Consider the following 112,171-nt stretch of genomic DNA (forward strand, 5'->3'; position numbering starts at 1 on the left):
CACCCGCCGGGGGCTTCTGTCCGGGAACAGCCTCGACGGCCTTGACCGGTGCGTCGGGCGCCAACCGCAGCCCGCCGCTGATGACCACGCGCTCGCCGGCCTTCAGGCCAGAGCGCACCACCCAGTTGTCACCGGTCCACTGGCCGACCTCCACCACGCGCTGCTGGGCCTTGTTGTCCTGGCCCACCACCCAGACCAGTTGCCCGCGCGGCCCCTGGATGATGGCTTCCTGCGGCACCGCAATGGCCTTCGTGCGCTCGGCGCCATGCAGCTTGACCCGCACGAACTGCCCTGGCCGCAGCGTGCCCTCGGGGTTGGAGACCTCGGCCCGGATCATGTAGGTGCCGGTCTCGGCGCTGAACGCCGCATCGGCGAAGGTGATCTTGCCGTGGTACGGGAACTGGCTGCCATCGGCCAGCACGATCACCACGTCGAAGGCGCCCTTGGCCGGGAACTTGAGCGCGCCCGATTCCTGCTCCGCGCGCGACGACAGCACCTCGTTTTCCGACAGGCTGAAGTTGACCCACATCGGGTCGAGCTTGGCGACGTAGGTCAGCAGGCTGTTGGACGGGTCGATATAGCTGCCGGCCTGCTTTTTGGCAAAGCTCGACACGCCCGTGACCGGCGACTTGATCGTGGTATAGCCCAGGTTCAGCCTGGCATTGGTGACATTGGCCCGGGCCGCCTCGACCGAGGCCGCGGCGGCCTGTTGCTTGCCGGTAGCATCATCCAGGTCGCGCTGGCTCAGGGCGTTGCGTTCGGCCAGCGGGCGCACCCGCGCCAGGTCGGCATTGGCGGTCTTGAGCCGCGCCACCTGCTGCGCCAGTTCGGCATTGGCGGCATCCAGCGCCGCGGCAAACGGCTTGGGATCCATCAGGAACATGGTCTCGCCGGCCTTGACCACCGCACCCTCGGTATAGACGCGCCGGTCCAGGAAACCATTGACGCGCGCGCGGATCTCTACTTGCTGCGAGCTCTGGGTCTGGCCGACGAAGTCATAGACGATCGGCACATCCCGCAGCGCCACCGTCATCACGCCGACCTCCGCCGCGGGCGGTGCCACGGCCGCCGGTTTTTCCTTGCTGCAGGCCGCCAGCACTACGCAGGCCAGGCACAGCATGCTGCGCCAGTGGATAGCAGTGTTCACGGGTCCTCCTCCCGCCATGGTGTTGCACGCGATCGCGTGCACGCGGCGCCCAGGCGGACGCTGCGTGCAGCAGGCGGCAGCCATGCGCGTGCCTTATCCGGCAGGGTAAGGCCGGTGCCGGCACGCGCCAATTCAATTCTTTTCGATTGCGTATTAACTGCTTTCGAGAACGGACGTCGTCTTCAGCATCCGCTGAAATCGTCCGCCCTCAACGGCGAAAACCGCCATGGAAGCCGCCGCCACGGAAACCGCTGCCGCGCCCGCCAAAGCCGCCACCCGCGCCGCCACCGAAGCCCCGCGCCTGCCATTGCCGCGACGCGCCGTCCAGGCGCTGCTGCGCCACGTCGCGGGCCTGGCGCTGCTGGTCGAGCCGGTTGGTCACTTCGTTGTTAGGCTGCACCGGCTCCCAGCCGCCGGGCGTGTGCTTCTGCCAGCCGTCGTCGGTGTGCTGGTAGACCGAACCGTCGTGGCCCGCATAGACGTTGCCGTTGTTCCACGCCACGGCGTTGTCCTTGCCCGGGTTGGCCACAAAGCCGCGGCTGCCGGCGGTGTGCTCGCCGGTCTGCGTGTTGCCGGCAATGCCGGCCTCGCCCGCGGCGACGCGCCCGGTCTGCGCGTTGTAGCCCGCTGCCTGGCGCCCGGCCGCATAGTTGCCGGTATAAGTATTGCCGGCCACACCGCCGCGCGCCGCGCCCTCGCGCCCGGTGGACGGGTTGGCGAACGAGCCCTGGCGGCCAGCCGCGTAGTTGCCGGAATAGGGATTGAACGCCGCGCCGCGGCTGCCCTGGTAGCGCGCGCCGGTGGCCGGGTTGAAGCCCGACGCCGCGGTACCGCGCCATTCGGTGCCGGTCCAGGCGTTCCAGCCCTGGGCGTGCGTCACGGTACCCTGGCCCCAGCGGCCGTAGAAGTTGGCCTGGTTCACGTTGACGTAATTCCAGTTGTACGGGGCGCCCCACCAGTACGGTCCCCAGTAAGGCGATGCCGCGCCCCAGAACGCGCCTGCGGCGAAGCCGAAGGCAAAGCCCTCCGCCATCCCGATGCCGAAGCCGGCGCCATAGCCGTACGTGACCGGGTAGCCGTAGTAGGCCGCGCCCACGTAGGGCGGATAGACGTAGCCTGTGCCGTACACCACCGTGCCGTCCGCGCTGACCACCACGCCCATGTAGCCGGGGGTATAGCCGACCACCACGGTCTCGGGGGTGACCGTGTAGATGCGCACGTAGGTCACGTAGTACACCGGCGAGGTCGGCGGGATGGTGTAGATGGCCGACGGCACCTCGGTGGCCACGCGCCACGGGCCGGACGGCGCCGGCGCGGTGAACCAGACGCCGTTGGCGACCACATAATAGTGGCTGGCATCGACCTCGATCACCGGCGTGCCGGTGTTGACGGCATAGCTGAGCGAGGTGCCGGTGATCGGCGTAAAGCGCGGCGCGCCGTCATAGGCCACGCTCAGGCTGGCCTTGCTGCGCGATACCGTTGCCGTTTGGGGAATGGTGGCGGCGATCTCGGCCTCGCGCGCCTGCGGCGTGCCGGGCACGGACACCAGCACATTGGCCTTGGGATCGGTCGGCGGGATCCTGGCAAAGTCGGCCGGCAGTTCGCGGCCGGGCACGAACTCCCACGGGCCGGTCAGCATCGGCGCGCGGAACCAGCGGCCGGAGACCAGCACGTAATACTGGTTGGTCGCCGGATCGACGAAGATGGCGTGATCGGCATTGGAAACCGTGAGCAGGCTGACGCCGCTGACCGGCGTCATCTGCGGGGCGCCGCTGGTGATGACCAACTCGGTCGGCTGCTCGGCGAAGACAATGGCCGGCGCCCCGGCCGGGCGCTTGCCATCGGCCGGCAGCATCGCATCCGGCTTCATGCCAGTGGCGGCCTTGGCGGCGGCGTTCTCCAGCGCCTTGGGCGCGGACGTCATCACTTCCCACGCGCCGCCGGCGGATTCGGAGCGGTACCAGTAGCCGGCGGCCTTCAGGTACAGCTCGCCGCCGGCCTCGCGCAGCAACAGGGCGCGGCTATTGAGCGCACGTTCATATGCCGTGCCGTGCACCGCGCGCCAGACCGGCTCGCCGTCAACCAGCACCAGCAGCGTCGGCGTGGTGGCAAACAGGATCTGCGGCGCATCGTTGCGGACCGCCACGCGGCCGGCCCGGGCCAGTTGCTGCGATACCGCATAGCTGGCCTGCAGCTGGTCAAGCGGCACGGTCAGGCCATCGGCCGGCAGCCGCGACACCAGCGCCTGGCGCACCTGGTCGGCGGCGTCGGGCCGGGTCGGGACTTCCACGCTTTCGATCCGCAACGAAGTCAGCTGCACCAGCCGCGAAGGCTTGTCGATATCGGCCGTCGCCGAGAAATGCACCACGCCATAGGTCGGCGCGCCGCCCTTCTCGCCCACCGCCACCGCGGCGCGGCCCGACAACCGGGTGCCGTCCCAGGTCTCGACCTGCGGCTGGTACAGCTCGACATGGTCGGTGGCGGCGTCGAAATTGCGCGGCCAGGCCAGCGCCGCGGTCGCCGGTTGCGGCGGCGTGGCGGCTTGCGGACCGAGAGGTGCCAGGGCAAGCCACGCCGCTGCGATCAGGATGCAGGTCTGCTTCAGGCGAAATGGCATGGGTTTCTCCGGGAATGCTGCTTGTGACTCGCAAGGCTGCTGCGGCACGGCAACACGGCCGTCTGGTGGCATGGAGGCGCACGATGCTGCACAGCAAGCGGCCCATGCTGCGAATCTAAATTAGGGCGGACAGGCGAACAATCTCATTTAAAAACATTCAGGGCCGGCGCAAAAAAAGACAGATCAGGCTCGTACGAGGCGGGTTTCGCTGCGTCCTCGGGGGTATGAAGAACTGAGGCCGCGGTACGGCACCATCAAGCCGCAATGCGCCGTTGCGCCTGCCAGCGGCGGCGCGGGTGTGCATCTTGCTTGGCTTGGCGCGAGGCGTACGCCGCGCCAAGCCCTTGAAGGGCGCGCGCCGCGGCCTCATCTCTCCATACCACCCTGGCTCCGCCCCCGCCCCAATGCCCCCTCGCACCACGATCCTGACCGCCGCCATCGTGACGGCCCTGCTGCACGGCTATATCGGGCTGCGCCTGCTGCCGGCGATGCCCGTGCCGATGCTGGTCAAGACGCTCGCCGTCCTGTGGCTCGCCATGTCGTGTGCTCTGCTGCCCGCTGGCCTGCTGGCGCGTCGCTTCAGCCAGCCGTGGTCTGACCGGATTTCCTGGATCGGCATGCTGGCCATGGGATTTTTCTCATCTTTGCTGGTGCTGACGCTGGCGCGCGACATCGCACTGGCCACCGCCTGGCTGGCCGGCAAGCTGCTCGGCTGGCAGATGCCCGGGCTGACGGCAGGCAGCGCCCTGGCGGTGCCGCTGCTGGCCGTGCTGGTCACGCTGGCCGGCTACATCAATGCCCGCCGCCTGGCGCGCGTGGTCGAGGTGGACGTGCCGGTCGCCGGCCTGCCCGAGGCGCTACATGGATTCACCATCGCCCAGATCAGCGACATCCACGTCGGCCCCACCATCAAGCGGCCCTACCTCGACCGCATCGTTGACCGCGTCAACAGCCTGCAGCCCGACGCGGTTGCCATCACCGGCGACCTGGTCGACGGCACCGTGCGCGAACTGTCCGCCCACACCGCGCCGCTGGCGCGCCTGCAGGCGCGCCACGGCACCTACTTCGTCACCGGCAACCACGAGTATTACGCCGGAGCGCAGCCGTGGATCGACGAACTGCGCCGGCTCGGCCTGCGCGTGCTGATGAACGAGCACGTGGTGCTGCAGCACGGCGGCCACCCGCTGGTGCTGGCCGGCGTGACCGACTACTCCGCCGGCCGCTTTCACGAAAGCCACCGCAGCGACCCGCACCGCGCCATCGCCGGCGCACCGGCGCAGGCCGGCGTACGCGTGCTGCTGGCGCACCAGCCGCGCACGGCCACGGTGGCGGCGGAAGCTGGTTTCGACCTCCAGCTGTCAGGGCATACCCATGGCGGGCAGTTCTGGCCGTGGAACCTGTTCGTGCCGATGCAGCAGCCGTACACCGCGGGGCTGGTGCGGCATGGGGCGATGTGGATCTATGTGAGCCGGGGGACGGGGTATTGGGGGCCACCCAAGCGGTTTGGGGCGCCGTCGGAGATTACGCGGTTGCGGTTGGTGCGGGCAGCTGACTAACGCAATGCGGCGGTTTGCTCCCTTCTCCCGCGTGCGAGAGAGGGGAGCGTTCACGAGGGGTGGCAGCTCGCCCATACACTCGCGAGCTTCACAGCCATAAAAAAACCAGGCCCGCAGGCCTGGTTTCTCTTATCGCACTCCGCAGCAAATCACCGCGCAATCGGCTTATAGCGAATCCGCTTCGGCTTGGCCCCTTCCTCACCCAGCCGGCGCTTCTTGTCGGCCTCATATTCCTGGTAGTTGCCCGGGAAGAACTCCACATGCGAGTCCCCTTCAAACGCCAGGATATGCGTCGCGATCCGGTCCAGGAACCAGCGATCGTGCGAGATCACCATCACGCAGCCGGCAAACTCCAGCAGCGCATCTTCCAGCGCCCGCAGCGTTTCCACGTCAAGGTCGTTCGACGGCTCATCCAGCAGCAGCACGTTGCCGCCGGCAATCAGCGTCTTGGCCATGTGCAGGCGGCCGCGTTCGCCACCCGACAGCGTGCCGACCTGCTTCTGCTGGTCGCCCCCCTTGAAGTTGAAGCGGCCGATATAGGCGCGCGACGGCGTCTCGTACCTGCCCACCGTCAGGACATCGGCGCCGCCCGAGATTTCTTCGAATACGGTCTTGGTGCCGTCCAGCGCATCGCGGCTCTGGTCGACAAACGCCATCTTCACGGTCGGCCCGATCTTGATCTCGCCGCTGTCCGGCTGTTCCTTGCCGGTCAGCATGCGGAAGAAGGTTGACTTGCCGGCGCCGTTCGGGCCGATGATGCCGACGATGGCGCCCGGCGGCACCTTGAAGCTGAGGTTGTCGATCAGCAGGCGGTCGCCATAGCCCTTGCTCACACCGTCGAACTCGATCACTTCGTTGCCCAGGCGCTCACCCACCGGGATGAAAATTTCCTGGGTTTCGTTGCGCTTCTGGTATTCCTGGCTGTTCAGCTCGTCAAAGCGCGCCAGACGCGCCTTGGACTTGGCCTGGCGGCCCTTGGGGTTCTGGCGCACCCACTCCAGCTCCTTGTGCAGCGCCTTCTGGCGGGCCGATTCGCTGGCCTCTTCCTGCTTCAGGCGCGCTTCCTTCTGGTCCAGCCACGAGCTGTAGTTGCCCTTCCAGGGGATGCCCTGGCCGCGGTCCAGTTCCAGGATCCACTCGGCGGCGTTGTCGAGGAAGTAGCGATCGTGGGTCACGGCCACGACGGTGCCCGGGAAGCGGGTCAGGAACTGCTCCAGCCAGTCCACCGACTCGGCGTCCAGGTGGTTGGTCGGTTCGTCGAGCAGCAGCATGTCGGGGCGCGACAGCAGCAGGCGGCACAGCGCCACGCGGCGCTTTTCACCACCAGACAGGTTCGCGATCTTTGCGTCCCACGGCGGCAGGCGCAGCGCGTCGGCGGCGATTTCCAGCTGCAGCTCGACGTTGTTGCCGTCGCTGGCAGCCAGGATCGCCTCGTACTTGGCCTGGTCGGCGGCCAGCGCGTCGAAGTCCGCGTCCGGCTCGGCATAGGCCGCGTAGATCTCGTCGAGCTTCTTGCGCGCTTCGAATACGCCGCCGAGCGCCTCTTCCACCGACTCGCGCACGGTCTGCTCGGGATTGAGCTGCGGTTCCTGCTGCAGGTAGCCGATGTTCAGGTTCGGCATCGGCGTGGCCTCGCCCTCGATTTCCTTGTCGAGGCCGGCCATGATCTTGAGCAGCGTGGACTTGCCCGAGCCGTTCAGGCCCAGCACGCCGATCTTGGCGCCGGGGAAGAACGACAGCGAGATGTCCTTCAGGATGTGACGCTTGGGCGGGACGATCTTGCCCACGCGGTTCATGGTGAAAACGTACTGTGCCATGGGTGCGTGTTGGAGGGTTGTTCGGGAATGGCGGGAGTGTATCAGGCGCGATCAGGCAGATAGGGCACGCTCAGCCGCCTCCGGCCGGATTCCGTCCTCGCCGGTACAATGTCAGGTTCGACTTTCCGCCGATTTTTCAAGCGACCGCCATGAGCAAACCCGCCCTGACCCTGAAGTTCAAGTGCAAGAAGTGCACCAAACCCGTCACGCTGTACCTGCAGAAGACGTCCGCGTGCTCGCACATCACGCCGTACCAGGGCTTCTGCAAGTGCGGCGAGATGATGCGCCATGCCACCGGCGACAAGGACGCGGTCGAGTCGTTCGTCAACTCGCTGGACAACAGCTGGATGCACCACCATCACCACCACCACTGAGCAGGCCGCTGCAGTGACTGAAACCTGGCGCCCCGCCGGCAAGGACCCGATGCGCTTCCTGGGCGGCTACCCGCCCGGCGTGCTCGACCAGGTGCGTGAGCTGATCGCCGCCGGCCGCCTGGGCGACCATATCGCGCGCCGCTACCCCGGCCGCCACACCGTACAGACCGACCGCGCGCTGTACGAGTACACCGCCGCCATCAAGCAGGAATACCTGCGCAGCGCGCCGCCGCTGCACAAGGTCGGCTTCGACGCACGACTCGATTCCGCCCAGCGCGCGCTAGGCCTGCATACCGCGATCTCGCGCGTGCAGGGTGGCAAGCTCAAGGCCAAGAAGGAAATCCGCGTGGCCTCGCTGTTCAAGGAAGCGCCGCCGGAATTTCTGCGCATGATCGTCGTGCACGAGCTCGCCCACCTGAAAGAGAGCGAGCACAACAAAGCCTTCTACCGGCTCTGCGGACACATGGAGCCGCGCTACCACCAGTTGGAGTTCGATACGCGGCTCTACCTGGCGTGGCGGGAACTGGAAAGCAGCGCTCCCGCCAGCGCAGGCGATCAGGCGTCGCAGGCGTAGCGGTACGCGCCGTTGAGCTTCTGCGGCAGCACCACCGTGCGCAGGTTGGCAGCCTGCGCCGCTGCACACAGCGGTGCGCGCGTGGCGGCGTCCTTGTACTTGGTCGCATACTCGATCTGGAACACCGGCTTGCCCTGCCCGGTGAACGCGGTGTAGACGCCGCACTCCTTGTACTTGAAGCACTGTTCGTTGATCGCGAAGTCGAATTCCGCCGCGAGCACGTCCACCTGTGCGATATCGTTCTTCAGTCCCACCGCCAGTCCGCGTGCATGCGCCTCGGCCGCGAGGAAGCGGTTGTAGTCGAGTTGGGTCTCGGCCGTCAGCGGCAGGCCGGGGCTGTTGGTGTAGGCGTCAACGTTGTCCGGATCGACCGCATCGCAGCCCTTGCTGACCGCCAGGTCCATGCGCGCCTGCATGATCTGGCGCACGTTGGCCGAGCGCGTATCGAGCCAGCTTTCGCCCGCCCAGCCTGCCAGCGGCGCGCCCATGTCGGCGGCGGTGAACTGGCTGTAGTCCGGGCGCCAGTCTTCGGCGCTGCCGGCGGAGAAGTAGCAGATCACGCGACGGCCCTGCGACTTGAGCGTTGCGATGGTGGCCGTGGGCGTGTCGAACAGGTCGATGTCGTAGGCGACCACCGCGTAGCTGGTATTGAGTCGGCCGGTGAACTGGATCTGAAACGTATCGGTGATGGCCGGCGCCCAGCGCGTGGTGGCGCTGGTGGTGGTTGCCGTGACAGCGTACTTTGGTGTCGTGGCTGCCATCGTCGACGCCGATGGCGACACCATCTCGGTCTGTTCCCCGTCCCCGCCGCAGCCGCCCAGTACGACGGACAGCATGACCCCGGCAAGCGCAGCATATTTGCTTTTCATGTTCTTCTACCCTTCCCTGTTGTGAAGCCCGAGCAAAATCGACGGCCTGTGTTGTCTCTGCTCCGTACCCGTTGGCCTGCCGATACGGTTCAAGCACTTTAGCGGATTCCCGTGATGGTTTGCCATGTCCAATCGGATGGCACGGCGCCACTGTTCGCGAGGCGCAACACAGGCAAATGGGCTACGGCATCTGGATGGTTCAGATGTAGCCGGGCCGTTTTGTCGGTTGGTTCGTCAATAGCTCGCGCTGAGGTGTGGAGAACAGCGTCAAAGCGATTGAGCACTATGTGAAGGAACTCGACGCCCTCGGGCGGGGGCTACACCGATTGGGTCAACACCCACCTTCAAATGTTCCAGTACCTGCTCAAGGCCTGGTATGGGAGTGGCGGGAATCGACAGATTGGCAGCGTGGATGGCGGGAAAATCGGCGCAGATCGACTGATAACCCGCCGCCGGTGCCGCCGCCTCGCCAGAATCGTCGCCCCTCAAATCGACAAAACTACCAAAACAGCCACCGTTACCGTTTTGTGCCTACAATTGCCGCATAAGAAACCTGCCTGACCGCCGTCGCACCGGTCCGCGACACAAGACGTGGTTAGCGCAGATCCTGAACGGGCAATAAGAAGAGCAACAAGGCATGGCCACGCTGATTCCCGCGCTGGGTTCGGTCACTTCGCGCATGACCAGTGGAGAGAGACGCTTCGCCGAGCGTCTGGAGACAAAGCTGGAAGACGACTACCTGTGCTGGTATGACGTCGCCATCGGTGAAAAAACCAGGCATCCCGATTTCATCGTCTTCCATCCCAGCCGCGGTCTGCTGGTGCTGGAGGTAAAGGACTGGCGGCTGGATACGATACGGGAGATCGATCAACGCGATGTCACGCTGCTGACGGATCGTGGGCTGGTGCGGGAGATGAATCCCCTGGAGCAAGCCCGGCAGTACATGTTCTATGTCACCAACCTGCTGCAGCGCGACCCGCAGCTGGTCTGGCCCAGCGGCTCACTGAAGGGCAAACCCTTCTTCCCCTACGGCTGCGGCGTCGTCCTGTCCAACATCACGCGCGCCCAGTTCGACAAGACCGACCTCGGTGACGTCCTGCCGTCGCACCTGGTGATCTGCCAGGACGAGATGTATGAGACGGTCGACGCAGAACACTTCCAGCAGCGCCTGTGGGAGATGTTCCCGGTCAAATTCACCTTCAAGCTTTCCCTGCCGCAGATCGAGCGAATTCGCTGGCATCTGTTCCCGCAGATCCGCATGCCAGAGCAGCGCACGCTCTTTCCGGAGGACGCCGCCGGACCACTGGATATGCCGGACATCCTGAGTGTCATGGATCTCCAGCAGGAGCAACTGGCACGCAGCCTCGGCGAGGGCCACCGCGTTATTCATGGCGTCGCCGGCTCTGGCAAGACGATGATCCTCGGCTACCGGGCGGAGCATCTGGCAAAGATCGTCACACGGCCGGTCCTCGTGCTTTGCTACAACAAGACCCTCGCCGCCAAGCTGGCGGCGACGATAATCGAGAAAGGCATCGAAGAGAAGGTCCACGTCTACAACTTCCATGCGTGGTGCTCGCGGCAGCTGGAGACGTACAACATCGACCGTCCGAAAGGCCGGCCCAGCGATGCGCTTTTCGAGGAAATGGTGAATCGGGTCATCCAGGGCGTGGACCGGAAGGCAATCCCGGCGGGCCAGTACGATGCCGTGCTGATCGACGAAGGCCATGACTTCCGGCCAGAGTGGTTCAAGCTGGTGGTCCAGATGGTCAATCTGGAGAGCAATTCGCTGTTGGTGCTTTATGACGACGCGCAGTCCATTTATGGCGGCGCCAAGAAGCGCGGGATGACCTTCGCCAGCGTCGGCATCCAGGCCCGGGGCCGAACCACCATCCTCAAGCTGAACTACCGCAATTCCCAGGAAATCCTGGCCGTCGCGCGTAGTTTTGCGGATGAATTGCTCCGGCCAACGGAGGGTGCCGACGACGAGGCTCCGACTGTACAACCTGTCGGCGCCGGTCGCCGCGGCAACAAGCCGCTGTTGATCGAACTGCCAACTGTGGAAGCAGAGGCTGAACGCATCGCCCAGATCCTGACCGACGAAAACCGCGCCGGGACGCCGTGGTCAGAGATGGCGGTGCTGTATCGCCATTGGGACACTGCCGGCCATGTCACGAGTGCGCTGACGCGCAGGGGCATTCCATTCGAATGTCCTCAAGTCAGCAACAAGCGATTCACGCCCGGCGCAGACAGCGTCAAGGTGATCACCATGCATAGCAGCAAGGGGTTGGAGTTTCCGCTGGTATGCATTCCCGCCACCGGGATGCCGCATAAGCATGATGAGGCGGAGGAGAACGAGGCGCGGCTGATGTATGTGGCGATGACGCGAGCTACGCGGCAGCTAGTGATGACGTTCGGGCTGGAATCGCGGTTCGCTGGGAGGCTGAGGGACGCGGTCGGGCGACTGCAGCAGTAGCTTACTGGCCCGATCCGCCTGTGGCGAACATCGTTACCATCGCCAGAAGCTTTATGTCGGCCAGCGCTTGGTGGTAACGCCAAAAACAAAACGGCCTCCCGTATCGGGAGGCCGCCTGAATTCTGGTGCCGGCTGCAGGACTCGAACCCGCCACCTGATGATTACAAATCAACTGCTCTACCTGATGAGCTAAGCCGGCATGTCTGGTGCAGACCGCGATTCTACTGCATTGCGGCCCGCTTTGGGATGACTTACTTCACCACCTTCAACGCAGGCTTCTTGCCGCCTATGCGGGGCACCGGAGGCGGCGTGTCATCGTCGCCGGGGCCGGTGTCGGCGGTCGTTGCCTGGCTTTCGGCTTCGACCGGCGCCAGCTTGGGCGGCGGATTGTTTTCACGCTCGGTGGCGGCCTGTGTTTCCGGCACGCTGCGCTCGACCGGGAAGGCCATTCCCTGCCCGTTCTCACGGGCGTAGATGGCCAGCACGTTTTCGACGGGCACGTCGATCTTGCGCGAAACACCCCCGAAGCGAGCGCTGAAGGTGATCCACTCATTGCCCATGTCCAGGCCGCTGGTGGCGTCGAAGCTTACGTTGAGCACGATCTCGTTGTTTTTGACGAACTCGCGCGGCACGTTGGTGTTGGCGTCGACGAAGACGGCGACATACGGCGTGAAGCCGTTGTCCGTGCACCATTCGTAGATGGCGCGGATCAGGTAGGGCTTGGTGGAGGTTTCAGGCATTGTGCTTCCAGTGGCGCCGTGGTGGCCCGATGGCGGATGCCTTCGGGCCGGTGCCGGTTAGCGGCGCATCACCTTTTCGGACGGGGTGAGCGCTTCGATGTACGCGGGACGGCTGAAAATGCGCTCAGCATACTTCAGCAGCGGCGCGGCGTTCTTCGACAGCTCGATGCCGTAGTGGTCCAGGCGCCACAGCAGCGGCGCGATGGCGACGTCGAGCATGGAGAACTCTTCGCCCAGCATGTACTTGTTCTTGACGAAGATCGGCGCGAGCTGCGTCAGGCGGTCGCGGATCGCGGCGCGGGCGCGTTCGTGGTTCTTTTCCGCGGCCTTGCCCTTTTCGTTTTCCAGCACGTAGACGTGCGTGAACAGTTCCTTTTCGAAGTTGAACAGGAACAGGCGGGCGCGGGCGCGCTGCACCGGGTCGGCCGGCATCAGCTGCGGGTGCGGGAAGCGCTCGTCGATGTATTCGTTGATGATGTTCGACTCATACAGAATGAGGTCGCGCTCGACCAGGATGGGTACCTGGCCGTACGGGTTCATCACCGAAATATCTTCGGGCTTGTTGAACAGATCGACGTCGCGGATTTCAAAATCCATGCCCTTTTCAAACAGGACAAGGCGGCAACGTTGGGAAAACGGGCAAGTCGTACCCGAATACAACACCATCATGGTTGGATTCCTTGGGCTTAGCCGAAGCAGGGTCGGACGATAAGGTCAGCCATTCTGCCAAAATCGGACACCGAAAAGCAAATAAGTTGCAAACAGCGCACTTTTTCGGTGCGCTTCCTGCATATTTCCAAAGAGAAAAGGCCAGAACGGTGCTGCCTTCGCAACATCCGCATCTGGCCTTTTCCTTGACGACTGCTGCGCCAGCTTACTTCACGTCCTTCCAGTAAGCGGCATTCAGGCGCCAGGCGAAGACCGTGAACACGCCCAGGAACAGCAGCACCCAGACGCCCAGGCGCTTGCGGTGATTCTGCGCGGGCTCTGCCATCCAGTCCAGGAAGCCGACCAGGTCGGCGGTGGCCTGGTCGTACTCGACCTTGCTCAACTTGCCCTGGCTCAGTTGCTCGAAGCCGGCGAACTTGTGGACCTTCTCGCCGTGCTCTTCCACTTCCGTGAACTTGGCGGCGCGCTGGCCCTGCAGTTCCCACAGCACGTGTGGCATGCCGACACTCGGGAACACCAGGTTGTTCCAGCCGGTGGCGCGGCTGTCGTCACGGTAGAACGTGCGCAGGTAGGTGTAGAGCCAGTCGTCGCCGCGGGCGCGGGCGATCACCGACAGGTCGGGCGGCTGCGCACCGAAGAAGGCCTTGGCTTCCTTCGGCTGCATGGCGATGGTCATGGTCTCGCCAACCTTGTCAGCGGTGAACAGCAGGTTTTCGCGGATCTGGTCATCGGTCAGGCCGATGTCCTTGAGCCGGTTGTAGCGCATCATCGATGCGCCGTGGCAGTTCAGGCAGTAGTTGACGAACAGCTTGGCGCCGCGCTGCAGCGACGACAGGTCGGCGGTGTTCACCGGAGCCGGCTCCAGGGGGAAGCCCCCTTCGCTGGCCATGGCGGGCGCGGCGGCAAAGCAGGCGCCGGCCAGCGCGATGATGGAAAGCAGCTTTTTCATCTTGTGTCCTTGTGCTCTTGTCGGGGTTCGCTGCGCTCAGTGCGGGTGGAACGTGACACGCTCCGGGACCGGCTTGAACTCGCCGACACGGCTCCACAGCGGCATGGTCAGGAAGAAGGCGAAGTACAGCAGCGTACCGAGCTGCGACACCTTCTCACCCACCGGCGACGGCGGTTGCACGCCGAGGTAGCCGAGAACCAGGAACACCACCACGAAGACGGTCAGGATGGTCTTGTGGAAAGCGGGACGATAGCGGATGGACTTGACCGGCGAGTGGTCCAGCCACGGCAGGAAGACCAGGATCACGACCGAGCCGCCCATCACCAGCACGCCCCAGAACTTGGCGTCGATGAAGTAGAAGCCCACGGCCAGGATCACCGCGACGGCGATGGCGCCGATCTTCACGCGTGCATCCTTGCTGCGCAGGAACACCAGGCCGAGCAGCAGCGCGAAGAACACCCACAGGATCGGCAGGAAGTTCGACGTCGTCGCGCGCAGCATCGAGTAGAACGGCGTGAAGTACCAGACCGGCGCGATATGCGGCGGGGTCTTCAGCGGGTCGGCCGGGAGGAAGTTGTTGTGTTCCAGGAAATAGCCGCCCACTTCCGGGAAGAAGAAGATCACGGCCGAGAAGATGAGCAGGAAGCCGGCAACGCCCAGCGTGTCGTGCACCGAGTAGTACGGGTGAAACGGGATGCCGTCCAGCGGGATGCCGTTCTCGTCCTTCTTGGCCTTGATCTCGACGCCGTCCGGGTTGTTCGAACCCACTTCGTGCAGCGCGATGATGTGGGCGATGACCAGCGCCAGCAGCACCAGCGGCACGGCGATGACGTGGAACGAGAAGAAGCGGTTCAGCGTCGCGTCGCTCACCACGTAGTCACCGCGGATGAACAGCGACAGGTCCTGGCCGATCACGGGAATCGCCGAGAACAGGTTCACGATCACCTGGGCGCCCCAGTACGACATCTGGCCCCACGGCAGCAGGTAGCCCATGAAGGCTTCGGCCATCAGGCACAGGAAGATCAGGCAGCCGAAGATCCAGACCAGCTCGCGCGGCTTGCGGTACGAACCGTACAGCAGGCCCCGGAACATATGCAGGTAGACCACGACGAAGAAGGCCGAGGCGCCGGTCGAGTGCATGTAGCGCACCAGCCAGCCCCAGGGGACTTCGCGCATGATGTATTCCACGCTGGCGAAGGCCACGGGAATGCCGGCGGCGTTCAGCGTGGCGTCGGGCTTGTAGTTCATCACCAGGAAGATGCCGGTGACGATCTGGATCACCAGCACCAGCAGTGCCAGCGAACCGAAGAAGTACCAGAAGTTGAAGTTCTTCGGCGCGTAGTACTTGGAGAGGTGGTCTTCCCAGAGCTGAGTTGCGGGGAAGCGGGCGTCGATCCAGCCGAGCAGGCCGGTGGTCTTGACTTGTTTTTCGGCCGCCATGATCAGGCTTCTCCTTTCTCGTCCTTGCCGATCACGATCTTGGTATCGGTCAGGAACTGGTAGGGGGGAACATCGAGATTCTGCGGAGCCGGCTTGTTCTTGAAGACGCGCCCGGCGAGGTCGAAGGTCGAACCATGGCAGGGGCAAAGGAAACCGGGATCAGCGCCGAGTTGAGGATTGGCGCCAGGGCCGAAGGGGCCGGAAGGCGAGCACCCAAGGTGGGAACAGATACCCACCACGACCAGGACGTCCTTGTGCTCCGGGCGCGAACGGGTTTCGTTCTTGCAGTACTCGGGCGTCGGCATGGTGAATGGAATATCGGAAGTGGGATCGGCCACTTCGCCGTCAGTCTTCTTCAGCGACGCAAGCTGTTCGTCCGTACGCCGCATGATCCAGACCGGTTTGCCGCGCCACTCGACAGTCATCATCTCGCCGGGCTTGAGCGCGCCGATATCTGCCTCGACTGGCGCACCCGCGGCCTTGGCCTTCTCCGATGGTGCAAACGTACTGACGAAAGGAACCGCTACCGCTACGCCTCCGACGCCGCCAGCGACGGATGTCGCGATCAACCAATTGCGGCGACCTTTATCCACGCTCTTCACGTCTTGCTGGTCACTCATTCCAAACCCCAGGGGAAGTCAATTTAGATTTTGCGTCAACCATAAAGTGTACCTTAGACACCTGCGCGCTAGATAGGCAGAAATTGCCACGGGCCCGTACGATTATCGGACGTGCTTGCCGGAAATCCGCTTGTGTGCTTGCTTTCCGGGCAGTGATGCGGCAGGCTTTGGCTTGAAACCGTTCATCGCTAGCAACAAGAAGGAGAACCCCAATGGGCATGATCTCGGAATTCAGAACCTTCGCCGTTCGCGGCAATGTGATCGACCTGGCGGTCGGCGTGATCATCGGCGCTGCCTTCGGAAAGATCGTGGATTCAGTGGTCAACGACCTGATCATGCCGCTGGTGGGCCGCGTTATCGGCAAGCTGGACTTCTCCAATCTGTTCGTCACATTGTCCGATCCCCCACCCGGGACGCCCATGACGCTGGATGCGCTGAAGAAGGCCGGCGTGCCCGTGTTTGCCTACGGCAATTTCCTGACCATCGCGGTCAACTTTCTCATTCTTGCCTTTATCATCTTCATGATGGTGCGCGCGTTCAACAGGATGCGCGAGAAGGAACCGCCTCCGCCGCCCGCAGCGCCGCCCGAAGAAGTGGTGCTGCTGCGTGAGATCCGCGACAGCCTCAAGACGCGTTGAGCGGAAACCGGCCGTGCGCTGCATTGCGCGCTGACCCGGGAAGATAAAACGGCCCCGATGGGGCCGTTTTGTTTTGCGTCAGACAGGATTCGGAATATCGATGAATGTATGGCGCAGGCCGAAGCGCTGGGCCACATGTTCCCCGAGCGAGCGGATGCCGTAGCGCTCGGTGGCGTGGTGGCCTGCAGCGAGATAGGCCACACCGCTCTCGCGCGCCAGGTGCGTGGTCTGCTCCGAAACCTCGCCACTGAGATAAGCATCGACGCCCGCGGCGACCGCTGCGTCGAAATAGCCTTGCGCGCCGCCCGTGCACCAGCCAATGGTGCGGATCATCTGCTCCGGTTCGCCGATGACCAGCGGCTCGCGCCCGAGCACCCCGCCCACATGCGCGGACAGCGCGGCGAGCGGCATCGGCGCGGGCAGCGTGCCGGTCCAGCCGAGCTGGTCGTCGCTGAAGCGGCCGGTCGGCGTGAAGCCGAGCTGCAGCCCAAGCTGGGCGTTGTTCCCGAACTCAGGATGGTTATCCAGCGGGAGGTGGAAGGCAAACAGGTTGACGTCCGCACCCAGCAGCCGCTTCAGGCGCGCATGCTTCTGTCCCACCACGCGCGCATCCTCGTTTTTCCAGAAGTAGCCGTGATGGACGAGGATGGCATCGGCGCCAGCCTCGATCGCGGCATCGACCAATGCCAGGCTTGCCGTCACCCCCGTCACCACGTGAGTGACTTCCGGGCGACCTTGCACTTGCAGCCCGTTGGGACAATAGTCCTTGTAACGGGGAACTTCCAACAGGTCGTTCAAGTACAATTCAAGCTCTTTTGTTTTCATTTTCTGCTCAAAACTCCAATATGTTGCGGCGCTTTTGGCTGTTCTTTGCCCAGGCTGTCACCGTCGTGCTGGCGGTCTGGTTCGTCGTGGCCACACTGAAGCCTGACTGGCTGCAGCGGGGGCGCGTGGCGGTGCAGTCCGGTTCGCCGATTGTGGCGCTCAAGGAAGTGGTGCCCAACGTGTCGGGCCCGTCTGCCGAGGGGTCCTATAGCGAAGCCGCGCGGGAGGCGATGCCGGCGGTGGTCAATATCTTTACCAGCAAGAACGGTTCAAAGCGCTCGCCCAACCCGCAGGCCGAGGATCCGTGGTTCCGCTTCTTCTTCGGCGACCGGCTGCCGGAACGGCAGGAGCCGGTCTCCAGCCTGGGCTCTGGCGTCATTGTCAGTGCCGAGGGTTATATTCTAACCAACCACCACGTGGTGGACGGGGCCGACGAGATTGAGGTGGCGCTGACCGACGGCCGCAAGGCCGACGCCAAGGTGGTGGGTTCGGATCCGGAAACCGACCTGGCGGTGCTGAAGGTGACGCTCAAGGAGCTGCCCGCGATCACGCTGGGCCGGCTCGAGAACGTGAAGGTCGGCGACGTGGTGCTGGCGATCGGCAACCCGTTCGGCGTCGGCCAGACCGTGACCATGGGCATCGTGTCGGCACTGGGCCGCAGCCACTTGGGCATCAACACCTTCGAGAACTTCATCCAGACGGACGCTGCCATCAACCCGGGCAACTCGGGCGGCGCGCTGGTGGATGCGCAGGGCAACTTGCTGGGCATCAACACTGCGATCTACTCGCGCTCGGGCGGCTCGCTGGGTATCGGCTTCGCGATTCCCGTGTCGACCGCCAAGCAAGTGATGGAGTCGATCATCTCCACCGGCAGCGTGACGCGCGGCTGGATCGGCGTCGAACCGCAGGACATGACGCCGGAGATTGCCGAGTCGTTCGGGCTCGATGCGAAGGAAGGTGCACTGATCGCCGCGGTGGTCCAGGGCGGCCCGGCCGACAAGGCGGGCGTGAAGCCGGGCGATGTACTAGCCAAGGTGGACGGCCAGGCGATCACCGACACGACCGCTCTGCTCAACGCGATTGCCCAGCTCAAGCCGGGCGTGGACATCAAGATGACCGTGATCCGCCGCGGCAAGCCAACTGACCTGACGGTAACGATTGGCAAACGGCCCCCGCCGCCGCGCCGGGCGCTGCCGTTTGAAGAGGAAGAGTGAGTCCCGGCACTATGCCCCTGACGAAAAACCCCGCCTTGGACGGCGGGGTTTTTTTGTGCCTGGCGGTCCGATTGACCGTCGCATCGCGGTGGAGCGGCGACGGCCGCGCGCGCGGGCGACAGTTCAGGCGTTCCGGGAGACCAAGGCGTCGAGCGAAAAGCTCACCGCCGCCCTCGATGACATACGGATCGAGGAGGGCCGACTGCTGCACTGTGCTGGCCATGGCAGCACTCACTATCGAACGGTCACGGGTAGGCGCAATGACTCCGCACGTCATCGGCGTGCAAGCGGCGTCGGCAACACAGCGCCCGATCCACGGCACGGCGCAGCAGCAGGCATGCAGGCCGCGCGCCGATTCTCCGGCCGCCCTTCGATGTGCAGCATGACAGATACAGCGCGGTAACAGTGCAACAGCCTGTCCCACCATCTGGCCCCGCACAAGACAAAAGGCCGGCATCCTTGCGGATGCCGGCCTCTTGCTTCAAGCCAATCTTAAGCGAGCTTACGCCCGCGTCAGATTAGAACTTGTGGCGCAGACCAACCACAGCACCGAACTGATCCTTGTTCGGCTGAACGTTCGTGGTCGTGGCGGTGTTGAAGCCGTTCACGCCCAGGGCCGAGCCCTTGTCGTTCAGGGTGTACGACAGCGAGGTGTACACGTCGGTACGCTTCGACAGCGCGTAGTCGGCCGTGATCACGAACTGCCACGGATCTGCGTCGCTCTTGCGGAAGTCCTGGTAGTACGCAGCGCCCGACAGCGAGAACGCCGGGGTCAGCTGGTAGCCCAGACCCAGCCAGTACAGGTTCGACGCCGTAGCCGTGGTCAGGATACCATTGTCAACCGTCGTGCCGCCCGTCAGCGGGGCGCCGTCGAAGGCCTTGGCCCAGCGATAGCCGGCATAGACCTTGGCCGGACCGAAGGCGTAGTTGGCGCCGACGGAAGCGCGACGAGTGCGCTGGCCGCTTTGGTCAACACCAGCAGCCGACACGGTGCCGTGGATTTCGTCATAAGCAGCACCAACTGCGAACGGGCCAGCTGCGTAGCTCAGCAGCGCGCCGTACTGTTGGCCGCGGCGGAATTGGCCGGCGGTCTCCTGGCCGTTGTTGTTGAAGCTGTAGAAAGCCGAAGCGGTCAGGCCACCGAAGGTGCCGATGTACTTGACAGTGTTGTCAGCGCGTGCAGCAAACTGGGCGTCCTGAGCCAGGATACCGTAGCGCGACGAGATGGCCATCGGATCGTAGATCAGGCCGAAGTCATAGAACGACGTTTGTTGACGGCCCAGCAGCAGCGAACCGTATTGGCTTTGCAGACCGACGTAGGCTTGACGACCGAACAGACGACCGCCTTGGGCCGACGTGCCGTTGTCGAGGTCGAAACCGCTTTCCAGGACGAACACGCCCTTCAGGCCGCCGCCCAGATCTTCCACACCACGCAGACCCCAGCGCGAACCGGATTGGTTGCCCGACGACATGCGGAACAGATCGTCACCGGCGGCGTTAGCGTTGCTAACGTACTCGAGACCGACATCAGCCACGCCGTACAGGGTTACGCTCGATTGGGCATACGCGCCACCAGCGGCCAGAGCGGCGACGGCAGCAGCAAACAGTTTCATCTTCATATCGACACTTTCCTTGTCAACTGATTGGGAAATCTTGGTTGCCCAAGTACTTGGGCGACGTATTTACATTCACGTCTGCTGCGTATTATGTGCCAGCCCCCCCGGCCGTCAGAAGGCTTTTTCGGCGTAAACCACGCTTTGCGACGGTTTATGTTGTGATCGAACAACAGGATTGCCGAAAAAAATCCCCGTTTTGGTGCAAAAACGGGGATTGGCGGGATCAGAATGTCTACCTCAGCGGGATTAGTCCGGCTGCGTTTCCCCTGAAGCGGCGGACTCGGTGGTCGGTTTGCCGATGAAACGCGCCAGGATCAGCCCCAGTTCATAGAGCAGCACCAGCGGCACCGCCAGCAGTAGCTGCGACAGCACATCGGGCGGGGTCACGATGGCGGCAATGATGAAGGCGCCGACGATCACATAGGGGCGAATCTGCTTGAGCTTTTCCAGCTCCACCACGCCGAAGCGCACCAGCACGATCACCACCACCGGTACCTCGAAGGTGATGCCGAAGGCCAGGAAGGTGGTCATGGCAAAGCTCAGGTATTTGTCGATGTCGGTCGACATCTCCGCCCCGAGCGGCGCGTTGTAGTGCGCCATGAACTGGAACACCGTCGGGAACACCAGGAAATACGCGAACGCCACGCCGCACAGGAACAGGAAGTAGCTGCTCGACACCAGCGGCAGGATCAGCCGCTTCTCATGCTGGTACAGGCCGGGCGCGACAAACTGCCAGACCTGGTACAGCACCCAGGGCAGCGCGATCAGGAAGGCCACCAGCAGCGTGACCTTCATTGGCACGAAGAACGAGCCGGTGACGTCGGTCACGATCATCTTGCCGCCCTTGGGCAACGACTCCATCAGCGGCGCGGCAAACAGGTTGAAAATCACCGGGGCCCAGTAGACCAGGCTGACGAAGACTAGGATGATCCCGGCCACCGCCTTGACCAGGCGCTGACGCAGCTCGATCAGATGGGAAATGAAAGTTTCCTGCTGCGATTCGTCTTGGGGATCGGGGGACGGGGTGTCGCTCATGGCGTGAACCGCTCAGCCGCGCTGGCTGGCAAGGTGGAATCGATCTGCACGGCGCGGCGCGCTTGCGCGGGCACGACGGCGGCAGCCGGAACGCAGGCCGGCAAGGTATCGCCGCGGGCCATGCTTACTCGAAGAAGGAACGGGACGGCCGGGTGGCCGGGCGGTGACGCTTCACTCGCGCGGCCCCCGACTGCACCCAGACCCGGACATTGTGCTGGCGCTTGAACCACAGCGGACGCGCTCCCTGCTTCACGCGCCAGCTCTTGCGCCCGTTGTGCGCCTTGTGCGCCGCGTCCCAGCTGGGCACGAAGCCGTCGCCACTGCCGGAGCCCACGCTGCTGGTACCGATGCCAGACTCGGCACCGCCCAGCGCCTCGTTCACCGCCTGGGTCTGCTCGCTGACTTCCTTGTGGATGGTGCGCTCGACATCGCGCGCCGCATCCTCGAATTCAGTGCGCATCTTGCGCAGCTCTTCCAGCTCGACCTCGCGGCTGACTTCGGCCTTGACGTCGTTGATATAGCGCTGCGCGCGCCCTACCAGCGCGCCCACCGTACGGGCAACCTTGGGCAGGCGCTCGGGACCGATCACGATCAGTGCCACGGCGCCGATCAGAGCCAGCTTGGAAATGCCGAGATCAATCATGCGGACACGTCATGCGGACAACATGCGAAGAACAGCGGATGCGCGCATGCGCAGGCAGCCACGATTGCGGGAAGGGGATGGCACACCGCCGGCTTACTGCTGCTGGCGGGACTTTTCCTTGGCGTCGACGTCGATGGTGGTGGTATCGCGCAGTTCCTTGGCCTGGGCCGGCTGGCCAGCCTGTGCCGACTTGTCTTCGCCGTCCTTCATGCCGTCCTTGAAGCCCTTGACCGCGCCGCCCAGGTCCTGGCCCATATTGCGCAGCTTCTTGGTGCCGAACACGAGCATGACGATCACCAGCACGATAAGCCAGTGCCAAATGCTAAACGAACCCATTTTTTGCTCCTGATGAAGCCTCGGGCGCAATCATTGATGCCCGGACCCGTTGTTCCGTCCCGTTATGGCCGCGCCGGGCGACGGTTGCCGGCGCAGCTTCCGCCCGGGCGTTGCCGCCGCAGGCGCTCCCATGCCAAGCCGCCCGATCAGGGCAGCGTTCCCTTCCACTCGTGACGCGGCCCACCCAGCACATGGAGGTGCAGGTGGTAGATCACCTGGCCGCCGTCCGGGCCGGTGTTGATCACCGTCCGGAAACCGTTGGTGCAGCCAGCCGCGCGCGCGAGTTCAGGCACCTTAAGTAGCATTCTAGCAAGCACCTCCCCTTCGCTGGCGCCGCAATCGGCCAGCGAGTCGACATGCGACTTGGGAACGACCAGCAAGTGTACCGGGGCCTTGGGATGGATATCGTGGAAGGCCACCATGTCGTCGTCTTCGTAGACTTTTCGCGACGTTAGCTGGCCGGCCACGATCTTGCAGAAGATGCAATTATCCTGAGCGTTCATGAAGTTTTCATTGCGACGGCCACGACACCCCGGCATCACCTTCGGGCGCCTAGCCTGACCGGCATCAGAACTGCTGATCCGGGTACATCGGCTTGCTGTCGTTCAGGTACAGCCAGCCCTTGACGATACGATACAGCATCCACAGCGACAACACGGCCCAGACGGCAAAGGCAAGCGGTATCAGCACCACCGTGGCGAACAATACGCCGCCGAGCGCGCCCCACACCACCGACCACCAGAACGAGCGGATCTGCCAGGCGAAGTGCGACGCATACAGTGAGCCGCGCGCATCGTCGCGCTTGACGTAGTCGATCACGATGGCGATCAACGCGGTGATTCCGCCGGTCAGCCAGAAGATGGCATACAGCGCATACAGGATATGCAGCAGCTTGCGCAGGCTGCTCAGCTGTTCGCCGCTGGGAGTGGTCACTTGCCCGGTGTAGTCGTTGGCCATGTTCGCCCTTGTTGTCGGAGGCCTGCCCTTTTCCAGGTGGAAAGGCAGGCGGGAAGCTGGCCGGCGCTATGCAGATCCTTGCCGGTCAGCCCTCGTCCTTGCGTCGGGCCTTTTCTTCCAGGCCGGACAATCCCTCGCGCCGTGCCAGTTCATTGACCACGTCGGCCGGCGTCAGGCCGAAGTTTGCCAGCAATACCATGCTGTGGAACCAAAGGTCCGCCACTTCATAGACCACCTTGGCGGCGTCGGCGCCACTCTGGCCGGCCGCGCGCGCGTCCTTGGCGGCCATCACGGTCTCGGTGGCTTCCTCGCCGATCTTCTTCAGGATGGCGTCGTCGCCCTTGCTGAACAGGCGCGCCACATAGGACTTGTCGGGATCGCCGCCGTTGGCGGGCTTGCGCGATTCCAGCACTTCGGCCAGGCGCGCCAGCACATCGTTGCTGCTGAGTTGGGTGTCGCTCATGGCTTGGTGTAGATCTGCGCAGGGTCCTTCAGCACCGGCTCGACCGTGTGCCAGTCGCCGGATTCGGCGTCGCCGTCGAACTTCTGGAAGAAGCAGGAATGACGCCCGGTATGGCAGGCGATACTGTCGACCTGCGTGACCTTGAGCAGCACCACGTCCTCGTCGCAGTCCAGCCGGATCTCATGCACCTTCTGCACGTGGCCGGACTCTTCGCCCTTGTGCCACAGGCGCTTGCGCGAGCGCGACCAGAACACGGCCTCGCCCAGCTCGACGGTGCGCTGCAGCGCGTCGCGGTTCATGAACGCGAACATCAGCACGTCGTTCGAGCCGACTTCCTGCACGATCACCGGCACCAGCCCGTTATCGTCCCACTTGACCTTGTTGAGCCATTTCTTTGCCATGATCAGATCCGCACGGGAATGCCCTCGCGGGCCATGAATGCCTTGGCTTCGCCCACGGTATGCTGGCCGTAGTGGAAGATGCTGGCGGCCAGCACCGCGTCGGCGTGGCCCTGGGTGATGCCGTCGGCCAAGTCCTGCAGGCCGCCGACGCCGCCCGAGGCGATCACCGGCACCGGTACCGCGTCGCTGACGGCGCGGGTCAGTTCCAGGTCGAAGCCGCTCTTGGTGCCGTCGCGGTCCATGCTGGTCAGCAGGATCTCGCCGGCGCCGCGCGCGGCCATTTCACGGGCCCATTCGACCGCGTCCAGTCCCGTCGCCTTGCGCCCGCCGTGGGTGAAGACCTCCCAGCGCGGGGCTTCGCCCGGGGCGGAACTGCGCTTGGCGTCGATCGCCACCACGATGCACTGCGAGCCGTACTTGGCGGTCGCGTCCGACACCAGCTGCGGATTGGCGATGGCCGACGAGTTCACGCTGATCTTGTCCGCGCCCGCATTGAGCAGGCGCCGCACGTCTTCGACCGTACGCACGCCGCCACCCACCGTCAGCGGGATAAAGACCTGCGAGGCCACATCCTCGATGATGTGCAGCATCAGGTCGCGTCCGTCGCTGGTCGCGGTGATGTCCAGGAATGTGATTTCATCGGCGCCCTGCTCGTCGTAGCGGCGCGCGATTTCCACGGGATCGCCCGCATCGCGCAGCTCAACGAAGTTGACGCCCTTGACCACCCGCCCGTTGGTAACGTCCAGGCAGGGGATGATACGTTTGGCTAGCATGAGATTCCTTGTCCGCCGCCGCTTCCGACGAAACGGCGGGCCCGGCGGCGGCTGCGCTCGCGGCGCGTTGGCTTACTGCCCGTCGCGCAGCTTGTCGGCCAGCGCCTGAGCAGCGGCAAAGTTGAGGTCCCCGGAGTAGATCGCGCGGCCGCAGATGACGCCTTCGACACCTTCGCCCTCGACCGCGCACAGGTTGTCGATATCGGCCAGGTTGGACAGCCCGCCGCTGGCGATCACCGGGATCGACATCGACTGCGCCAGTTTGACGGTGGCGTCGATATTGATCCCCTGGAGCATGCCGTCGCGGCCGATATCGGTGTAGATGATGGCCTCCACGCCGTAGTCTTCGTACTTGCGCGCCAGGTCCGCCACTTCATGGCCGGTCAGCTTGCTCCAGCCGTCGGTGGCCACCTTGCCATCCTTGGCGTCCAGGCCAACGATGATATGGCCGCCGAAGGCCGAGCAGGCGTCCTTCAGGAAACCGGGGTTCTTGACCGCGGCCGTGCCGATGATGACGTACGACAGGCCGTCATCCAGCCATCGTTCGATGGTGTTCAGGTCGCGGATACCGCCGCCCAGCTGCACCGGGATCTCGTCGCCAACCTCGGCGATGATGGCCTTGATGGCGGCCTCGTTGCGGGGCTTGCCGACGAATGCGCCGTTCAGGTCCACCAGGTGCAGGCGCCGCGCGCCCTGCTCCACCCAGTGACGTGCCATGGCGGCGGGATCTTCGGAAAAGACGGTGGCCTGGTCCATGTCGCCTTGTTTGAGGCGTACACACTGACCGTCCTTCAGGTCGATGGCCGGAATGAGCAACATATGCGTGACGAGCGTGGTTGAGTAAGGGAAGTTGAGCGAGACCGGCGCTGCCGGTCAGGTCTGGGGTCGATAATCGATCGGAAACTTGGTCGAATGAACGGGTCGAGTCAGCGGTCGATAGATCGGTAAAAAAACGATTCGGGTGCCTGGTCGTGCCTGGATCGCGCCGCGGTGCCGTGTCGGCGCCTCAGGGGTTCCAGTGGACGAAGTTCCGGTACAGCTGCAGGCCCAGGGCCGCGCTCTTCTCGGGGTGGAACTGCGTCGCAAAAATATTATCGCGCGCTACCGCGCTGGTAAATACGACTCCATACTCCGTTTCGCCGGCGATATGGGCCGGGTCCTGCGCCTGCACATAGTAGCTGTGGACGAAATAGAACCAGCTGTCGTCCGGGATACCGTCCCACAGCGGGTGCGGCTTCGCCTGGCGCACCCGGTTCCAACCCATCTGCGGCACCTTGTAGCGCGAGCCGTCGGGCTGCGTCATGCCGTCCAGCGCAAAGCGCACCACCTGGCCGGGCATCAGGCCCAGCGCCGGTGTGCGCTGCGCACCAGCACGACTTTCGGTGCTGAACTCGAACAGCATCTGTTCGCCAACACACACACCCAGCATCGGCTTGCTGCCGGCGGCCTCGATCACCGCCTGCTGCAGCCCGGACGCGCCCAGCGCCGACATGCAGTCCGGCATCGCGCCTTGGCCCGGCAGCACCACGCGGTCCGCGCTCCGGATGCCTTCGGGGGCATCCACCACCCGCACGTCCGCTTCCGGCGCCGCGGCACGCAGCGCCTGCGCCACCGAGCGCAGGTTGCCCATGCCGTAATCCACAATTGCTATGGTAGTCATGATTTCAAAACAGGCAACAATGTCTTCAGCCCGTCCACAATGAATTCCACGGCCAGCGCCGACAGGATCAGCCCCATCAGGCGCGTGCCGATATTGATGCCGGTGCGGCCGATCACCCGGGCAATCGGGTCGGCCGCGCGGAACACCATGTACACCACCGCCCCGATCACCACGCCCAGGCCGACCAGGATCAGCAACTGATACCAGTGCTGCGTCTTGCCGGCATAAACGATCACCGTGCTGATCGAGCCAGGCCCGGTCAGCAGCGGCAGCGCCAGCGGCACCACCGCGATGCTGGACTTTACCTCGGCCTCGTCCTCTTCTTCCGGCGTGGCCCTGGTGCGGCTGGTCTGCGCGTTCAGCATGTTCATGGCCATCATGATCATGATGAGCCCGCCACCCACCTGCAGCGACGCCACCGAGATATTGAAGAACTCGATGATCTGCTGCCCCAGCAGCGCCGACACCGCCACCACGATCGCCACCGAGATCGACGCGATCTTGATGGTACGCAGCTTTTCCGCTTCAGTCTGCTGGCTGGTCAGGCTGATGAAGAACGGGATCGCCCCGATCGGGTTGATCAGCGCCAGCAGCGAAATAAACGACTTGAGCGTATCCATCGGTTGCGGGTCGCCAGCGGCGCTGGCGGATTCAGCCTGGGGGCCTGGAAAAGGTCAGCGGGCGCCGCAACCAGCCGGCACGCCTACGGTTGTTCGAAGTGGTCGATGCGTTGTCGATGCGTTGGCAGGCGCCTCAGAGCGTACCCTTGGTCGACGGGATCGTGTTCGCCGCGCGCGGGTCCAGCTCCACCGCCATGCGCAGGGCCCGGCCAAAGGCCTTGAACACGGTTTCGCACTGGTGGTGGGCATTGATGCCGCGCAGGTTGTCGATATGCAGGGTCACGCCCGCATGGTTGACGAAGCCGCGGAAGAACTCGATGGTCAGGTCGACGTCGAAGCTGCCCACGCGCGCACGCGTGAACGGCACGTGGAATTCCAGGCCGGGGCGGCCGGAGAAGTCGATCACCACGCGCGACAGGCATTCATCCAGCGGCACATAGCTGTGGCCGTAGCGGGTGATGCCCTTCTTGTCGCCGATGGCCCGGGCCACGGCCTGGCCAAGCGTGATGCCAACGTCTTCCACCGTGTGGTGGTCGTCGATATGCGTGTCGCCGGTGGCTTCGACCTCCAGGTCGAACATGCCGTGCCGGGCGATCTGATCCAGCATGTGGTCGAGGAACGGCACGCCGGACGCCAGTTTCTGGCGGCCGGTGCCGTCGAGATTCAGGGAAACGCGGATTTGCGTTTCCGAAGTATTGCGGGTGACCTCTGCAACACGCATGGTGTTAATCCTGCAGCGACGCTGCGAATGCCTCAAGGAACTGCGCGTTTTCTTCGGGCGTGCTGACCGTGACGCGCAGACAATTGGCCAGCAACGGGTGCATTTTACTCACGTTCTTGATCAACACCTTGCGCGCCAGCAGCCGGTCGAACGTCTGTGCGGCATCCGGCACGCGCGCGAGCAGGAAGTTGGCGGCGCTGGGGAACACCGTCACCCCCGCTTGCGCGGCCATGCCGTCGGCCACGCGGGTGCGTTCGGCGCGCAGTTGTGCGGCCTGTTCGTCCAGCACCAACACATGCTCCAGCGCGAACAGCGCGGTGGCTTCGGTCAGCACGTTGACGTTGTACGGGGGACGCACCTTGTCGATTTGCGCCAGCCATTCCGGCGCGCCGGCCAGGTAGCCCAGGCGGATGCCGGCCAGGCCCAGCTTGGATACGGTGCGCATCACCAGCAGGTTGCCGAAATCCGTCAGGCGCGGCATCCAGCTGTGCTGCGCGAACGGCTGGTAGGCCTCGTCCACCACCACCAGGCTGTTGCAGATCTCGCCCTGGGCGGCGCGCACGATGGCCTCCATGTCGGCGGCATCGAACAGGTTGCCGGTTGGGTTGTTCGGGTAGGCCAGGTAAATGATGGCGGGCTGCTGCTCGGCCATCGCGGCCAACATGGCGGCGCGATCGAGCGTGAAGTCCGCGCGCAGCGGCACGCCGACGAACTGCAGGCCGGCAAACTGCGCCGACATCGCGTACATCACGAAGCCCGGCACCGGCGCCATCACCTTCGCGCCCGGCTTGGCCGCGGCCAGCGCCAGCATGCTGATGATCTCGTCCGAGCCGTTGCCGAGCAGAACGTCCATGCCGGCGGGCACCTGCATCACGGTCTTCAGCTTCGCGCGCAGGGCTTCGCTGCTGGGCACCGGGTAGCGGTTCAACGCGACCTCGCCCAGGCGCTCGGCCAGTTCGCGGCGCAGCTCGGGCGGCAGCCGGTACGGGTTCTCCATCGCGTCGAGCTTGACCAGACCGTGCGAATCCGGCACGTGGTAGGCGCCCATGGCGCGTACGTCGTCACGGATGATGCGTTCGATCAGGGAGGGCTCTACGGCTGACATGGAAACTCCAAAGTTGGCTGCTTTATCAGGCAGCGTGGGTCAGTAAATCAATTGCGTTTGAAACGATATTCCGCGCTGCGCGCGTGGGCCTGCAGGCCTTCGCCGTACGCGAGTTCGGCGGCGATCTGGCCGAGCATCTTCGCCCCGCCCTCGCTCACTTCGATCAGGCTCGAACGCTTCTGGAAGTCATAGACCCCCAGCGGCGACGAGAAGCGCGCGGTGCGCGAGGTCGGCAGCACGTGGTTGGGACCGGCGCAGTAGTCACCCAGCGATTCGCTGGTATAGCGGCCGAGGAAAATGGCGCCGGCGTGGCGGATCTTCTCGCTCCACTGGCGCGGGTTCTCGGCGGAGATTTCCAGGTGCTCGGGCGCGATCGCATTGGCGATCTCGCAGGCTTCTTCCATGTCGCGCACCTTGATCAGCGCGCCGCGGCCGGAGATCGACGCGGCGATCACGTCGCGGCGCGGCATGGTGCCGAGCTGGCGCTGGATGCTGGCTTCGACGCGGGCGATATATTCCGAGTCCGGGCACAGCAGGATCGACTGCGCCAGCTCGTCGTGCTCGGCCTGCGAGAACAGGTCCATCGCCACCCAGTCGGGGTCGGTGGTGCCGTCACAGATCACCAGGATCTCGGACGGACCGGCGATCATGTCGATGCCGACGGTGCCGAACACGCGCCGCTTGGCCGCGGCCACGTAGGCATTGCCCGGGCCAACGATCTTGTCGACCTGCGGCAGCGTGGCGGTGCCGTAGGCCAGCGCGCCAACAGCCTGCGCACCGCCGATGGTGAACACGCGGTCCACGCCGGCGATCTGCGCGGCCGCCAGCACCAGCTCGTTGCGCACGCCGCCCGGCGTGGGCACGACCATGATGATTTCCTTGACGCCCGCGACGCGCGCCGGGATCGCATTCATCAGCACCGACGACGGATACGCGGCCTTGCCGCCCGGCACATAGATGCCGACGCGGTCCAGCGGGGTCACCTTCTGGCCCAGCATGGTGCCGTCGGCCTCGGTGTATTCCCAACTGTGGCTGCCGCACTCGATCTTCTGCTTCTCGTGGTAGGCACGCACACGCGCGGCGGCGGCCTCCAGCGCGGCGCGGCGCTTAGGCTCGAGGTCCTCGAGCGCGGCTTCCAACTGCTGCTGCGACACTTCCAGCGCGCCCATCGACGACGCTTCCACGCGGTCGAAACGCTTGGTGTATTCCAGCACTGCGGCATCCCCGCGCGCCTTCACGTCTGCCAGGATCTGCGCCGCGGCGCGGTCGATGGCCTCGTCCTCGCCGGCCTCGAAGGCCAGCACCTGGCGCAGCGCCTCGGCAAAGCCGGGCTCGCTGGAATCAAGCCGGCGGATCGGCAGGTTTTCCATTTCGGTTGCGTTCATGACTTCTTTCCTCTCAGGCGGCCCGGCCTCAGGCCAGCGCCGCCGAAGCGCGTTCGAATGCGTCGAGGATCGGCGCCAGCCGCTCGCGCTTCAGTTTGAGCGCGGCCTGGTTCACCACCAGCCGCGACGAGATCTGCACGATCTCCTCCACCTCGACCAGGTTGTTGGCGCGCAGCGTGCTGCCGGTGCTGACCAGGTCGACGATGGCATCGGACAGGCCCACCAGCGGGCCCAGCTCCATGGAACCGTACAGCTTGATCAGGTCGACGTGAACGCCCTTTTTCGCAAAATGCTCGCGCGCGGTCTGCACGTACTTGGTGGCCACCGCCAGGCGCGCGCCCTGGCGCACCGCGTTGGCATAGTCAAACCCGGCGGGCACCGCCACCGACATGCGGCAGCGCGCGATGTTCAGGTCGATCGGCGCGTACAGGCCGGCCATGCCGTTTTCCATCAGCACGTCCTTGCCGGCCACACCGAAATCGGCGGCGCCGTACTGCACGTAGGTGGGCACGTCCGAGGCGCGCACGATCACCACGCGCACGGCCGGATCGGAGGTGGGCAGGATCAGCTTGCGCGAGGTTTCCGGGTCTTCGGTGACGCGGATACCGGCAGCCTCAAGCAGCGGCAGCGTCTCGGTGAAGATGCGGCCCTTGGACAGCGCCAGCGTAAGCTGGTTGGGCGAAGCGTTGAAAGTGGGGCTCATCGGGCGTCAGTCCTCGGTGCTCAAGCCATGCGGCGGATCTTGGCGCCCACTGCAGACAGCTTGTCTTCCATGCGGTCGTAGCCGCGGTCCAGGTGGTAGATGCGGTCGATCACGGTCTCGCCGTCGGCGACCAGGCCGGCGATCACCAGGCTGGCCGAAGCGCGCAGATCGGTCGCCATCACGTTGGCACCGGACAGGCGCGCCACGCCGTTGACCACCGCGGTATTGCCTTCGACCGCGATGTCGGCGCCCAGGCGGTTCAGTTCCTGGACGTGCATGAAGCGGTTTTCGAAGATGGTCTCGGTCACGCGCGCTGTGCCTTCGGCCACGGCATTGAGCGCCATGAACTGGGCCTGCATGTCGGTCGGGAAGGCCGGGTATTCCGAGGTGCGGAAACTGACGGCCTTGGCACGGTGCGGCATGGCCAGTCGGATCCAGTCGGCGCCGGTCTCGATGCGGGCGCCGGCTTCGCGCAGCTTGTCGAGCACGGTGTCAAGGATGTCAGTCTGCACGCCGCGCAGCACCAGGTCGCCCAGCGTCGCGGCCGCGGCGCACAGGAAGGTGCCGGCTTCGATGCGGTCGGCGATCACGCTGTGGCTGGCGCCGTGCAGGCGCTCGACGCCGTGCACTACCAGGCGGTCCGTGCCGATGCCTTCGATCTTGGCACCCATCTTGACCAGCAGGTGGGCCAGATCGGTCACCTCGGGCTCGCGCGCGGCGTTTTCCAGCACGGTCTCGCCTTCGGCCAGGGTGGCGGCCATCAGCAGGTTCTCGGTGCCGGTCACGGTGATCATGTCAGTGACCACGCGCGTGCCCTTCAGCCGTTTGGCGCGGGCATGGATAAAGCCGTGTTCGATGGTGATCTCGGCGCCCATCGCCTGCAGGCCCTTGATGTGCTGGTCGACCGGGCGCGCGCCGATGCCGCAGCCGCCGGGCAACGACACGCGGGCCTCGCCGAAGCGGGCCACCAGCGGACCGAGCACCAGGATCGAGGCGCGCATGGTCTTCACCATCTCGTACGGCGCTTCGTAGGAATTGACGCCGGCGCCGTTCAGGCTCACGCGGGCACCGTCGAGCTCGGCCTGCATGCCCATCTGGCGCAGCAGCTTGAGCGTGGTGCGCACGTCCTGCAGGTTGGGCACGTTATCGAGCGAAATGGTATCGGCCGTCAGCAGGCCGGCACACAGGATCGGCAACGCGGCGTTCTTGGCACCCGAAACGCGGATTTCGCCCTTCAGCGGGCCGTTGCCGTGGATCTGGAATTTGTCCATGTTCTGTCGTTCTGGCCGGGCACACGCCCGGCGTCATTGTTCTGGGGCCGCGCATGCGGCGCGGCGCGATGTTGCCGACGAGGCCTATTTGCCCTCGCCGGCCTGCCATTCAGCGGGCGTCAGCGTCTTCATCGACAGCGCATGGATTTCGGCGCGCATCCGGTCGCCCAGCGCCGCATACACGCGCTGGTGGCGCTGGATCAGCCGCTTGCCTTCAAACTCGGCGCTGACGATGGTGGCAAAGAAGTGCTGGCCGTCGCCCTCGACTTGCAGATGTTCGCAGGGCAATCCTTGGGCAATGTAATCCCTGACTTGTTCCGGTGTTGGCAGCATGGGGTTCTCTTCAGCGTATTCAGTAGGGCCGGCCGACGTTCAGTGGCGCAGCTTGTATCCGGACTTCAGCAGCCGCAGCGCCAGCGCGGCAAGCACCACGAAGGCCGATCCGACTACCGCCAGGCTGAACAGCGGCGACACGTCCGAGACGCCGAAGAAGCCATAGCGGAAGCCGTCGATCATGTAGAAGAACGGATTGGCATGGGACACCGCCTGCCAGAAGGCGGGCAGCGAGTGGATCGAATAGAACACACCGGACAGGAAGGTCGCCGGCATGATCAGGAAGTTCTGGAACGCGGCGAGCTGGTCGAACTTCTCGGCCCAGATGCCGGCGATCAGGCCCAGCGTGCCGAGGATGCCCGCGCCCAGCAGCGCAAAGACGAGGATCCAGCCCACATTGGCGAAATGCAGGTTGGCGAACCACGCCGTCACCAGCAGCACGCCCAGCCCCACGGTCAGCCCGCGGATCACCGAGGCCACCACGTAGGCGCCGAACATCTCCCAGTGCGACAGCGGCGGCAGCAGCACGAACACCAGGTTGCCGGTGATCTTGGACTGGATCAGTGACGACGAGCTGTTGGCGAACGCGTTCTGCAGCACGCTCATCATAACCAGGCCGGGCACCAGGAAGGCGGTGTAGCTGATCTGGTCGTAGACCTTGACGCGGTCTTCCAGCACATGGCCGAAGATCAGCAGGTACAGCACCGCGGTCAGCACGGGCGCGGCCACGGTCTGGAAGCTGACCTTCCAGAAGCGCAGCACTTCCTTGTACAGCAGGGTGCGGAAGCCCACCAGGCCGCCCACCGCCATCGGCGCGAGGCGGGCGTCGTCCAGGATCTCGATGTCGCCGGGTTGCTTCATGCCGCAGCCTCCATGGCGGGATCGGGCAGCGCGCCGGGCATATGCCCCTCGCGGCGCATGATCTGGACAAACACGTCTTCGAGGTCGGCCTTGTTGATTTCCATGTCTTCGATGTCACAGCCTGCTTCGCGGCAGGCTGCCAGGATCGGTTCCACCGCCTGGTAGCCCGACAGCCGCAGACGCACCGCGCGCTCGCCGGGGATGGCCGGCATGCGCAGCGGCTCCAGCGCCGGCGGCAGGCCGCCGTGCGCGAAGGTCAGCACCAACTGCAGCCCGGCAAACTGCGTCAGCAGGTTGCTGGTGCGGTCCAGCGCCACCACTTCGCCGAACTTGAGCATGGCGATGCGGTCGCACAGCGCCTCGGCCTCTTCCAGGTAATGCGTGGTCAGGATGATGGTGTGGCCTTCCCGGTTCAGGCGCGAGATGAACTTCCACAGCGTCTGGCGCAGTTCCACGTCGACACCGGCGGTCGGTTCGTCCAGCACGATAACCGGCGGGCGGTGCACCAGCGCCTGCGCCACCAGCACGCGCCGCTTCATGCCGCCGGAGAGCTGGCGCATATTGGCATCGGCCTTCCCGGTCAGGTCCAGGTTGGCCATGATCTCGTCGATCCAGTCGTCATTGCGCGTGAGGCCGAAGTAGCCGGACTGCAGCCGCAGCGTTTCGCGCACCGTGAAGAACGGGTCGAACACCAGTTCCTGCGGGACCACGCCCAGCATACGCCGCGCCATCCGGTAGTCGGACACCACATCGTGGCCCAGCACACTGACGCGGCCGGAATCGGCGCGGTTCAGGCCGGCGAGGATCGAGATCAGCGTGGTCTTGCCGGCGCCGTTGGGCCCGAGCAGCCCGAAGAATTCGCCGCGTTCGACGGTGAAGCTGACGCCCTTGAGCGCCTGCAGGTTGCGGTAGCGCTTGCGAACGTCGTGGATTTCAATGGCTTTCATGGCCGATTGTTTGTGGCGGGAGCGCCTTTTGGGGGGCGACCGCCTGGAAATGGGGAGCAACTGCGTGCCCTGGCTACCCTGGCCCGGCAGGCACGAACCGGGGGTGGGCGGGGGGATGGGCGAACAACCCGGAATTATAGGGGATGCGGGGTGAGTCCCGCTTGATCCGCCCCTGAGCCGTCCTGCCCCCGCTCTGTGGCGCGGCGACCGCGCCAGGCAGCCGCCGGGGCATCGCTGGTGGCCGCCGTGATGGCGGGCCGGCGATGCCGGATCAATGTCGGTGGTGGTGTTCCAGTTGGGAACCTGCCGGGGAGAAGGCCAGTTCGGCTTCCGGCGCAACGTCGCGCGCAGCCGCGGGCACCAGGCCCAGAAGGCCGTCCACGCCGTACAGGCTTGCCAGTTGCGACAGTCCGGCCGGCACGCCGCGCAGCGAAAGCGCCAGGTTGCGTGCCGCGGCGGCGCGATGCCAGGCCAGCAGTACGGCGACAGCGGCGGAGTCGACCTGCGTGAGGCCGGTGCAGTCCACTTGCACATCCCCCTGCGCGACGCGCGCCAGCCCGTCGCGCAGCACGGTGGCGGCGTTCTGGTTGGTCAGCGAGGTACCCAGCGAAAGCATGGATGCGTGTAGTGGCCTGGAGGGAAGAAAGCGAAAGCCGCGGCAGAAACGACGGCTCCCGCACTTTGGCGGGAGCCGGTGCCGCGAACGGCTATTGTAGAGGAGATCGGCGCACCTTGCTGCATCGCAGCGGCGCGCCGGGGCAGCCGCGTCAGCTCTTGGCGTTGGCGAGCTGGCGGTTGCGGTCCTGCAGCGTCTTGATCACGCCCTCGACGCCCTGCTGGCCGACGATGGTGTTGAAACTGCCCTTGTAGGCCTCGGTCAGCCACGCGCCCAGCACGTTGATGTCATAGAGCCTCCAGCCTTGTGCGGTCTTCTCCAGGCGGTAGTCCATCTGGATTGGCTCGCCCTTGTTGATCACCTGGGTGCGGATGGTCGCGTCGGTATCTTCAGGCGTGCCGCGGTACGGGCGGTACTGCACGGTCTGGTCGCGGATCTGGGCGATGGCGCCGGCGTAGGTGCGGATCAGCAGGGTCTTGAACTCATCGGTGATCTGCTTCTGCTGCTCGGGCGTGGCCTTGGACCAATTGCGGCCCATCGCGATCTGCGTGGTCTTCTGGAAGTTCGCGTTGGGTATGATCTTCTGCTCGACCAGCGCGGTGATCTTGGCGATATTGCCGGCCTGCATGTCCTTGTCGGCCTTGACGGTCGACATCACGTCGTTGACCAGTGCCTTGACCAGCCCGTCCGGGGTGGCCGCGTCCGGGGACACCTGGGCGTGGGCCGCGCCTGCGAAGGCAACTACGGTAAGGAAGGGGACCAACAGTCGCTTTATCATGGATTTTCCTTCTTCATCTGAGACGTTTCTCGCCGATGGGGGCGAATTAGCCAGCGTCGCTGGTGGCGCGCGGCCTTGCGGTGATTGGAACACAAGCCCGGCCGGCTGGTGGCGGGTCGCCGGGCATTTCCCGCCACTTCCAAACAAATTGTTTCAGCCCTCACAGGGCATTCACAGCCTGGGCGCAGGCCTGTTGCGTGCCCGCGCCACAATGGTTTCAGCGTATGCGGATGACGCCCGGCACGATCCGCTGCATCGGCTCCACCGCTGGCACCGGCAGGCTCTGGCTTTCCGGCTGGATATTGCCGGAGGGCGCCGTTTGCTGCGGGGCTGATGCCGGATCAGGAGCCGGAGCCGGAGGCGCGGCTGAAGCGTCAGCCGGCGCCGGAGCGGGAGCCGGCTCGGCGGGCGCCGCGGGCTTCTCGCCCTCGGGCGCGGCCGGGGCTGCCGGCGCCGACTCATCGCTGTCGGCATCCGCTTCGGCTTCCGGCGGGTTGCCGTCGTAGACCAGGTACTGGCGGCGCTGCAGGTAGGAATCGCGCAGGAACGAGTACTTGTCCAAGGCCGCCTGCTCGAGCAGGTTGCTTGCCCCCAGCAGTTGCGCCCGGCCGGCCACGATGCGCACGCCGGTCAGCGAATTGCGCAGCGACACCGGGTACAGATAGGCCGACGGGTCGAACTGGCGATCCACCAGCATGCCGCCGGTGTCGCGCACCGTGCTCGGCCCGAACAGCGGCAGCACCAGGTACGGCCCCTGCGGCACGCCCCACACGCCCAGGGTCTGGCCGAAGTCTTCCTTGTACTTGGGCAGGCCGGCCGGGGTGGCGATATCGATCAGGCCGCCGATGCCCAGAACGCTGTTCATCGCCACGCGCATGGAGTCTTCCGCCGCGCGCGTGGGCTTGCCCTGCAGCAGGTTATTCACCGCCGAGTAGACATCGCTCACGTTGGAGAAGAAGTTCTCCACCGCGCGCTGCACTGGCGTGGGCATGTAGTCGGCGTAGACCTCGGCGACCGGGCGCAGGATGCCCTTGTCGAAGTCCTCGTTGATCTTCGCGACCTCGCGGTTGAACGGCTCCAGCGGATCCCTGGGGTTGGCGTTCGGACCGGTGGCGCAGCCGGCCAGCACGGCGGCGGCTAGCGCTGCCAGCAGCCTGGCCGCCGGGCGGCGCGCGGCGCTGCCCCGATAGACGGATGGCGCAGCGCTCATTTGAGCTCTCCGCCGGGCGCCGGCGCGCTGGCGCCGGTAGCCGAGCCACCGCTGCTGCCGCCGGCATCGGCCGCCTTGTTGTACAGGAACTGGCCGATCAGGTTTTCCAGCACCACCGCCGACTGCGTCATGGTGATGCGCGCGCCGTCGGCCAGCATGGCGGTGTCGCCGCCGGCTTCGAGGCCGATGTACTGCTCACCCAGAAGGCCCGAGGTCAGGATCTTGGCCGAGGTGTCCTTGGGGAACTCGTAGCGCTTCTCCAGGCTCATCTCGACAGTGGCCTGGTAGGTCTTGTCGTCGAAGCGGATCGCCGCCACGCGGCCGACCACCACGCCAGCGCTCTTGACCGGCGCGCGCGGCTTGAGCCCGCCGATATTGTCGAAGCGCGCCTGCACGCTGTAGGTTTCCTGGAAGGAGAAGGCGCTCATGTTCCCCGCCTTGAGGGCCAGGAACAGCAGGGCCACGAACCCCGCCACCACGAACAGGCCCACCCAGAAATCGAGTGTGTTCTTTTTCATTGGAATCTCTTTCTTCAACCCCGTTTTATGTCTTGTCGCTGTCTTGTTGTCACTGCGGCCCGCGTCAGTTGCTGAACATCAGCGCGGTCAGCAGGAAATCCAGCCCCAGCACGGCCAGCGACGCGATCACCACGGTGCGGGTGGTCGCGCGCGAGACGCCTTCGGGCGTGGGCTTGGCCTCGAAGCCCTGGTACAGGGCAATAAATGTCACAGCAATGCCAAAGATAAAGCTCTTGATCACGCCGTTGAGCACGTCGGCACGCACGTCGACGCCGCCCTGCATCTGCGACCAGAAAGCGCCCGCGTCCACGCCGATCAGCTGCACGCCGACCACGTAGCCGCCCAGGATGCCCACTGCGCTGAAGATCGCCGCCAGCACCGGCATGGCGATCACGCCCGCCCAGAAGCGCGGCGCGATCACGCGCTGCAGCGGGTTCACTGCCATCATTTCCATCGCCGTGAGTTGCTCGCCGGCTTTCATCAGGCCGATCTCCGCAGTGAGCGAGGTGCCGGCGCGGCCGGCGAACAGCAGCGCGGTCACCACCGGCCCCAGCTCGCGCACCAGTGACAGCGCCACCAGCAGCCCGAGCGCCTGCTCGGAACCGTAGCGGTTCAGCGTGTAGTAGCCCTGCAGGCCCAGCACGAAGCCGACAAAGAGGCCCGACACGGCAATGATTACCAGCGACAGGTTGCCGACGAAGAAGACCTGGTCGGTCACCAGCCGGAAGCGGCGCAGCAGCGCCGGCGACAGGCCCATCAGCGCCAGGAACATGCGCGTGGCATGGCCCACGCCCGAGACATTGCGGCGCACTGCCGCGCCGATGGTGGTGAAGAAACCGATCACCGCGCACCTCCGGCAAAGTCCTCGGCCAGCGACGGCCCCGGATAGTGGAACGGCACCGGGCCATCGGCCTCGGCATGGACGAACTGGTGCACGAACGGGTCGGTGGAGGCGCGCAACGCCTCGGGCTCGCCCTGCGCCGCGATGCGCCCGTCGGCAATGAAGTAGACGTAGTCGGCGATCTGGAATGTCTCGTGCACGTCGTGCGAGACGATGATCGTGGTCGCGCCGAGCGCGTCATTTAGGCTGCGGATCAGGCGCGCAGTCAGGCCGAGCGAGATCGGGTCCAGCCCGGCGAAGGGCTCGTCATACATCAGCAGCGCCGGATCCAGCGCGATCGCACGCGCCAGCGCCACGCGCCGCGCCATGCCGCCCGAAATCTGCGACGGCATCAGCGCGCGCGCGCCGCGCAGGCCGACCGCATTGAGCTTCATCAGCACCAGGTCGCGGATCATCGACTCGGGCAGGTCGGTGTGCTCGCGTAGCGGGAAGGCCACATTATCGAACACCGACAAGTCGGTAAACAGCGCGCCGAACTGGAACAGCATGCCCATCTGGCGTCGCACCGCGTACAGGCCGCGCATATCCACCGTGTGGATATCGGTGCCGGCAAAGCGCACCGCGCCCGCCTGTGGACGCACCTGGCCGCCGATCAGGCGCAACACCGTCGTCTTGCCGCAACCCGAGCCGCCCATCACCGCAATCACCTTGCCACGCGGGAATTGCATGGTCAGGCCGGACAGGATCGGCTTGCCGTGGTCCGCATAAGCGAAATCCACCGCGTTCAGTTCGACGAGGTTTTGAGCAGAATCGGTCACGTTAGCACCGGTCGGGACAGTCGCGCATTATAAGGTCTACTACCTAGGCGCGCTGTACCGTGTGTCACACGCTACGTTGACCGGATTGGAACAATCGCTCCCGGGCCCTGCACAACGACCGGGACGGCGGCTCTCTGGCGTGCGGCTCAGTGCTCGTGCCTCACGGCGCCTGCGTATGCGCGACGTCCTTGAGGATGACCTGCCACTGGATCGATTCCGAGCGGATCGCGGTGGCGAACGCCTCCGGCGAGTCGCGCAAGGGCGTCAGTCCCGCCGCCATCAGGCGCGAACGCACCTCGCGCTCGGCCATCACGCCGTCGAGTTCGCCCGCCAGCCGCGCCACGATCGCGCGCGGGGTCTTGGCCGGCGCCATCACGCCGAACCACGCCACCGCGGCATAGCCCTCCATGCCCGACTCCTGCAGTGTCGGCACCAGCGGCGCCAGCGTCGAGCGCGCCACGCCGGTGACGCCGATCAGCCGCAGCGCTCCACTCTTGACTTGGCTCTGCACTGCGGCGAAGGAACAGAAGCAGGCACTGATGCGGCCGGCCAACATCTCCTGCACCACCGCGGCCTCGCCCTTGGCGATGACCAGCGGCACGCTGTTGGGGATGCCGCGCACCGCGTATTCGGCATAGAGGTGCGATGGGCTGCCGGGCTGGCCGTAGCCGTAGCTGTACGAACCGGGGTTGGACCTCACCGCCGTCATCCATTGCTCTGGCGTGCGCATCGGCAGCCGGGCGTCGATCACCAGGAACATCGGCGTGGTGGCAACGCGCGCCACCGGCGTGAAGTCGCGCACGACGTCATAGGGCACCGGCTCCAGCCCGGGCTGGATCAGCATATTTGCCTGGTGGAACAGCAGTGTATGGCCATCGGAACTGGCCTTGGCGACCACATCGCCGGCGGTGGTGCCGGCCGCGCCGGGGCGATTGTCAACCTCCATCGGCACGCCTAGGCGCGCGGACAAGCGCTCGGCCAGCATGCGCGCAACGGCGTCGGCCACGCCGCCCGCCGGGAACGGCACGATCAGGCGCATTGGGCGATCCGGGAACGAAATGGCGCGCACCAGTTGCGGACCGGCAAGCGCGGGCATGGCAGGTACCGCTAGCGCGAGCGTGGTACACCCCAGCGCGTACAAGTACAGGAAAGGTTGCAGCCAGCGGCAGAGCCGCGCCAAAGCGCCGCGCTCCGTCGCGAACTTCGCTTTACCTCGCCAAAGCTGCGACAAATTGCGCACTTCGGGCATCAATTTCCTCCGGACGATCTCCTGAGAAGACCGCGAGCGGGTTCTGGGGAAAAAGGATTTTCGAGGCGGTTTCCGTTAATGGTTTTTTAAAAATTGTAGGGACATTACCGAGGCCACTACAGGCACGTAAACCATAGCCGGGAGAACCCTGAAGGCCTTGTACAGCCTTGCCAAACCTGCCATCAGGCGCCAGCGCAGAGGGGCCCGGCAGGGGTCGCCGGCTATAATCGCGCGATGACGATTTTCACGCTGCGGCCGATGGTGGCCGCGGACCTGCCGGCCGTGCTGCCGGTGCAGGCCAGCTGTTACACGGAGGTGCTGCTCGAAAGCGAGCAGGCACTGGCCAGCAGGCTCGCGCTGTCCCCTGCCACCTGCTGGGTCGCACCAGACCCACGCGACCCGGGCGCCCTCGCCGCCTACCTGTTCACGCATCCCTGGCTCGAAGCCAGCCTGCCGCCGCTGGATGGCGTGCTGGACGACGGCTGGCGCGGTGCGTCCGCGCCGGAGTCGCTGACGTGGTTCGTCCATGACATGGCCGTGGCGCCCGCCGGGCGCGGCGCTGGGCTGGCGCCAAGACTGTATGCGGCGGCGCTGGCGGCAGCACGCTCGACCGGGCTCGGGCGTTCGCGGCTGATTGCGGTGCAGTCGGCCGCGTCATGGTGGCGCAGGCTTGGGTACGCGCCGGTGGCCGCTGGGACAGCGTCGCGGCATGCCGCCAAGCTGGCCGACTATGGCGCGAACGCGGTGCTGATGGAACGCGCGCTGGCGGACTGAGCGCCGAGCCTGCACCAAGAGAAAAAGCCCGCCGGCTTGCGCCAGGCGGGCTTTCTCTTGCGGCCGAAGCCTGTGGATCAGCGCGGCAGGTCGCTGTGGCCCATCAGGAAGGCGTCGACCGAACGCGCGGCCTGGCGGCCTTCGCGAATGGCCCACACCACCAGCGACTGGCCACGGCGCACGTCGCCGGCGGCGAACACCTTGGGCACGTTGGTGTGGTAGGCGCGCTCGCCCTCCGTGGCGGCCTTGGCGTTCTTGCGCGCGTCGGTGTCCACGCCGAACGCTTCCAGCATCGAGCCCACCGGGTTGGTGAAGCCCATCGCCAGCAGCACCAGGTCGGCCGGCAGGATGAACTCGCTGCCTTCGACTTCCTGCATGCGGCCATTCTTCCATTCGACGCGGCAGGCCTTCAGAGCCGTGACCTTGCCGTTCTCGCCAATGAATTCCTTGGTGGCGACCGACCAGTCGCGCTCGCAGCCTTCGTCGTGCGAGGACGAGGTGCGCAGCTTGATCGGCCAGTACGGCCACACCAGCGGCTTGTTCTCTTCTTCCGGCGGCTGCGGCAGCAGCTCGAACTGTGTCACCGAGGTGGCGCCGTGGCGGTTGGACGTGCCCACGCAGTCGGAGCCGGTATCGCCGCCGCCGATCACGATCACGTTCTTGCCTTCGGCACGGATCTCGTTCTCGCCGTCGCCAGCCACTTCCTTGTTCTGCGGAATCAGGAATTCAAGCGCGTAGTGGATGCCGGCCAGGTCGCGGCCCGGCACGGGCAGGTCGCGCGGCACTTCCGAGCCGCCCGCCAGCACCACGGCGTCGAACTGCTCCATCAGGGCCTGGGCCGAGATGGTTTCCCGCGCGTAGTTCTTGATGCCGGCAGGCAGCTCGCCGTCGGTCACCATCACGCCGGCGCGGAAGGTCACGCCTTCGGCCTGCATCTGCTCCATGCGGCGGTCGATCAGCGTCTTCTCCATCTTGAAGTCGGGGATGCCGTAGCGCAGCAGGCCGCCGATGCGGTCGTTCTTCTCGAACACGGTCACGTCATGGCCGGCACGTGCCAGCTGCTGCGCGGCGGCCATGCCGGCGGGGCCGGAACCGACCACGGCCACGGTCTTGCCGGTCCTGTGCTTGGGCGCCTGCGGCGCGACCCAGCCTTCTTCCCAGGCCTTGTCGATGATGGCGTGCTCGATCGACTTGATGCCGACCGGCAGCTCGTTGATGCCCAGCGTGCAGGCGGCTTCGCACGGTGCCGGGCAGATGCGGCCGGTGAACTCGGGGAAGTTGTTGGTCTGGTGCAGCACCTCGATCGCCGACTTCCAGTCCTGGCGGTACACCAGGTCGTTGAAGTCGGGAATGATGTTGTTGACCGGGCAGCCGTTGTTGCAGAACGGGATGCCACAGTCCATGCAGCGCGCACCCTGGAGCTTCGCTTCGCTGTCGGACAGCGCGAACACGAATTCCTTGTAGTGCTTCACGCGCTTGACTACCGGTTCGTAGCCCTCATTCTGGCGCGGAAATTCGAGAAAGCCAGTCGCCTTACCCATGTTGCGTCCTTGGTCATGCTGCGCGGGACCGGCGGCATCGCCGGCCCTGCGGTGGGGTCAGTATCTTGTCGGGGGCCGCGGCGGCTGCCGCGCCCCGTCGCTACGTTGGTTTGCTGTGCTTCAGGCCGCGATGGCTTCGCGGTCGCTGTCGCGGGCGGCCTGTTCCTTGGCGTACATCTCGCCCAGCGCGCGCTTGTACTCGGTCGGGAAGACCTTGACGAACTTGCGGCGCGCCGTGGTCCAGTCAGCCAGCAGCGCCTTGGCGCGCTCGGAACCGGTGTAACGGAAATGCTGCTCGATCAGGTTGCGCAGGATGATTTCATCCAGTTGGCGCTTGCCGTCGACCTTGTGCCACGAAGCCTGCGGCTGGCCCTTCTCCTGGTCGGCCGAGGCCAGCACCGCTTCCAGTGCCACCATCGAGGTGTTGCAGCGCTTGTCGAACAGGCCGTCCTCGTCGTAGACGTAGGCCACGCCACCCGACATGCCGGCAGCGAAGTTACGGCCGGTGCCGCCCAGCACCACCACCGTGCCGCCGGTCATGTACTCGCAACCGTGGTCGCCGGTGCCTTCCACCACGGCCGCCGCGCCGGAGTTGCGCACCGCGAAGCGCTCGCCGGCCACGCCGTTGAAGAACGCTTCACCGGCGATGGCACCGTACAGCACGGTGTTCCCGACGATGATGTTGCGGGTCGGATCGCCACGGAACTCATGCGGAGCGCGCACGATCACGCGGCCGCCCGACAGGCCCTTGCCGACGTAGTCGTTGCCGTCGCCCACCAGGTCCAGCGTGATGCCGTGCGCCAGGAACGCGCCGAACGACTGGCCGGCGGTGCCTTGCAGCTGGATGTGGATGGTGTCGTCGGGCAGGCCTTCATGGCCGTGCTGCTTGGCGACCACGCCGGACAGCATCGCGCCCACCGTACGGTTGACGTTCTTGACCGGCTGGATGAACGAGACACGCTCGCCCTTCTCGATCGCCGGACGCGCCTTGGCGATCAGCACGTGGTCCAGCGCCTTGCCGGCTTCCGCCGACAGCCCATGGTCCTGCACGTCGGTGTGGTACAGCGGCACGTCCGCGCCCAGCGACACCTGGTGGAAGATGCGGCTGAAGTCCAGGCCGCGCGCCTTCCAGTGCTCGATGCCCGCCTTGGTGTCGAGCAGGTCGGCGCGGCCGATCAGCTCGTCGAAGGTGCGGATGCCCAGCTGGGCCATGATCTCGCGGGCCTCTTCTGCAACGAAGAAGAAGAAGTTCACCACGTGTTCCGGCTTGCCCTGGAATTTCTTGCGCAGCTGCGGATCCTGCGTGGCCACGCCCACCGGGCAGGTGTTCAGGTGGCACTTGCGCATCATGATGCAGCCTTCCGCAACCAGCGGCGCGGTGGCGAAGCCGAACTCGTCGGCGCCCAGCAGCGCGCCGATGACGACGTCGCGGCCGGTCTTCATCTGGCCGTCGGCCTGCACGCGGATGCGGTTGCGCAGCCCGTTGAGCAGCAGCGTCTGCTGCGTCTCGGCCAGGCCCAGCTCCCACGGCGTGCCGGCGTGCTTGATCGACGACCACGGCGAGGCGCCGGTGCCGCCGTCATGGCCGGCGATCACCACGTGGTCGGCCTTGGCCTTGGACACGCCCGCGGCCACCGTGCCGACGCCCACTTCGGACACCAGCTTGACCGAGATGTCCGACGACGGGTTGACGTTCTTCAGGTCGTGGATCAGCTGTGCGAGGTCCTCGATCGAGTAGATGTCATGGTGCGGGGGCGGCGAGATCAGGCCCACGCCCGGCACCGAGTAACGCAGCTTGCCGATGTAGTCCGAGACCTTGTGGCCCGGCAGCTGGCCGCCTTCACCGGGCTTCGCGCCCTGCGCCATCTTGATCTGGATCTGGTCGGCCGAAGCCAGGTACTCGGCGGTCACGCCGAAACGGCCCGACGCCACCTGCTTGATCTTGGAGCGCAGCGAGTCGCCGTCGCGCAGTTCCAGGTCCTTCTCGATCACGCCGTCGCCCAGCAGGCCCTTGAGGGTATCGCCCTGCTTGATGGGGATGCCGCGCAGCTCGTTGCGGTAGCGCTTCTCGTCCTCGCCACCTTCACCGGTGTTGGACTTGCCGCCGATGCGGTTCATCGCCAGCGCCAGCGTGGTGTGGGCTTCGGTCGAGATCGAGCCCAGCGACATCGCGCCGGTGGCGAAGCGCCGCACGATTTCCTTGGCGGGCTCGACTTCTTCCAGCGGAATCGCCTTGGCCGGATCGACCTTGAACTCGAACAGACCACGCAGCGTCATGTGGCGCTTGCTCTGGTCGTTGATGATGTTGGCGTATTCCTTGTACGTCTGGTAGGCGCCCTTGCCGTCGTCAGCGCGCACCGAGTGCTGCAGCTTGGCGATCGAGTCCGGGGTCCACATATGCTCTTCGCCGCGGATGCGGAAGGCGTACTCGCCGCCGGCGTCGAGCATGCTTTCCAGCACCGGGTTGTTGCCAAAAGCATCCTTGTGCAGGCGCAGCGCTTCCTCGGCCACCTCGAAGATGCCGATGCCCTCGACATTCGACGGCGTGCCGTGGAAGTACTTCTGCACCAGTTCGCGCGACAGGCCGATGGCTTCGAAGATCTGCGCGCCGGTGTACGACATGTACGTGGAGATGCCCATCTTGGACATCACCTTGAACAGGCCCTTGCCGACCGCCTTGACGAAGTTCTTGACCGCCTTCTCGGGCGACAGGTCGCCCGACAGGCCGCTGGCCATGTCGGCCAGGGTTTCCATCGCCAGGTACGGGTGCACGGCTTCGGCGCCGTAGCCGGCCAGCAGCGCGAAGTGATGCACTTCACGCGCGGTGCCGGTCTCGACCACCAGGCCGGTCGACGTACGCAGGCCCTTTTCCACCAGGTGGTGGTGGATCGCGGACGTGGCCAGCAGCGCGGGGATCGCGACATGGTCGGCATCCACCGGGCGGTCGGTCACGATCAGGATGTTGTAGCCCGAACGCACCGCATCCACGGCTTCGGCGCACAGCGACGCCAGGCGCGCTTCAATGCCTTCCTTGCCCCAGGCGGTCGGGTAGCAGATGTTCAGTTCGTAAGCACGGAACTTGCCGCCGGTGTAGTGCTCGATGTTGCGGATCTTGGCGATGTCCTTGAAGTCCAGCACGGGCTGGGACACTTCGAGACGCATCGGCGGGTTGATGTTGTTCAGCTCCAGCAGGTTCGGCTTCGGGCCGATGAACGACACCAGCGACATCACCATGTTCTCGCGGATCGGGTCGATCGGCGGGTTGGTGACCTGGGCGAACAGCTGCTTGAAGTAGTGATACAGCGTCTTGTTCTTGGACGACAGGATGGCCAGGGGCGAGTCGTTGCCCATCGAGCCGGTGGCTTCCTCGCCGGCCAGCGCCATCGGCGCCATCAGGAACTTGACGTCTTCCTGGGTGTAGCCGAAGGCCTGCTGGCGGTCCAGCAGCTTGGCCACGGGCTTCTTCTCGGCGGCAACGTCTTCCGGCTTGGCGTCGATCTCGTCCAGCTTGATGCGGACGGCGTCGATCCAGCTCTTGTACGGCTTGGCGTTGGCCAGGTTGTCCTTGAGTTCCTTGTCGTCGATGATGCGGCCCTGCTCCATGTCGATCAGGAACATCTTGCCCGGCTGCAGGCGCCACTTCTCAACGATGCGCGACTCGGGGAACGGCAGCACGCCGGCTTCGGACGCCAGCACCACGACGTCGTCCTCGGTCACGTAGAAACGCGCCGGGCGCAGGCCGTTGCGGTCCAGCGTGGCGCCGATCTGGCGGCCATCGGTGAAGCAGATCGCGGCCGGGCCGTCCCACGGCTCCATCATGGCGGCGTGGTACTCGTAGAAGGCGCGACGGTTGTCGTCCATCAGCGTGTGCTGTTCCCAGGCTTCCGGGATCATCATCATCATCGCGTGGACGAGCGGGTAGCCGGCCATCGTCAGCAGTTCGAGGCAGTTGTCGAACGATGCCGTGTCGGACTGGCCCGGATAGATCAGCGGCCACAGCTTGGGCAGGTCGTCGCCCAGCACCGGCGACGAGATTGCGCCGGTACGCGCGTTGATCCAGTTGACGTTGCCCTTGACTGTGTTGATTTCGCCGTTGTGGGCGACCATGCGGTACGGGTGGGCCAGTTCCCAGGCCGGGAAAGTGTTGGTCGAGAAGCGCTGGTGCACCAGGGCCAGGGCCGAGACGGCGCGCGGGTCCTGCAGGTCCAGGTAGTACTCGCCAACCTGGTTGGCCAGCAGCAGGCCCTTGTACACCACGGTACGGGCCGACATCGACGGCACGAAGTATTCCTTGCCGTGCTTGAGCTTGAGCGCCTGGATGGCGTGGCTGGCGGTCTTGCGGATGACGTAGAGCTTACGCTCCAGCGCGTCCGTGGTCATGATGTCGCGGCCGCGACCGATGAAGATCTGGCGGATCACCGGCTCGGTCTTGCGCACCGTCGGCGACATCGGCATGTTGCAGTCGACCGGCACGTCGCGCCAGCCCAGCACGACCTGGCCTTCCAGGCGGACCGTGCGCTCCAGTTCCTGTTCGCAGGCCAGGCGCGAGGCGTGTTCCTTCGGCAGGAAGATCATGCCCACGCCGTATTCGCCGGCGGGCGGCAGGCTCACGCCCTGTGCGGCCATTTCCTCGCGATAGAACTGGTCGGGGATCTGGACCAGGATACCGGCACCGTCGCCCATCAGCGCGTCCGCGCCGACGGCACCCCGGTGGTCCAGGTTCTCCAGGATCTTCAGGCCCTGGGAGATGATCTCGTGGGACTTCTTGCCCTTGATATGCGCGACCATGCCGACGCCGCAGGCGTCGTGCTCGTTGCTGGGGTCGTACATGCCTTGCGCCTGGGGGCGCAAGTCGAGGGCGGATTCGGATCCGCTGATTTGCTCGCTGGTCTGCGCTTGGGCCGAAAGATTTTTCGTTTGGTCCACGGGCTGGATTCCGGTGAAGGCTGCGCGAATTGCTGGACTACCGGAACGGGGACCGCGCGCTTTCTTGATATCCACCCAAACCGGTGGACCGGCGGGAAGGGAAATGGGGACGAAGCTGTCTGCGGGCCGCAGCGGCGTACACGAGCGTGACGCGCCGCACAATTACTGTGGGTGGAGCAACTATATGGGAATCTTATTCGGCTCGCAAAATTTTTAAATAGGGTCAGAACACATTAATATTCGCACCGTTTCGGTGATCGGATTAAATGGGGACACGTTATTTTTGCGTCGACTGGGCCACGTCTTCCGTGGGTGCTTGCACCTTTTTGGGGCGCCCTTTCGGGAGCGGCTGAACGCGCCGGGTCGCATGGCGTTCGAGTTGCGCCAGGAATGCTTCGCCGCCAAGAGGCCAGCCGCTATGCGCGTGACTGCGCAGCGTGGCCAGCGTTTTGGTCGACAGGCCTTCGGCAGTCAGCGAACGATAGTTGGACTGGCGCTCGAACGGCGTATTGCCCAGTTCCCAGTAAGCAGAGTGGTCGCTTACAAACGGGCTGGCCTCGATGCCGGCGTGATGGCGGTAGCTGCTCCAGCGGTCGGCCTCCGGCGTGCTCACCTCCCCGGCGCGCAGCGCGTTCGCTTCGACATAAAGCATGGCCGGCAGCATCCACTGGGCCGGGTCGAACACCGCCGAGCGGAAGCGCCCTTCCCACAGCGTGCCAGTGCGCTCGGCCACACGGTTGAAATAGCGTGCGTAGCGACGGCCGACCGCCTGCATGGTCAGGCTCAGTGAATCCGGCCCCTTGGGCGTGGCCACCAGGTGCACGTGGTTGGGCCGCAGCGTGTAGGCGTGGAGCGCAAGGTCATGCTCGCGCGCGGCCATGCGCAGGCAGTCGAGGTAGTGCAGGTAGTCGTCGGGACCGAGGAAGACGTCCTGGCGGTTGTTGCCGCGTTGCAACACCAGGGCGGGAAGACCGGCGGGAGAGAAACGGGGAAGGCGGGCCATGACAGGTCATGCGAGCATCGATGCCCGCATGATAGCCTGATCCGTCCCCAATTATGCGCAGGCGCGCCGCTGTCAGTTGCCCTCGCTCACGGCAAAGATGCGGCGATGCTCGCGGATCGCGTAGCGGTCGGTCATGCCGGCGATGTAATGCGCGATCAGCCGCGGCTGCTCGGTGCCGTGGCCGGCCTGGTACTGTGGCGGCAGCAGGCGTGGATCGGACATAAAGGCCTGGAACAGGTCGCCGACGATGCGCTGCGCCTTGGCCGACATGCGCATCACCAGGTAGTGCCGGTACAGGTGCCGGAACAGGAAGCGCTTGAGCGCCGCGGCTTCCTCGTGGATCTGCGGGCTGAAGCCGACCAGCGGGCCGGCGGCGCGAACCGCGTCGATATTGCGCGGGTTGACCGCGGCGATATTGCTGCTGGTGGTCTCGATCAGGTCGACGATCAGCGTGTTGATCATGCGCCGGACCGTCTCGTTGATGGCGCGGCGGCCGTTGATGCCGGGGAAGGCATCAGCCACCTCGGCACGGTGGCGCTCCCACATCGGTACTTCGTCGAGCTGTTCCAGCGTCAGCAGGCCGGAGCGCAGGCCGTCATCAATATCGTGGTTGTTGTAGGCAATCTCGTCGGCCAGGTTGGCCAGTTGCGCCTCCAGCGACGGCTGCGTGCCTTCCAGGAAGCGCCGGCCCAGCTCGCCCAGCGCCGCGGCATTGACGCGCGAGCAATGCTTGAGGATGCCCTCGCGCGTCTCGAAGGTCAGGTTCAGCCCGTTGAAGCCGCCGTAGCGCTCTTCCAGCTCGTCCACCACCAGCAGGCTCTGCAGGTTGTGCTCGAAGCCGCCGTGATTCTTCATGCAGGTGTTGAGCGCATCCTGCCCGGCGTGGCCAAAGGGCGTATGGCCCAGGTCGTGCGCCAGCGAGATGGCCTCGACCAGGTCTTCGTTGAGGCGCAGGTTGCGCGCGATCGAGCGGGCGATCTGCGCCACCTCCAGGCTATGGGTCAGGCGGGTGCGGAACAGGTCTCCCTCATGGTTGACGAAGACCTGGGTCTTGTACTCGAGCCGCCGGAACGCCGTGCTGTGGATGACCCGGTCGCGGTCGCGCTGGAATTCGCTGCGCGACAGCGACGCGGGTTCGGCATGCACCCGCCCGCGCGTCTGCGCGGAGCGGGCGGCGTACGGGGCGAGATGGCTTTCAAAGTCGGTCATGCGGCAATCCGGTGAGCTGGGTCAGGGTTGCGAGGCATAACCGATCGATCACGCGACCGTGGCCTCGGTGGGAGGTTTAAGAACGGCGTGCTGCAGCGTGGCACGCAGGTCGGCATCGGGCACGGTGGTAATGAACGCCTCGCCGAGCTTCTTCAGCAGGATGAACTTGATGCTGCCGGCCTCGGCCTTCTTGTCGACCTTCATCAGTTCGATATAGCGATCGGTGCCCAGTTCCGGCGCCACCACCGGCAGCATGGCCGCCTGGGTCAGCGTGCGGATGCGCGCGAGCGTCTCGATATCGATAAATCCAAGCCGGTGCGACAGGTCGGCGGCCATCACCATGCCGCAGCCCACCGCCTCGCCGTGCAGCCATGCGCCGTAGCCCATGCCCGCCTCGATCGCGTGGCCGAAGGTGTGGCCGAAATTGAGGATGGCGCGCAGGCCGCCCTCGCGCTCGTCCTGCGCCACCACGCCGGCCTTGATCTCGCACGAGCGCTGCACGGCCACCGCCATCAGTTCCGGGGCGCAGTCGTTCAGCGCCTTGATATTGCGCTCGATCCAGCCAAAGTACTCCGCATCGGCGATGGCGCCATGCTTGATCACCTCGGCCATGCCAGCGGCCAGCTCGCGCGGGGGCAGCGTGCGCAGCGTGTCGATGTCGGCGATCACCGCGTTGGGCTGGTGGAACGCGCCGATCATGTTCTTGCCGAGCGGATGGTTGATCCCGGTCTTGCCGCCCACCGACGAATCGACCTGCGCCAGCAGCGTGGTTGGCATCTGGATGAAGGGCACGCCGCGCATGTAGCAAGCGGCCGCAAACCCGGTCATGTCGCCCACCACGCCGCCGCCCAGCGCGACCAGCGTGGTCTTGCGGTCGGCGCCGGCCCGCAGCAGCGCGTCGAAGATCAGGTTCAACGTTTCCCAGTGCTTGAAGGCTTCTCCGTCGGGCAGCGTCACGGTGCGCACGGTCTTGCCCAGCGCCTTCAGGCTGGCTTCCACCCGCGCCGCGTACAGCGGCCCCACGGTTTCATTGGTGACGATGACGGCGTGTTGCCCGCGCACGTGCGGGCGCAGCAGCTCGGCGTTGTCGAGCAGGCCGGTGCCAATATGGATGGGGTAGCTTCGCGCTCCCAGGTCAACTTCAAGCGTAATCATGGATTGGGGTCCTGCGCCGGCTGCCCGGGCTGGCCGGACTGCTCGGCGGCCGGCTGCGGGGGATCGATCGGGAAACCGGCCATTTCGAGTTGCATCAACACCATATTAGCAAGCTGCGCCACCGAGGGCTTGCCGGTTTCGATGATGAAGTCCGCCACCTCGCGGTAAAGCGGGTCGCGCTCGGCGTACAGCGCCTCGAGCTTGCCCTTGGGATCCTCGGTCTGCAGCAGCGGGCGGTTGCGGTCGTGGCGGGTGCGCAGCCACAGGTCGTGTGGGCTGGCGCGCAGGTACACGACCGTGCCGCGAGCCTTCAGCACCTCGCGGTTCTCGGCACGCAGCACGGCGCCGCCGCCGGTGGCCAGCACGATGCCCTGGCGCTCGGCCAGCTCGCGGATCATGGCGGCTTCGCGGTCGCGGAAGCCCGCCTCGCCCTCGTGTTCGAAGATCACCGGGATGCGCACGCCGCAGTGCGCCTCGAGCTCGTGATCGGAATCGAAGAACGGATAGTGCAGGCGCCGCGCCACCGTGCGGCCCACGGTGGTCTTGCCGGCGCCCATCAGGCCGACGAAAAAGAGGTTCGGTCGATCGGATTCCGGTAGATCGGAGTCGCGTCGATCCGGAGCGGGGCGCTGTGCCGCCGGCCCTGTCGCTGAGGCTGTCACTGGACTGTCGTTCGGGAGCGCGGCATGCGGGCCGTCCTCCCCGGTTGGGAACTGCATCATCTTCTTATGTTGTGGCGCGCCCGGCAAGTGGCGGATGCAGCATGGGCCACATGCCGGGATCCGACCCGTCCTCCCAGGGCCGTCTCCTCGCCCGGACGGCCGCGGTGCGCAAAAAAAAATGGCCGCATCGGTCGATGCGGCCTGTCAGTCTACTGTATCCCGCCCGATGCGCGGACCACCGCCGGCTTCCGCCTACCTCAGCGACACGCTGTCGTTCAGGATCCGCGGCGTCAGGAACACCAGCAGCTCGGTGCGGTTGCGCACCTTGGCGTTGCTCTTGAACAGGTAGCCCAGCACCGGGATATCGCCCAGCAGCGGCACCTTGTCGGTGTCGTTGGACTCCGTCTGGGTGTAGATGCCGCCGATCACCACCGTGCCGCCGTTCTCCACCAGCACCTGGGTCTGCACGTGCTTGGTGTCGATGGCAAAGCCCGAGGTGGTCTGGATGCCCACGCTGTCCTTGTTCACGTCCACGTCCAGCAGGACATTGCCTTCGGGCGTGATCTGCGGCGTCACCTCCAGCTTCAGGTTGGCCTTGCGGAACTGCACCGAGGTAGCACCGCTGGAGGTCGCCGCCTGGTACGGCAGCTCGGTACCCTGCTCGATCAGCGCCTTGATGTTGTTGGCCGTGACCACGCGCGGGCTGGAGATGATCTTGCCCTTGCCGTCCGCTTCCAGCGCCGACAACTCCAGTGCCAGGAATTTGGTGGCGGCGCTGTTGAACAGGCTGACCGCGACATTGGCGGGGTTGGTGCCGTTGATGGCGCCGGCCGGCAGGCTCAGGAACGGGCCGTTGTCGGAAGTCGCCCCGGGCAGCACGTTGTTGTACGTGTTGCCGACGCGGGCGTTGTTGTACTGCCCGGCAAAGCCCAGCTTCACACCCAGGTTGCGGCTGAAGGAATCGGTGGCCTCGACGATGCGCGCCTCGATGATCACCTGGCGCACCGGGATATCGATCTTGCCGACAAAGCTCTGCACCTCTTCCAGCTTGCTGGCGATATCCGACACGAACAACTGGTTGGTACGCGCATCGGCCGTCAGCGAACCGCGCTTGGACAGCATGCGCGCACTGGCGCCCGCCGCTCCCGCCGCACCGACCGCGGGCACGGCACTGCCGCCGCCGCCGGCGTTCATGCCCAGCAGCATCCGGCGCACGTCCTCGGCGCGCTGGTAGTTGAGCTGGAACACCTGGCTGCGGATCGGCTCGAGATCATTGATCTGCTGTTGCGACTCCAGTTCGAGCTTTTCCTTGGTCTGCAGCTCGGCCTTGGGCGCCACCCACAGCACATTGCCATTGCGGCGCGACGCCAGCCCCTTGGCATCCATCACGATCTGCAGCGCCTGGTCCCACGGCACGTCCTTCAGACGCAGCGTCAGGTTGCCCTGCACGCTTTCGCTGGTGATGATGTTCAGGTTGGTGAAATCGGCAAACACCTGCAGCAGCGAGCGGATGTCGATGTTCTGGAAGTTCAGCGACAGGCGCTCGCCGCGGTAGCCCGGGCCGCTGATCAGCTTGGTCGGGTCCTCCTTGACCGGACGCACTTCGACCACGAACTGGGTGTCGGTCTGGTAAGAGCTGTACTCCCAGTTGCCGTTCGGCTCGATGGTCAGGCGCGCGTTGCCGTTGGCATCGTTGGCGCGCAGGCTCTGCACCGGCGTGCCGAAGTCGCTGACGTCGTAGCGACGGCGCAGGTTGTCGGGCAGCGTGGTGCCGAGGAAGTCGACCACCACGTGCTTGCCCTGCTGCGCGATATTGATGCCCGAGTCGCGCGATGACAGGTCCACCACCACGCGCCCGGCACCGTCGGCACCGCGACGGAAGTCGATATTGCGCACCGACGGCCGCGCCGCAGCGGCCACCGGCGTCACTGTCGCGGCCGGCGCAAACGTTGGCGCGGCGCTCTTGACCGCGGGCGCCACATTATCCAGCGCCACCACGAAGTAGTTGCCGCGCACCTCGGTGCGATAGGTGGCGGTGCGCGTGAGGTCGACGATCACGCGGGTGCGGTCGCCTATCTGCACTACGTTGGCAGTCTTGACCAGCTTGCCGCCGTAGTCATACTGCGCGCGCCGGTTGGCAAAGCCGGTATCAAAGAAATCGATCGCCAGCCGTGCCGGGTTCTGCGTGGTGAAGTCCACCGGCTTCTGCGCCGGCGGCCGTTCGAGCTCGATCGTCAACACGGTCTGCTCGCCGACCACGCTGGCGTCCACCGACTTGACCCGGTTGCTTTGTGCCAGCGCGGCCGGAGCGGCCAGCACCAGCGTCGTCATCACGGCGCCCGCGAGCGCACGGTACCAGCGCGCGAGGGTCATGCCGCCACCTCCAGCTTCAGGCTGGTCATTTTCTCTTTCCACTCTGATACCCCCTCCCGGACCAATTCACGCAACACGATCTCCTGATCGGTGATGCGGACCACCCGGCCATAGCTCTGGCCGAGATACTGACCCACCTTGATGTGGTGGATCTTGTTATCAACTCTTACGATGCCGAAGGTTTCCCCGTTCTTCTTCATCATCCCGAGCATCTTGAAGTTCTCGAGCGGGTAGTCTTCCAGCGGCTCGCGGCGCCGCCCGGCCTCGGGCGAATCCGGCAGCGTCTTGTTCAGCTCGCCGATCTTGGCCTGCGCGAACGGCTCGGGCGCGTTGGCCACGGCGTACTCGCGCGGCACGTAGGGGCGGGCCTCCGGCAGCGGCTCAGGCGGTTTGGCGCGGGCGTTGCGGGTGGCGTCCATCCACTGTCGCAGCGCGGCTTCGTCGCTGGCGCCGCAGGCGCCCAGCAGGCCGACCGCGAGCGCTGCAACCGCGACCGTACGCGGCGCTGCGGCCCATGCCAGGCTACGGATACGGACGGTGCGGCTCATTTGGCACCTCCCTGCTTGGCGGCGGCGGCGGCCGCGGCGGCCTTGCGCTGCGCGGCCTGTTCTTCGGGATCGAGCGCGCGGTAGGCCATCGCCACTGCCTCCATCGATAGCCCGCCGTCCTTGGTATTGGCCAGTTGCAGGTTCTGCATCGACACGATGCGCGACAGCGCGGCCACGTCGGCATTGAACTGCGCCACCTCGTGGTAGCGGCCGGTCACGCGCAGGTTCACCGGGATCTCGGCAAAGTAAGGCTTGATCACCGCCGCCTGCGGCTTGAACAGCTCGAACTGCAGGCCGCGCGCGACGCCGGCGTGGTTGACGTCAGCCAGCAGCGCGTCCATTTCGGTCTTGTTGGGGAGCTGGCGCTCGAGCAGCGCCACGCGCTGCTCCACCTGCTTCTTCTGCTCGCGCAGCGCGTCGAGGTTGGCCACCTGCGTCACCTTGGACTGGTACGCCTGCCTGAGGCTTTCCTGCTCCTGGCGCTGGCGGTCGAGTTCGTCGAATTTGGCGCTCCAGTAGAACTGCCAGCCCAGCAGCAGCACCAGCGCCGCGGCCATTACCGCGAACAGCACGCGCGGCGCGGCCGGCCAGGTTTCCGGCTCGTTCAGGTTGAGCCCGCGGAACTGGCTGGTGAGGTCAGCCAGGTTGATTTCGGTATTGAGCGCCATGGTCAGGCCTTTCCGGCTGCGGGGGCTGCTGCGGATGCGGGTGTCGGTACGGCTGGTGCGGAAGCTGCCGGCGCGGCCTTCTTGCCGTCCGCGCCCTGCGGCGTTCCCGGCGCGCGGTAGGCAAAGCGCATCGAGAAGTCGAACAGGCGGCGCTGCTCGCGCAGGTTGTTGGTCATGGTGACCGCCTTGGACTCGACCAGCTCGGCCTTGTCCAGCCAGGCCACGCCGCTCAGGTTGCGCAGCAGTTCGGAAATGCGCTCGTTGGACTGCGCCACCCCCGCGATGGTGAAGGACTCTCCGGTCTGCTTGAGGCTGGTCAGGTAGACGCCTTCCGGCACCTGCCGCACCAGTTCCTCGAGCAGTTGCACCGGGCGGTTGCGCTCGGTCTGCAGGCTTTCCACCGCCTTCTGCCGTTGCAGCAGCGCGTCGATATCTTTCTTGAGGCTGTTGACCTCGCGGATCTGCCCGTCCAGTTTGGCGTTCTCGGCACTCAGCACCTGGTTGAGCGCGACCTCGGAATCAATGCGCCCGTCGATATAGAGCCCGCCCAGCAGCACCACCGCCGCGCCGCCGGCCGCGGCGGCGCCCAGCATCGAATAGACCTTCTTGCGGCGAGCCGCCTTGCGGGCTTCGTGGTAGGGCAGCAGGTTGACCGAAGGCAGCGTGTTCGTAGACATTCGAATGCCTCCGGTGCGTTATTGCAGGCCGCGCAATGCGAGGCCGGCACTGACGATATACGCCGGAAGGTCGCGCTGCAGGTAGCGCTCGTTGACCTTGGCGTTGGTCGCCATGTTGGCGAACGGGTTCGCCAGCGTGGTGGTGATCTTGGTCTGCTGCTGGATCGCCGCCTGCACGCCGAGCAGCGAAGCATGGCCGCCCGACAGCAGGATCTCGTCGACCCGCCCCAGGCTGGAGCTGGAGATGAAGTTGCCGATCGCGGCCTGCACTTCCATCGCCAGCGCGTCCAGCGACGGCTTGAGCAGTTGCCCGCGCCAGGCTTCAGGCAGCGTGTTCTTGCGTTTCTTGATCTCGGCCTTGAGCGCGTCGAGCGTGAACATGCGCGCGGCGCTCTGCGTGAGCTGGTCGCCGTAGCTGTTCAGCGGCTGTTCGTACAGCTCTTTCCAGCCCTGGTAGAAGATCGCCTTGGAGCGGCTGCCGCCCAGGTGGACCACCGCCACCACCGGTAGCGCGCGGGCATCGGCCTCGGACATTTCCTGCGGCACGCCCAGCATCTGCACGATCGAGCGCTGCACCGCGTATTCCTCGACGTCCATCACCTGGGGCTTGAGCCCGGCCATCTCCGCCGCGGTCACGCGCTCCTGCACGCGGTCGCTGTTGGCCGCGGTGACGCGCACGCCGATGCCGCCCTCGGTTTCGCTCGGACCGATCACGGCAAAGTCGAAGTTGACCGCCTGCGACGGCGGATAGAGCCGGTGCGCCTCGGATTCGACCTGGGAGTAAAGCTCGTCTTCGGACAGGTTGTCCGGCAGGCTGACCGTCTGCGATTCGGTCAGCATGGATGGCACGCCCAGCACCACGTCTTTCGAGCGGATGCCAGCCTTGCCGAGCGCGCGCTTGAGCGCGATCCCGACTGCCTCGATATTGATGACGTTGCCATCGGCAACGGCGTTGCGGTCCAGCAGTTCGCTGGCGCATTTTTCCAGCCGATAGTCCTGCCTGCTGCCCCCTACGGACAGCTCGACTACCTTGACACTGGACGACCCGATATCTACGCCGACCGTAGTCCGGCGCAGAAGCCCCGACAAAATGCCCCGTCGCAAGGTGACCCCCTGACATTTGAACTCGCCCCTGGCGTCAACGCTCTAATCGGGCGAGCCGTGTTTCTTGAATGAAACCTTTGCTCTTTTATGTTGGCCGATTCTCACAAAAACCAGCACCGGTGGCAATGTGCCGAACTGACCACGACTACTTTTTCAGAAGCCTCGTGCCATTTCGTTGCCAAAACCCCACGGTCGTCGGGTTCCCTTCCGCAGCCGGCTGTTGCAGGCAACTTCGGCTTGCTAGCTGGTATCCGTCGTATTACATCTTGTAACAGCGCGATAGCGGCGCCCGGGGCACTGGGCGCGCGGATGGCCCGATCCCGGAAGATATAATCCCGGGCACCCCTGACTAGGTATTTCCCTTATGGCCACCGCACAACACAAGCCGTCCCACCCTGCCCGCCGCTCGATCTGGGCGCGGCTCATGTTCGGGGCGGTCGGACTGCTTGTCGCCGGCGCCGTCGTAATCGCGCTGCTGCTTGGCTACGCGCTGCTGGTGGCCGCGCCCAACCTGCCGTCGCTGGACACCATCACCGACTACCGGCCCAAGATCCCGCTGCGCATCTACACCGCGGACAACGTGCTGATCGGGGAATTCGGAGAAGAGCGGCGCAACTTCGTGCCCATCGCCGAAATCCCGGACGTGATGAAAAAGGCGGTTCTGGCGATCGAGGACGACCGCTTCTACGAACACGGCGGCGTCGACTTCGTCGGCGTAATGCGCGCCGGGCTGGCCAATCTGCGCGGCGGGCTCTCGCAGGGCGCCTCCACCATCACCATGCAGGTGGCGCGCAACTTCTTCCTGTCCAGCGAGAAGACCTATACCCGCAAGATCTACGAGATGCTGCTGGCGTACAAGATCGAGGCCAACCTGAACAAGGACCAGATCCTCGAGCTGTACATGAACCAGATCTACCTGGGGCAGCGCGCCTACGGCTTTGACAGCGCCGCGCGCGTGTACTTCGGCAAGTCGGTGCGCGAGGTGACGCCGGCCGAGGCCGCCATGCTGGCCGGCCTGCCCAAGGCGCCGTCGGCCTACAACCCGGTGGTCAACCCGCGCCGCGCCAAGGTGCGCCAGGAATACATCCTGCAGCGCATGCGCGACCTGCGCTACATCACGCCCGAGCAGTACGACGAGGCCGTGCGCTCAGAGCTGAAGGTGCGCACCGAGGGCAACGAGTTCTCCACCCACGCCGAGTACGTCGCGGAAATCGTGCGCCAGCTGATGTACGCGCAGTACCGTGAAGAGACCTACACGCGCGGCCTGACGGTCTACACCACGCTGACCAAGCCCGACCAGGACGCCGCCTACGAGTCCGTGCGCAGCGGCATCATGAACTACGAGCGCAAGCACGGCTACCGCGGCCCCGAGGCCTTTATCGACCTGCCTTCCGATCCGGCCGAGCGCGAGCAGGCCATTGACGATGCGCTGGTCGAGCACCCGGGCAGCGGCGACCTGCGCTCGGCCGTGGTCACCAGCGTGTCGGGCAAGCAAGTGAAGGCGACGCTGCTGTCCGGCGAGGTGGCGACTATCGAAGGCTCGGCGCTGCGCTTTATCTCGCCGTCGCTGTCGGCCAACGCGCAGCCGAAGATGAAGATGCGCCCGGGCGCGATCATCCGCGTGACCCAGGATGAGAAAGGCAACTGGTCGGTCACGCAGCTGCCGGAAGTGTCCGCCGCGTTCGTGTCGATCAATCCGCAGGACGGCGAAATCCGTTCGATGGTGGGCGGCTTCGACTTCAACCGCAACAAGTTCAACCACGTGACCCAGGCCTGGCGCCAGCCGGGCTCCAGCTTCAAGCCGTTCATCTACTCGGCGGCGCTGGAAAAGGGGTTCTCGCCTGCCACGGTGATCAACGACGCGCCGCTGACGATCGGCCCTGATACCGGCGGCCAGGTGTGGGAGCCGAAGAACTATGACGGCCGCTTCGAAGGCCCGATGACCATGCGCCGCGCGCTGGCCAAGTCCAAGAACCTGGTCTCGGTGCGGATCCTGCGCGCGATCGGCACGCAGTACGCGCAGGACTACATCACGCGCTTCGGCTTCGAGGCCGACAAGCACCCCGCCTACCTGCCGATGGCGCTGGGCTCGGGCGCCGTGACGCCGCTGCAGATGGCGGGCGCGTACTCGGTGTTCGCCAACGGCGGCTACCGCGTCAACCCGTACCTGATCCAGAAGGTGGTGGACGCGCGCGGCAACGTGATCTCCGAAACCCATCCGCAGCGCGCCGGCAGCGACGCGGTGCGCGTGCTGGACGCGCGCACGGCCTTTATCGCCGACACCATGCTGCGCGACGTGGTGCGCTACGGCACCGCCAACAGCGCCAAGCAGCGCCTGGGCCGCAATGACCTGGCCGGCAAGACCGGCACCACCAACGACGCGGTCGATGCCTGGTTCGCCGGCTACACGCCGAACCTGGTGGCGATCGCCTGGATGGGCTACGACCAGCCCAAGAGCCTGGGCGTGCGCGAAACCGGTGGCGGCCTGGCGCTGCCGATCTGGGTCGGCTACATGAGCAAGGCGCTCAAGGGCGTGCCGGAATCGCCCGAGCGGCCGGCGCCGGAAGGCGTGCTGATGGTGGGCGGCGACTGGACCTTCGAGGAGAACGCCGGCGGCGCCGGGGTGGCTTCGGTGGGCCTGGGCGATCCGTGGCCGGGCAAGCCGGAGGAGTCGACCACCCCGCAGGCCGATACGGAGCAGGAGAAGCGGAAGATCCTGGAGATGTTTGGCGGGGCGTGATGGCTGCCGCCAGACAGCAGAAAGCCGGCCACGTGGCCTAGGCGGTCGCTTAAAGTGTTGATGTAATTCTCAATGGCCATCTCTGGACTAGCAGAGATGGCCATTCTCTTAGGCAAAATTTCTTCCACAAGAGAACACGGCGACAAAACGCAGTTTTCACTGCGCCGCTCGAGGTCCTAGAGGTCTCGAGCTGAAAACCACACTTCTATCCCGTTGGCAATGACGCCACATCAGGCTCGCAGACGGTCTGCGGGGAAGGGGTTTCGACCTGGCAGAGGAACCAATTGCGGAGGTTTTCACCCCATCGCTTCCGGTTCTTGCCTAGAGCCCGAGCGACATCTCTCCATTGAGCCCCTGCCAGGGCCGTCTTGCTCTGCTTCGGGGTGGCTGGCAGGTGCGAAAAGACGAGTCGCTCGTTGTGCCTCTTGACGAAGCACTGGGCACCCACTGTCTTCCAGGGGATACCGTACAAAGCTTGCCGGCCCAACCAAAGAGAGGCGGACTCATCCGCGCCGATTCGATTGGGACGGCCATATTTGGTGAAGCCTCCGACCGAACTGGAGGTGACCCGCTTTTTCGGACAGTGCCTATCTTGAGTAAACAGGAGGTGCACTATGCCGAAAACGCGCCCACCGTACAGCACTGTCTTCCGTCAGCAAATGGTTGACTTGGTCCATGCAGGTCGCCGCCCCGAAGATCTGGCCAAAGAATTCGAACCCACGGCTCAGACCATTTACAACTGGGTTGCACAGGCCGAGCGTGACGCAGGCACACGTCATGATGGCCTGACCAGTGCCGAGCACCAGGAGCTCACACGGCTACGCCGTGAGAACCGGCAGCTCAAAATGGAGAGGGAGATACTTGCAAAAGCCGCGGCTTGGTTCGCCCGGGAGACCGACTCGCTGCCCGACAAGGGTACGAATTCATGAAGGCGAACCAAGCTCGTTATCCGCTGTCCACCATGGCCCGGCTGCTTAAGGTCTCGCGCAGTGGGTTCCATGCGTGGAACGGGCGTAGCCCGAGCCCCCGTGTCGTGCGTGACAAGCTGCTGCTGGTGCAGATCCGAGCAATTCACTCGCACTCCTGCGGCACCTATGGCGTGCCCCGGGTACACGCGGCTCTGCTGCGTCAGGGCATCCGGGTGGGGCGCAAGCGCGTGGCGAGACTGATGCGTGAGGCCGGGCTGCGCGGGGCATGCCGGCCACACTTCATCTGCACGACGCACCGCGCAGCGCGGGCCAGACCCGCTGCCGATCTGGTGCAGCGGCACTTCCGTGCTGAGGCCCCCAACCAGCTTTGGGTTGCCGATGCGACGTACATTCCGACCAAGGCCGGCTTTTACTATCTGGCTGTCGTCCTCGACGTATACAGCCGACGCATCGTGGGCTGGGCCATGGACAACCACCTGCGCACCGCGCTGATGTTGCAGGCGCTGGACATGGCGCTCGCGCAGCGACATCCCACGTCGGTGATCCACCATTCGGACCAGGGGTGCCAGTACACGTCGGTGGCCTTTGGCCAACGCTGTCGGGATGCGGGCGTACGCCCCTCCATGGGTTCAGTGGGCGATGCCTACGACAACGCCATGTGTGAGGCCTTCTTTGCCACGCTCGAGTGCGAATTGCTGAACCGCTCGCACTTCGCCACCCACGACGACGCCCGACAGGCGTTGTTCACTTGGATTGAGGGCTGGTACAACTCGCACCGCTTGCACAGCGCCCTGGGCTATCGTTCCCCGCAGGAATTTGAAAAGCTGCCTGTCAATGGCATGAATCCGGCGCTACACCGGGCCTACACTGCCCCATCACAAGGAGGAAACCCATCGACATAAAATTCCAATGCGAATCTGTCCGATGAAACGGGGTAACCCCAAACTGTACGAAGGGTTCACCAAATAGAGCCGAACATGAGCTTTTTCACAGGCACGGGTCATCAGCTCTGCGAACTGTGAGCTTGCAAACGAGCTTAGCATCTCGTTGTATCGCTTGTTGACGCCGCCGGCGCGCAAGCCGGCCTTCTTCGTCGCGAAATCCAGGTTCTCGATGGCCACTGCGAGGCCTAGGCGCTTGCCCAGGCGGGCAAGCTCTGCAACGGTTGTTCCGATGACTTGCTTGCGTACAGCGTCGGAAAGGCCTTTTAGGTCCCAGCCGAGAAAGCCGCTCTGCGGATGACCCTCCCGCAACCGGTTCCCATCGGGCTTCACCACAGCCCAGGCAACGCCCCGGGCATTCAAATCCAGTCCAAGGACACCAGCCTCTCTAGTCCGAAGTTCACCAGCCGCCTGGGCGAGTTTCCCCTTTTGCGACAGGCACTTGTCGTGATTCCCGGGTTCCAGTTTCTGTCTACACGCGGATTTGCTGAAGCAATTCCAGAGCCTGCTTCTGTTTCGCGTTTGCCGTGGTGACGAGTTCGAACGTCGGCACTTCAGCGCCAGCGCTGGGTGTGCGGCAGGTGTTACGCACGATCGTGGCGAGTTCGGCCATCAAGCTCGAGAAGCTGTGCACGGGCGTGCCGTCGTCAAGTGTGTGGCGCGCCGCCTTGGCCAGCGCTGCCGCAGAGCGCACGGCAGGCGCCACCGGATCACGCGTGGCCTTGGCGGCCTGATCCGGGTCGGCGAACATCAGTTCGCGCCAAGCCTCACGCATGTGCCATTCGACGTAGTAGGCCAGCATGCACAGCAGGATATGCGCACGCACCCGATCGGCCGTGCGGTGATGGATTGGCCGCACCTTCAGGTCCACCGTTTTTAGCGAACGGAACGCGCGCTCCACGTTGGCCAGCGCCTTGTAGTTGCGCACGCACTCGGCCGAGTCCATCTGCGCCGCACTCACCGAAGTGCGGATGATGTAGAGGCCGTCGAGCGCCGCCTCGCGGGCGATGCCCTCGCTGTTGCGGCTGAACGTGAAGGCCGCGTCGTCGATACTCAGCGCAAAGTGCTTGGCCACCTTGTACTTGTCGATCACCTTGCCCACGCGCAGGCCGATCTGATCGCGCCCGGCAAGCTTGCCCGCCTGCACGCGGGCAACGATCGGCTGCAGGCACGCCTCGGTGGCCGCCAGCAACTCTTCTCGCTTGTGGGCACGTAGCCTGGCCAGTTCCGGATTGCGGCACGCCACCAGCCGCTCGCCCGGATAGTCCGGTGAACTCAGCTCCAGCAGATTGCGCTCGTCGAACAGGCCAAGCTGCAGTTGCCCTTGCTCGAGCAGCGGGCGGATCGAGGCGCTCTTGAGCGCGGTGATCCAGCCCAGGTCACCGCCTTCACGCATCTGGTCGATGGCCTTGCTGGAGATCATGCCGCGATCGCCCACCATGACCAATCGGGAGAGACCAAATTCCTCTTGCAGGCGCCGCACCTCGGGCATGAAGGTCTGGCTGTCGGCCACGTTGCCCTCATGCACCGACACCGCCACTGGGCAGCCGCGCGCATCGGTGAGCAAGCCGTAGTTGACCTGTAGCAGCCCCTTCTTGCCATCGCGGCTGTAGCCAAGCTTGGCCAGCGGGCAGGTGTTGCCCTCGAAGTAGCTGGAGCTCAGGTCATACAGCACCAGGCCACCGGCGCTCAAGTGGCGCGCGGCGAGCTTCTTCTGGATTGTGCCCTGGCGCGCGAGCAGCCAGTCCATTGTCGCGTACAGGTCGTTCTCGTTGGCCTCGGTCACGCCGAAGTCCTCCGCCAGGGTGCTGGTGTGCCACCAGCGCGTGGTGGCCAGCTTCGTGTGCGGCGCCGCACGCTGCATGGCCGTGGCCACCGCCTGCACGTGGCCGTGAGCGCGCGAGCGTGTCACCTCGAACGCCTCGCCCAGCGGCACGAAGGTCTCGCCCTTGAGTGAGCGGCGGATGATCTCGATCAGTGCCTCGGGCAAGTGGGACAGGTTGCCCAGCGTCTCGTTCTTGACCACGCCGTCCTCGCGGTAACTGCGCCGCAACAGGTGGGTGCGATAGATCTGGTCCTTGTACTTGCGGGTCGTCGTAACGACGTGAGCGGTTCCGTTTCGTGCTGGCATAGCCAGAAGAATAGGAGAAAACCCGCCAATGTCAAGAATTTTTAGTGACTACAAAATGAGGGCATCGAACGCCCCCCGATGAGCCGATTCCTCAATCAGGAAAAGGGCTTCGCGACGCCGCAGCGGCGGCGTCACCATGGAACTTCGGTCTAGTGCGAGCGGTCTCTGGGTTGAAACCGGTGGGAACGTCAACGCTCGCTTGCAGATACCAAATGCGCTCGCCGGCCGGTGATAGCCTTTGCAAGAGCCGCATTGTGACAGGCCGCTTTCCAAACGCGTCAATCAGCGCTGCGCGGGCCGCGCCCCGATGCGAGGCAAAGTCGACCCCGTCAATCACAATGAATCGGCATTTCATGCGAAGGGGCATCACCTTTTGCGGCCCTCCGCTGCGAGGAATGCCCAAAGCGTCCATGCGTTCATGCGCAAGCTTGTCCGTCAACCGGACGCGCAACTGGTTGGTATCCGGCAGCCACTGTAGTTCGCTATTGCCGCTGGGCTTAGCCGTATGTCCTATCGACCAGACCTGACCGTTTCGGGCTGTGTCCCAGGCCTCGTGCCAATCCTCGACAGAGGCGAATGGAGTGGTCTCGGTGTTGTGTTCGCCGGGCCGCTGCTGAAGCAGCTTCTTCGAGCCAAAACAGAGACTGTAGCGGCCTTCATCAATAGCTTTAAGCAGCGCGGACAGCTTGCCGCGCTTGGCAGTAAGAACGCGTTCTTTTTGTGCAACCCAGTTGCGGCAAAATTCGAGTTCGGTATCGACTTCCCGTAGGCGGGCTAGCGTCGTAAGGTAGCGGTTTGAACGGGCTTTCCCCGGCTTCGGTGCTACTTTATCGCGTTGAGCGCGTAGCTTGGCTTGCCGTTTTGACAGGGCCTGAATTTTCTTGCCTTTGTCGGCTAGTGCGCATTCGTCGCTGAATGGCCAGCTCAAGCTGACCTCGTTCGTACTTTTTGAGTTCGACCAAGCCTGCATGGCGCATTTCAGCTTGCCTCAGCATGGAATCGACTTGATGCGAGGTAAAGCCTTCCCTCGTTAAGGTGGCGTAGGCGGTCGTTCGAGTGAGGTTTTGTCGATACAGAAGACTCCAAGCCTTACGCGCGCCCCACGACCAGCGTTCCGAGTTAGCCGCCAACAAGGCGGCTAACTCGGGGGTCAGATTGAGGCGGGCTTCAAAGGTGTGGAGCAAAGGCCTACCTAGAGCACTGTATGGATATACAGCACTCTATGCTTCTCTCGTTACCCCCGTCAACACTTTAAGCGACCCCCCTTGCCACGTGGTTCTTTCCATCGCGCGGTGCAGTTCAGCCCAGCTTGAGGGCCGTGCCCGCCTGCTCGCTCAGGTAGCCCGACAGCGCCGCATAGAGTTCGCCGCCATTGCGCGTATCGACCCAACGCTCGCCGTCGCGGCGGAAGTGGAAGCCGCCGGCGCGCGCTGCCACCCACAGTTCCTGCATCGGTGCCTGGCTGTTGATGATGATCTTGGTGCCGTTCTCGAACTCCAGCTCCATCACGTTGCCGGTGCGGCTGATTTCGATATCGGCGCCGGCCGCGTCGGCGGCCGCCTCGACCGCGGCTTCGATGCGGTCCAGCTCCTGCGTGGCCAGGGCCAGGAACTCGCTTTCGCTCAAGGGGGGCATGCTAAACTCCGAGACCGCCGTTGCCGCCGCTGCCCGGACCGGGCGTACGTGGCGCGAACGGCGTTTTTTGTTAAGAAGTACTTGTAGAGAATTCTGCGGATGCCTCGGCCGCTGCGTCGGGCAATCCAATGCCTTGCCAACAGCCTAAAGGACGACCCGATGCTACGTCGTGTTGCGATTGTATCGGCGTTTGCCGCCACCCTTGCGATGCCCCTTCTGGGCGGATGCGGCATCCGCGGGCCGCTGACCATGCCCAAAGTGCCACCCGAGCCGACCGCGCCGACCGCGCCCGATCCTGGCCTGGGCCGTGCGGACGCCGTGCCGGCTGCACCGGCCACGCCTGCCGCGCAGCCCGCATCGTCCCCCGCCGCCCCCACCACCCGATAACCATGACCGCATTTTTCCATCGCCAGGACGGCGCGCTTGCCGTCGAGCAGGTGCCGCTGGCGCGTATCGCCGCTGAATTCGGTACGCCCACCTACGTGTATTCGCGTGCCGCGCTGACCGCCGCCTACCAGGCCTACGCCGCCGCCTGCAAGGGCCGCAACGCGCAGGTGCAGTACGCCATGAAGGCGAACTCCAACCTGGCCGTGCTGCAGGTGTTCGCCAAGCTGGGCGCGGGCTTCGACATCGTCTCGGGCGGCGAACTCAAGCGCGTGCTGGCCGCCGGCGGCGACGCGCGCAAGGTGGTGTTCTCCGGCGTGGGCAAGAGCGCGGCGGAAATGGAGCTGGCGCTGGCGCACGACGTGCGCTGCTTCAACGTGGAGTCGATCCCCGAGCTGGACCGCCTGAATGAAGTGGCCGGCCGCGTGGGCAAGCGTGCACGCGTTTCGCTGCGCATCAACCCGGACGTCGACGCCAAGACCCATCCGTATATCTCCACCGGCCTGAAAGGCAACAAGTTCGGCATCGCCTTCGAGGACGTGCTGCCGACCTACCGCGCCGCGGCCGCGCTGCCGCACCTGGAAGTGACCGGCATCGACTGCCATATCGGCTCGCAGATCACTGAGGTCGAGCCCTACCTGGAAGCGCTGGACAAGGTGCTGGACGTGGTCGAGGCGCTCGAGCGAGAAGGCATCCGCCTGGAACACATCGACGTGGGTGGCGGCCTCGGCATCACCTATACCGACGAAACCCCGCCGGACATCACCGGCTTTGCCACTACGCTGCTGGAGCGCGTGGCCGCGCGTGGCCATGGCCACCGCGAGGTGCTGTTCGAGCCGGGCCGCTCGCTGGTAGGCAACGCCGGCGTGCTGCTGACGCAGGTGGAGTTCCTGAAGCCCGGCGCGGCCAAGAATTTCTGCATCGTCGATGCCGCCATGAACGACCTGGCGCGTCCTGCCATGTACGAGGCCTATCACCGCATCGAGCCGGTGGCGCTGCGCGACGCGCAGCCGGTGACCTACGACATCGTTGGCCCGGTGTGCGAGTCGGGCGACTGGCTCGGCCGCGACCGCGCGCTGGCGCTGGAACCGGGCGACCTGCTGGCGGTGATGTCGGCCGGCGCCTACGGCTTCACCATGAGCTCCAACTACAACACCCGTCCGCGCGCCGCCGAAGTGATGGTGGACGGTGCCAACGTGCACCTGGTACGCGAGCGCGAACTGGTCGAGGACCTGTTCCGCGACGAGCGCCTGCTGCAGGACTGATCCCCTGGCGCAGCCCGCCTACGCGGCGGGCTGCCGCGCCCCACTGGCCGGCGTGCGCGCCCGCCACCACACCCGCATCCCCAGCAGGACAAACACCACCGCGGCATAGATCGACACTTCACTGAAGTCGTTCTTGCCCGCCTTGTGCCACCAGTAGTGCAGGATCGCCAGCACGGCGATCGCATAAACCAGCCGGTGCAACGCCTGCCAGCGCTTGCCGCCCAGGCGCCGCACCATGCCGTTGGTCGAGGTCAGCGCCAGCGGGATCATCAGCACGAAGGCGCTGAAGCCCATCGTGATAAAGGGCCGCTTGTACACGTCCTTGACCATGTAGGCGAGGTCAAACCCGCGGTCCACGCCGATCCACAGCAGGAAGTGCTGCAGCCCGTAGAAGAACGCAAACAGACCCAGCATGCGCCGCAGCCTGATCAGCCAGTTCCAGCCCGTGAGCCGGCGCAGCGGCGTGATGGTCAGCGTCAGGCACAGCATAACCAGCGTCCAGGTGCCGGTCGAACGCGTGACGAATTCGAGCGGGTTGGCACCGTACTGCTCGGTGGCGCCCAGGTACAGCAGCCGCACGAACGGCAGCAGCGCCAGCAGCCAGACCGCGATCTTGACCGCACGCACGCGCTGCGGCGTAAGCGCGGCCAGGCGTGCGAGGCCGCCCGGTTTGCGTGCGGCCGCAGTGGCCGCGCCTGTGGAGAGAAGAGCCATGCGTTGCCTTGCCTCAGAAGAACTTCTTCAGGTCCATGCCCTGGTACAGCGCGGCCACTTGCTGGCCGTACCCGTTGAACGGCAGGGTCTTGCGCTTGGGCGCGAACAGCGCGCCAAAGCCGCTGCCGCGGTCCTCGCCGATGCGGCGCTCGGTGGCCTGGCTCCAGCGCGGGTGGTCCACGTCCGGGTTCACGTTCGAGTAGAAGCCATACTCCTGCGGAGCGGCCAGGTTCCAGCTGGTCGGCGGCTGCTTGTCGACAAAGCGGATCTTCACGATCGACTTGGCGCTCTTGAAGCCGTACTTCCACGGCACCACCATGCGCACCGGCGCGCCGTTCTGGTTGGGCAGCACCTCGCCGTACAGGCCGAAGGTCAGCAGCGCCAGCGGGTGCATGGCCTCGTCCATGCGCAGGCCCTCGCTGTAGGGCCAGTCGAGCACGCCGCTGCTGACGCCGGGCATCTGCTTCTTGTCGGCCAGCGTGATGAACTGCACGTACCTGGCACCGGGCAGGGGCTCGACGCGCCGGATCAGCTCGGCCAGCGGATAGCCGGTCCACGGGATCACCATCGACCAGCCCTCCACGCAACGCAGGCGATAGACGCGCTCTTCCAGCGCGGCAAGCTTCATCAGCTCGTCCAGATCATAGACCTTGGGCTTCTTCACCAGCCCCTCCACCGAGACCTGCCAGGGGCGCGGGCGCAGCGTGCCGGCGTTGCGCGCCGGGTCGGACTTGTCGGTGCCGAACTCGTAGAAGTTGTTGTAGGTGGTCACGTCCTCGTAAGGCGTGCGCTTTTCCGTGATGACGTAGGTGTTGTTAGCGGTAGCGGGCAGCTTGGGGCCGTGGCGCCCGGCCTGCGCGTGCGCTTCGCGCATCAGCCAGGGCGCCAGTGCCGAGCCGGCGGCCCCGGCCGCGGCCAGGCCGAGCAGGCGGCGGCGCGAGGCAAAGACATCGCGGGGCGTGATCTCGCTGCCGGCAATATCTTCGCCACGCAGCCACTTGGGGGACGGAATCAGCATGTTGTGCCTCGTTGCGCATACGGGCGCGCGCACCATGCGCTGGCTCGTATGCAGGTTTTGACCAGCCGCGCGGGCCGATAGTGCTGGCCCGGCGCGGCTGGCCAGCGGCCTGCGTCGCTTTGTCGCACCGCGTGCGAGCGGGCTGCGGGCCGCATGGCTAGCCTCCCTGGTACTGGCGATACACCGCCTGCGCCAGCGTCAGCAGCCGTGCCCGTTCAATCGGGGCGGCCAGCGCAAAGCCCATGTCGCGGTCGATCCAGTAGAACGCCATCGGGTCGCCGCCGGAAGCCACCCGCGCGCGGCGCTCGCGCGGCATGTGCTCGACGCGGAAGCCGGTGTCGGGCGTGCCCTGCGCCATGCGCCGCAGCTGCAGCGACAGGCGCGTGCCGTCGTCCGACTCGTACATCAGGATCGCCGACGGGCCGCCCTCGGCCACGCCGAGCCGCCCGCCGATCAGGTGGAAGCCCTGCGCGCGCAGGTCTGGCACCTGCAGCGACATGCCTAGCCGCTTCGACAGCCAGGCGATCAGGTGGGCTTCGTCGTTCGCCGGCACTTCGACCGGGTGGCGCATCTCGGGCGCGTAGACCGCGTGCGTGGCCAGCGCCTCGCGCGCAAAGCGCTCGCCCGGTGCCATCGCCACCGTGCTGCCTTCAAGGCGCGCGTGCGCCATCCAGCCAAGCGCGCCGCCGACGGCCACCAGCAGCACCGAGGCGCAGGTGGCCGCGAGCGCCATCGGCCAGCGCGGCCACTGCAGGCGCATGGCCTCGCGGCGGCGGCCATCGCCATGCAGCCCGGGCGGCAGCGCCGCAAGCGGCACGGGCTCGTTCAGTACCGGGTCCAGCGCGCCGTGCAGCGCATCCGTCTGTCGGCGCCAGGCGGCCACCTGCGCCGCCGCCTCGGGGTGCTGCGCCAAGTACGCTTCCACGGCCGCGCGGCGCGCGCCGGTGAGCTGGCCGTCGGCGTAGGCGTGGAGGTCCGCTTCGTGGATGCCGGACATCATTTCACCCGCTGCAGGGAATTGCCGGAGGGGTTCACGGCGGCCGCCTGCACAGAAACGTTGGTGCCGTCGAGCAGCCGGCGCATCTGCTCGCGCGCACGCGCCAGGCGCGACATCACCGTACCCAGCGGGATGTCGAGCACGCGCGCGGCCTCGGCATAGGTCAGTTGTTCCAGGCTCACCAGCAGCAGCACCGCGCGCTGCGGCTCCGGCAGTTGCGCCAGCGCCTGGACCAGGTCGCGGCGCAGGCCGGGGTCTTCCGCAGGAGCGCTGACCTCGGGCAGGGTCTCGGTTGCCACCACCAGCTCCTTCCGGCGCAGCGTATTGAGCCGCAGCCGGTGCATCAACGTCAGCAGCCACGGCAGCAGGCCGTCGCCACCGTCGCCCCACCATGCGCCGGGGCGCAGGCGGAAGCGCCAGCGGTAGCGCAGCGCACGCTCGAGCGTGTCCTGCACCAGGTCGTCGGCCAGCGCCGCGTCGCCGGTGAGGCCGCGCGCATGGCGCCGCAGCCGCGGCGCCAGCGCGACGAGCTGGCCGTCAAATCCTTCCATGGCGTGGCTGCCGCGGCGCTCGCCTTGCCGTCAGGGCTTGGCGATATGCCAGACGTTGTTGAGGTTGTCGCCAGTCCGGTCGCCCGGCTTGGCGTCCTTGGCGAAACGGTACAGCGGCATGCCGCGGTAGGCCCACTGCTTGCTGCCGTCATCGCGCGTGATGATGGTGTACTGGCCAGTCGGGCTGGTGCCCGGCGCGGCCATCAGCGGCGGCCAGTTGGTGGCGCACGGGCCGTTGCAGGCGCTCTTGCCGCTGCCGGCGGTGTCGCGGTCGAAGGTATACAGCGTCAGGCCCTGCGGGTCGGTCAGCACGCCACTGGTCACCTTCACCGTGGGCGGCAAGTTGCCGGCGCCACCGCCACCGCCCATGCCCATGCCGGAACAGCCGGCGAGCAGGACAGCCGCACAGCCGAGCGCGAGCGCGGCGGGACGAAGGAGGGATGCTGCAGAGGTTAGACGCACACGTGCCATGATCTTGTTCTCCATGCAAATCGGTGCCGCCAGCCGGCACCGCTCCTCAAGTAAACACCCGATGTGATGCCTTTATTCCGTCACGTCACAAAAAAATTCGAAAAAAAACCTGCCCGAAGGCAGGTTTTTGCATCGCACCATGGCGCGTCATCAGAGTTCGCCGTAGCTGTGCAGCCCCGACAGGAACATATTGACGCCCAGGAACGCGAAGGTCGTCACCAGCAGGCCGACCAGCGCCCACCAGGCCGCCACCGTGCCGCGCAGGCCCTTCATCAGCCGCATATGCAGCCACGCCGCGTAGTTCAGCCACACGATCAGCGCCCAGGTTTCCTTGGGATCCCAACTCCAGTACCCACCCCAAGCCTCGGCCGCCCACAGCGCGCCCAGGATCGTGGCGATCGTGAAGAAGGCGAAGCCGACCGCGATGGCCTTGTACATCACGTCGTCGAGCAGCTCCAGCGACGGCAGCCGCTCGGCCAGGATGCCACGCTGCTTGAGCAGGTAAGCGACAGATACCATCGCCGCCAGTGCGAAGGTGCCGTAGCCGATAAAGTTTGCCGGCACATGGATCTTCATCCACCAGCTCTGCAGCGCCGGCACCAGCGGCTGGATCTCCTGCGCATTGCGGCTGACCGTGTACCACAGCAGGAAGCCCACCGCGGCCGACACCACCAGCATCACGAACGGGCCCAGCGCGCGCGTGGCGTAGTGGCCTTCGTAGTAGAGGTAGAACAGCGAAGTAATCAGCGTGAACAGCACGAACACTTCATACAGGTTGGAGACGGGGATATGGCCGATGTCGGTGCCGATCAGGTACGACTCAAACCAGCGCACCAGCATGCCGGTGAAGCCCAGCACGATCGCGCCCCAGCACAGCTTGCTGCCGATGCTGTAGCCGGTGTCCGAGCGCGTGGCCAGCCCGACCCAGTAGAACAGCGTGGACAGGAACACCAGCGCGCTCATCCACAGGATGGCCGACTGGCTCGACAGGAAGTACTTGAGGAAGAAGGCCTGGTCCGCGCGCGCGAGCTGCCCCTGGTAGAGCTGGATCGCAAACAGCGACAGCACCGCCAGCACCAGCATCAGCGGGCGCACCGGCTTCCAGTGCCAGCCAAGCAGCGCAAAGGTCGGCACGGCGCCGATCAGCACCGCCTTATCGTAGCCGTCCATCCACTTCCCGTATTGCGACAGCGCCACGCCGGCGCCGGCGGCCAGCGCCAAGGCGAAGAGCCAGTCCACCCAGCTGAGGCGGCGCAGGAAGGAAGGTTCGAGATAGGCCTCGTCGGCGGCCCCGGTTTCGGCGCGCGTGGTGTTGGCCTGGTTCACATTTGAAGACATAGCGTACCTGCTCGTTACTTCGCTGGTTACTTGCGCGGGTCAGGCGCGTGGGGCGGCGCGGCGGTGGCCGGTGCGCCGTGCGCGGACGAATCCGGCGCATCGCCGCTGCCACCCGAGGCGCGGCCGATATCGTCCCGCAGTGCGGTGAATTCCTTCTCGAAATCCATGGTGCGCCGCTGGGTCGACATTGCCATCAGCACGTGGCTGCCCGGCTCCGTGACGTCGCCTTCGGCGGGCTTGTCCTTGATCCAGACCCAGACGCGGCGCTCGCGGATATAGAACATCGCGAACACGCCCAGCACCAGCAGCAAGCACCCAAGATACACGATGTTCTTGCCCGGCGCACGGGTCATCTGGAACACGCTGGCCTTGATCTCCTTGAAGTCATCAAGCTGCAGGAACACCGGCGCGCCGTAGAAGAAACTGTCCGACAGCGCGTTGATCGCCTGCTGCAGGAAGGTGCCGCTCTGTGCGCTGTTGGCCACCACCGGCACCTTGTCCTGCGCGCGCGCCAGCTGCCACAGCTCCCACATCGAGCCGTTCAGGATCTTCAGCAGCACGTCGGCCGCTTTCTGCTGCTCAGCCGGCGGCACGGACTTTTCCAGGAACGCGGCGATCGCGGTGAAGCCGCCCGGCGGCGAGTCAGGCGTGGGCCGCACGGCGCCGGCGAACAGGTCGAGCGCGCGCAGCGCGCTTTCGGCCAGTTGGCGGCGCAGGTCGGCTTTGTCGTCGCCAGGCATCGACGCCAGCGCGAAGCGGCGCGCCGCCTCGCCGCGCAGGCCGCGGTCCTGCAGCGCGGCGCGCAGCCGCATCCAGTCGGCCACGCTGCCCTGGTCGTCGGCCGGGATGCGCAGGTAGCGGAACTGTTCGCTGGGCGATTCACGCATGCCGGCCAGGAACACCGACTGGCCGTCCATCTGCACCGGCACCATGTAGTTGTTGAATTCGCGCGCCTGGCCGTTGCGGTCGCGCAGCTTGTATTGCACCGAAGGACCGACGTTGCGCAGCGTCTTGGCGCGGTCGGTGCTGGCGGCGGCGCCGAGGTGTTTTTCCAGCGTGTCGTTGAACGACTTGCGTGCCACCCCGCGCGCATCGGGCTTGCCCGAGGCATCGGTGACGTTCTCGATATTCATCAGCCGGAAATCGCTGAACTCGACCGTCATGCCTTCGCTGTCCGCGCTGGTGCCCGTGCCCGCCAGCGGCTTGTTGCCGCCCACCGCGCCGTCGATGGCGAAGGTGGCGTGGCCGCTCCCCTGCATCGGGTAGCCGACGAACTTAAGGCGCGAGCCGCCGTCCTCGAAACTGGACTGGTAGATGGCGATGCCGTCGACGATCAGCGGCTCGTTGACCTTGATGGTGGCCTCGGTCTGCTTGCCGGTGGCGCGGTCGGTCACGATCACGTCCGAGGCGAACAGCTTGGGCATGCCGGTCTCGTAGAAGTCGATCTTGAACTTCTTGAGCGTGAGGGCAAACGGCAGGTCCTGCACCAGCGCGCCGTCCGAGATATTCAGGATGGCGGTGGACACGGTGGCGCCCTCGGGCACGAAGGCGTTGCCGCGAAAACCCGGGTTGCTGGCCGGCAGCCGGTGCTGAGGCGGGATCTCGCTGATTACGGCGTTGCCCCTGATCGTCGTCTTGCCGCCGAACCACATCTGCGCGCGGATCAGCATGTCGCCGTCCAGCAGGCCGCCGATGCAGATCACCACGATGGCCGTGTGCGCCAGGATATAGCCGGCCTTGTTGGCGGCGCCGGCCTTGGCAGCCAGCAGCGTGGCGCCGTCATGCTCGACCGCCTTGAGGCGGTAGCCGCGGTTGCGCAGCAGCGCCGACAGCCGGGTCACCGCCTCGGCGCGCGGGCGCGCGCCGTCGAACTCGCCGCGGTGATGGAAGGCGCGCAGGCTGCGCTCGCGCACATGGTCCTTCCAGGAACGCATGTCGGCCACCATCTTGGGCGCGTTTCGCACCAGGCAGAGCGAGGTCGATGTCACCAGGAAGGCCAGGATCAGCAGGAACCACCAGGAGCCATAGACCTTCTGCAGCGACAGCGCGTGGAAAATATCGGCCCAGAACGGCCCGAACTGGTTGACGTAGTTGGAATACGGCTCGTTCTGCTTGAGCACGGTGCCGACCACGCTGGCGATGGCGATCACGGTCAGCAGCGCGATCGCGAAGCGCATCGAGGACAACAATTCGACCGCGTCGCGCAGCACGCGGTGAGAGGTCTTCAGGTGCAGCCCTGAAGTGGAGGCGGTCGACATGTGAAGGGAAACCTAAAACAAGCCTGCAGCTATGAAATAAAAAAGGGCGGACATGCTTGAACAAGCAGGCCACCCTTTTCGATTGTGACGGTCGCGTTCGGTTGCATGCCGGGGCATGCCAACCAGGGCGCCGGCGCCTGGCGGCGCCAGCGGGAGTCGTCAGCCGTAGTCCTTAGCGGACCCCGGCGACGTAGTCCGCCACCGCCTTGATCTCGGCATCCGACATCTTGGCGGCGATAGTCGTCATGACCGGGTTGTTCTTGCGGGTGCCCTGGCGGAACGCCACCAGTTGTGCCTCGGTATATTCCGACCACTGGCCGGCGATACGCGGGTACTGGGCCGGGATGCCGGCGCCGGTGGGGCCGTGGCAGGCAGCACAGGCGGGCACGCCCTTGGCCGCGATGCCGCCACGGTAGATCTTCTGGCCGGCTTCGATGGTGTCCTTGTTCTTGGCAGTGGCCGGCTTGAGCGACTGCTTGGCCAGGTAGGCGCCGATGTTCCGCATTTCCTCGTCGGACAGAACGGACGCCATCGGCACCATGATCGCGTTGTTGCGCGCCTTGGACTTGAAGTCAGCCAACTGCTTGTGGACGTACTCAGGATGCTGGGCGGCCAGCTTGGGGTTGGCAGCGGCAGCGCTGTTGCCGGCGGCGCCGTGGCAGCTCAGGCAGGCGGGCACATTGCGATCAGGGGCACCTTGCGTGTACAGCGTTTCACCCTTGGCTGGGTCAGCCTTCGCGGCGGCCTGCTCGGCGGCAGATGCCAGTCCGGAAAGGGCGGCGGCAGGAACGGCCAGAGCCAGGACACCCAGAATCTTCGCAATGCGGTTCATTCGCACACCTTCTCTGAATTGTTTTGGATACCGTAATGCGTGCCGGCCGGCGTTCTGCTGGCGGTGAGGACGCGCCGGTGCAGAAGCCTGACATCGTGGCGTGGCGCGCGGCTGGCCTGTCCCCCGACCGATCCGCGACGTCACCGCCGGCGGCAGACCCCGCCGCCCGGCCCCGCACCGGATCCGCTGCGGCAACGCCGCTACGCGCAATACGGAAACAAGGCACTACCCACGATGGAACGACACACTAGGCTTCCCGCCCGGACAACGGCAGCCGAGGCACGCAGCCAGGGATGCCACGCGTCACCCGCTCAGGAGACCGTAAACCGGCGTATTGTACAATAAGATATGTGCCGGATTGATGCCTTGCGCCCCGCTGAGCCCCGATGAACTTCCTCCGGGCTGCGCCAGATCAACCCCCGGACGGCGGCCATGGCCGTCTGCCATCCCACCCTGGCGGGACCCCGGCCACCGCACGCGCCATGCGCGCCGCCGCGGCGCCCCGCCCCACCGCTCGAGCGCATGTCCCTCCTTCACCAGGCCCGCTTTTTCATCACCGTCAATCACCTGCGCGACCTGCCTGCCACGGCCGTGCCGGAGGTGGCGTTCGCCGGCCGCTCCAACGCCGGCAAGTCCACTGCCATCAACATCCTGTGCAATCAGAAAAGGCTGGCGTTCTCGTCGCGCACGCCCGGGCGCACGCAGCACATCAACTACTTTTCGGTGGCGCCGGTGAAGGCGCCCGATCCGCTCGCCTTCCTGGTTGACCTGCCCGGCTACGGCTATGCGGAAGTGTCAGGCTCGGCCAAGTACCACTGGCAGGGCCTGCTGAGCGACTACGTGCAGAGCCGGCCGCAGTTGTCGGGCCTGATCCTGATGATGGATGCGCGCCGCCCGTTCACCGATCTCGATTGCCAGATGGTGGAGTGGTTCCTGCCGACGGGACGGCCTATCCATGTGCTGCTGACCAAGGCCGACAAGCTGACCAACAGCGACAACGCCAAGGCGCTGCGCGAGACGCGCAAGATGCTGCAAGGCTATGCGGAGCAACTGGAAACGCCGGTGCCGCTGACGGCGCAGCTGTTCTCCAGCCTGAAGCGACGCGGCATCGAAGAAGCTCAGGGTGTGATCGCGGGTTGGCTGAACCTGCCGGAAGCGCAGAAGGCCGCGGAGAAGGGAGCGGAGAAAGGCGCGCAGAAGGCTGCACAGCAGGGCGAAGCTTCCGCACCATCCGAAAAGCCCGAGCCGCCCGCCGCTGATCCCGCGGCGTGAGCGCGACGCGCGCTCGGCCATGTTGCGGCGAGCGCGCAAAAAAAAGCCCCGTTGCAAGCAACGGGGACGAACTTTCCCGCCGCGTGGGCGGGACCCGCTCAGGGAGGAGTAGCGGGGGACACCGCGCCACGCAGGGCGCAACGCAAAGTGTCCGCGAGTATGATAGCGAGCACGTTCAAAAGTTTAGTTTTTCTTCAGCCGGCATCTTTGCGCCGCGCGCGCAGTGCCTGCCGGCTCGCAATCGGGACCCATCGGGATGCAGTAACGCTCTTTCGGGCGACAAGCATTCCGGCCCGTCTTCTTGTCCAGCTCTTCGCCAACAAGCCTGCCATGTCCACCTTCCCCGAGTACCGCCCCCGCCGCATGCGCCGCGACGATTTCTCCCGCCGCATGATGCGCGAGCATCGCCTGTCACCGGACAACCTGATCTACCCGGTGTTTATCCTCGACGGCGAGAACCAGCGCCAGTCGGTGGCGTCAATGCCGGGCGTCGAGCGCGTATCCGTCGATTTGCTGATGCCGGTGGCGGAAGACTGCGTGAAGCTCGGCATCCCCGTGATCGCGCTGTTCCCCGTGATCGACCCGTCGCTGAAGACGCCGGACGGCATCGAGGCGACCAATCCCGAAGGGCTGGTGCCGCGCGCCGTGCGCGCGCTGAAGGACCGCTTCCCTGAACTCGGCGTGCTGTGCGACGTGGCGCTCGACCCGTACACCAGCCACGGTCAGGATGGCGTGCTGGACGACAACGGTTACGTCATCAACGACGTGACAGTCGAGATCCTGGTGCGCCAGGCGCTCTCCCAGGCCGACGCCGGCGTGGATATCGTGGCGCCGTCGGACATGATGGACGGCCGCATCGGCGCGGTGCGCACGGCGCTGGAAGACAACGGCCACATCCATACGCGCATCATGGCGTACTCGGCCAAGTACGCATCGGCGTTCTACGGTCCCTTCCGCGACGCGGTGGGCTCGGCCGCCAGCCTGGGCAAGGGCAACAAGATGACCTACCAGATGGACCCGGCCAACACCGACGAGGCCCTGCGCGAAGTGGCGCAGGACATCCTGGAAGGCGCCGACATGGTGATGGTCAAGCCTGGCATGCCATACCTGGATATCGTGCGCCGCGTGAAGGACGAGTTCCGCTTCCCAACCTACGTGTATCAGGTGAGCGGCGAGTACGCGATGCTGAAAGCCGCCGCGCAGAACGGCTGGCTCGACCACGACAAGGTCATGATGGAATCGCTGCTGGCCTTCCGCCGTGCCGGTGCCGACGGCATCCTGACCTATTTCGCGCGCGACGCCGCGCGCCTGCTGACGGCCTGATCTCGCGCCTATGGAACTGCTCGGCTTCTCGGCCAGCCAGGTACATCGGCTCGCCTCGCTCACCGAGGCGGCCAGCTTCCTCGGCGGCAATGCCGCCTCGCTCTTCGTCTGGGCGGATTTCTCCACCGAGGAAGTCACCGCCGCCCCCGATGCCTGGCGCGAGAGCGTGCGGCAGCTTGCCGGCGCACCGATCCTGGACCTGCACCTGGCCGACGCCACCAATGCTGCGCATCCGTCGTATTTCGACACGACCATTGCGTATGACATGGTGATCTTCCGCAAACTCACCTTCGAGACCAGCCGCGCGATCGCTGAGGCGGAGCCGCAGGAGGCTGCGCCCGCGGGCGGCCCCAAGTCAAAGGCTGACGGCGCGCCGCGGCCCAGGCGTCATCCGCCCGGCTTCCTGCCCGCGCTCGCCAGGATCGACACCCAGCCGGTCACGTTCTTCGTCTTCGACACGGTGCTGGTGACGGTGCGCTCCGGGCCCTCGCGCACCGTCGACCAAGTGCGCCAGCGCCTGCTCGAGCTGTGCCAGGCGCCGCGCCCGCAGGCCGCGCCCGCGCGCGGTAACGGCCAGCCGCTGTTGCACGGCGTGCGCCCGCCGAGCCGGCCCGAGGACCTGATGCTGCGCCTGCTCAATGCGATGGTCGACCGCTACCTGGAGCTGCGCGCGCCACTGACGCGCCAGCTCGACCGCTGGCAGCGTGCGCTGCTCAATTCGCGCCGCAGCTTTTCCAGTTGGGAAGGATTGCTGGATGCCCGCATCCAGCTGCGCAAGCTCGAGCACCTGAGCGAGGAGCAGCGCGATGCGCTGCAGGAATTCCGCGACAGCCTGCTCGACAACCGCTACAGCAGCGACCAGCCAGGCGCGCCGGCCAATGCGCCGGGGCGCGACGAAGTACTGCTGGTGCGCATCAACGACGTGATGGAGCATATCCAGCGCGTGCTGGCGCATGCCAGGCGGCTGGAGGATTCGATCGAGTCGGCGGTGCAGATCCACTTCTCGGCGGTGGCACACCGGACCAACCGCACCATGCGCACGCTGACGCTGATCACGGCGCTGTTCATGCCGCTGACGCTGATCACCGGCATCTTCGGCATGAACTTCGACCGCATGCCGTGGCTGCGCGAGCCGCAAGGGTTCTGGTGGTCGATCGGCCTGATGGGAGCAGTGGCGGTGGTGCTGGCCGCGCTGTGGGGGCTGGGGCGGCAGATCGAGCGCTAGCGCGCCCGCAGCCGCAGGTACGCCTCAGGTACTGGTGCGCGTGCCGAACGCCCGTTCCAGGCTTTCCAGGAAGCGGTTGGCCGACTGGTAGCCGATCACGCGCACGGGCCGCTCGCGGCCGTCCGCGCCAAACAGGATGATGCCGGGCGGCCCGAACAGGCCGAAGCGCTTGAGCAGCGCCTTGTCGTCGGCATTGTTGGCGGTCACGTCGGCCTGCAGCAGCACGATCTCCGACAGCCGCGCGCGCACGCGCGGATCGACGAAGGTGAGGCGCTCCATCTCCTTGCAGCTGACACACCAGTCGGCATAGAAATCGAGCAGCACGGGCTTGCCCGCCGCGGCCGCCTGCGCCACGCGGGCGTCGAGCTCGGCCACGCTGCGCACGCGTTCGAAGCGCACGGCCTGGGCGCCGCCCCCTGCTTCTGCGCCGCTGCGCGCCACGCTCAGGTGCGACAGCGGCTGCAACGCATCGCGCCCGCCCGAGGCCACGCCGATCAGCACGATCGCCGCGGTGATCGCGAACAACACGCCCACGCCCTTGCCTACGCGCGCCAGGTTGCGCGGCTCCGGGCCCAGCCCGTCGAAGGCGCCGAGGAACACCGCCGCCACCAGCAGCAGCGCCGCCAGCAACAGCATCGTGGCCCAGGCCGGCAGCACCGGCCCCAGCATCCACAGCGCCACGCCCAGCAGCAGGAAACCGAAGAAGCGCTTGGTCACTTCCATCCACCGCCCGGCGCGCGGCAGCAGGTTGCCCGCGCCCACGCCCACCAGCACCAGTGGCACGCCCATGCCGATCGCCATCGCGAACAGCGCCGCGCCGCCGATCACGGCATCGCGAGTCTGCGCGATATACGCCAGCGCCCCCGCCAGCGGCGCCGTGACGCATGGCCCGACGATCAGCGCCGAGATCGCACCCATCGCCGCCGCACCCGCCACCTGGCCGCCCTGGCGGCGGTTGGAGGATTCGGTCAGCCGGGTCTGCCAGCGCTGCGGCAGTTGCAGCTCATACAGCCCGAACATCGACAGCGACAGCGCCACCATCAGCGCCGCAAACACGCCCAGCACCCAGGGCGTCTGCAGCGCGGCCGACAGGCCCTCACCGAGCAGCCCGGCGGCCACGCCGACGGCGGTGTAGACCACGGCCATGCCCAGCACGTAGGCCAGCGACACCAATAGCGCGCGACCGCGGGTGACGTGCTCGCCCACCACGATCGACGACAGGATCGGCACCATCGGCAGCACGCATGGCGTGAAGGTCAGCAACAGGCCCAGGCCGAAGAAAAGCGCCGCGATCACGCCCAGGTTGCGGCTCGCCAGCGCACCAGCGATGCGGTCGCTGTCGTCGGCGCGCAGCCCCGCCGGTGCGGCTGGCGTGGCAGGCGCCGGAGCCGGCGCGACCGTGGGCGCATCGGAGCTGCGGCGCTTGCCGAACAGGTCGGACAGGCCACCGCCGCCGACCTTGTACACGCTCTCCATCGGCGGGTAGCACAGGCCCTTGTCGGCGCAGCCCTGCGAGGTGACCGTCAGCGACCACTTGCCGTCGGCCGGGGCAGATTCGACCGGCACGCGGATGACGACGCTGTCGCGGTACGTCTCCATCTCCTTGCCGAAGGTGTCGTCGAACTTGACCTTGCCGTGCGGGTAGGCCGGCGTGCCCAGCTTCACACTGGCAGGTTGCGCGGCGAAGGCGAAGCGCTCGCGGTACATGTAGTAGCCGGGCGCGACCTCGAAGCGCACCTCCACGGTCTTGTCGTCGAGCTGGCTTGCGGCGAAGCGGAAGGCCTGCTCCGGCGGCAGGAAGTCGTCTTCCGTGGCGGCATGCGCCGTACCTGCCAGGCACAACCAGGCCAATGCCACCAGCAAGGCTGCGGCAATATGCCGCGCCCAGTTCCGACCGCCTGCTCGCTCCGGAAGTGCCAAACCGATGTTCATGAAGCTGTTTCCTGTCTGTCTTGATCAGCGCACGCTGCCGTACCTACTGCTGCGCTGCGGGCGCATGGCGCCTATTTCGCCGGCTGGCCGGCGCTATCTGTCTCGCTCCGGACCCACTCCAGGTACGGCGCGAAACCCGCCACAACGGGCCAGGCGATGATTTCCGGCACGTCGTAGGGGTGATGTTGCCGGATCACGGCCTCCAGTGCAGCGTAGCGTGCGCGCGTGGTCTTGATCAGCAGCGGCCACTCCTGCGCGCGCTCCAGGTTGCCCTGCCACCAATACTCGGATTCCACCGGCGCCAGTCGGTTCACGCAGGCCGCTGCGCGGGCTTGCAGCACGGCCTGGGACAGGTGTGCCGCGGTCTCTGCATCGGGAGTATTGGTGATCACCACGATCACCTCGGCCGGGTCGGTATGGCTTTGCATCGACACTCTCCTTGCGGCGGGCGGCCGCCCAAAACAAAAGAGCCAGGCGGTAGCCTGGCTCGATTGTAAAGCGGTGTGCCCGGACCCGCCGGAACGGCGGGCGGAAACTACCTTACTCCGCGGCTTCTTCGGCCGGGGCTTCGGTGATTTCCGGACGATCCACCAGTTCGACCAGCGCCATCGGCGCGTTGTCGCCCTGACGGAAACCGAACTTCAGGATGCGGGTGTAGCCGCCCGGACGGGTGGCGTAGCGCGGGCCCAGTTCGGTGAACAGCTTGGTGACCATGTCGCGGTCGCGCAGACGGGCGAAAGCCAGGCGGCGGTTGGCAACGGTGTCCTTCTTGGCCAGCGTGATCAGCGGCTCGACGACCTTGCGCAGTTCCTTGGCCTTGGGCACGGTGGTCTTGATCAGCTCGTGCTGGAACAGCGAGTTGGACATGTTGCGCAGCATCGCGAGACGGTGCGACGAGGTGCGGTTCAGTTTCCGCAGACCATGACGGTGACGCATGATGATTCCTTTCAGTTAAGTGTTTGACCAGCTCTTCTATCGTCCGATGCGGCTGGACGCGGGCCGGTAGTCATACGAGCCCCGGCATGAAGCCAGGGCGGTTACCGCGGTGCGAGGCCAACATGCAAAAACCGGCCCCGCCCCACAATTACTTCTCCAGACCTGCGGGCGGCCAGTTCTCGAGCTTCATGCCGAGGGTCAGGCCACGCGAGGCGAGGACTTCCTTGATCTCGTTGAGCGACTTGCGACCCAGGTTCGGGGTCTTGAGCAGTTCGTTCTCGGTACGCTGGATCAGGTCGCCGATGTAGTAGATGTTCTCGGCCTTCAGGCAGTTGGCCGAACGCACCGTCAGTTCCAGGTCGTCGACCGGGCGCAGCAGGATCGGGTCGATCTGCGGCGTGCGGCTCGAAGCAGCTTCCGCTGCCGACTCGGTGCCTTCCAGCGCGGCGAACACGGACAGCTGGTCGACCAGGATGCGGGCCGACTGGCGGATCGCTTCCTCGGGCGAGATCACGCCGTCGGTTTCGATGTTCATCACCAGCTTGTCCAGGTCGGTACGCTGTTCCACGCGAGCGGATTCAACCGCGTACGACACGCGGCGCACCGGCGAGAACGAGGCGTCCAGCACGATGCGGCCGATGACCTTGCCCGACTCGTCGCCGAACTTGCGCACGTTGCCCGGCACATAGCCGCGGCCCTGCTCGACCTTGATCTGCATGTCCAGCTTGCCGCCGGCGGACAGATGGGCGATCACGTGGTTCGGGTTGATGATCTCGACGTCGTGCGGCAGCTCGATATCGGCAGCCGTGACCACGCCTTCGCCATCCTTGCGCAGCGACACCGTGACTTCGTCGCGGTTGTGCAGCTTGAACACCACGCCCTTCAGGTTGAGCAGCAGGTTGACGACGTCTTCCTGCACGCCGTCGATGGTGGAATACTCGTGGACCACCCCAGCGATCGTGACTTCGGTCGGCGCATAACCGACCATCGACGACAGCAGCACGCGACGCAGGGCGTTACCGAGCGTATGGCCGTAGCCGCGCTCGAACGGCTCCATCACGACTTTGGCGTGATGGTCGCCCAGAGGCTCGACGGCGATGATTTTTGGCTTGAGGAGTGCTGTTTGCATTAGGTTGTCCTTTTCAATACCCTCGGCTCGTTACACCGATAAGGCTGACGTTTGGAACCTGAAAATCCCATCGCACGATGGGCAATAAGCCCGACCGCGCATAGCGCGCGTCGGGCTGAAAGAGAAGCTTTGCGGCGAACGCAAGCTCTGGGATCGTTCTGCTCGGTTGATTAACGCGAGTACAGTTCGACGATCAGGCTTTCGTTGATGTCACCAGCGATATCGGCACGATCCGGCGCTTGCTTGAAGGTGCCTTCGAACTTCTTGGCATCCACAGCGACCCAGGTCGGGAAGCCCGACTGCTCGGCCAGCGACAGCGCTTCGGCGATACGGACTTGCTTCTTCGACTGCTCGCGGATGGTGATGGTGTCGCCCGACTTGATCTGGGCCGACGGCACGTTCAGGGTCTGGCCGTTCACCAGGATCGCCTTGTGCGACACCAGCTGGCGCGCTTCAGCGCGGGTCGAGCCGAAGCCCATGCGGTACACCACGTTGTCCAGGCGCGATTCCAGCAGTTGCAGCAGGTTCTCGCCGGTGTTGCCCTTGCGGCGGTCGGCTTCGGCGAAGTAGCGACGGAACTGGCGCTCGAGCACACCGTAGATGCGCTTGACCTTCTGCTTTTCACGCAGCTGGTTGCCGTAGTCGGAAGTGCGGGCACCCGAGGTACGGCCGTGCTGGCCGGGCTTGCTGTCCAGCTTGCACTTGTCGGCGAGCGAACGGCGGGCGCTCTTCAGGAACAGGTCGGTGCCTTCACGGCGGGAAAGTTTGGCCTTCGGGCCGGTATAACGTGCCACGTTGTCTTCCTTTGATCGATCACGGCGCCTGTGTGGACGCGCCGCGAGTCCGTCAACGCTGTGCTACCCGGTATTTCGGGAGACCGTGACGGACGGTGGGCTTATTGAGCGTGCCCCATTGCCGGGTACGACGCTGAAAGCAATAACCAGTGCATCGGGCAAATGTGCTGCAAGAGACATTCACTCGAAGCAAAACGAAAACCTGCCGCATCGAAATGCAGCAGGTCAACGCGCGATACTACCATATCCGAAACCGGCAGGTAAACCCGCCGGTCCGGACACGCCAGCGCCTTAGATGCGGCGGCGCTTCGGCGGACGGCAGCCGTTGTGCGGAATCGGCGTGACGTCTTCGATGATCGCGATCTTGATGCCCAGCGCGTTCAGCGCGCGGACAGCCGATTCACGACCCGGGCCCGGGCCCTTGATGCGCACTTCCAGGTTCTTGATACCCTGGTCTTGCGCCACACGGCCGGCGTTCTCGGCAGCAACCTGGGCAGCGAACGGGGTCGACTTGCGCGAACCCTTGAAGCCCTGGCCACCGGCGGTCGCCCACGACAGGGCGTTGCCCTGGCGGTCGGTGATCGTGATGATGGTGTTGTTGAACGAGGCGTGGACGTGCGCAATGCCGTCGGCAACGTTCTTCTTGACCTTTTTACGCGCGCGTGCGGCGTTATTCGGACCTTTTGCCATTAGTTTCTTCCTCTGCCTTCGGCTTTACTTCTTCAGAGCCACGCCGGCCTTGCGCGGACCCTTGCGGGTGCGGGCGTTGGTCCGGGTACGCTGGCCGCGCATGGGCAGGCCCTTGCGGTGACGCATGCCACGATAGCAACCAAGGTCCATCAGACGCTTGATGTTCATCGTGGTTTCACGACGCAGGTCACCCTCGACCGTGACCTTGCCCACTTCGTCACGAAGCTTTTCCAGGTCGGCGTCGGTCAGATCCTTGACCTTCTTGTCAAACGGTACACCGGTGGCCTCGCAAATCTTGCGAGCGCGCGAGCGGCCGACACCATAAATGGCCGTCAGGCCGATTTCGGTGTGCTTGTGGTTCGGGATGTTAACCCCTGCGATACGTGCCATTCGTCAATCCTCTTTCCGATTAGCCTTGGCGTTGCTTGTGGCGGGGATCCGACGAGCAGATCACGCGCACGACACCGTTGCGCTTGATGATTTTGCAGTTGCGGCAAATGCGCTTAACAGAAGCCAGCACTTTCATGATTTTTCCTCTTCCTTCAATTCCTGTTCGCTCACTTCGTCCGGAAGACGATTCGTGCGCGCGACAGATCATATGGGGTCAGCTCGACCGTCACCTTGTCACCCGGAAGAATCCGGATGTAGTTCATTCGCATCTTGCCGGAGATATGGCCCAGTACTACATGGCCATTTTCCAGCTTGACCCGGAACGTCGCATTGGGAAGGTTTTCCAGGACCTCCCCCTGCATCTGGATGACGTCGTCTTTTGCCATACCTAGCCTGTACCGATCCGAAGTCAGCGCAAGGTCAGATTGCCCTTGAAATTCGCCTTCTTCAGCAGCGACTCATATTGCTGCGACATCACGTAAGACTGAACCTGAGCCATGAAGTCCATCGTGACGACCACGATGATCAGCAGCGAGGTTCCGCCAAAGTAGAACGGAACGTTCCACCGCAGCACCAGGAATTCCGGCAACAGGCAGACCAGTGTGATATAGACCGCACCAGCCAGCGTCAGGCGCACTAGAATCTTGTCGATATAGCGCGTCGTCTGCTCGCCCGGACGAATGCCCGGAATGAAGGCACCGCTTTTCTTCAGGTTGTCTGCCACTTCACGGCTGTTGTACACCAGCGCCGTATAGAAGAAGCAGAAAAATACAATCGCAGCAGCGTACAGCAGGATGTAGACCGGCTGGCCCGGCGACAGCGTGGCAGCCAGGTCCTTGATGAACCCGCCAACCATGCCCGTCGAGTCAGACGTGAACCAGCCCGCGATCGTCGCCGGGAACAGGATGATCGACGATGCGAAGATCGGCGGGATCACCCCTGCCATGTTCAGCTTCAGCGGCAGGTGCGACGACTGGCCGCCGTACACCTTGTTGCCGACCTGACGCTTGGCATAGTTCACCAGGATCTTGCGCTGGCCCCGCTCGACAAACACCACGGCGAAGGTCACACCGATCACGATCGCCACGATGAAAATCGCCGCGATGATGCTCATGGAACCCGTGCGGACCAGTTCGAACAGTCCGCCGATCGCGTTGGGCAGGCCCGCCGCGATACCGCCGAAAATGATGATCGAGATGCCGTTGCCCAGACCACGCTCGGTGATCTGCTCACCCAGCCACATCAGGAACATCGTGCCGGTCACCAGCGTGATCACCGCCGTGGCCCGGAACATCAGGCCCGGATCCAGCACCAGCCCAGGCTGCGACTCCAGCGCCACCGCAATCGACAGCGCCTGGAACGTGGCCAGGACCACCGTGCCGTAGCGCGTGTACTGCGTGATCTTGCGCTGCCCTGCCTGCCCTTCCTTCTTCAACGTTTCCAGCTGCGGCAGCACGATCGTCAGCAATTGCATGATGATCGACGCCGAGATGTACGGCATGATGCCGAGCGCGAAGACGGTAAAGCGCGACAGCGCCCCGCCCGAGAACAGGTTGAACATCCCGAGGATGCCACCCGACTGACTCTGGAAAAGCTTCGCAAGCTGCTCCGGATCGATACCGGGCACCGGAATATGAGCGCCGATGCGGTACACGATCAGGGCCAGCACCAGGAACATCAGCCGGCGCTTGAGGTCGCCGTACTTCGCCGTGTTCCTGGCTTGCGCGCTTGCATTGGGTTTCGCCGTGGCCAAACGATGCTCCGACTATGACTGCCTATGCTGCGATAAATGCCTGTCAGGCTGCGATCTGGCCGCCGGCGGCTTCGATCGCGGCCTTGGCGCCAGCGGTGGCGCCCAGACCCTTGATCGTCACCTTGCGGGTCAGTTCGCCAGCCTTGATGACCTTGGCGCCCTTGACCAGCTCGCCCACCAGGCCAGCTTGCTTCAGGACCAGCAGGTCGACTTCGGCCGCTTCCAGGCGCTCGATGTCACGCAGCGTGACTTCGGCGGTGAACGCCTTGGTCAGCGAGGTGAAGCCGCGCTTCGGCAGACGACGATACAGCGGCATTTGACCGCCTTCGAAGCCCACCTTGTGGAAGCCGCCCGAACGCGACTTCTGACCCTTGTGACCGCGACCGGCAGTCTTGCCCAGGCCGGAGCCGATACCGCGGCCGACGCGACGCTTGGCGTGCTTCGAACCGGCGGCCGGTTTCAGGTTGTTCAGTTGCATGTTGCTCTCCGAGTTCCCGGTATCAGGCCAGAACCTTGACCAGGTACGAGACCTTGTTGATCATGCCGCGCACGGCGGGCGTGTCCTGCAGCTCCGACACCGAGTTGATGCGGCGCAGGCCCAGGCCACGAACGGTGGCGCGATGATCCTCGCGCGTGCCGATCAGGCTGCGCACGAGTTGCACTTTTACGGTTTTCTGCGACATTGCGTTCACCTTAACCCAGGATGTCTTCGACCGACTTGCCACGCTTGGCGGCGATTTCGCCCGGCGTGCTCATCTTCTGAAGGCCGTCCAGCGTGGCGCGAACCATGTTGTACGGGTTGGTGGAGCCGTGCGACTTGGTCACCACGTTGGTGACGCCCATCACTTCGAAGATCGCGCGCATCGGGCCGCCGGCGATCACGCCGGTACCTTCCTTGGCGGGCATCATCAGCACCTTGGCGGCGCCGTGCTTGCCAACGACTTCATGTTGTAGCGTGCCGTTCTTCAGCGAGACCTTGACCATCTTGCGACGGGCTTCGTCCATTGCCTTCTGAACGGCGACGGGCACTTCCTTGGCCTTGCCCTTGCCCATGCCGATGCGGCCATCGCCGTCACCAACCACGGTCAGCGCAGCGAAACCGAGAATCCGGCCGCCCTTCACCACCTTGGTGACGCGGTTGACCGAGATCATCTTCTCGCGGAGGCCGTCGTCGCGTTCGTCCTGCTGGACTTTTGCTTGCATCTTTGCCATGACGTATCTCTCTTTGTGCGCTTAGAACTTGAGGCCGGCTTCGCGGGCAGCGTCAGCCAATGCCTTCACGCGACCGTGGAAGCGGAAGCCGGCGCGATCGAACGCGACGGTTTCCACGCCGGCAGCCTTCGCCTTTTCGGCGATGCGCTTGCCGACCGCGGTCGCGGCAGCGGTGGTAGCACCATTGCCGGTCAGTTCCTTGCGGACGTCTGCCTCTGCGGTCGAAGCCGAAGCCAGCACCTTGGTGCCGCACTCCGAGAAGACCTGGGCGTAAATATGCGAATTCGTACGGAACACGGTCAGACGATTGACTTTCATCTCCGCGATCTTGGCGCGGGTCTGACGTGCACGGCGCAAACGAGCGTCTTTCTTGTTCATCATTGCACCCCTTACTTCTTCTTGGTTTCCTTCAGGATGACGCGCTCGTTCGAGTAGCGTACACCCTTGCCCTTGTAGGGCTCGGGCGGACGGTACGCGCGAACTTCCGCGGCAACCTGACCGACTTTCTGCTTGTCCGCACCCTTGATGATGATCTCGGTCTGCGTCGGCGTTTCCGCCTTCACGCCTTCCGGCATCTCATGGATCACGTCGTGCGAGAAACCAAGCTGGAGCTTCAGCGCAGCGCCTTGCAGCTGGGCACGATAGCCCACGCCGACGAGGTTCAGCTTGCGCTCGAAACCGGTGGTTACGCCCTTGACCATGTTGGCCACCAGAGCACGCATGGTGCCCTGCAGAGCGTTTGCTTCACGCGAATCGTCAACCGGGCTGAAGGTCAGCGTGTCGTTCTCGACATTGACCTTGACCAGGCTGTGAATCGGCTGCGACAGCGTACCGAGCGGGCCCTTCACGGAGAGCACGCCAGCCGCCACGTTCACTTCCGCGCCCTTGGGGAGCGCGATGGGAGCCTTACCTACACGGGACATGGTTCTCTCCTTAAGCGACGTAGCAGAGAACTTCGCCGCCCACGCCAGTGGCGCGAGCCTTGCGGTCGGTCATCAGACCCTGCGGGGTCGAAATGATCGCCACACCCAGGCCGTTCATCACTTGCGGGATGTCGCTGCGGCCCTTGTACACGCGCAGACCGGGCTTCGAGACGCGCTCGATGCGCTCGATCACCGGACGGCCGGCGTAGTACTTCAGGCCGATGCTCAGTTGTGCCTTGCCGCCATCTTCCTGGACGGCGTAGTCGTCGATATAGCCTTCGTCCTTCAGGACCTTGGCGATTGCCACTTTCAGCTTCGACGACGGCATGACAACCGACGCCTTCTGCACGCCCTGGGCGTTGCGGATGCGCGTCAGCATATCGGCGATAGGATCGCTCATGCTCATACTGTTTCTCCTGTAGCCTGTGCGTAATTACCAGCTGGCTTTCGTCAGACCCGGGATTTCGCCCTTGAAGGCGATTTCGCGGATCTTGTTACGCGCCAGGCCAAACTTGCGGAAGGTACCGCGGGGACGACCGGTGATCGCGCAGCGGTTACGCTGGCGAGTCGGGTTCGCGTTGCGCGGGAGCTGTTGCAGCTCGAGACGCGCGCTGTAACGCTCTTCTTCCGACTTCTCTTGGTCGTCAATAATGGCCTTGAGGTTGGCGCGCTTGGCGGCATACTTCGCCACCAGCTTGGCGCGCTTCTTCTCACGTTCAATCAGAGCCAGTTTAGCCACGGTTACCCCTTAATTGCGGAACGGGAACTTGAACGCACCGAGGAGTGCCTTGGCTTCCTCGTCGTTCTTTGCCGTCGTCGTGATGCTGATGTTCAGACCACGCAGTGCGTCGATCTTGTCGTACTCGATTTCGGGGAAAATGATCTGCTCTTTCACACCGATGTTGTAGTTGCCACGACCGTCGAACGAACGGCCCGACACACCACGGAAGTCACGCACGCGCGGCAGGGCCACGGTGACGAAACGATCGAGGAATTCGAACATGCGCTCGCCGCGCAGGGTCACCATCGCACCGATGGGGTAGCCCTGGCGGATCTTGAAGCCGGCGATGGCCTTCTTGGCCTTCGTCACGACCGGCTTCTGACCGGCGATCTTGGTCAGGTCGCCGACGGCGTTTTCAATGATCTTCTTGTCATTGATCGCTTCGCCAAGGCCCATGTTCAGGGTGATCTTGGTGATGCGCGGCACTTCCATGACCGACTTGTAGCCGAACTGCTCGATCAGCTTCGGCACAACCTGTTCTTTGTAAAACTCTTGCAGACGTGCTGCCATGCTCAACTCCTATACGTGCCCAGAATCAAGCTGCCACGACGGCGCCAGTGGTCTTCAGCACGCGCACGCGCTTGCCGTCTTCCACCTTGATGCCGACGCGCGACGGCTTGCCATTGGCATCCACGAGCGCAACGTTGGAAATATGCAGGGGCATGACCTTGTCGACCACGCCACCGGTAGTGCCCAGCATCGGGTTCGGGCGGGCATGCTTCTTGGCGATGTTCACGCCTTGCACCGCAACCTTGTCGCCGAGGACGGCTTGCACGGTACCGCGCTTGCCCTTGTCCTTGCCGGTCAGCACGATGACTTCGTCGCCTTTGCGAATCTTGTTCATGGCGGCTCCTTACAGCACTTCCGGAGCGAGCGACACGATCTTCATGAAGCGCTCGGTACGGAGTTCACGAGTCACCGGCCCGAAGATACGGGTGCCGATCGGCTCGAGCTTGTTGTTCAGCAGGACGGCGGCGTTGCCGTCGAACTTGATCAGCGAACCGTCAGCCCGGCGCACGCCCTTGGCGGTACGCACGACGACGGCGTTGTAGATGTCGCCCTTCTTCACGCGACCGCGCGGCGCTGCGTCCTTGACGGTCACCTTGATGATGTCGCCAACGCTTGCGTAGCGGCGCTTGGAGCCACCCAGCACCTTGATGCACAGCACTTCGCGCGCACCAGTGTTATCGGCCACTTCGAGCCGGCTTTCTGTCTGAATCATGGTGTTTGTCTTCCCAACTTAATCCGCCAGGTGCGATAGCGCCCGTCGGTCAGTCTTGGTCCCGTCGGCTCCGGCCTTGCGCCAGCACCGTCTGGGTTGATCAACTTTGAAGTCGGTAGGAACCTGGCAATCCCGACAGATCGTCGAGGCCGCCTGGCCCTGGCTCGCTCAACAGGCCCGCCCGGGTGGTACAGCTAAGGCGAACGCAATAAAGCGGAAGTCCAGGATTATAGCTACATAACCCTGGACTTGCAAGTCAAGCTAAGAACGTGTTGTTCTTAGATGACGCGTGCAGCCTCTACCAGCCGGGAAACCACCCAGGACTTGGTCCGCGACAGCGGACGGCCTTCCTGGATTTCGACCTTGTCGCCTTCCTTGTACTGGTTGGCTTCGTCGTGTGCGTGGTACTTCTTGGAACGCAGCACGTACTTGCCGTACAGGGGATGCTTGACGCGGTTTTCCACCAAGACCGTAACGGTCTTGTCCATCTTGTCGCTCACGACACGGCCGACCAGGGTACGGCGAAGCGACTTTTCCGTTTGTGCAGCTTCAGTCATTTCGCGTTTGCCTTTTGAGTCAGCACGGTTTGCACGCGCGCGATGTCCTTGCGGACCTTCTTCAGCTGGCTGGTGTTCTGCAGCTGTTGGGTCGCCTTTTGCATGCGCAGGCTAAATTGGGCCTTCAGCAGCTCGGAGAGCTCCTGGTTCAGCCCGGCGGCGTCCTTGCCGCGAAGTTCGGATGCTTTCATTCCTGCTCTCCTTACGTCCCGACCTGGCGCACCACGAAATTGGTGGCGATCGGCAGCTTGGCGGCCGCGAGGCGGAACGCCTCACGCGCCAGCTCTTCGCTCACGCCATCCATTTCATACAGCATCTTGCCCGGCTGGATTTCAGCCACGTAGTATTCCGGATTGCCCTTGCCGTTACCCATACGGACTTCGGCGGGCTTCTTCGAGATCGGCTTGTCCGGGAAGATCCGGATCCAGATGCGGCCGCCACGCTTGATGTGGCGGGTCATCGCACGACGTGCCGACTCGATCTGACGAGCCGTCAGACGGCCACGGCCCATGGCCTTCAGGCCGAATTCGCCGAAAGACACGGCGTTACCACGGGTAGCCTTACCCGTGTTGCGGCCTTTCTGCTCCTTGCGGTATTTTCTGCGCTTAGGTTGCAGCATCGTTATTCTCCACTCTTCGCATCGCCAGGCGCACCGCGGCGACCGGCACCTGCACCGGCGCCACCGCGACGGTTGCCACCCGGGCGGCCTTCGCCTTCACGGCGGCGGCCTTCCGGACGACCCGGGCGACGACGGCGATCGTCTTGCGGCTCTTCCACCACCGGCGCTTCGTTGCGGCCGAGGTGATCACCCTTGTAGACCCACACCTTGACACCGATGATGCCGTAGGTGGTTTCTGCTTCGGAGAAGCCGTAGTCGATGTCGGCGCGCAGGGTGTGCAGGGGCACACGGCCTTCGCGGTACCACTCGGTACGTGCGATTTCGATACCGTTCAGACGGCCGGCGCTCATGATCTTGATACCCTGGGCGCCCAGGCGCATCGCGTTCTGCATGGCGCGCTTCATGGCGCGGCGGAACATGATGCGGCGCTCGAGCTGCTGGGTGATCGAATCGGCGATCAGCTGAGCATCGGTTTCCGGCTTGCGGATTTCCTCGATGTTCACGTGCACGGGCACGCCCATGCGACGCTGCAGTTCGGCCTTCAGCAGTTCGATGTCCTCACCCTTCTTGCCGATCACCACGCCCGGACGCGAGCTGTAAATGGTGATGCGGGCATTGCGGGCGGGGCGCTCGATCACGACGCGGCCAACCGATGCGTTCTTCAGCTTCTTCTTCAGGAAGTCCCGAACTTCGATGTCTTCCTTCAGCATGCCGGCGAACTTCGTGTTGCTGGCGTACCAGCGCGAAGCCCAGTTACGGCTGACAGCCAGGCGGAAGCCAGTCGGATGAATCTTCTGTCCCATCGTGACTCCTTAGTTGCCGAGCGTCACAGTGATGTGACAGGTTTGTTTCTCGATGCGGTTGCCGCGGCCCTTCGCCCGTGCGGTGAAGCGCTTGAGCGAGGTCGCCTTGTCGACGTAGATCGATTTGACCTTGAGCTCGTCGATGTCGGCGCCTTCGTTGTGCTCAGCGTTGGCGATGGCCGATTCGACCACCTTCTTCACGATCCCGGCAGCCTTTTTCGGGCTGAACGTCAGGACATTGAGCGCGCGCTCGATCGGCAGACCACGGATCTGGTCAGCGACCAGGCGCGTCTTCTGGGCGGAGATGCGGGCACCGCGATGAATCGCTTTCACTTCCATGATGGCACCTTACCTCTTCGCTTTCTTGTCAGCCGCGTGGCCCTTGAACGTGCGGGTAATCGCAAATTCACCGAGCTTGTGGCCAACCATGTTTTCCGTAACGTACACCGGCACGTGTTGACGGCCGTTGTGAACGGCGATCGTCAGGCCAATGAACTCCGGCAGAATGGTCGAGCGACGCGACCAAGTCTTGATGGGCTTCTTGTCCTTGCCGCTCGATGCGACTTCCACCTTCTTCAGCAGGTGGGCGTCGCAGAACGGACCCTTTTTAGCGGAACGAGTCATATCTTTAGCTCCTACCTACCGATTAACGCTTGTGGCGCTTCTGGACGATCATGCTGTCCGTGCGCTTGTTGCTGCGGGTACGGTAACCCTTGGCCGGGGTACCCCACGGCGAAACCGGATCGCGACCAGCGGCGGTCTTGCCTTCACCACCACCGTGCGGGTGGTCGACCGGGTTCATCACGACACCACGGACCGTCGGGCGGATACCGCGCCAGCGGGTCGCGCCGGCCTTGCCGATGACGCGCAGGCTGTGCTCTTCGTTGCCCACTTCACCGATGGTGGCGCGGCACTCGATGTGCACGCGGCGCACTTCACCGGAGCGCAGGCGAACCTGAGCGTACAGGCCTTCACGAGCCAGCAGCACGGCGGAACCGCCGGCGGCACGCGCGATCTGCGAACCCTTGCCCGGCAGCATTTCCACGTTGTTGATCGTGGTACCGACCGGAATGTTGCGGATCGGCAGGTTGTTACCGGCCTTGATCGGCGCTTCCGAACCGTTCAGCAGTTGCTGACCGGCAACCATGCCCTTGGTGGCGATGATGTAGCGGCGCTCGCCGTCGGCGAACACGATCAGCGCGATGTTGGCGCTGCGGTTCGGATCGTATTCCAGGCGCTCGACCTTGGCGGGGATGCCGTCCTTGTCGTTGCGCTTGAAGTCGACCACGCGGTAGTGGTGCTTATGACCACCGCCCTTGTGGCGGGTGGTGATATGACCATTGTTGTTACGGCCCGACTTCTGGAATTGCTTTTCCAGCAGCGGCGCGTACGGGGTGCCCTTGTGAAGGTCCTTGTTGACCACCTTCACCATCGAGCGACGACCCGGGGAAGTCGGCTTGGTCTTGACGAGTGCCATGATTACTTGGCCTCCGCTTCAAAATTGATTTCCTGACCCGGCTTCAGCGACACGTAAGCTTTCTTCACGTGGTTGCGACGGCCCATGAAACGGCCGAAGCGCTTCTGCTTGCCCTTCTGGTTCAGGATCTGAACGGACTGCACCTCGACCTTGAACAGCAGTTCGACGGCGGCCTTCACTTCTGCCTTGTTGGCATCGCGGGCCACTTCGAACACGACTTGTTCATTCTTGTCGGCGACCAGGGTTGCCTTTTCGGAAACCACCGGCGCGAGCAGCACCTGCATCAAACGATGATCGTTCTTGGCTACTTGCGTCATTTCAGCAACTCCTCGATCTGCGCGACGGCCGCCTTGGTCACCAGCACCTTCTTGTAGTGCACGAGCGACAGCGGATCAGCCTGGCGCGGCTCCACGACTGCCACGTGCGGCAGGTTGCGCGAAGCCAGGTAGAGGTTTTCGTCGAGGCTGTCGGTGATGATCAGCACCGAGTCCAGGCCCATGGCCTTGAACTTGTCGGCCAAGAGCTTGGTCTTGGGCGCGTCGACGGTGAAACCGTCCACCACGTTGATACGACCTTCGCGTGCGAGCTGCGAGTAAATCGAGCGCATGCCGGCACGGAACATCTTCTTGTTGACCTTCTGGCTGAAGTTCTCTTCCGGCGAATTCGGGAAGATACGGCCGCCCCCGCGCCACAGCGGCGAGGAAGACATACCGGCACGGGCGCGACCCGTACCCTTCTGGCGCCACGGCTTCTTGGTCGTGTGCTTGACCTCTTCACGATCCTTCTGCTTACGGTTACCGCTGCGAGCGTTGGCCTGGTAAGCGACGACGATCTGGTGAACGAGGGCTTCGTTGTAGTCACGGCCGAACACTTCGGGCGAAGCGTCAACGCCTGCGCCGATCTGGCCATTGTCCTGGAGGAGCTTGAGTTCCATTACATGCGCTCCTTAAGCTTTGGCTTTGGCCTTGACGGCCGGGGTGACGATGACCTTGCCGCCCTTGGAGCCGGGGATGGCGCCCTTGACCAGCAGCAGCTTGCGCTCTGCGTCGATCTTGGCGATCTCCAGGTTCTGCACGGTGCGGGTGACATCGCCCAGGTGACCGGTCATGCGCTTGCCCGGGAACACACGGCCCGGATCCTGCGCCATACCGATCGAGCCCGGCACATTGTGCGAGCGCGAGTTACCGTGGGTGGCACGGCCGGAGGCGAAGTGGTAGCGCTTGATGGTACCGGCGTAGCCCTTACCGATGCTCACGCCCTGCACGTCGATCTTCTGACCGACTTCGAACAGGTCGACCGACAGCGAACCGCCAGCTTGCAGTTCGGCAGCCTTGGCTGCATCGATACGGAATTCGCGGATGATTTCGCCGGCTTCCACGCCGGCTTTGGCGAGATGACCCGCCAGCGGCTTGGTAACGCGGCTTGCGCGTCGTGCGCCGAAGGTGACTTGAACGGCGGTATAACCGTCGGTCTCGTCCGTCTTGATTTGCGTCACGCGGTTGTCGCCGACCTCGACCACGGTAACGGGAATCGAATCACCGTCGTCCGTGAAAATACGGGTCATGCCAACCTTGCGACCTACAAGGCCAAGGCTCATGGTTTGCTCCATTCCCAGCTGCGATTGGCCGGGGCTGATTGATACACGAAAACTGTGTTTGCGCATTTGCGCGGATGGGCTGCGCCAAAAGGACTGCGCGAGGCCAAAACGGCCAACCCACTACCCGGAGACACGGGTAGCCTTACACTATAACGTGCTCCCTTTGGAAGTGCAATATGCAATTGCGATTTGCCGCTGGGTGTTGTAGGCAGGATTCACGCAGATGTGCACAAAAGACGGCTTGAAGGCGGCGCGTCGCGATTAACGCGCCGGCTCCCTGACGCCTACTTGTTCGCACTCTCCTGCCAGCGCTCCATCAGCGTGTTCGATGGCAGCGCCTCGTCCAGCAGCTTGCGCGCCGTCTCGACACCCGCCACCGGCAAACCCGCCGGGTCGAGCTTGCCGATCTGCACCAGCACGCTCGCCTGGTCCCAGTAGATGTGCTCGTGGTAGAGCTTGTCGCCGCGGAACTTGACGATGGCGATCAGCGGGATCTCCACGCGCTTGCCGGTCGGCGGCACGCCGGGCAGCATCCAGTCGATCTCGCAGGTATGCGTGAAGCAGAAAAGCATCTCATCGACGATCTGGGTCGCGCCGACCGTGCGCGACAGCGGGATCAGCATGGTGTCGGGCGGGTTGCTGTGCACGAAGTGGTGCTGGTAGAAGCGCCGCAACTGCGCGTAGCCGACGCCGCCGGTCATGGTCGGGATATGGTTCACATAGGGCTGCGGCACCATCGTGGCCATGGTGGCATCGACGTCGCGCGTGGCGAATTCATACTCGCAATGCTTGTCCCACAGTGCCGAGAAGTCATAGTGCGGGCCCATCTCGCGGCGCAGCGCGGCGATCGAGCGCTGGTGCGCCATCAGCGCCGAGGGCTTGTCGAAGTGCTGGCCGCCGACGCGTGCAAAGGCATGGTCGACGCCGGGGTAGACGTACACCTCGATGTTCTCGCGCCCGGCCAGCGCTGCCCGGATCGCGGCCTGCGCCTGCGGCGGGCAGAAGCCGTCGCGCTCTGCAATATGCAACACCAACCGGCCGCGCACGTTGTCGGCCTCGCCCAGCGCATGCTCGATGCCGACGCCGTAGTACGCCACCGCGCAGGCCACGTCAGGCAACCGGCAGGCCGCCAGGTAGGCCAGCTTGCCGCCCAGGCAGAAGCCCAGCACGCCGGTCTGGCCGACGCATTCCGGCCGGGCCCGCAACGCCTCGAGCGCCGCACCCACGTCCTGCACGCCCTTGGCTTCGTCGAACTGCTGGTACAGGCCGAGCGCGCGCTGGAAATCCTCGCCACGGTCAGTCAGCTCGATGCCCGGCGCGATGCGCCAGAACAAGTCCGGCACCAGCACCGTGTAGCCCTCCTCCGCGTAGTAGTCGGCTACCTCGCGCATGGTGGCGTTGACGCCGAAGATCTCCTGGCACAGCACGATGCCCGGGCCCTTGCCTGTCGCCGGGATGGCGAGATAGCCACTGAAACCGCCTTCGGGGGTCTGGATCTGGATGGTCTGGCCCATTGCCTGCTCTCCTTGTCGTTCTGTATCTCGGTCGGGTGATACCGCTGGGCGCAGCGGCTATCCGATTAGTGCAGGAAACGGCGGGCTCGGTCAACGCCCCAGTGCGGGCCGGCCAGCTGGCGGCACAAAACAAAAACGGCGAACCATCGGTTCGCCGTTCTGCTGCAGCAGGCCGCGTGCGCGGCCCGAAGCATGATTACACCTTGATCTCGACGTCCACGCCTGCCGGCAGGTCGAGCTTCATCAGCGCGTCAACGGTCTTGTCGGTCGGATCGACGATGTCCATCAGGCGCTGGTGAGTGCGGATCTCGAACTGATCGCGGCTGGTCTTGTTGACGTGCGGCGAACGCAGGATGTCAAAGCGCTGGATGCGGGTCGGCAGGGGCACCGGGCCCTTGACGATCGCGCCGGTACGCTTGGCGGTATCCACGATTTCGGCGGCCGACTGGTCGATCAGGCGATAGTCGAAAGCCTTCAGGCGGATACGGATCTTCTGGTTCTGCATGATATTTCCTTAAAAGAGCGATTGGGCAACGTGCCCAGTTAAATGGGGACATGCCCGCGGGCATGTCCCAGGAAGTGCTTAGTCGAGGATCTTTGCCACGACGCCGGCGCCGACGGTACGGCCGCCTTCACGGATAGCGAAGCGCAGGCCTTCTTCCATGGCGATCGGGGCGATCAGCTTGACGGTGATCGACACGTTGTCACCCGGCATCACCATTTCCTTGTCCGCCGGCAGCTCGATCGAGCCGGTCACGTCGGTGGTACGGAAGTAGAACTGCGGGCGGTAGTTGTTGAAGAACGGGGTGTGACGGCCGCCTTCGTCCTTCGACAGGATGTACACCTCGCCGGTGAAGTGGGTGTGCGGCTTGATCGAACCCGGCTTGCACAGCACTTGGCCGCGCTCGACGTCTTCACGCTTGGTACCGCGCAGCAGCAGGCCGACGTTGTCGCCAGCTTGACCCTGGTCCAGCAGCTTGCGGAACATTTCCACGCCGGTGCAGGTGGTCTTCACGGTCGGGCGGATACCGACGATTTCGATTTCTTCGCCGACCTTGATCACGCCACGCTCGATACGGCCGGTCACCACGGTGCCGCGACCCGAGATCGAGAACACGTCTTCCACCGGCATCAGGAAGGTACCGTCAACGGCACGCTCCGGCGTCGGGATGTAGTTGTCCAGGGCGTCGGCCAGGTTCATGATGGCCACTTCGCCCAGCTCGCCCTTGTCGCCTTCCAGCGCCAGCTTGGCCGAACCCTTGATGATCGGGGTGTCGTCGCCGGGGAACTCGTACTTCGACAGCAGCTCGCGAACTTCCATCTCGACCAGCTCGAGCAGTTCAGCGTCGTCCACCATGTCGCACTTGTTCAGGAACACGATGATGTAAGGCACGCCAACCTGGCGGGCCAGCAGGATGTGCTCACGCGTTTGCGGCATCGGGCCGTCAGCGGCCGAGCACACCAGGATTGCGCCGTCCATCTGGGCAGCACCCGTGATCATGTTCTTCACATAGTCAGCGTGGCCCGGGCAGTCAACGTGCGCGTAGTGGCGGTTGGCCGTTTCGTACTCGACGTGGGCGGTATTGATGGTAATACCGCGTGCCTTTTCTTCCGGCGCTGCGTCGATTTCGTCGTACTTTTTGGCGGCACCACCGAACTTCGCAGCCAGCACCGTAGCGATCGCTGCCGTCAGCGTGGTCTTGCCATGGTCAACGTGACCAATCGTACCAACGTTCACGTGCGGCTTGGTCCGCTCGAATTTTTCCTTTGCCATTTTTCAGCTCCTGATAGGAATGCAATCTTGTTGTTTCATCGCGCCGCCGCACCGGCAGGCGCGGCGGCGAACTTCCAATTACTTGCCCTTGGCCGTCATCACGGCTTCGGCGATGTTCTTCGGTGCCTCTGCGTAATGCTTGAATTCCATGGTGTACGTGGCGCGGCCTTGCGTGGCCGAGCGCAGCGACGTCGAATAACCGAACATTTCCGACAGCGGGACTTCGGCCTTGATGATCTTGCCGCCGCCCACCATGTCATCCATGCCCTGCACGATGCCGCGGCGGGACGACAGGTCGCCCATCACGGTACCCGTGTAGTCTTCCGGCGTTTCCACTTCCACGGCCATCATCGGCTCGAGCAGAACCGGGCTGGCCTTGCGCATGGCTTCCTTGAAAGCCATCGAGCCGGCCATGCGGAACGCGTTTTCGTTCGAGTCCACGTCGTGGTACGAACCGAACGTCAGCGTGACCTTCACGTCCACCACCGGGAAGCCAGCCAGGATGCCGTTCGGCAGCGTGTCGACGATACCCTTTTCGACCGCCGGGATGTATTCGCGAGGAATCACACCGCCCTTGATGGCGTCGATGAACTCGAAGCCCTTGCCCGGCTCTTGCGGTTCCAGCGTGATCACAGCGTGACCGTACTGGCCGCGGCCGCCCGACTGCTTGACGAACTTGCCCTCGACGCCTTCGGCCGTCTTGCGAATGGTTTCGCGGTAGGCCACCTGCGGCGCGCCGATGTTGGCTTCCACGCCGAATTCGCGCTTCATGCGGTCGACCAGAATTTCGAGGTGGAGCTCGCCCATGCCCGAAATGATGGTCTGACCCGATTCTTCATCGGTACGCACGCGGAACGACGGATCTTCAGCGGCCAGGCGGTTCAGGGCGATGCCCATCTTTTCCTGGTCAGCCTTGGTCTTCGGCTCGACGGCCTGCGAGATCACCGGCTCCGGGAACACCATGCGCTCGAGCACGATCGGTGCAGCCGGATCGCACAGCGTGTCGCCCGTGGTGGCGTCCTTCAGACCCACTGCAGCGGCGATGTCGCCGGCCAGCACTTCCTTGATTTCTTCGCGCTGGTTGGCATGCATCTGCAGAATACGGCCGAGGCGTTCCTTCTTGCTCTTGACCGGGTTGTACACGGTGTCGCCCGAATTGATCTTGCCCGAGTAGACGCGGAAGAAGATCAGCTGACCAACGAACGGGTCGGTCATGATCTTGAACGCCAGTGCCGAGAACTTTTCGTTGTCGTCAGCCTTGCGCTCGAGCTTCTTCTCGCTGTCGTCCTCGTCCGTGCCCGTAACCGGCGGAATGTCGACCGGCGACGGCAGGAAGTCGATCACGGCGTCGAGCATACGCTGCACGCCCTTGTTCTTGAACGCGGTGCCGCACAGCATCGGCTGGATTTCGCAGGCGATGGTACGGTCACGCAACGCCTTGACGATCTCGGCGCGGGTCAGCTCTTCGCCGCCCAGGTACTTTTCCATCAGCTCTTCGCTGGCTTCGGCGGCGGACTCGACCATCTTCTCGCGCCATTCGTCAGCGGTGGCTTGCAGCTCAGCCGGGATGTCCCGGTATTCGAACTTCACGCCTTGGCTGGCTTCGTCCCAAATGATCGCCTTCATTTCCAACAGATCGACGACGCCTTGGAAGCCGTCTTCAGCGCCGATCGGCACCACGACGGGCACCGGGTTGGCCTTCAGGCGGGTCTTCAGCTGGTCATAGACCTTGAAGAAGTTCGCGCCGGTACGGTCCATCTTGTTGACGAATGCCAGACGCGGCACGCCGTACTTGTTGGCCTGACGCCAGACGGTTTCCGACTGCGGCTGCACGCCACCCACTGCGCAGTACACCATGCACGCGCCGTCCAGCACGCGCATGGAACGCTCCACCTCGATGGTGAAGTCCACGTGGCCCGGGGTGTCGATGATGTTGAAGCGATGCTCGGGGTAGTTGCCGGCCATGCCCTTCCAGAAGGCGGTGGTAGCAGCGGAGGTAATCGTGATGCCGCGCTCCTGCTCCTGCTCCATCCAGTCCATGGTGGCCGCGCCATCATGCACTTCACCGATCTTGTGGTTCACACCGGTGTAGAACAGGATGCGCTCGGTCGTGGTGGTTTTACCCGCGTCAATGTGAGCCGAGATACCGATATTGCGGTAGCGCTCAATGGGAGTCTTACGAGCCACTTTAATCCTCTATTCGTCCGTGAGGCGCCGGCATCTCATGGCCCGCGCCCCTAACACAAACGGGCGAGATGTGTAAAAACACAGCCCGCCCGGCAACCAACAAACGCTATCGCGCGCTTAGAAGCGGAAATGCGAGAACGCCTTGTTGGCTTCGGCCATGCGGTGCACTTCGTCACGCTTCTTCATTGCGCCGCCACGGCCTTCCGATGCTTCCAGCAGCTCACCTGCCAGGCGCAGCGCCATCGACTTCTCGCTGCGTTTCTTCGCGGCCTCGCGCAGCCAACGCATCGCCAATGCCAGACGACGCGACGGACGGACTTCGACCGGAACCTGATAGTTGGCGCCGCCCACGCGACGGCTCTTCACTTCCACCACCGGCTTCACGTTGTTGATGGCAACGGAGAACACTTCGATGGGGGCCTTGCCTGCCTTCTTTTCGATCTGGTCGAACGCGCCATAGACGATACGTTCGGCAACCGACTTCTTGCCGTCCAGCATCAGCACGTTCATAAACTTGGCAACTTCAACGTTGCCGAACTTCGGATCAGGCAGAACATCCCGCTTGGGGACTTCACGACGACGTGGCATCTTCTTTCCTTTAGATTCAGTTGAGAGCGCGGTCAGTTGTTCCCGCTCTCCGGCCACCAACTAGCTTGCATTCTTTTGCAGCAAATTCGCCGGGTGACCACTTACTCGACGGCACGGTTGCCAAAAAGGCGCTCCGTTGTACCGCCGCCTGGTGACAGCACCATGACTCGCGCCACAGGCTATCGTTTGTTGCTTCGGGTCTTTCCGACCCAGGCTGCTTAAGCTTAGGCTGCCTTCGGACGCTTCGCGCCGTACTTCGAACGAGCCTGCTTGCGGTCCTTCACGCCTTGCAAGTCGAGCGAGCCACGGACGATGTGGTAACGCACACCCGGCAGATCCTTCACACGGCCACCGCGGATCAGCACGACCGAGTGTTCCTGCAGGTTGTGGCCTTCACCGCCGATGTACGAAATGACTTCGAAACCGTTGGTCAGGCGCACCTTGGCAACCTTACGCAGTGCCGAGTTCGGCTTCTTCGGCGTCGTGGTGTACACGCGGGTGCACACACCACGGCGCTGGGGGCAGTTCTCAAGCGCCGGGCTCTTGCTCTTGACGACTTCAGAGACGCGCGGCTTGCGAACCAGTTGGTTGATAGTTGGCATTGTTCAATCCAGCTTGGTTTTACGAAAAACGCCCCTCGCACCGGCATGGGCCAGGAAGGAGAGGCAACTACGGGTTTTGGGCGGGAGAGATGAGCGGACGCGCTCTGGAGACGGGACTGTGCGGTAACAGCATGCCAAAGAGCGCGAGCCGGCACCCGGATCCCGCGTCTGCCGCCACCGGTCCATCAAACCGATCCGGGAGGCTTGCCGGCAGCGGCATGAAAGCCACATGTCCGACGGGCGAGCGAAATCCAAAGCCAAAAACTCGAATCTGGCACTCTAGCAGGGGAAGCGTATACCGTCAAGTCGTATACCCAACCTGTACATTCGGGGGGCCGCCTGAGACTAGACGCCGCGCAGCGTGTCCAGAATGCCTTGGCCATAGCGCTCCAGCTTGGAGGCACCAATCCCGGGAATGCCCTGCATCGCCGACAGCGAGTCGGGTGCGGTGCGCGCCAGTTCAGCCAGCGTCGCATCGTGGAAGATCACGTAGGCCGGGACGCCATGCTCGCGCGCGGCCTCGGTACGCCAGCGGCGCAGTGCCTCCCAGTTGGCCAAGGTGTCGGCGTCCATGTCGGCGGTGTGATCGGTGCGGGTTCCGCGCGCCGCGCGCTCGCCGGACTTGCCCGGCTTGGCAGCCTGGCGGCGCAGGATGATCTGCCGCTCGCCCTTGAGCACCTCGCGCGCGCCCTCGCCTAGCAGCAGCGCGCCGTGGCCGCCGTGGTCGATCACCAGCCAGCCCTGGGCGATCAGCTGGCGAAAGACGGTGTGCCATTCATGCACCGACCGATCCTTGCCAATGCCGAAGGTCGATACCTTGTCATGGCCCCACTGCCGGATCTTCTCCGAGGCGTTGCCGCGCAGCACGTCGACCAGGTGGGTCGCGCCAAAATGCACGCGGCTGGCCTGCGCGGTGCGGTACACGCACGACAGAGCCATCTGCGCCTCGCGGGTACCGTCCCAGGTAGCGGGCGGCTCGAGGCAGGTGTCGCAGTTGCCGCACGGCTCGCTGGTTTCGTCGAAATAAGCCAGGATGCGCACGCGCCGGCACCCGGCGGTCTCGCACAAACCCAGCAGCGCATCGAGCTTGGCCGACGACACGCGCTTGAAGGCCTCGTCCGCCTCGGACTCGTCGATCATGCGCTTCTGCTGCACCACGTCACCCAGGCCATAGGCCATCCAAGCATTGGCCGGCAGCCCGTCTCGGCCGGCGCGGCCGGTTTCCTGGTAGTAGCCTTCCATGCTCTTGGGCAGGTCCAGGTGGGCAACAAAGCGGACGTCGGGCTTGTCGATGCCCATGCCGAAGGCGATCGTCGCCACCATCACCAGCCCTTCTTCCTCACGGAAGCGCGCCTGATGGCGCTGGCGCACCTGCCCGTCCATGCCGGCGTGGTACGGCAGCGCGTTGATGCCGTGCCCGCTCAGCCACTGCGCGGTGTCCTCCACCTTCTTGCGCGACAGGCAATAAACGATGCCGCTGTCGTGTGTGCCGTCAGCCGCGGTGTGCTCGGCCTTGATGAAGGCCAGCAGTTGCTGGCGCGCATTGTCTTTCTCGACGATGCGGTAGCGGATGTTGGGACGGTCGAAGCTGGAGATAAAGACGCGGGCGTCGTCCAGCGCCAGGCGCTCGATGATCTCGTTGCGCGTGAGCGCGTCGGCCGTGGCTGTCAGCGCAATGCGCGGCACATACGGGAAGCGCTCGTGCAGCACGGACAGCTGGATGTACTCGGGCCGGAAGTCATGGCCCCACTGCGACACGCAGTGCGCTTCGTCGATGGCAAAGAGGCCGACCCGAATGCGTTCGAGCAAATCCTGGAAGCGCGGCGTCATCAGCCGTTCCGGCGCCACGTAGAGGATCTCGATGCGGCCGGCGAGCAGGTCGCGCTCCACCGCGGACGCTTCCGAGCCACTCAGCGTCGAATTCAGCACCGCGGCACGGACGCCCGCTTCGGTCAGCGCCGCCACCTGGTCCTGCATCAGCGCGATCAGGGGCGACACGACGATGCCAACACCCTCGCCGCCGCGCTGGCGCAGCAGCGCCGGGATCTGGTAGCACAGCGACTTGCCGCCGCCGGTCGGCATCAGCACCAGGCAGTCACCGCCGGTAGCGACGTGATCGATGATCTCGGCCTGGCGCCCGCGGAAGGCGTGATAGCCGAAGACATCTTTGAGGATCGCCAGCGCGTGCGACATAGACAACGGAATTGCTGAAGCCGGAAAAGCCGTAACCATACCACTAAGGGACCCCGCTTCCGCGGCGGCAGGGCAAACTCTCCGACGTTTCTCACGAAAGCAAACGCCGCGTGCAGGCGAAAAAAAGCCCGGCTGGATCAGCCGGGCTTTCGGGCCGCCTTGCGGCGGCAAACAGCTTACTGCGTTCAGACGTTGTCGCCTTCGCCTTCGGTCGTCGCCTGCACCACCGGCGCCGGCTCGATGAAGAGCGACTGCTCTTCTTCGGCGATCGCCTGGGCGCGTTCGCGCTCGGAGGCCTCGCGCGCCTTGCGGGCACGATGGTAGGCCAGGCCGGTACCGGCCGGGATCAGGCGGCCGACGATCACGTTTTCCTTCAGACCACGCAGGTCGTCGGTCTTGCCCATGATCGCGGCTTCGGTCAGCACGCGCGTGGTTTCCTGGAACGATGCCGCCGAGATGAAGCTGTCGGTCGACAGCGACGCCTTGGTAATACCCAGCAGCAGGTTCTCGTAGGTAGCCGGACGCTTGCCTTCGGCGATCACGCGGTCGTTCTCGTCGAGCAGTTCCGAACGCTCCACCTGTTCACCCGGAATGAACTTGGTGTCGCCGACATCGGCGATCTGCACGCGGCGCAGCATCTGACGAACAATCACTTCGATGTGCTTGTCGTTGATCTTCACGCCCTGCAGACGGTACACGTCCTGGACTTCGTCCACGATGTAGTGCGCCAGCTCTTCGATGCCCTTCAGGCGCAGGATGTCGTGCGGATCCGCCGGACCTTCCACGATCATTTCGCCCTTGTTCACCACTTGGCCGTCGTGCACCAGCACCTGCTTTTCCTTCGCGATCAGGAACTCGTGGGCATTGCCGTCCAGGTCGGTAATGACCAGGCGCTGCTTGCCCTTGGTGTCCTTGCCGAACGAGGTCGTGCCGGTGACTTCCGCCAGCACGGCGGCGTCCTTCGGCGAACGCGCTTCGAACAGCTCGGCCACACGCGGCAGACCACCGGTAATGTCGCGGGTCTTCTGCGATTCGGTCGGGATACGCGCGAGCACTTCACCCACGTGCACCTGCTGGCCGTCCTTCACGGTAATCAGCGCGCCGACCTGGAAGCCGATGGTCACGGAGTGGTCCGTGCCCGGGATCTTCACTTCCTGGCCGCTGGCGTCGAGCAGCTTCACCTGCGGGCGGATGCCCTTGGTTGCAGCCGTGCGGCGCTTGGCGTCGATCACCACCAGGGTCGACAGGCCCGTCACTTCGTCCATCTGCTTGGCGACGGTCACGCCTTCTTCGACGTTTTCGAACTTGGTCGTACCGGTGTATTCCGAAACGATCGGGCGAGTCAGCGCGTCCCACGTGGCCAGCTGCGTGCCAGCCTTGATGGCCTGGCCGTCCTGCACCAGCAGCGTGGCGCCGTACGGGATCTTGTGGCGTTCGCGCTCGCGGCCGTGGTCGTCGGTGATCAGCGCCTCGCCCGAACGCGAGATGACGATCAGTTCGCCCTTCGCATTGGTGACGTAACGCATAGTCGCCGTGAAACGCACGGTACCGGTTGCCTTGGCTTCCACGCTCGATGCCACTGCCGCACGCGATGCCGCACCACCGATGTGGAACGTACGCATGGTCAGCTGCGTGCCCGGCTCACCAATCGACTGGGCGGCAATCACGCCAACCGCTTCGCCGGAGTTCACCAGTACGCCGCGGCCCAGGTCGCGGCCATAGCACTTGCCGCACAGGCCGTAGCGTGTGTCGCACGACAGCGGGGTGCGGACCTTGACTTCGTCCACGCCGATCGCGTCGATCAGCTCGACCAGGTCTTCGTCCAGCAGCGTGCCAGTTTCGATCGCGGTTTCCTGGGTTTCCGGGTTCACCACATCGGCCACGGTCACACGGCCGAGGATACGGTCGCGCAGGGCTTCGATCACTTCACCGCCTTCGACCAGGGCCTTCATGGCCACGCCGTTGGAGGTGCCGCAATCGTCTTCCACCACGACCAGATCCTGCGTCACGTCGACCAGACGACGAGTCAGGTAACCCGAGTTCGCGGTCTTCAGTGCCGTATCGGCCAGGCCCTTACGGGCGCCGTGGGTCGAGATGAAGTACTGCAGAACGTTCAGGCCTTCACGGAAGTTCGCCGTAATCGGCGTTTCAATGATCGAGCCGTCCGGCTTGGCCATCAGGCCACGCATCCCCGCCAGCTGGCGGATCTGCGCTGCCGAGCCCCGTGCGCCCGAGTCGGCCATCATGTAGATGGAGTTGAACGACTCTTGCTTCACGGTCTTGCCTTCGCGGTCGACCACGTCTTCGTGCTGGAGCTGCTCCATCATCGCCTTGCCCACCTGGTCGCCGGCGGCGCCCCAGATGTCCACGACGTTGTTGTAGCGCTCCTGGTCGGTCACCAGGCCCGACATGTACTGCTTGTCGTATTCCTTCACCTTGGCCGAGGCCTCGGCGATGATCTTTTCCTTCTGCGGCGGCACCAGCATGTCGTCGATGGCGATCGAGATACCGGCGCGGGTTGCCAGGCGGAAGCCCGACTGCAGCAGCTTGTCGGCGAAGATCACGGTCTCGCGCAGGCCGCACTTGCGGAACGCGGTGTTGATCAGGCGCGAGATTTCCTTCTTCTTGAGCGGCTTGTTCAGCACCGAGAACGGCAGCCCCTTCGGCAGAATCTCGGACAGGATCGCGCGGCCGACCGTGGTGGCCTGCAGCGTGATCTTGGGTGCGAAACGGGCGTCGCCCTCGGCGTCCTTGTCGACCAGCTCATACTCGGTGATACGCACGTTCACGCGGGAAGCCAGCTCGACTTCCTTGTTCTCGTAGGCGCGGATCACTTCGCTGATGTCGGCGAAGGTCATGCCCTCGCCGCGGCCGTTGATCTTGTCGCGGGTCGTGTAGTACAGACCCAGCACCACGTCTTGCGACGGGACGATCGACGGGTCGCCGTTGGCCGGGAACAGCACGTTGTTGGAGGCCAGCATCAGCGTGCGGGCTTCCATCTGCGCTTCCAGCGACAGCGGGACGTGGACAGCCATCTGGTCACCGTCGAAGTCGGCGTTGAACGCCGCGCAGACCAGCGGGTGCAGCTGGATGGCCTTGCCTTCGATCAGCACCGGCTCGAACGCCTGGATACCCAGGCGGTGCAGCGTCGGCGCACGGTTCAGCATCACCGGGTGCTCGCGGATCACCTCTTCGAGGATGTCCCACACCACCGGCGTCTGGCTTTCGACTTCCTTCTTCGCCGCCTTGATGGTGGTGGCGATGCCCATCGTTTCCAGCTTGTGGAAAATGAAGGGCTTGAACAGCTCGAGCGCCATCAGCTTGGGCAGGCCGCACTGGTGCAGCTTCAGCGTCGGGCCCACCACGATGACCGAACGGCCCGAGTAGTCGACGCGCTTGCCCAGCAGGTTCTGACGGAAACGGCCGCCCTTGCCCTTGATCATTTCGGCCAGGGACTTCAGCGGACGCTTGTTGGCGCCGGTCATCGCCTTGCCGCGACGGCCGTTGTCCAGCAGCGAGTCAACTGCTTCCTGCAGCATGCGCTTTTCGTTGCGCACGATGATTTCAGGCGCCTTCAGTTCCAGCAGACGCTTCAGGCGGTTGTTACGGTTGATGACGCGGCGATACAGGTCGTTCAGGTCCGAGGTCGCAAAGCGGCCGCCGTCCAGGGGCACCAGCGGACGCAGCTCGGGCGGCAGCACCGGCAGCACTTCGAGGATCATCCACTCGGGCTTGATGCCCGAACGCTGGAAGGCCTCGAGCACCTTCAGGCGCTTGGCAAACTTCTTGATCTTGGCTTCGGAACCGGTGGCCTGCAGCTCGGCGCGGATCTGTTCGATCTGCTTCTCGATGTCGATGCCGCGCAGCAGTTCACGGATGCCCTCGGCACCCATCATGGCGACGAACTCGCCCTCGCCGTACTCGTCGCACTTCGCCAGGTAGTCGTCCTCCGACATGATCTGGCTCTTCTTGAGCGGGGTCATGCCGGGTTCGAGCACCACGAATGCTTCAAAGTACAGCACGCGCTCGATGTCGCGCAGCGTCATGTCGAGCACCATGCCCAGACGCGACGGCAGCGACTTCAGGAACCAGATGTGCGCGGTCGGCGCGGCCAGTTCGATGTGGCCCATGCGCTCGCGGCGCACCTTGGCCAGCGTCACTTCAACGCCGCACTTCTCGCAGATCACGCCACGGTGCTTCAGGCGCTTGTACTTGCCGCACAGGCACTCGTAGTCCTTGATCGGGCCAAAGATCTTGGCGCAGAACAGGCCGTCGCGCTCCGGCTTGAAGGTACGGTAGTTGATCGTTTCCGGCTTCTTCACTTCGCCGTACGACCACGAACGGATCTTCTCGGGCGAGGCCAGGCCGATCTTGATCGCGTCGAACTGCTCTTCCTGCTGAACCTGCTTAAAGAGATCGAGCAATGCTTTCATTGCAACTCCTTGTTTCGCCACCGCCCCGGAATCTGTCCGGGTCGATGGCATTCATCCTGTGGGAAATCCTTGCCGCTGTTTCGTCGACAGGGAGCCGGCCGCAACCGGCTCCCCTCACCTGCCCGATCAGTAGCGATCGAGATCGATGTCGATACCCAGCGAGCGGATTTCCTTCACCAGCACGTTGAACGATTCCGGCATGCCGGCGTCGATCGAGTGCTCGCCCTTGACGATGTTCTCGTACACCTTGGTACGGCCGTTCACGTCATCGGACTTGACCGTCAGCATTTCCTGCAGCACATACGATGCGCCGTAGGCTTCCAGTGCCCACACTTCCATCTCACCGAAACGCTGGCCACCGAACTGGGCTTTACCACCCAGCGGCTGCTGCGTCACCAGCGAGTACGGGCCGGTGGAACGTGCGTGCATCTTGTCGTCGACCAGGTGGTGCAGCTTCAGCATGTGCATCACACCCAGCGTGACCGGACGCTCGAACGCTTCGCCGGTGCGGCCGTCGTGCAGCGTGACCTGCTGCTTGGAAGCAGTCAGGCCCTTCTCCTTCGCAATCTCTTCCGGATAGGCGAGGTCCAGCATGCGGCGGATTTCGTCCTCATGCGCACCATCGAACACCGGCGTCGCGAACGGCACGCCCTTCTTCAGGTTCTCGGCCAGTTCCAGGACTTCCGAATCCGACAGGCTGTCGAGGTCTTCGACCTTGCCACTCTCGTTGTAGATCTGCGTGAGCAGGTTGCGAACTTCGGCTGCCTTGGCTTGCGCCTTCAGCATGTTGCCGATGCGCTCGCCCAGACCGCGCGCGGCCCAGCCCAGGTGCGTCTCGAGAATCTGACCCACGTTCATCCGCGAAGGCACGCCCAGCGGATTCAGCACGATGTCGGCAGGCGTGCCGTCGGCCATGTAGGGCATGTCTTCGATCGGGGTGATCTTGGACACGACACCCTTGTTACCGTGACGGCCTGCCATCTTGTCGCCAGGCTGCAGGCGGCGCTTGACGGCCAGGTACACCTTGACCATCTTGATCACGCCCGGCGGCAGTTCGTCGCCCTGCGTGAGCTTCTTGCGCTTCTCTTCGAAGGCCAGGTCGAACTCGTGACGCTTCTGCTCGATGGCTTCCTTGACGGCTTCCAGCTGGGCAGCCACGTCCTCGTCGGCCGGGCGGATGTCGAACCAGTGGTACTTGTCGATATCGGCCAGGTACTCCTTGGTCAGCTTGGCGCCCTTGGCCAGCTTCTTCGGACCGCCGTTGACGGTCTTGTCGAGCAACAGGCGCTCCAGACGCTGGAACGCGTCGCCTTCCACGATACGCAGCTGGTCGTTCAGGTCCAGGCGGTAGCGCTTCAGTTCGTCGTCGATGATCGACTGGGCACGCTTGTCGCGGGTCACGCCTTCGCGGGTGAAGACCTGGACGTCGATCACGATGCCGCTCATGCCCGAGGGCACACGCAGCGAGGTGTCCTTCACGTCCGATGCCTTCTCGCCGAAGATCGCGCGCAGCAGCTTCTCTTCCGGGGTCAGCTGGGTCTCGCCCTTCGGCGTGACCTTGCCCACCAGCACGTCGCCGGCTTCAACTTCAGCGCCGATGTAGGTGATGCCCGACTCGTCCAGGCGAGCCAGCTGGGCTTCGGCCAGGTTCGAGATATCCCGCGTGATTTCTTCCGGTCCCAGCTTGGTGTCGCGGGCAACGACCGACAGTTCCTCGATGTGGATCGAGGTATAGCGGTCTTCGGCCACCACACGCTCCGAGATCAGGATCGAATCCTCGAAGTTGTAGCCGTTCCACGGCATGAACGCCACCAGCATGTTCTGGCCCAGTGCCAGTTCACCCAGGTCGGTCGAGGCGCCGTCGGCGATCACATCGTTGCGGGCAACGATATCGCCAACCTTGACCATCGGACGCTGGTTGATGTTGGTGTTCTGGTTCGAGCGCGTGTACTTGATCAGGTTGTAGATGTCCACGCCGACTTCACCGGCCACGGCTTCGTCGTCGTTCACGCGGATCACGATACGCATCGCGTCGACATAGTCGACCACACCGCCACGCATCGCCTGCACGGCCGTACCCGAGTCGACCGCAACGGTGCGCTCGATGCCGGTACCGACCAGCGGCTTGTCCGGACGCAGGCAAGGCACAGCCTGACGCTGCATGTTCGCGCCCATCAGTGCACGGTTCGCGTCATCGTGTTCCAGGAACGGCACCAGCGAGGCAGCGGCCGACACGATCTGCGACGGCGCCACGTCGATGTACTGCACGCGGTCCGGCGTGACCATACGGGTTTCACGCTCGGAGCCTTCACGCGCCGACACCAGTTCGTCGGTGAGGATGCCTTCGGCGTCGACGGTTGCATTGGCCTGCGCCACCACGTACTTGCCTTCCTCGATAGCGGACAGGTAGTCGACCTGGTCGGTCAGCTTGCTGTTCTCGACCTTGCGGTACGGGGTTTCCAGGAAGCCGTACTCGTTCAGGCGCGCGTACAGTGCCAGCGAGTTGATCAGACCAATGTTCGGACCTTCCGGCGTTTCGATCGGGCACACGCGGCCATAGTGGGTCGGGTGCACGTCGCGGACTTCAAAGCCGGCGCGCTCGCGCGTCAGACCGCCCGGGCCCAGTGCGGAGACACGGCGCTTGTGCGTGATCTCGGACAGCGGGTTGGTCTGGTCCATGAACTGCGACAGCTGCGACGAACCGAAGAACTCGCGGATCGCCGACGAGATCGGCTTCGAGTTGATCAGGTCGTGCGGCATCAGGTTCTCGGTCTCGGCCTGGCCCAGACGTTCCTTGACAGCACGCTCCACGCGCGACAGGCCGGCGCGGAACTGGTTTTCGGCCAGTTCGCCGACGCAACGCACGCGACGGTTGCCCAGGTGATCGATGTCATCGACCTCACCCTTGCCGTTGCGCAGGTTGACCAGGATCTTGATGGTCTCGAGGATGTCCTCGTCCTGCAGCACCATGGCGCCTTCGCCGCTGGGGCGGCCCAGGCGGCTGTTGACCTTCATGCGG

112 protein-coding genes, 1 tRNA gene and 1 pseudogene (2 of these 114 running past the window's edge) are annotated in these 112,171 nt (G+C 64.7%); 14 read left to right on the top strand and 100 right to left on the bottom strand.

Annotated features, from left to right (window positions below; translation table 11 throughout):
• Positions 1-1,147, bottom strand: partial view of an efflux RND transporter periplasmic adaptor subunit gene (locus AC10V3_RS18545; RefSeq protein WP_022536779.1) — the 5' portion only. The gene continues 86 nt to the left of window position 1, outside the view; 1,147 of the gene's 1,233 nt are visible here — the first part of the coding sequence; its start codon is at positions 1,145-1,147; its stop codon lies beyond the left edge, outside the window.
• Between the two features lie 208 nt (positions 1,148-1,355).
• Entirely contained in the window at positions 1,356-3,764 is a 2,409-nt protein-coding gene (locus AC10V3_RS18550) for a carbohydrate-binding protein (RefSeq protein ID WP_022536780.1), read from the bottom strand.
• A 404-nt stretch (positions 3,765-4,168) separates the two neighbouring features.
• On the opposite strand from AC10V3_RS18550, the gene AC10V3_RS18555 reads away from it, so the two are divergent.
• The gene (locus AC10V3_RS18555) at positions 4,169-5,320 is read left to right on the top strand and encodes a metallophosphoesterase (protein WP_022536781.1); all 1,152 of its coding nucleotides are present in this window, start codon (positions 4,169-4,171) and stop codon (positions 5,318-5,320) included.
• Between the two features lie 149 nt (positions 5,321-5,469).
• Here AC10V3_RS18555 and ettA read toward each other — a convergent pair whose 3' ends face one another.
• Positions 5,470-7,137: an energy-dependent translational throttle protein EttA gene (gene ettA / locus AC10V3_RS18560; protein ID WP_349605148.1), complete on the bottom strand. Its 1,668-nt coding sequence runs from the start codon at positions 7,135-7,137 to the stop codon at positions 5,470-5,472.
• Positions 7,138-7,286: 149 nt separating this feature from the next.
• Here ettA and AC10V3_RS18565 point away from each other — a divergent pair, with 149 nt between their 5' ends.
• Positions 7,287-7,511 carry a hypothetical protein gene (locus tag AC10V3_RS18565; RefSeq protein ID WP_010812270.1) on the top strand — a complete coding sequence of 75 codons (225 nt, stop codon included), beginning with the start codon at positions 7,287-7,289 and terminating at the stop codon, positions 7,509-7,511.
• Positions 7,512-7,560: 49 nt separating this feature from the next.
• A complete protein-coding gene (locus AC10V3_RS18570; RefSeq protein WP_349605163.1) occupies positions 7,561-8,085 on the top strand; it encodes a YgjP-like metallopeptidase domain-containing protein in 525 nt (174 codons plus the stop codon).
• Here AC10V3_RS18570 and AC10V3_RS18575 read toward each other — a convergent pair.
• Complete coding sequence (locus tag AC10V3_RS18575) at positions 8,067-8,954, bottom strand: endo alpha-1,4 polygalactosaminidase (RefSeq protein ID WP_349605146.1); 888 nt, start codon at positions 8,952-8,954, stop codon at positions 8,067-8,069. The two genes, AC10V3_RS18570 and AC10V3_RS18575, sit on opposite strands and share 19 nt — an antisense overlap.
• 637 nt (positions 8,955-9,591) lie before the next feature.
• Here AC10V3_RS18575 and AC10V3_RS18580 point away from each other — a divergent pair.
• Positions 9,592-11,427, top strand: coding sequence for a DEAD/DEAH box helicase (locus AC10V3_RS18580; protein ID WP_490922719.1), 1,836 nt, complete (start codon positions 9,592-9,594; stop codon positions 11,425-11,427).
• Positions 11,428-11,550: 123 nt separating this feature from the next.
• On the opposite strand, the gene AC10V3_RS18585 is transcribed toward AC10V3_RS18580, so the two are convergent.
• The 6 genes from AC10V3_RS18585 to petA form a co-directional block, all read right to left on the bottom strand.
• Positions 11,551-11,626, bottom strand: a tRNA-Thr gene (locus AC10V3_RS18585).
• Positions 11,627-11,678: 52 nt separating this feature from the next.
• Positions 11,679-12,167 (bottom strand): ClpXP protease specificity-enhancing factor, encoded by a 489-nt coding sequence (locus AC10V3_RS18590; protein ID WP_022536794.1) that lies wholly within the window; start codon positions 12,165-12,167, stop codon positions 11,679-11,681.
• A 57-nt stretch (positions 12,168-12,224) separates the two neighbouring features.
• Entirely contained in the window at positions 12,225-12,836 is a 612-nt protein-coding gene (locus AC10V3_RS18595; RefSeq protein WP_008643086.1) for a glutathione S-transferase N-terminal domain-containing protein, read from the bottom strand.
• Between the two features lie 205 nt (positions 12,837-13,041).
• The gene (locus tag AC10V3_RS18600) at positions 13,042-13,785 is read right to left on the bottom strand and encodes a cytochrome c1 (RefSeq protein ID WP_022536795.1); all 744 of its coding nucleotides are present in this window, start codon (positions 13,783-13,785) and stop codon (positions 13,042-13,044) included.
• Positions 13,786-13,821: 36 nt separating this feature from the next.
• The gene (locus AC10V3_RS18605) at positions 13,822-15,225 is read right to left on the bottom strand and encodes a cytochrome b (RefSeq protein WP_022536796.1); all 1,404 of its coding nucleotides are present in this window, start codon (positions 15,223-15,225) and stop codon (positions 13,822-13,824) included.
• Positions 15,226-15,227: 2 nt separating this feature from the next.
• Entirely contained in the window at positions 15,228-15,845 is a 618-nt protein-coding gene (gene petA / locus AC10V3_RS18610) for a ubiquinol-cytochrome c reductase iron-sulfur subunit (RefSeq protein WP_022536797.1), read from the bottom strand.
• 212 nt (positions 15,846-16,057) lie between these two features.
• Between petA and mscL the strand changes: the two genes are divergently transcribed.
• Positions 16,058-16,483 carry a large conductance mechanosensitive channel protein MscL gene (gene mscL, locus AC10V3_RS18615; RefSeq protein ID WP_022536798.1) on the top strand — a complete coding sequence of 142 codons (426 nt, stop codon included), beginning with the start codon at positions 16,058-16,060 and terminating at the stop codon, positions 16,481-16,483.
• Positions 16,484-16,561: 78 nt separating this feature from the next.
• Here mscL and AC10V3_RS18620 read toward each other — a convergent pair whose 3' ends face one another.
• Positions 16,562-17,308 (bottom strand): Nif3-like dinuclear metal center hexameric protein, encoded by a 747-nt coding sequence (locus AC10V3_RS18620; RefSeq protein WP_022536799.1) that lies wholly within the window; start codon positions 17,306-17,308, stop codon positions 16,562-16,564.
• Positions 17,309-17,328: 20 nt separating this feature from the next.
• Here AC10V3_RS18620 and AC10V3_RS18625 point away from each other — a divergent pair, with 20 nt between their 5' ends.
• Positions 17,329-18,522, top strand: coding sequence for a Do family serine endopeptidase (locus tag AC10V3_RS18625; protein ID WP_022536800.1), 1,194 nt, complete (start codon positions 17,329-17,331; stop codon positions 18,520-18,522).
• Between the two features lie 518 nt (positions 18,523-19,040).
• Here the strand turns inward: AC10V3_RS18625 and AC10V3_RS18630 are convergent.
• The 27 genes and pseudogenes from AC10V3_RS18630 to AC10V3_RS18760 form a co-directional block, all read right to left on the bottom strand.
• The gene (locus AC10V3_RS18630) at positions 19,041-20,141 is read right to left on the bottom strand and encodes a porin (protein WP_022536801.1); all 1,101 of its coding nucleotides are present in this window, start codon (positions 20,139-20,141) and stop codon (positions 19,041-19,043) included.
• Between the two features lie 243 nt (positions 20,142-20,384).
• Positions 20,385-21,173, bottom strand: a complete 789-nt coding sequence (gene tatC / locus AC10V3_RS18635) for a twin-arginine translocase subunit TatC (RefSeq protein WP_022536802.1) — start codon at positions 21,171-21,173, stop codon at positions 20,385-20,387.
• Between the two features lie 124 nt (positions 21,174-21,297).
• Entirely contained in the window at positions 21,298-21,816 is a 519-nt protein-coding gene (gene tatB / locus AC10V3_RS18640) for a Sec-independent protein translocase protein TatB (protein ID WP_022536803.1), read from the bottom strand.
• 93 nt (positions 21,817-21,909) lie between these two features.
• Positions 21,910-22,152 carry a Sec-independent protein translocase subunit TatA gene (gene tatA, locus AC10V3_RS18645; protein WP_022536804.1) on the bottom strand — a complete coding sequence of 81 codons (243 nt, stop codon included), beginning with the start codon at positions 22,150-22,152 and terminating at the stop codon, positions 21,910-21,912.
• 146 nt (positions 22,153-22,298) lie between these two features.
• A complete protein-coding gene (locus tag AC10V3_RS18650) occupies positions 22,299-22,655 on the bottom strand; it encodes a histidine triad nucleotide-binding protein (RefSeq protein ID WP_022536805.1) in 357 nt (118 codons plus the stop codon).
• Between the two features lie 64 nt (positions 22,656-22,719).
• On the bottom strand, positions 22,720-23,109 hold the full coding sequence (locus AC10V3_RS18655; protein WP_022536806.1) for a DUF4870 family protein: 390 nt from the start codon (positions 23,107-23,109) through the stop codon (positions 22,720-22,722).
• Between the two features lie 85 nt (positions 23,110-23,194).
• Positions 23,195-23,572: a phosphoribosyl-ATP diphosphatase gene (locus AC10V3_RS18660; RefSeq protein ID WP_022536807.1), complete on the bottom strand. Its 378-nt coding sequence runs from the start codon at positions 23,570-23,572 to the stop codon at positions 23,195-23,197.
• A complete protein-coding gene (hisI, locus tag AC10V3_RS18665; protein WP_022536808.1) occupies positions 23,569-23,973 on the bottom strand; it encodes a phosphoribosyl-AMP cyclohydrolase in 405 nt (134 codons plus the stop codon). Before hisI ends, AC10V3_RS18660 begins: the two co-directional genes overlap by 4 nt.
• A 2-nt stretch (positions 23,974-23,975) precedes the next feature.
• Positions 23,976-24,746 (bottom strand): imidazole glycerol phosphate synthase subunit HisF, encoded by a 771-nt coding sequence (gene hisF / locus AC10V3_RS18670; protein ID WP_349605140.1) that lies wholly within the window; start codon positions 24,744-24,746, stop codon positions 23,976-23,978.
• Positions 24,747-24,818: 72 nt separating this feature from the next.
• Positions 24,819-25,565 carry a 1-(5-phosphoribosyl)-5-[(5-phosphoribosylamino)methylideneamino]imidazole-4-carboxamide isomerase gene (hisA, locus tag AC10V3_RS18675; protein ID WP_022536810.1) on the bottom strand — a complete coding sequence of 249 codons (747 nt, stop codon included), beginning with the start codon at positions 25,563-25,565 and terminating at the stop codon, positions 24,819-24,821.
• 187 nt (positions 25,566-25,752) lie between these two features.
• Positions 25,753-26,406 (bottom strand): imidazole glycerol phosphate synthase subunit HisH, encoded by a 654-nt coding sequence (hisH, locus tag AC10V3_RS18680; protein WP_022536811.1) that lies wholly within the window; start codon positions 26,404-26,406, stop codon positions 25,753-25,755.
• Positions 26,403-27,026 (bottom strand): YchE family NAAT transporter, encoded by a 624-nt coding sequence (locus AC10V3_RS18685; protein ID WP_022536812.1) that lies wholly within the window; start codon positions 27,024-27,026, stop codon positions 26,403-26,405. The genes hisH and AC10V3_RS18685 overlap by 4 nt, the downstream gene beginning before the upstream one ends.
• A 133-nt stretch (positions 27,027-27,159) precedes the next feature.
• A complete protein-coding gene (gene hisB, locus AC10V3_RS18690) occupies positions 27,160-27,747 on the bottom strand; it encodes an imidazoleglycerol-phosphate dehydratase HisB (RefSeq protein ID WP_019451384.1) in 588 nt (195 codons plus the stop codon).
• A 4-nt stretch (positions 27,748-27,751) separates the two neighbouring features.
• Positions 27,752-28,852 carry a histidinol-phosphate transaminase gene (hisC, locus tag AC10V3_RS18695; RefSeq protein ID WP_349605137.1) on the bottom strand — a complete coding sequence of 367 codons (1,101 nt, stop codon included), beginning with the start codon at positions 28,850-28,852 and terminating at the stop codon, positions 27,752-27,754.
• Positions 28,853-28,899: 47 nt separating this feature from the next.
• Positions 28,900-30,237, bottom strand: a complete 1,338-nt coding sequence (gene hisD / locus AC10V3_RS18700) for a histidinol dehydrogenase (RefSeq protein WP_022536814.1) — start codon at positions 30,235-30,237, stop codon at positions 28,900-28,902.
• A 28-nt stretch (positions 30,238-30,265) separates the two neighbouring features.
• Complete coding sequence (hisG, locus tag AC10V3_RS18705; RefSeq protein ID WP_022536815.1) at positions 30,266-30,940, bottom strand: ATP phosphoribosyltransferase; 675 nt, start codon at positions 30,938-30,940, stop codon at positions 30,266-30,268.
• 20 nt (positions 30,941-30,960) lie between these two features.
• Entirely contained in the window at positions 30,961-32,211 is a 1,251-nt protein-coding gene (gene murA, locus AC10V3_RS18710) for a UDP-N-acetylglucosamine 1-carboxyvinyltransferase (RefSeq protein WP_022536816.1), read from the bottom strand.
• A gap of 84 nt (positions 32,212-32,295) precedes the next feature.
• Entirely contained in the window at positions 32,296-32,544 is a 249-nt protein-coding gene (locus AC10V3_RS18715; protein ID WP_010812335.1) for a BolA family protein, read from the bottom strand.
• A 39-nt stretch (positions 32,545-32,583) separates the two neighbouring features.
• On the bottom strand, positions 32,584-33,405 hold the full coding sequence (locus AC10V3_RS18720; RefSeq protein WP_022536817.1) for an ABC transporter permease: 822 nt from the start codon (positions 33,403-33,405) through the stop codon (positions 32,584-32,586).
• Positions 33,402-34,352, bottom strand: coding sequence for an ABC transporter ATP-binding protein (locus AC10V3_RS18725; RefSeq protein ID WP_022536818.1), 951 nt, complete (start codon positions 34,350-34,352; stop codon positions 33,402-33,404). The genes AC10V3_RS18720 and AC10V3_RS18725 overlap by 4 nt, the downstream gene beginning before the upstream one ends.
• A gap of 271 nt (positions 34,353-34,623) precedes the next feature.
• Positions 34,624-34,974, bottom strand: a pseudogene (locus AC10V3_RS18730) (STAS domain-containing protein); the annotation flags it as partial.
• Positions 34,975-35,119: 145 nt separating this feature from the next.
• Positions 35,120-35,746, bottom strand: coding sequence for an MlaC/ttg2D family ABC transporter substrate-binding protein (locus AC10V3_RS18735; protein WP_022536820.1), 627 nt, complete (start codon positions 35,744-35,746; stop codon positions 35,120-35,122).
• A 217-nt stretch (positions 35,747-35,963) separates the two neighbouring features.
• On the bottom strand, positions 35,964-36,956 hold the full coding sequence (locus AC10V3_RS18740; RefSeq protein ID WP_022536821.1) for an MlaA family lipoprotein: 993 nt from the start codon (positions 36,954-36,956) through the stop codon (positions 35,964-35,966).
• On the bottom strand, positions 36,953-37,474 hold the full coding sequence (gene mlaD / locus AC10V3_RS18745) for an outer membrane lipid asymmetry maintenance protein MlaD (RefSeq protein WP_022536822.1): 522 nt from the start codon (positions 37,472-37,474) through the stop codon (positions 36,953-36,955). Before mlaD ends, AC10V3_RS18740 begins: the two co-directional genes overlap by 4 nt.
• Before the next feature lie 64 nt (positions 37,475-37,538).
• Entirely contained in the window at positions 37,539-38,318 is a 780-nt protein-coding gene (gene mlaE, locus AC10V3_RS18750; RefSeq protein WP_022536823.1) for a lipid asymmetry maintenance ABC transporter permease subunit MlaE, read from the bottom strand.
• A complete protein-coding gene (locus tag AC10V3_RS18755) occupies positions 38,315-39,133 on the bottom strand; it encodes an ABC transporter ATP-binding protein (protein ID WP_022536824.1) in 819 nt (272 codons plus the stop codon). The genes mlaE and AC10V3_RS18755 overlap by 4 nt, the downstream gene beginning before the upstream one ends.
• Positions 39,134-39,293: 160 nt before the next feature.
• The gene (locus tag AC10V3_RS18760; RefSeq protein ID WP_022536825.1) at positions 39,294-40,382 is read right to left on the bottom strand and encodes a Bug family tripartite tricarboxylate transporter substrate binding protein; all 1,089 of its coding nucleotides are present in this window, start codon (positions 40,380-40,382) and stop codon (positions 39,294-39,296) included.
• Positions 40,383-40,616: 234 nt separating this feature from the next.
• On the opposite strand from AC10V3_RS18760, the gene AC10V3_RS18765 reads away from it, so the two are divergent.
• Positions 40,617-41,156: a GNAT family N-acetyltransferase gene (locus AC10V3_RS18765; protein ID WP_490922727.1), complete on the top strand. Its 540-nt coding sequence runs from the start codon at positions 40,617-40,619 to the stop codon at positions 41,154-41,156.
• A gap of 77 nt (positions 41,157-41,233) precedes the next feature.
• Here the strand turns inward: AC10V3_RS18765 and AC10V3_RS18770 are convergent, their stop codons facing one another.
• The 11 genes from AC10V3_RS18770 to pilM form a co-directional block, all read right to left on the bottom strand.
• The gene (locus AC10V3_RS18770) at positions 41,234-42,697 is read right to left on the bottom strand and encodes a glutamate synthase subunit beta (protein WP_022536827.1); all 1,464 of its coding nucleotides are present in this window, start codon (positions 42,695-42,697) and stop codon (positions 41,234-41,236) included.
• 120 nt (positions 42,698-42,817) lie between these two features.
• Positions 42,818-47,527, bottom strand: coding sequence for a glutamate synthase-related protein (locus AC10V3_RS18775; protein ID WP_349605133.1), 4,710 nt, complete (start codon positions 47,525-47,527; stop codon positions 42,818-42,820).
• A gap of 373 nt (positions 47,528-47,900) precedes the next feature.
• Positions 47,901-48,626 carry a transposase gene (locus AC10V3_RS18780; RefSeq protein WP_022536829.1) on the bottom strand — a complete coding sequence of 242 codons (726 nt, stop codon included), beginning with the start codon at positions 48,624-48,626 and terminating at the stop codon, positions 47,901-47,903.
• Positions 48,627-48,698: 72 nt separating this feature from the next.
• Positions 48,699-49,835 carry a deoxyguanosinetriphosphate triphosphohydrolase gene (locus AC10V3_RS18785; protein WP_022536830.1) on the bottom strand — a complete coding sequence of 379 codons (1,137 nt, stop codon included), beginning with the start codon at positions 49,833-49,835 and terminating at the stop codon, positions 48,699-48,701.
• A gap of 48 nt (positions 49,836-49,883) precedes the next feature.
• Positions 49,884-50,990, bottom strand: coding sequence for a 3-dehydroquinate synthase (aroB, locus tag AC10V3_RS18790; protein WP_022536831.1), 1,107 nt, complete (start codon positions 50,988-50,990; stop codon positions 49,884-49,886).
• A complete protein-coding gene (locus AC10V3_RS18795) occupies positions 50,987-51,547 on the bottom strand; it encodes a shikimate kinase (protein WP_041681165.1) in 561 nt (186 codons plus the stop codon). Before AC10V3_RS18795 ends, aroB begins: the two co-directional genes overlap by 4 nt.
• A gap of 357 nt (positions 51,548-51,904) precedes the next feature.
• A complete protein-coding gene (locus AC10V3_RS18800) occupies positions 51,905-54,025 on the bottom strand; it encodes a type IV pilus secretin PilQ (RefSeq protein WP_022536833.1) in 2,121 nt (706 codons plus the stop codon).
• Positions 54,022-54,573 carry a pilus assembly protein PilP gene (locus AC10V3_RS18805; protein ID WP_022536834.1) on the bottom strand — a complete coding sequence of 184 codons (552 nt, stop codon included), beginning with the start codon at positions 54,571-54,573 and terminating at the stop codon, positions 54,022-54,024. The genes AC10V3_RS18800 and AC10V3_RS18805 overlap by 4 nt, the downstream gene beginning before the upstream one ends.
• Entirely contained in the window at positions 54,570-55,241 is a 672-nt protein-coding gene (locus AC10V3_RS18810) for a type IV pilus inner membrane component PilO (RefSeq protein WP_022536835.1), read from the bottom strand. Before AC10V3_RS18810 ends, AC10V3_RS18805 begins: the two co-directional genes overlap by 4 nt.
• A 2-nt stretch (positions 55,242-55,243) precedes the next feature.
• Positions 55,244-55,918 carry a PilN domain-containing protein gene (locus AC10V3_RS18815; protein WP_022536836.1) on the bottom strand — a complete coding sequence of 225 codons (675 nt, stop codon included), beginning with the start codon at positions 55,916-55,918 and terminating at the stop codon, positions 55,244-55,246.
• Between the two features lie 18 nt (positions 55,919-55,936).
• Entirely contained in the window at positions 55,937-57,007 is a 1,071-nt protein-coding gene (gene pilM, locus AC10V3_RS18820) for a type IV pilus assembly protein PilM (protein WP_349605161.1), read from the bottom strand.
• 379 nt (positions 57,008-57,386) lie between these two features.
• Here pilM and AC10V3_RS18825 point away from each other — a divergent pair, with 379 nt between their 5' ends.
• Together AC10V3_RS18825 and AC10V3_RS18830 are read left to right on the top strand one after the other, a co-directional pair.
• A complete protein-coding gene (locus tag AC10V3_RS18825) occupies positions 57,387-59,762 on the top strand; it encodes a penicillin-binding protein 1A (protein WP_022536838.1) in 2,376 nt (791 codons plus the stop codon).
• A 614-nt stretch (positions 59,763-60,376) separates the two neighbouring features.
• Positions 60,377-61,593, top strand: a protein-coding gene (locus tag AC10V3_RS18830) for an IS3 family transposase (RefSeq protein ID WP_414225148.1) whose coding sequence is annotated in 2 segments (ribosomal slippage) — positions 60,377-60,626 and positions 60,626-61,593 — 1,218 coding nt in all. Because the reading frame shifts where the segments join, the coding sequence is not laid out codon by codon here.
• Here the strand turns inward: AC10V3_RS18830 and AC10V3_RS18835 are convergent.
• From AC10V3_RS18835 to cyaY, 4 genes are all read right to left on the bottom strand, one after another.
• Positions 61,567-61,995 (bottom strand): hypothetical protein, encoded by a 429-nt coding sequence (locus tag AC10V3_RS18835; protein WP_490922729.1) that lies wholly within the window; start codon positions 61,993-61,995, stop codon positions 61,567-61,569. The genes AC10V3_RS18830 and AC10V3_RS18835 overlap by 27 nt on opposite strands.
• 109 nt (positions 61,996-62,104) lie before the next feature.
• Positions 62,105-63,763, bottom strand: coding sequence for an IS1634 family transposase (locus tag AC10V3_RS18840; protein ID WP_490922730.1), 1,659 nt, complete (start codon positions 63,761-63,763; stop codon positions 62,105-62,107).
• 91 nt (positions 63,764-63,854) lie between these two features.
• Complete coding sequence (locus tag AC10V3_RS18845; RefSeq protein ID WP_490922731.1) at positions 63,855-64,691, bottom strand: hypothetical protein; 837 nt, start codon at positions 64,689-64,691, stop codon at positions 63,855-63,857.
• Between the two features lie 371 nt (positions 64,692-65,062).
• Positions 65,063-65,398, bottom strand: coding sequence for an iron donor protein CyaY (cyaY, locus tag AC10V3_RS18850; protein ID WP_022536840.1), 336 nt, complete (start codon positions 65,396-65,398; stop codon positions 65,063-65,065).
• Positions 65,399-65,557: 159 nt separating this feature from the next.
• On the opposite strand from cyaY, the gene AC10V3_RS18855 reads away from it, so the two are divergent.
• Together AC10V3_RS18855 and lysA are read left to right on the top strand one after the other, a co-directional pair.
• Positions 65,558-65,785, top strand: a complete 228-nt coding sequence (locus tag AC10V3_RS18855) for a hypothetical protein (RefSeq protein WP_374063628.1) — start codon at positions 65,558-65,560, stop codon at positions 65,783-65,785.
• Between the two features lie 2 nt (positions 65,786-65,787).
• Complete coding sequence (lysA, locus tag AC10V3_RS18860; RefSeq protein WP_022536842.1) at positions 65,788-67,047, top strand: diaminopimelate decarboxylase; 1,260 nt, start codon at positions 65,788-65,790, stop codon at positions 67,045-67,047.
• An 18-nt stretch (positions 67,048-67,065) separates the two neighbouring features.
• Here lysA and msrQ read toward each other — a convergent pair whose 3' ends face one another.
• The 8 genes from msrQ to AC10V3_RS18900 all read right to left on the bottom strand — a co-directional run bounded on the left by msrQ (position 67,066) and on the right by AC10V3_RS18900 (position 75,226).
• Positions 67,066-67,761, bottom strand: a complete 696-nt coding sequence (gene msrQ / locus AC10V3_RS18865; RefSeq protein ID WP_022536843.1) for a protein-methionine-sulfoxide reductase heme-binding subunit MsrQ — start codon at positions 67,759-67,761, stop codon at positions 67,066-67,068.
• A gap of 13 nt (positions 67,762-67,774) precedes the next feature.
• Positions 67,775-68,779, bottom strand: coding sequence for a protein-methionine-sulfoxide reductase catalytic subunit MsrP (msrP, locus tag AC10V3_RS18870; protein ID WP_022536844.1), 1,005 nt, complete (start codon positions 68,777-68,779; stop codon positions 67,775-67,777).
• A 157-nt stretch (positions 68,780-68,936) separates the two neighbouring features.
• Positions 68,937-69,779 (bottom strand): anti-sigma factor family protein, encoded by an 843-nt coding sequence (locus AC10V3_RS18875; RefSeq protein WP_041681167.1) that lies wholly within the window; start codon positions 69,777-69,779, stop codon positions 68,937-68,939.
• Positions 69,776-70,327: an RNA polymerase sigma factor gene (locus AC10V3_RS18880; RefSeq protein ID WP_022536846.1), complete on the bottom strand. Its 552-nt coding sequence runs from the start codon at positions 70,325-70,327 to the stop codon at positions 69,776-69,778. The genes AC10V3_RS18875 and AC10V3_RS18880 overlap by 4 nt, the downstream gene beginning before the upstream one ends.
• Before the next feature lie 30 nt (positions 70,328-70,357).
• Complete coding sequence (locus AC10V3_RS18885) at positions 70,358-70,798, bottom strand: COG4315 family predicted lipoprotein (protein ID WP_022536847.1); 441 nt, start codon at positions 70,796-70,798, stop codon at positions 70,358-70,360.
• A 150-nt stretch (positions 70,799-70,948) separates the two neighbouring features.
• Positions 70,949-72,136, bottom strand: coding sequence for a c-type cytochrome biogenesis protein CcsB (ccsB, locus tag AC10V3_RS18890; RefSeq protein ID WP_022536848.1), 1,188 nt, complete (start codon positions 72,134-72,136; stop codon positions 70,949-70,951).
• A 26-nt stretch (positions 72,137-72,162) separates the two neighbouring features.
• Positions 72,163-74,394 (bottom strand): cytochrome c biogenesis protein ResB, encoded by a 2,232-nt coding sequence (locus tag AC10V3_RS18895; protein ID WP_022536849.1) that lies wholly within the window; start codon positions 74,392-74,394, stop codon positions 72,163-72,165.
• Between the two features lie 172 nt (positions 74,395-74,566).
• Positions 74,567-75,226, bottom strand: a complete 660-nt coding sequence (locus AC10V3_RS18900) for a c-type cytochrome (protein ID WP_022536850.1) — start codon at positions 75,224-75,226, stop codon at positions 74,567-74,569.
• A 522-nt stretch (positions 75,227-75,748) separates the two neighbouring features.
• Here AC10V3_RS18900 and yihA point away from each other — a divergent pair.
• The 3 genes from yihA (at position 75,749) to AC10V3_RS18915 (ending at position 79,046) form a co-directional block, all read left to right on the top strand.
• Positions 75,749-76,498, top strand: coding sequence for a ribosome biogenesis GTP-binding protein YihA/YsxC (gene yihA / locus AC10V3_RS18905; RefSeq protein ID WP_022536851.1), 750 nt, complete (start codon positions 75,749-75,751; stop codon positions 76,496-76,498).
• A 330-nt stretch (positions 76,499-76,828) separates the two neighbouring features.
• Complete coding sequence (gene hemB, locus AC10V3_RS18910; protein WP_022536852.1) at positions 76,829-77,821, top strand: porphobilinogen synthase; 993 nt, start codon at positions 76,829-76,831, stop codon at positions 77,819-77,821.
• Positions 77,822-77,831: 10 nt separating this feature from the next.
• Positions 77,832-79,046: a magnesium transporter CorA family protein gene (locus AC10V3_RS18915; protein WP_022536853.1), complete on the top strand. Its 1,215-nt coding sequence runs from the start codon at positions 77,832-77,834 to the stop codon at positions 79,044-79,046.
• 24 nt (positions 79,047-79,070) lie between these two features.
• Here the strand turns inward: AC10V3_RS18915 and dsbD are convergent, their stop codons facing one another.
• The 39 genes from dsbD to rpoB all read right to left on the bottom strand — a co-directional run.
• Positions 79,071-80,978 (bottom strand): protein-disulfide reductase DsbD, encoded by a 1,908-nt coding sequence (gene dsbD, locus AC10V3_RS18920; protein ID WP_022536854.1) that lies wholly within the window; start codon positions 80,976-80,978, stop codon positions 79,071-79,073.
• Positions 80,979-81,049: 71 nt separating this feature from the next.
• Positions 81,050-81,406, bottom strand: coding sequence for a divalent-cation tolerance protein CutA (gene cutA / locus AC10V3_RS18925; RefSeq protein ID WP_022536855.1), 357 nt, complete (start codon positions 81,404-81,406; stop codon positions 81,050-81,052).
• 112 nt (positions 81,407-81,518) lie between these two features.
• Entirely contained in the window at positions 81,519-81,914 is a 396-nt protein-coding gene (rplQ, locus tag AC10V3_RS18930; RefSeq protein ID WP_010812373.1) for a 50S ribosomal protein L17, read from the bottom strand.
• 148 nt (positions 81,915-82,062) lie between these two features.
• Positions 82,063-83,043 carry a DNA-directed RNA polymerase subunit alpha gene (locus AC10V3_RS18935; RefSeq protein WP_010812374.1) on the bottom strand — a complete coding sequence of 327 codons (981 nt, stop codon included), beginning with the start codon at positions 83,041-83,043 and terminating at the stop codon, positions 82,063-82,065.
• Between the two features lie 170 nt (positions 83,044-83,213).
• On the bottom strand, positions 83,214-83,837 hold the full coding sequence (gene rpsD, locus AC10V3_RS18940; protein ID WP_022536856.1) for a 30S ribosomal protein S4: 624 nt from the start codon (positions 83,835-83,837) through the stop codon (positions 83,214-83,216).
• Between the two features lie 291 nt (positions 83,838-84,128).
• Positions 84,129-84,527, bottom strand: a complete 399-nt coding sequence (gene rpsK, locus AC10V3_RS18945) for a 30S ribosomal protein S11 (RefSeq protein WP_010812376.1) — start codon at positions 84,525-84,527, stop codon at positions 84,129-84,131.
• Positions 84,528-84,551: 24 nt separating this feature from the next.
• A complete protein-coding gene (rpsM, locus tag AC10V3_RS18950) occupies positions 84,552-84,917 on the bottom strand; it encodes a 30S ribosomal protein S13 (protein WP_010812377.1) in 366 nt (121 codons plus the stop codon).
• Between the two features lie 19 nt (positions 84,918-84,936).
• Positions 84,937-85,053, bottom strand: coding sequence for a 50S ribosomal protein L36 (gene rpmJ, locus AC10V3_RS18955; RefSeq protein WP_008642959.1), 117 nt, complete (start codon positions 85,051-85,053; stop codon positions 84,937-84,939).
• A 31-nt stretch (positions 85,054-85,084) separates the two neighbouring features.
• A complete protein-coding gene (gene infA / locus AC10V3_RS18960) occupies positions 85,085-85,303 on the bottom strand; it encodes a translation initiation factor IF-1 (protein WP_010812378.1) in 219 nt (72 codons plus the stop codon).
• A 23-nt stretch (positions 85,304-85,326) separates the two neighbouring features.
• Positions 85,327-86,670 (bottom strand): preprotein translocase subunit SecY, encoded by a 1,344-nt coding sequence (gene secY / locus AC10V3_RS18965; RefSeq protein ID WP_022536857.1) that lies wholly within the window; start codon positions 86,668-86,670, stop codon positions 85,327-85,329.
• A gap of 43 nt (positions 86,671-86,713) precedes the next feature.
• Entirely contained in the window at positions 86,714-87,148 is a 435-nt protein-coding gene (gene rplO, locus AC10V3_RS18970; RefSeq protein WP_490922738.1) for a 50S ribosomal protein L15, read from the bottom strand.
• Between the two features lie 22 nt (positions 87,149-87,170).
• A complete protein-coding gene (gene rpmD / locus AC10V3_RS18975; RefSeq protein ID WP_010812381.1) occupies positions 87,171-87,353 on the bottom strand; it encodes a 50S ribosomal protein L30 in 183 nt (60 codons plus the stop codon).
• 10 nt (positions 87,354-87,363) lie between these two features.
• Positions 87,364-87,882 (bottom strand): 30S ribosomal protein S5, encoded by a 519-nt coding sequence (gene rpsE / locus AC10V3_RS18980; protein WP_006160449.1) that lies wholly within the window; start codon positions 87,880-87,882, stop codon positions 87,364-87,366.
• 21 nt (positions 87,883-87,903) lie between these two features.
• The gene (rplR, locus tag AC10V3_RS18985; protein ID WP_026201241.1) at positions 87,904-88,260 is read right to left on the bottom strand and encodes a 50S ribosomal protein L18; all 357 of its coding nucleotides are present in this window, start codon (positions 88,258-88,260) and stop codon (positions 87,904-87,906) included.
• Positions 88,261-88,271: 11 nt separating this feature from the next.
• A complete protein-coding gene (gene rplF, locus AC10V3_RS18990; protein ID WP_022536859.1) occupies positions 88,272-88,805 on the bottom strand; it encodes a 50S ribosomal protein L6 in 534 nt (177 codons plus the stop codon).
• Positions 88,806-88,815: 10 nt separating this feature from the next.
• Positions 88,816-89,211 (bottom strand): 30S ribosomal protein S8, encoded by a 396-nt coding sequence (gene rpsH, locus AC10V3_RS18995; protein ID WP_010812384.1) that lies wholly within the window; start codon positions 89,209-89,211, stop codon positions 88,816-88,818.
• 27 nt (positions 89,212-89,238) lie between these two features.
• The gene (rpsN, locus tag AC10V3_RS19000; protein WP_010812385.1) at positions 89,239-89,544 is read right to left on the bottom strand and encodes a 30S ribosomal protein S14; all 306 of its coding nucleotides are present in this window, start codon (positions 89,542-89,544) and stop codon (positions 89,239-89,241) included.
• Positions 89,545-89,553: 9 nt separating this feature from the next.
• On the bottom strand, positions 89,554-90,096 hold the full coding sequence (gene rplE / locus AC10V3_RS19005; RefSeq protein ID WP_010812386.1) for a 50S ribosomal protein L5: 543 nt from the start codon (positions 90,094-90,096) through the stop codon (positions 89,554-89,556).
• A gap of 25 nt (positions 90,097-90,121) precedes the next feature.
• A complete protein-coding gene (gene rplX, locus AC10V3_RS19010) occupies positions 90,122-90,430 on the bottom strand; it encodes a 50S ribosomal protein L24 (RefSeq protein ID WP_010812387.1) in 309 nt (102 codons plus the stop codon).
• 9 nt (positions 90,431-90,439) lie between these two features.
• Entirely contained in the window at positions 90,440-90,808 is a 369-nt protein-coding gene (rplN, locus tag AC10V3_RS19015; RefSeq protein WP_010812388.1) for a 50S ribosomal protein L14, read from the bottom strand.
• A gap of 278 nt (positions 90,809-91,086) precedes the next feature.
• Positions 91,087-91,365, bottom strand: coding sequence for a 30S ribosomal protein S17 (gene rpsQ / locus AC10V3_RS19020; RefSeq protein ID WP_010812389.1), 279 nt, complete (start codon positions 91,363-91,365; stop codon positions 91,087-91,089).
• Positions 91,362-91,556 (bottom strand): 50S ribosomal protein L29, encoded by a 195-nt coding sequence (gene rpmC / locus AC10V3_RS19025; RefSeq protein WP_010812390.1) that lies wholly within the window; start codon positions 91,554-91,556, stop codon positions 91,362-91,364. The genes rpsQ and rpmC overlap by 4 nt, the downstream gene beginning before the upstream one ends.
• Before the next feature lie 11 nt (positions 91,557-91,567).
• A complete protein-coding gene (gene rplP, locus AC10V3_RS19030; protein ID WP_006576240.1) occupies positions 91,568-91,984 on the bottom strand; it encodes a 50S ribosomal protein L16 in 417 nt (138 codons plus the stop codon).
• Between the two features lie 2 nt (positions 91,985-91,986).
• Positions 91,987-92,787, bottom strand: coding sequence for a 30S ribosomal protein S3 (gene rpsC / locus AC10V3_RS19035; protein ID WP_022536860.1), 801 nt, complete (start codon positions 92,785-92,787; stop codon positions 91,987-91,989).
• Between the two features lie 9 nt (positions 92,788-92,796).
• A complete protein-coding gene (gene rplV / locus AC10V3_RS19040; RefSeq protein ID WP_003271370.1) occupies positions 92,797-93,126 on the bottom strand; it encodes a 50S ribosomal protein L22 in 330 nt (109 codons plus the stop codon).
• 9 nt (positions 93,127-93,135) lie between these two features.
• Positions 93,136-93,411 (bottom strand): 30S ribosomal protein S19, encoded by a 276-nt coding sequence (gene rpsS / locus AC10V3_RS19045; protein ID WP_010812394.1) that lies wholly within the window; start codon positions 93,409-93,411, stop codon positions 93,136-93,138.
• Between the two features lie 22 nt (positions 93,412-93,433).
• Positions 93,434-94,264, bottom strand: coding sequence for a 50S ribosomal protein L2 (gene rplB / locus AC10V3_RS19050; protein ID WP_022536861.1), 831 nt, complete (start codon positions 94,262-94,264; stop codon positions 93,434-93,436).
• Positions 94,265-94,266: 2 nt separating this feature from the next.
• Entirely contained in the window at positions 94,267-94,581 is a 315-nt protein-coding gene (gene rplW / locus AC10V3_RS19055; protein WP_006576245.1) for a 50S ribosomal protein L23, read from the bottom strand.
• On the bottom strand, positions 94,578-95,198 hold the full coding sequence (gene rplD / locus AC10V3_RS19060) for a 50S ribosomal protein L4 (protein WP_022536862.1): 621 nt from the start codon (positions 95,196-95,198) through the stop codon (positions 94,578-94,580). Before rplD ends, rplW begins: the two co-directional genes overlap by 4 nt.
• A gap of 12 nt (positions 95,199-95,210) precedes the next feature.
• Positions 95,211-95,861: a 50S ribosomal protein L3 gene (rplC, locus tag AC10V3_RS19065; RefSeq protein WP_013958246.1), complete on the bottom strand. Its 651-nt coding sequence runs from the start codon at positions 95,859-95,861 to the stop codon at positions 95,211-95,213.
• A 284-nt stretch (positions 95,862-96,145) separates the two neighbouring features.
• Complete coding sequence (locus tag AC10V3_RS19070; protein ID WP_022536863.1) at positions 96,146-97,375, bottom strand: dienelactone hydrolase family protein; 1,230 nt, start codon at positions 97,373-97,375, stop codon at positions 96,146-96,148.
• A gap of 196 nt (positions 97,376-97,571) precedes the next feature.
• A complete protein-coding gene (gene rpsJ / locus AC10V3_RS19075; protein ID WP_006160488.1) occupies positions 97,572-97,880 on the bottom strand; it encodes a 30S ribosomal protein S10 in 309 nt (102 codons plus the stop codon).
• A 78-nt stretch (positions 97,881-97,958) separates the two neighbouring features.
• Positions 97,959-99,149: an elongation factor Tu gene (gene tuf, locus AC10V3_RS19080; RefSeq protein WP_022536864.1), complete on the bottom strand. Its 1,191-nt coding sequence runs from the start codon at positions 99,147-99,149 to the stop codon at positions 97,959-97,961.
• Positions 99,150-99,227: 78 nt separating this feature from the next.
• Positions 99,228-101,336 (bottom strand): elongation factor G, encoded by a 2,109-nt coding sequence (fusA, locus tag AC10V3_RS19085; protein WP_022536865.1) that lies wholly within the window; start codon positions 101,334-101,336, stop codon positions 99,228-99,230.
• Positions 101,337-101,453: 117 nt separating this feature from the next.
• A complete protein-coding gene (gene rpsG / locus AC10V3_RS19090; RefSeq protein WP_010810459.1) occupies positions 101,454-101,924 on the bottom strand; it encodes a 30S ribosomal protein S7 in 471 nt (156 codons plus the stop codon).
• 224 nt (positions 101,925-102,148) lie between these two features.
• On the bottom strand, positions 102,149-102,526 hold the full coding sequence (gene rpsL / locus AC10V3_RS19095; RefSeq protein ID WP_010810460.1) for a 30S ribosomal protein S12: 378 nt from the start codon (positions 102,524-102,526) through the stop codon (positions 102,149-102,151).
• 345 nt (positions 102,527-102,871) lie between these two features.
• A complete protein-coding gene (gene recQ, locus AC10V3_RS19100) occupies positions 102,872-104,719 on the bottom strand; it encodes a DNA helicase RecQ (RefSeq protein WP_022536866.1) in 1,848 nt (615 codons plus the stop codon).
• Between the two features lie 185 nt (positions 104,720-104,904).
• Positions 104,905-109,152 (bottom strand): DNA-directed RNA polymerase subunit beta', encoded by a 4,248-nt coding sequence (gene rpoC / locus AC10V3_RS19105; RefSeq protein WP_022536867.1) that lies wholly within the window; start codon positions 109,150-109,152, stop codon positions 104,905-104,907.
• 126 nt (positions 109,153-109,278) lie between these two features.
• Positions 109,279-112,171: the 3' portion of a DNA-directed RNA polymerase subunit beta gene (gene rpoB, locus AC10V3_RS19110; protein ID WP_022536868.1), read on the bottom strand. 1,214 nt of this gene lie beyond the right edge of the window; 2,893 of the gene's 4,107 nt are visible here — the last part of the coding sequence; the start codon falls outside the window, past its right edge; the stop codon is at positions 109,279-109,281.

It is taken from the genome of Cupriavidus sp. PB-02, from assembly GCF_058252315.1.

Bases quoted from the DNA above. Each gene is read 5' to 3' on its own strand.
- AC10V3_RS18885 (WP_022536847.1), bottom strand. From the start codon at position 70,798: ATGGCACGTGTGCGTCTAACCTCTGCAGCATCCCTCCTTCGTCCCGCC.
- rplX (WP_010812387.1), bottom strand. From the start codon at position 90,430: ATGAACAAGATTCGCAAAGGCGACGAAGTCATCGTGCTGACCGGCAAG.
- rpmD (WP_010812381.1), bottom strand. From the start codon at position 87,353: ATGTCGCAGAAAACCGTAAAAGTGCAACTCGTGCGCAGCCTGATCGGC.
- tuf (WP_022536864.1), bottom strand. From the start codon at position 99,149: ATGGCAAAGGAAAAATTCGAGCGGACCAAGCCGCACGTGAACGTTGGT.
- AC10V3_RS18620 (WP_022536799.1), bottom strand. From the start codon at position 17,308: ATGAAAACAAAAGAGCTTGAATTGTACTTGAACGACCTGTTGGAAGTT.
- AC10V3_RS18900 (WP_022536850.1), bottom strand. From the start codon at position 75,226: ATGAACCGCATTGCGAAGATTCTGGGTGTCCTGGCTCTGGCCGTTCCT.
- AC10V3_RS18655 (WP_022536806.1), bottom strand. From the start codon at position 23,109: ATGGCCAACGACTACACCGGGCAAGTGACCACTCCCAGCGGCGAACAG.
- rplF (WP_022536859.1), bottom strand. From the start codon at position 88,805: ATGTCCCGTGTAGGTAAGGCTCCCATCGCGCTCCCCAAGGGCGCGGAA.
- mscL (WP_022536798.1), top strand. From the start codon at position 16,058: ATGGGCATGATCTCGGAATTCAGAACCTTCGCCGTTCGCGGCAATGTG.
- AC10V3_RS18880 (WP_022536846.1), bottom strand. From the start codon at position 70,327: ATGGAAGGATTTGACGGCCAGCTCGTCGCGCTGGCGCCGCGGCTGCGG.
- rpsS (WP_010812394.1), bottom strand. From the start codon at position 93,411: ATGACTCGTTCCGCTAAAAAGGGTCCGTTCTGCGACGCCCACCTGCTG.
- rpoC (WP_022536867.1), bottom strand. From the start codon at position 109,152: ATGAAAGCATTGCTCGATCTCTTTAAGCAGGTTCAGCAGGAAGAGCAG.
- msrQ (WP_022536843.1), bottom strand. From the start codon at position 67,761: ATGGCTCTTCTCTCCACAGGCGCGGCCACTGCGGCCGCACGCAAACCG.
- rplV (WP_003271370.1), bottom strand. From the start codon at position 93,126: ATGGAAGTGAAAGCGATTCATCGCGGTGCCCGCATCTCCGCCCAGAAG.
- rpmC (WP_010812390.1), bottom strand. From the start codon at position 91,556: ATGAAAGCATCCGAACTTCGCGGCAAGGACGCCGCCGGGCTGAACCAG.
- rpsM (WP_010812377.1), bottom strand. From the start codon at position 84,917: ATGGCACGTATCGCAGGGGTTAACATCCCGAACCACAAGCACACCGAA.
- rpsL (WP_010810460.1), bottom strand. From the start codon at position 102,526: ATGCCAACTATCAACCAACTGGTTCGCAAGCCGCGCGTCTCTGAAGTC.
- AC10V3_RS18855 (WP_374063628.1), top strand. From the start codon at position 65,558: ATGCTACGTCGTGTTGCGATTGTATCGGCGTTTGCCGCCACCCTTGCG.
- AC10V3_RS18595 (WP_008643086.1), bottom strand. From the start codon at position 12,836: ATGATGGTGTTGTATTCGGGTACGACTTGCCCGTTTTCCCAACGTTGC.
- rplQ (WP_010812373.1), bottom strand. From the start codon at position 81,914: ATGCGTCACCGTCATGGTCTGCGGAAACTGAACCGCACCTCGTCGCAC.
- AC10V3_RS18580 (WP_490922719.1), top strand. From the start codon at position 9,592: ATGGCCACGCTGATTCCCGCGCTGGGTTCGGTCACTTCGCGCATGACC.
- aroB (WP_022536831.1), bottom strand. From the start codon at position 50,990: ATGATTACGCTTGAAGTTGACCTGGGAGCGCGAAGCTACCCCATCCAT.
- AC10V3_RS18895 (WP_022536849.1), bottom strand. From the start codon at position 74,394: ATGTCGACCGCCTCCACTTCAGGGCTGCACCTGAAGACCTCTCACCGC.
- rplN (WP_010812388.1), bottom strand. From the start codon at position 90,808: ATGATTCAGACAGAAAGCCGGCTCGAAGTGGCCGATAACACTGGTGCG.
- ettA (WP_349605148.1), bottom strand. From the start codon at position 7,137: ATGGCACAGTACGTTTTCACCATGAACCGCGTGGGCAAGATCGTCCCG.
- AC10V3_RS18825 (WP_022536838.1), top strand. From the start codon at position 57,387: ATGGCCACCGCACAACACAAGCCGTCCCACCCTGCCCGCCGCTCGATC.
- recQ (WP_022536866.1), bottom strand. From the start codon at position 104,719: ATGTCGCACGCGCTGGCGATCCTCAAAGATGTCTTCGGCTATCACGCC.
- AC10V3_RS18875 (WP_041681167.1), bottom strand. From the start codon at position 69,779: ATGATGTCCGGCATCCACGAAGCGGACCTCCACGCCTACGCCGACGGC.
- hisD (WP_022536814.1), bottom strand. From the start codon at position 30,237: ATGAACGCAACCGAAATGGAAAACCTGCCGATCCGCCGGCTTGATTCC.
- AC10V3_RS18570 (WP_349605163.1), top strand. From the start codon at position 7,561: ATGCGCTTCCTGGGCGGCTACCCGCCCGGCGTGCTCGACCAGGTGCGT.
- AC10V3_RS18800 (WP_022536833.1), bottom strand. From the start codon at position 54,025: ATGACCCTCGCGCGCTGGTACCGTGCGCTCGCGGGCGCCGTGATGACG.
- AC10V3_RS18935 (WP_010812374.1), bottom strand. From the start codon at position 83,043: ATGCAAACAGCACTCCTCAAGCCAAAAATCATCGCCGTCGAGCCTCTG.
- tatB (WP_022536803.1), bottom strand. From the start codon at position 21,816: ATGATTGATCTCGGCATTTCCAAGCTGGCTCTGATCGGCGCCGTGGCA.
- AC10V3_RS18760 (WP_022536825.1), bottom strand. From the start codon at position 40,382: ATGCCCGAAGTGCGCAATTTGTCGCAGCTTTGGCGAGGTAAAGCGAAG.
- rpsH (WP_010812384.1), bottom strand. From the start codon at position 89,211: ATGAGCATGAGCGATCCTATCGCCGATATGCTGACGCGCATCCGCAAC.
- hisB (WP_019451384.1), bottom strand. From the start codon at position 27,747: ATGCGTGTTGCAGAGGTCACCCGCAATACTTCGGAAACGCAAATCCGC.
- AC10V3_RS19070 (WP_022536863.1), bottom strand. From the start codon at position 97,375: ATGGGCCAGACCATCCAGATCCAGACCCCCGAAGGCGGTTTCAGTGGC.
- AC10V3_RS18840 (WP_490922730.1), bottom strand. From the start codon at position 63,763: ATGCCAGCACGAAACGGAACCGCTCACGTCGTTACGACGACCCGCAAG.
- hisI (WP_022536808.1), bottom strand. From the start codon at position 23,973: ATGGCAAAGAAATGGCTCAACAAGGTCAAGTGGGACGATAACGGGCTG.
- AC10V3_RS18735 (WP_022536820.1), bottom strand. From the start codon at position 35,746: ATGATAAAGCGACTGTTGGTCCCCTTCCTTACCGTAGTTGCCTTCGCA.
- AC10V3_RS18630 (WP_022536801.1), bottom strand. From the start codon at position 20,141: ATGAAGATGAAACTGTTTGCTGCTGCCGTCGCCGCTCTGGCCGCTGGT.
- infA (WP_010812378.1), bottom strand. From the start codon at position 85,303: ATGGCAAAAGACGACGTCATCCAGATGCAGGGGGAGGTCCTGGAAAAC.
- murA (WP_022536816.1), bottom strand. From the start codon at position 32,211: ATGGACAAATTCCAGATCCACGGCAACGGCCCGCTGAAGGGCGAAATC.
- rplE (WP_010812386.1), bottom strand. From the start codon at position 90,096: ATGGCAGCACGTCTGCAAGAGTTTTACAAAGAACAGGTTGTGCCGAAG.
- rplO (WP_490922738.1), bottom strand. From the start codon at position 87,148: ATGCAACTGAACAACCTGAAACCGGCCGCCGGTTCGAAGCACGCCAAG.
- rplP (WP_006576240.1), bottom strand. From the start codon at position 91,984: ATGCTGCAACCTAAGCGCAGAAAATACCGCAAGGAGCAGAAAGGCCGC.
- AC10V3_RS18785 (WP_022536830.1), bottom strand. From the start codon at position 49,835: ATGACCGACTTTGAAAGCCATCTCGCCCCGTACGCCGCCCGCTCCGCG.
- cutA (WP_022536855.1), bottom strand. From the start codon at position 81,406: ATGCAAAGCCATACCGACCCGGCCGAGGTGATCGTGGTGATCACCAAT.
- rpsC (WP_022536860.1), bottom strand. From the start codon at position 92,787: ATGGGACAGAAGATTCATCCGACTGGCTTCCGCCTGGCTGTCAGCCGT.
- AC10V3_RS18685 (WP_022536812.1), bottom strand. From the start codon at position 27,026: ATGGATACGCTCAAGTCGTTTATTTCGCTGCTGGCGCTGATCAACCCG.
- AC10V3_RS18550 (WP_022536780.1), bottom strand. From the start codon at position 3,764: ATGCCATTTCGCCTGAAGCAGACCTGCATCCTGATCGCAGCGGCGTGG.
- mlaD (WP_022536822.1), bottom strand. From the start codon at position 37,474: ATGAAAAAGAACACACTCGATTTCTGGGTGGGCCTGTTCGTGGTGGCG.
- rplD (WP_022536862.1), bottom strand. From the start codon at position 95,198: ATGGAACTCAAGCTCCTCCAGGACAATGGCCAGATCGGCGCAGGCGTT.
- AC10V3_RS18600 (WP_022536795.1), bottom strand. From the start codon at position 13,785: ATGAAAAAGCTGCTTTCCATCATCGCGCTGGCCGGCGCCTGCTTTGCC.
- hisF (WP_349605140.1), bottom strand. From the start codon at position 24,746: ATGCTAGCCAAACGTATCATCCCCTGCCTGGACGTTACCAACGGGCGG.
- AC10V3_RS18650 (WP_022536805.1), bottom strand. From the start codon at position 22,655: ATGAACGCTCAGGATAATTGCATCTTCTGCAAGATCGTGGCCGGCCAG.
- hisA (WP_022536810.1), bottom strand. From the start codon at position 25,565: ATGTTGCTCATTCCGGCCATCGACCTGAAGGACGGTCAGTGTGTACGC.
- rplR (WP_026201241.1), bottom strand. From the start codon at position 88,260: ATGAACAAGAAAGACGCTCGTTTGCGCCGTGCACGTCAGACCCGCGCC.
- rpsJ (WP_006160488.1), bottom strand. From the start codon at position 97,880: ATGCAGAACCAGAAGATCCGTATCCGCCTGAAGGCTTTCGACTATCGC.
- rpmJ (WP_008642959.1), bottom strand. From the start codon at position 85,053: ATGAAAGTGCTGGCTTCTGTTAAGCGCATTTGCCGCAACTGCAAAATC.
- AC10V3_RS18780 (WP_022536829.1), bottom strand. From the start codon at position 48,626: ATGGCCCGCCTTCCCCGTTTCTCTCCCGCCGGTCTTCCCGCCCTGGTG.
- AC10V3_RS18605 (WP_022536796.1), bottom strand. From the start codon at position 15,225: ATGGCGGCCGAAAAACAAGTCAAGACCACCGGCCTGCTCGGCTGGATC.
- ccsB (WP_022536848.1), bottom strand. From the start codon at position 72,136: ATGTCTTCAAATGTGAACCAGGCCAACACCACGCGCGCCGAAACCGGG.
- hemB (WP_022536852.1), top strand. From the start codon at position 76,829: ATGTCCACCTTCCCCGAGTACCGCCCCCGCCGCATGCGCCGCGACGAT.
- AC10V3_RS18915 (WP_022536853.1), top strand. From the start codon at position 77,832: ATGGAACTGCTCGGCTTCTCGGCCAGCCAGGTACATCGGCTCGCCTCG.
- AC10V3_RS18555 (WP_022536781.1), top strand. From the start codon at position 4,169: ATGCCCCCTCGCACCACGATCCTGACCGCCGCCATCGTGACGGCCCTG.
- AC10V3_RS18740 (WP_022536821.1), bottom strand. From the start codon at position 36,956: ATGAGCGCTGCGCCATCCGTCTATCGGGGCAGCGCCGCGCGCCGCCCG.
- AC10V3_RS18725 (WP_022536818.1), bottom strand. From the start codon at position 34,352: ATGAAAGCCATTGAAATCCACGACGTTCGCAAGCGCTACCGCAACCTG.
- dsbD (WP_022536854.1), bottom strand. From the start codon at position 80,978: ATGAACATCGGTTTGGCACTTCCGGAGCGAGCAGGCGGTCGGAACTGG.
- tatA (WP_022536804.1), bottom strand. From the start codon at position 22,152: ATGGGTTCGTTTAGCATTTGGCACTGGCTTATCGTGCTGGTGATCGTC.
- hisG (WP_022536815.1), bottom strand. From the start codon at position 30,940: ATGAGCCCCACTTTCAACGCTTCGCCCAACCAGCTTACGCTGGCGCTG.
- AC10V3_RS18720 (WP_022536817.1), bottom strand. From the start codon at position 33,405: ATGAAGCAACCCGGCGACATCGAGATCCTGGACGACGCCCGCCTCGCG.
- AC10V3_RS18775 (WP_349605133.1), bottom strand. From the start codon at position 47,527: ATGTACGACCCCAGCAACGAGCACGACGCCTGCGGCGTCGGCATGGTC.
- msrP (WP_022536844.1), bottom strand. From the start codon at position 68,779: ATGCTGATTCCGTCCCCCAAGTGGCTGCGTGGCGAAGATATTGCCGGC.
- petA (WP_022536797.1), bottom strand. From the start codon at position 15,845: ATGAGTGACCAGCAAGACGTGAAGAGCGTGGATAAAGGTCGCCGCAAT.
- AC10V3_RS18715 (WP_010812335.1), bottom strand. From the start codon at position 32,544: ATGCTGCCAACACCGGAACAAGTCAGGGATTACATTGCCCAAGGATTG.
- AC10V3_RS18590 (WP_022536794.1), bottom strand. From the start codon at position 12,167: ATGCCTGAAACCTCCACCAAGCCCTACCTGATCCGCGCCATCTACGAA.
- hisC (WP_349605137.1), bottom strand. From the start codon at position 28,852: ATGTCAGCCGTAGAGCCCTCCCTGATCGAACGCATCATCCGTGACGAC.
- rplW (WP_006576245.1), bottom strand. From the start codon at position 94,581: ATGACGCAAGTAGCCAAGAACGATCATCGTTTGATGCAGGTGCTGCTC.
- yihA (WP_022536851.1), top strand. From the start codon at position 75,749: ATGTCCCTCCTTCACCAGGCCCGCTTTTTCATCACCGTCAATCACCTG.
- rpsE (WP_006160449.1), bottom strand. From the start codon at position 87,882: ATGGCAAAGATGCAAGCAAAAGTCCAGCAGGACGAACGCGACGACGGC.
- AC10V3_RS18660 (WP_022536807.1), bottom strand. From the start codon at position 23,572: ATGAGCGACACCCAACTCAGCAGCAACGATGTGCTGGCGCGCCTGGCC.
- rplC (WP_013958246.1), bottom strand. From the start codon at position 95,861: ATGAGCCTTGGCCTTGTAGGTCGCAAGGTTGGCATGACCCGTATTTTC.
- rplB (WP_022536861.1), bottom strand. From the start codon at position 94,264: ATGGCACTCGTCAAGACCAAGCCGACTTCCCCGGGTCGTCGCTCGATG.
- rpsK (WP_010812376.1), bottom strand. From the start codon at position 84,527: ATGGCAAAAGGTCCGAATAACGCCGCACGCGCGCGTAAAAAGGTCAAG.
- AC10V3_RS18810 (WP_022536835.1), bottom strand. From the start codon at position 55,241: ATGGCGCTCAATACCGAAATCAACCTGGCTGACCTCACCAGCCAGTTC.
- lysA (WP_022536842.1), top strand. From the start codon at position 65,788: ATGACCGCATTTTTCCATCGCCAGGACGGCGCGCTTGCCGTCGAGCAG.
- hisH (WP_022536811.1), bottom strand. From the start codon at position 26,406: ATGACTACCATAGCAATTGTGGATTACGGCATGGGCAACCTGCGCTCG.
- AC10V3_RS18795 (WP_041681165.1), bottom strand. From the start codon at position 51,547: ATGGGCGCCGGCAAGACCACCGTGGGCCGCACGGTGGCGCGGCGCCTG.
- AC10V3_RS18765 (WP_490922727.1), top strand. From the start codon at position 40,617: ATGACGATTTTCACGCTGCGGCCGATGGTGGCCGCGGACCTGCCGGCC.
- rpsQ (WP_010812389.1), bottom strand. From the start codon at position 91,365: ATGACTGAAGCTGCACAAACGGAAAAGTCGCTTCGCCGTACCCTGGTC.
- AC10V3_RS18575 (WP_349605146.1), bottom strand. From the start codon at position 8,954: ATGAAAAGCAAATATGCTGCGCTTGCCGGGGTCATGCTGTCCGTCGTA.
- AC10V3_RS18815 (WP_022536836.1), bottom strand. From the start codon at position 55,918: ATGTCTACGAACACGCTGCCTTCGGTCAACCTGCTGCCCTACCACGAA.
- AC10V3_RS18565 (WP_010812270.1), top strand. From the start codon at position 7,287: ATGAGCAAACCCGCCCTGACCCTGAAGTTCAAGTGCAAGAAGTGCACC.
- cyaY (WP_022536840.1), bottom strand. From the start codon at position 65,398: ATGCCCCCCTTGAGCGAAAGCGAGTTCCTGGCCCTGGCCACGCAGGAG.
- AC10V3_RS18625 (WP_022536800.1), top strand. From the start codon at position 17,329: ATGTTGCGGCGCTTTTGGCTGTTCTTTGCCCAGGCTGTCACCGTCGTG.
- AC10V3_RS18805 (WP_022536834.1), bottom strand. From the start codon at position 54,573: ATGAGCCGCACCGTCCGTATCCGTAGCCTGGCATGGGCCGCAGCGCCG.
- rpsG (WP_010810459.1), bottom strand. From the start codon at position 101,924: ATGCCACGTCGTCGTGAAGTCCCCAAGCGGGATGTTCTGCCTGATCCG.
- tatC (WP_022536802.1), bottom strand. From the start codon at position 21,173: ATGAGCGACACCCCGTCCCCCGATCCCCAAGACGAATCGCAGCAGGAA.
- AC10V3_RS18770 (WP_022536827.1), bottom strand. From the start codon at position 42,697: ATGGGTAAGGCGACTGGCTTTCTCGAATTTCCGCGCCAGAATGAGGGC.